75 protein-coding genes and 1 riboswitch (1 of these 76 only partly in view) are annotated in these 93,097 nt (G+C 33.4%); of the genes, 31 read left to right on the forward strand and 44 right to left on the reverse strand.

The window, feature by feature from the left end; translation table 11 throughout:
• The 4 genes from ACN0WI_RS10750 to ACN0WI_RS10765 all read left to right on the forward strand — a co-directional run.
• Positions 1-1,024: the 3' portion of an ABC transporter ATP-binding protein gene (locus ACN0WI_RS10750; protein WP_417886809.1), read on the forward strand. The gene continues 806 nt to the left of window position 1, outside the view; the window shows 1,024 of its 1,830 coding nt (coding positions 807-1,830); the start codon falls outside the window, past its left edge; the stop codon is at positions 1,022-1,024.
• A gap of 128 nt (positions 1,025-1,152) precedes the next feature.
• Positions 1,153-1,698 (forward strand): RNA polymerase sigma factor, encoded by a 546-nt coding sequence (locus tag ACN0WI_RS10755; protein ID WP_417886810.1) that lies wholly within the window; start codon positions 1,153-1,155, stop codon positions 1,696-1,698.
• Between the two features lie 32 nt (positions 1,699-1,730).
• Positions 1,731-2,261 carry a hypothetical protein gene (locus ACN0WI_RS10760; RefSeq protein ID WP_417886811.1) on the forward strand — a complete coding sequence of 177 codons (531 nt, stop codon included), beginning with the start codon at positions 1,731-1,733 and terminating at the stop codon, positions 2,259-2,261.
• Between the two features lies 1 nt (position 2,262).
• Entirely contained in the window at positions 2,263-2,721 is a 459-nt protein-coding gene (locus tag ACN0WI_RS10765; protein ID WP_417886812.1) for a hypothetical protein, read from the forward strand.
• Positions 2,722-2,813: 92 nt separating this feature from the next.
• Here ACN0WI_RS10765 and ACN0WI_RS10770 read toward each other — a convergent pair whose 3' ends face one another.
• Complete coding sequence (locus tag ACN0WI_RS10770; RefSeq protein ID WP_417886813.1) at positions 2,814-3,887, reverse strand: WD40/YVTN/BNR-like repeat-containing protein; 1,074 nt, start codon at positions 3,885-3,887, stop codon at positions 2,814-2,816.
• Positions 3,888-3,971: 84 nt separating this feature from the next.
• On the opposite strand from ACN0WI_RS10770, the gene ACN0WI_RS10775 reads away from it, so the two are divergent.
• The 8 genes from ACN0WI_RS10775 (at position 3,972) to ACN0WI_RS10810 (ending at position 19,481) form a co-directional block, all read left to right on the forward strand.
• Positions 3,972-5,186 (forward strand): RsmB/NOP family class I SAM-dependent RNA methyltransferase, encoded by a 1,215-nt coding sequence (locus ACN0WI_RS10775; protein WP_417886814.1) that lies wholly within the window; start codon positions 3,972-3,974, stop codon positions 5,184-5,186.
• A 294-nt stretch (positions 5,187-5,480) separates the two neighbouring features.
• On the forward strand, positions 5,481-6,860 hold the full coding sequence (locus ACN0WI_RS10780) for an endonuclease (protein ID WP_417886815.1): 1,380 nt from the start codon (positions 5,481-5,483) through the stop codon (positions 6,858-6,860).
• Positions 6,861-7,072: 212 nt separating this feature from the next.
• On the forward strand, positions 7,073-10,738 hold the full coding sequence (gene purL / locus ACN0WI_RS10785; protein WP_417886816.1) for a phosphoribosylformylglycinamidine synthase: 3,666 nt from the start codon (positions 7,073-7,075) through the stop codon (positions 10,736-10,738).
• Positions 10,739-11,324: 586 nt separating this feature from the next.
• A complete protein-coding gene (locus ACN0WI_RS10790) occupies positions 11,325-13,103 on the forward strand; it encodes an AMP-dependent synthetase/ligase (RefSeq protein WP_417886817.1) in 1,779 nt (592 codons plus the stop codon).
• Positions 13,104-13,273: 170 nt separating this feature from the next.
• Positions 13,274-13,726, forward strand: coding sequence for a MarR family winged helix-turn-helix transcriptional regulator (locus ACN0WI_RS10795; protein WP_417886818.1), 453 nt, complete (start codon positions 13,274-13,276; stop codon positions 13,724-13,726).
• 2 nt (positions 13,727-13,728) lie between these two features.
• Positions 13,729-16,134 (forward strand): 3-hydroxyacyl-CoA dehydrogenase NAD-binding domain-containing protein, encoded by a 2,406-nt coding sequence (locus ACN0WI_RS10800; protein ID WP_417886820.1) that lies wholly within the window; start codon positions 13,729-13,731, stop codon positions 16,132-16,134.
• A gap of 106 nt (positions 16,135-16,240) precedes the next feature.
• Positions 16,241-17,431, forward strand: a complete 1,191-nt coding sequence (locus tag ACN0WI_RS10805; protein WP_417886821.1) for an acetyl-CoA C-acyltransferase — start codon at positions 16,241-16,243, stop codon at positions 17,429-17,431.
• 241 nt (positions 17,432-17,672) lie between these two features.
• Positions 17,673-19,481: an acyl-CoA dehydrogenase family protein gene (locus tag ACN0WI_RS10810; protein WP_273301116.1), complete on the forward strand. Its 1,809-nt coding sequence runs from the start codon at positions 17,673-17,675 to the stop codon at positions 19,479-19,481.
• Between the two features lie 71 nt (positions 19,482-19,552).
• Here ACN0WI_RS10810 and ACN0WI_RS10815 read toward each other — a convergent pair whose 3' ends face one another.
• From ACN0WI_RS10815 to ACN0WI_RS10825, 3 genes are all read right to left on the reverse strand, one after another.
• A complete protein-coding gene (locus ACN0WI_RS10815; RefSeq protein ID WP_417886822.1) occupies positions 19,553-20,458 on the reverse strand; it encodes an SMP-30/gluconolactonase/LRE family protein in 906 nt (301 codons plus the stop codon).
• An 86-nt stretch (positions 20,459-20,544) separates the two neighbouring features.
• Positions 20,545-21,279: a hypothetical protein gene (locus ACN0WI_RS10820; RefSeq protein ID WP_417886823.1), complete on the reverse strand. Its 735-nt coding sequence runs from the start codon at positions 21,277-21,279 to the stop codon at positions 20,545-20,547.
• Between the two features lie 3 nt (positions 21,280-21,282).
• Complete coding sequence (locus ACN0WI_RS10825; protein ID WP_417886824.1) at positions 21,283-21,786, reverse strand: hypothetical protein; 504 nt, start codon at positions 21,784-21,786, stop codon at positions 21,283-21,285.
• Positions 21,787-21,935: 149 nt separating this feature from the next.
• Between ACN0WI_RS10825 and ACN0WI_RS10830 the strand changes: the two genes are divergently transcribed.
• Positions 21,936-23,705, forward strand: coding sequence for a mechanosensitive ion channel family protein (locus ACN0WI_RS10830; RefSeq protein ID WP_417886826.1), 1,770 nt, complete (start codon positions 21,936-21,938; stop codon positions 23,703-23,705).
• A gap of 10 nt (positions 23,706-23,715) precedes the next feature.
• Positions 23,716-24,813 (forward strand): mechanosensitive ion channel family protein, encoded by a 1,098-nt coding sequence (locus ACN0WI_RS10835; RefSeq protein ID WP_417886827.1) that lies wholly within the window; start codon positions 23,716-23,718, stop codon positions 24,811-24,813.
• 11 nt (positions 24,814-24,824) lie between these two features.
• On the opposite strand, the gene ACN0WI_RS10840 is transcribed toward ACN0WI_RS10835, so the two are convergent.
• Positions 24,825-26,624: a glycoside hydrolase family 15 protein gene (locus ACN0WI_RS10840; protein WP_417886828.1), complete on the reverse strand. Its 1,800-nt coding sequence runs from the start codon at positions 26,622-26,624 to the stop codon at positions 24,825-24,827.
• 95 nt (positions 26,625-26,719) lie between these two features.
• Here ACN0WI_RS10840 and ACN0WI_RS10845 point away from each other — a divergent pair, with 95 nt between their 5' ends.
• Both ACN0WI_RS10845 and ACN0WI_RS10850 read left to right on the forward strand, forming a co-directional pair.
• Positions 26,720-28,927: a bifunctional alpha,alpha-trehalose-phosphate synthase (UDP-forming)/trehalose-phosphatase gene (locus tag ACN0WI_RS10845; protein WP_417886829.1), complete on the forward strand. Its 2,208-nt coding sequence runs from the start codon at positions 26,720-26,722 to the stop codon at positions 28,925-28,927.
• 122 nt (positions 28,928-29,049) lie between these two features.
• A complete protein-coding gene (locus tag ACN0WI_RS10850; RefSeq protein ID WP_417886830.1) occupies positions 29,050-29,340 on the forward strand; it encodes a YtxH domain-containing protein in 291 nt (96 codons plus the stop codon).
• Positions 29,341-29,421: 81 nt separating this feature from the next.
• Here ACN0WI_RS10850 and ACN0WI_RS10855 read toward each other — a convergent pair whose 3' ends face one another.
• The 4 genes from ACN0WI_RS10855 to ACN0WI_RS10870 all read right to left on the reverse strand — a co-directional run bounded on the left by ACN0WI_RS10855 (position 29,422) and on the right by ACN0WI_RS10870 (position 36,317).
• Complete coding sequence (locus tag ACN0WI_RS10855; protein ID WP_417886831.1) at positions 29,422-30,561, reverse strand: PepSY-associated TM helix domain-containing protein; 1,140 nt, start codon at positions 30,559-30,561, stop codon at positions 29,422-29,424.
• Positions 30,561-33,008, reverse strand: a complete 2,448-nt coding sequence (locus ACN0WI_RS10860; RefSeq protein WP_417886832.1) for a TonB-dependent siderophore receptor — start codon at positions 33,006-33,008, stop codon at positions 30,561-30,563. Before ACN0WI_RS10860 ends, ACN0WI_RS10855 begins: the two co-directional genes overlap by 1 nt.
• Before the next feature lie 141 nt (positions 33,009-33,149).
• Positions 33,150-35,276, reverse strand: coding sequence for a Tex family protein (locus ACN0WI_RS10865; protein WP_417886892.1), 2,127 nt, complete (start codon positions 35,274-35,276; stop codon positions 33,150-33,152).
• A 75-nt stretch (positions 35,277-35,351) separates the two neighbouring features.
• Positions 35,352-36,317, reverse strand: a complete 966-nt coding sequence (locus ACN0WI_RS10870) for an App1 family protein (protein WP_417886833.1) — start codon at positions 36,315-36,317, stop codon at positions 35,352-35,354.
• Positions 36,318-36,386: 69 nt separating this feature from the next.
• On the opposite strand from ACN0WI_RS10870, the gene ACN0WI_RS10875 reads away from it, so the two are divergent.
• The 4 genes from ACN0WI_RS10875 to ACN0WI_RS10890 all read left to right on the forward strand — a co-directional run bounded on the left by ACN0WI_RS10875 (position 36,387) and on the right by ACN0WI_RS10890 (position 39,263).
• Positions 36,387-37,271, forward strand: a complete 885-nt coding sequence (locus ACN0WI_RS10875; protein WP_417886834.1) for a diacylglycerol/lipid kinase family protein — start codon at positions 36,387-36,389, stop codon at positions 37,269-37,271.
• Positions 37,272-37,275: 4 nt separating this feature from the next.
• Positions 37,276-37,827 carry a superoxide dismutase family protein gene (locus ACN0WI_RS10880; RefSeq protein ID WP_417886835.1) on the forward strand — a complete coding sequence of 184 codons (552 nt, stop codon included), beginning with the start codon at positions 37,276-37,278 and terminating at the stop codon, positions 37,825-37,827.
• Positions 37,828-37,922: 95 nt separating this feature from the next.
• Positions 37,923-38,453 carry an RNA polymerase sigma factor gene (locus ACN0WI_RS10885; protein WP_417886836.1) on the forward strand — a complete coding sequence of 177 codons (531 nt, stop codon included), beginning with the start codon at positions 37,923-37,925 and terminating at the stop codon, positions 38,451-38,453.
• Positions 38,454-39,263, forward strand: coding sequence for an anti-sigma factor domain-containing protein (locus tag ACN0WI_RS10890; RefSeq protein ID WP_417886837.1), 810 nt, complete (start codon positions 38,454-38,456; stop codon positions 39,261-39,263).
• A 184-nt stretch (positions 39,264-39,447) separates the two neighbouring features.
• Here the strand turns inward: ACN0WI_RS10890 and ACN0WI_RS10895 are convergent, their stop codons facing one another.
• From ACN0WI_RS10895 to ACN0WI_RS10925, 7 genes are all read right to left on the reverse strand, one after another.
• Positions 39,448-40,200, reverse strand: coding sequence for a LytR/AlgR family response regulator transcription factor (locus ACN0WI_RS10895; RefSeq protein WP_417886838.1), 753 nt, complete (start codon positions 40,198-40,200; stop codon positions 39,448-39,450).
• A gap of 11 nt (positions 40,201-40,211) precedes the next feature.
• On the reverse strand, positions 40,212-40,514 hold the full coding sequence (locus tag ACN0WI_RS10900; protein ID WP_417886839.1) for a 2TM domain-containing protein: 303 nt from the start codon (positions 40,512-40,514) through the stop codon (positions 40,212-40,214).
• 23 nt (positions 40,515-40,537) lie between these two features.
• Positions 40,538-41,878, reverse strand: a complete 1,341-nt coding sequence (locus ACN0WI_RS10905) for a 2TM domain-containing protein (protein ID WP_417886840.1) — start codon at positions 41,876-41,878, stop codon at positions 40,538-40,540.
• Positions 41,879-41,943: 65 nt separating this feature from the next.
• On the reverse strand, positions 41,944-42,567 hold the full coding sequence (locus ACN0WI_RS10910; RefSeq protein WP_417886841.1) for a hypothetical protein: 624 nt from the start codon (positions 42,565-42,567) through the stop codon (positions 41,944-41,946).
• A gap of 100 nt (positions 42,568-42,667) precedes the next feature.
• Positions 42,668-44,914 (reverse strand): TonB-dependent receptor, encoded by a 2,247-nt coding sequence (locus ACN0WI_RS10915; RefSeq protein WP_417886842.1) that lies wholly within the window; start codon positions 44,912-44,914, stop codon positions 42,668-42,670.
• Between the two features lie 186 nt (positions 44,915-45,100).
• The gene (locus tag ACN0WI_RS10920) at positions 45,101-46,435 is read right to left on the reverse strand and encodes an MBL fold metallo-hydrolase (RefSeq protein WP_417886843.1); all 1,335 of its coding nucleotides are present in this window, start codon (positions 46,433-46,435) and stop codon (positions 45,101-45,103) included.
• A complete protein-coding gene (locus ACN0WI_RS10925; RefSeq protein WP_417886845.1) occupies positions 46,416-47,336 on the reverse strand; it encodes a sterol desaturase family protein in 921 nt (306 codons plus the stop codon). The genes ACN0WI_RS10920 and ACN0WI_RS10925 overlap by 20 nt, the downstream gene beginning before the upstream one ends.
• 213 nt (positions 47,337-47,549) lie before the next feature.
• On the opposite strand from ACN0WI_RS10925, the gene ACN0WI_RS10930 reads away from it, so the two are divergent.
• Together ACN0WI_RS10930 and ACN0WI_RS10935 are read left to right on the forward strand one after the other, a co-directional pair.
• Positions 47,550-48,542, forward strand: coding sequence for an aldo/keto reductase (locus tag ACN0WI_RS10930; protein WP_417886846.1), 993 nt, complete (start codon positions 47,550-47,552; stop codon positions 48,540-48,542).
• A gap of 106 nt (positions 48,543-48,648) precedes the next feature.
• Entirely contained in the window at positions 48,649-50,211 is a 1,563-nt protein-coding gene (locus ACN0WI_RS10935) for a M1 family metallopeptidase (protein ID WP_417886848.1), read from the forward strand.
• Between the two features lie 4 nt (positions 50,212-50,215).
• On the opposite strand, the gene ACN0WI_RS10940 is transcribed toward ACN0WI_RS10935, so the two are convergent.
• Genes ACN0WI_RS10940 through ACN0WI_RS10950 form a run of 3 tightly spaced genes read right to left on the reverse strand, consistent with a single transcriptional unit; the run spans position 50,216 to position 55,270 of the window.
• A complete protein-coding gene (locus tag ACN0WI_RS10940; protein ID WP_417886849.1) occupies positions 50,216-50,791 on the reverse strand; it encodes a hypothetical protein in 576 nt (191 codons plus the stop codon).
• A gap of 3 nt (positions 50,792-50,794) precedes the next feature.
• Positions 50,795-54,199 carry a VIT domain-containing protein gene (locus ACN0WI_RS10945; RefSeq protein ID WP_417886850.1) on the reverse strand — a complete coding sequence of 1,135 codons (3,405 nt, stop codon included), beginning with the start codon at positions 54,197-54,199 and terminating at the stop codon, positions 50,795-50,797.
• 39 nt (positions 54,200-54,238) lie between these two features.
• A complete protein-coding gene (locus tag ACN0WI_RS10950) occupies positions 54,239-55,270 on the reverse strand; it encodes an MBL fold metallo-hydrolase (RefSeq protein WP_417886851.1) in 1,032 nt (343 codons plus the stop codon).
• Positions 55,271-55,443: 173 nt separating this feature from the next.
• Here ACN0WI_RS10950 and ACN0WI_RS10955 point away from each other — a divergent pair, with 173 nt between their 5' ends.
• Both ACN0WI_RS10955 and ACN0WI_RS10960 read left to right on the forward strand, forming a co-directional pair.
• Positions 55,444-55,857, forward strand: coding sequence for a hypothetical protein (locus ACN0WI_RS10955; RefSeq protein WP_417886853.1), 414 nt, complete (start codon positions 55,444-55,446; stop codon positions 55,855-55,857).
• Complete coding sequence (locus ACN0WI_RS10960; RefSeq protein WP_417886854.1) at positions 55,854-56,048, forward strand: helix-turn-helix transcriptional regulator; 195 nt, start codon at positions 55,854-55,856, stop codon at positions 56,046-56,048. Before ACN0WI_RS10955 ends, ACN0WI_RS10960 begins: the two co-directional genes overlap by 4 nt.
• A 53-nt stretch (positions 56,049-56,101) precedes the next feature.
• Here ACN0WI_RS10960 and ACN0WI_RS10965 read toward each other — a convergent pair whose 3' ends face one another.
• From ACN0WI_RS10965 to ACN0WI_RS11015, 11 genes are all read right to left on the reverse strand, one after another.
• Positions 56,102-57,157, reverse strand: a complete 1,056-nt coding sequence (locus ACN0WI_RS10965; RefSeq protein WP_417886856.1) for a family 43 glycosylhydrolase — start codon at positions 57,155-57,157, stop codon at positions 56,102-56,104.
• Between the two features lie 152 nt (positions 57,158-57,309).
• Positions 57,310-58,650, reverse strand: coding sequence for a DUF4302 domain-containing protein (locus tag ACN0WI_RS10970; protein WP_417886858.1), 1,341 nt, complete (start codon positions 58,648-58,650; stop codon positions 57,310-57,312).
• An 11-nt stretch (positions 58,651-58,661) separates the two neighbouring features.
• A complete protein-coding gene (locus tag ACN0WI_RS10975) occupies positions 58,662-59,519 on the reverse strand; it encodes a zinc-binding metallopeptidase (protein ID WP_417886859.1) in 858 nt (285 codons plus the stop codon).
• Positions 59,520-59,527: 8 nt separating this feature from the next.
• Positions 59,528-61,003 carry a RagB/SusD family nutrient uptake outer membrane protein gene (locus ACN0WI_RS10980; RefSeq protein ID WP_417886860.1) on the reverse strand — a complete coding sequence of 492 codons (1,476 nt, stop codon included), beginning with the start codon at positions 61,001-61,003 and terminating at the stop codon, positions 59,528-59,530.
• A 10-nt stretch (positions 61,004-61,013) separates the two neighbouring features.
• Complete coding sequence (locus tag ACN0WI_RS10985; protein ID WP_417886861.1) at positions 61,014-64,358, reverse strand: SusC/RagA family TonB-linked outer membrane protein; 3,345 nt, start codon at positions 64,356-64,358, stop codon at positions 61,014-61,016.
• A gap of 275 nt (positions 64,359-64,633) precedes the next feature.
• Positions 64,634-65,677, reverse strand: coding sequence for a cytochrome d ubiquinol oxidase subunit II (locus ACN0WI_RS10990; protein ID WP_417886862.1), 1,044 nt, complete (start codon positions 65,675-65,677; stop codon positions 64,634-64,636).
• A gap of 2 nt (positions 65,678-65,679) precedes the next feature.
• A complete protein-coding gene (locus tag ACN0WI_RS10995; protein ID WP_417886864.1) occupies positions 65,680-66,981 on the reverse strand; it encodes a cytochrome ubiquinol oxidase subunit I in 1,302 nt (433 codons plus the stop codon).
• A 151-nt stretch (positions 66,982-67,132) separates the two neighbouring features.
• Entirely contained in the window at positions 67,133-67,939 is an 807-nt protein-coding gene (locus ACN0WI_RS11000; RefSeq protein ID WP_417886865.1) for a sulfite exporter TauE/SafE family protein, read from the reverse strand.
• Between the two features lie 54 nt (positions 67,940-67,993).
• The gene (locus tag ACN0WI_RS11005) at positions 67,994-68,620 is read right to left on the reverse strand and encodes a Crp/Fnr family transcriptional regulator (protein ID WP_417886866.1); all 627 of its coding nucleotides are present in this window, start codon (positions 68,618-68,620) and stop codon (positions 67,994-67,996) included.
• A 56-nt stretch (positions 68,621-68,676) separates the two neighbouring features.
• Positions 68,677-69,258 carry an HD domain-containing protein gene (locus ACN0WI_RS11010; RefSeq protein ID WP_417886867.1) on the reverse strand — a complete coding sequence of 194 codons (582 nt, stop codon included), beginning with the start codon at positions 69,256-69,258 and terminating at the stop codon, positions 68,677-68,679.
• Positions 69,259-69,428: 170 nt separating this feature from the next.
• The gene (locus tag ACN0WI_RS11015) at positions 69,429-69,779 is read right to left on the reverse strand and encodes a winged helix-turn-helix transcriptional regulator (RefSeq protein ID WP_417886868.1); all 351 of its coding nucleotides are present in this window, start codon (positions 69,777-69,779) and stop codon (positions 69,429-69,431) included.
• Positions 69,780-69,910: 131 nt separating this feature from the next.
• On the opposite strand from ACN0WI_RS11015, the gene ACN0WI_RS11020 reads away from it, so the two are divergent.
• From ACN0WI_RS11020 to tenA, 5 genes are all read left to right on the forward strand, one after another.
• Positions 69,911-70,537 (forward strand): DUF2652 domain-containing protein, encoded by a 627-nt coding sequence (locus ACN0WI_RS11020; RefSeq protein ID WP_417886869.1) that lies wholly within the window; start codon positions 69,911-69,913, stop codon positions 70,535-70,537.
• Positions 70,538-70,619: 82 nt separating this feature from the next.
• Positions 70,620-70,710, forward strand: a riboswitch (TPP riboswitch).
• 70 nt (positions 70,711-70,780) lie between these two features.
• Entirely contained in the window at positions 70,781-71,578 is a 798-nt protein-coding gene (gene thiM, locus ACN0WI_RS11025; protein WP_417886870.1) for a hydroxyethylthiazole kinase, read from the forward strand.
• 7 nt (positions 71,579-71,585) lie between these two features.
• The gene (thiE, locus tag ACN0WI_RS11030) at positions 71,586-72,221 is read left to right on the forward strand and encodes a thiamine phosphate synthase (RefSeq protein WP_417886871.1); all 636 of its coding nucleotides are present in this window, start codon (positions 71,586-71,588) and stop codon (positions 72,219-72,221) included.
• Entirely contained in the window at positions 72,218-73,051 is an 834-nt protein-coding gene (gene thiD / locus ACN0WI_RS11035; RefSeq protein WP_417886872.1) for a bifunctional hydroxymethylpyrimidine kinase/phosphomethylpyrimidine kinase, read from the forward strand. Before thiE ends, thiD begins: the two co-directional genes overlap by 4 nt.
• Positions 73,038-73,685: a thiaminase II gene (tenA, locus tag ACN0WI_RS11040; protein WP_417886873.1), complete on the forward strand. Its 648-nt coding sequence runs from the start codon at positions 73,038-73,040 to the stop codon at positions 73,683-73,685. Before thiD ends, tenA begins: the two co-directional genes overlap by 14 nt.
• Before the next feature lie 44 nt (positions 73,686-73,729).
• Here the strand turns inward: tenA and ACN0WI_RS11045 are convergent, their stop codons facing one another.
• Positions 73,730-74,755 carry a helix-turn-helix domain-containing protein gene (locus ACN0WI_RS11045; protein WP_417886874.1) on the reverse strand — a complete coding sequence of 342 codons (1,026 nt, stop codon included), beginning with the start codon at positions 74,753-74,755 and terminating at the stop codon, positions 73,730-73,732.
• A 238-nt stretch (positions 74,756-74,993) separates the two neighbouring features.
• Between ACN0WI_RS11045 and ACN0WI_RS11050 the strand changes: the two genes are divergently transcribed.
• Complete coding sequence (locus ACN0WI_RS11050) at positions 74,994-76,070, forward strand: glycosyltransferase (protein WP_417886875.1); 1,077 nt, start codon at positions 74,994-74,996, stop codon at positions 76,068-76,070.
• On the opposite strand, the gene ACN0WI_RS11055 is transcribed toward ACN0WI_RS11050, so the two are convergent.
• From ACN0WI_RS11055 to ACN0WI_RS11085, 7 genes are all read right to left on the reverse strand, one after another.
• Positions 76,067-76,657 (reverse strand): hypothetical protein, encoded by a 591-nt coding sequence (locus ACN0WI_RS11055; RefSeq protein ID WP_417886876.1) that lies wholly within the window; start codon positions 76,655-76,657, stop codon positions 76,067-76,069. The two genes, ACN0WI_RS11050 and ACN0WI_RS11055, sit on opposite strands and share 4 nt — an antisense overlap.
• A gap of 605 nt (positions 76,658-77,262) precedes the next feature.
• Positions 77,263-78,201: a glycoside hydrolase family 43 protein gene (locus tag ACN0WI_RS11060; protein ID WP_417886877.1), complete on the reverse strand. Its 939-nt coding sequence runs from the start codon at positions 78,199-78,201 to the stop codon at positions 77,263-77,265.
• 5 nt (positions 78,202-78,206) lie between these two features.
• Positions 78,207-79,121, reverse strand: coding sequence for an alpha/beta hydrolase (locus ACN0WI_RS11065; RefSeq protein WP_417886878.1), 915 nt, complete (start codon positions 79,119-79,121; stop codon positions 78,207-78,209).
• A gap of 2 nt (positions 79,122-79,123) precedes the next feature.
• The gene (locus ACN0WI_RS11070; protein WP_417886880.1) at positions 79,124-80,245 is read right to left on the reverse strand and encodes a glycoside hydrolase family 88 protein; all 1,122 of its coding nucleotides are present in this window, start codon (positions 80,243-80,245) and stop codon (positions 79,124-79,126) included.
• Positions 80,242-82,959: a glycosyl hydrolase gene (locus tag ACN0WI_RS11075; RefSeq protein WP_417886882.1), complete on the reverse strand. Its 2,718-nt coding sequence runs from the start codon at positions 82,957-82,959 to the stop codon at positions 80,242-80,244. Before ACN0WI_RS11075 ends, ACN0WI_RS11070 begins: the two co-directional genes overlap by 4 nt.
• Positions 82,960-83,112: 153 nt before the next feature.
• A complete protein-coding gene (locus ACN0WI_RS11080) occupies positions 83,113-84,159 on the reverse strand; it encodes a DUF4861 family protein (RefSeq protein ID WP_417886883.1) in 1,047 nt (348 codons plus the stop codon).
• A 134-nt stretch (positions 84,160-84,293) separates the two neighbouring features.
• Entirely contained in the window at positions 84,294-84,698 is a 405-nt protein-coding gene (locus tag ACN0WI_RS11085) for a carboxypeptidase-like regulatory domain-containing protein (RefSeq protein ID WP_417886884.1), read from the reverse strand.
• A 358-nt stretch (positions 84,699-85,056) separates the two neighbouring features.
• Here ACN0WI_RS11085 and ACN0WI_RS11090 point away from each other — a divergent pair, with 358 nt between their 5' ends.
• Positions 85,057-86,079, forward strand: coding sequence for a LacI family DNA-binding transcriptional regulator (locus ACN0WI_RS11090; RefSeq protein WP_417886885.1), 1,023 nt, complete (start codon positions 85,057-85,059; stop codon positions 86,077-86,079).
• Here the strand turns inward: ACN0WI_RS11090 and ACN0WI_RS11095 are convergent.
• The 6 genes from ACN0WI_RS11095 to ACN0WI_RS11120 all read right to left on the reverse strand — a co-directional run.
• On the reverse strand, positions 86,074-87,690 hold the full coding sequence (locus tag ACN0WI_RS11095) for a UxaA family hydrolase (protein ID WP_417886886.1): 1,617 nt from the start codon (positions 87,688-87,690) through the stop codon (positions 86,074-86,076). The genes ACN0WI_RS11090 and ACN0WI_RS11095 overlap by 6 nt on opposite strands.
• 34 nt (positions 87,691-87,724) lie before the next feature.
• Positions 87,725-89,179, reverse strand: a complete 1,455-nt coding sequence (locus ACN0WI_RS11100) for a tagaturonate reductase (RefSeq protein WP_417886893.1) — start codon at positions 89,177-89,179, stop codon at positions 87,725-87,727.
• 95 nt (positions 89,180-89,274) lie between these two features.
• A complete protein-coding gene (locus tag ACN0WI_RS11105) occupies positions 89,275-90,696 on the reverse strand; it encodes an MFS transporter (protein WP_417886887.1) in 1,422 nt (473 codons plus the stop codon).
• A gap of 149 nt (positions 90,697-90,845) precedes the next feature.
• On the reverse strand, positions 90,846-91,523 hold the full coding sequence (locus tag ACN0WI_RS11110) for a bifunctional 4-hydroxy-2-oxoglutarate aldolase/2-dehydro-3-deoxy-phosphogluconate aldolase (RefSeq protein ID WP_417886888.1): 678 nt from the start codon (positions 91,521-91,523) through the stop codon (positions 90,846-90,848).
• A 378-nt stretch (positions 91,524-91,901) separates the two neighbouring features.
• Complete coding sequence (locus ACN0WI_RS11115) at positions 91,902-92,924, reverse strand: sugar kinase (protein ID WP_417886889.1); 1,023 nt, start codon at positions 92,922-92,924, stop codon at positions 91,902-91,904.
• Positions 92,925-93,097 (reverse strand): glucuronate isomerase (locus tag ACN0WI_RS11120; protein WP_417886894.1); only part of this gene is annotated, 173 nt, incomplete at its 5' end.

The following is a 93,097-nucleotide window of genomic DNA, read 5'->3' on the forward strand; positions in this document are numbered from 1 at the left end:
CTCTTTATTACATCGCCAAAATCTAGCTTCGCCACTTAGTGAATTTTTAGGAGTTCTGGTAATTACCGTAGTCCTTTGGTTTGGCGGTAATATGGTATTAATCGATAAAACGATGGAACCTTCCACTTTTATTGGTTTTCTAGTGTTAACCTATAATATACTTACTCCTGCAAAAGCAATTTCAAAAGCAACCTATAGTGTTCAAAAAGGAAATGCCAGCGCCGAGCGTATTTTGGAAATTATAGAAACCGAAACCAATTTAAAAGATAAACCAGATGCTATTAAAAAAGAAAGTTTTGATCAGGAAATTGAAGTAGAAAACATCAGTTTTAGTTACGAAAAAGAGTTAGTCCTGAAAAATTTCAATATGAAAGTTCCAAAAGGACAAACAATTGCACTAGTAGGTCAATCTGGTAGTGGTAAATCTACCATTGCCAATTTAATTACACGCTTTTACGATATAAATGAAGGAGCTATTAAAATTGACGGTACCGATATTCGAGAAATTTCTAAACATTCGCTACGAAATTTAATGGGACTGGTTACACAAGATTCCATATTATTTAATGATACTATCCGTAATAACATTGCGCTTGGAAAAGAAAATGCTAGCGAAGAAGAAATAATGGAAGCGCTAAAAATAGCTAATGCGTGGGAATTTATTGCCCATATGCCAAAAGGTTTAGATACTAATATTGGTGATAGCGGTAATAAATTAAGTGGCGGACAAAAACAACGATTATCGATTGCAAGAGCGGTACTTAAAAATCCACCTATTATGATTTTAGATGAAGCTACTTCTGCACTAGATACGCAAAGCGAAAAATTAGTACAAGAAGCTTTAGAAAACATGATGCGTAACCGAACCTCTATAGTAATTGCTCACCGATTAAGTACAATCCAAAATGCCGATAATATAATTGTAATGCAACATGGAGAAATTGTAGAGCAAGGAAAACATCAAGAATTATTAGTTAAAGATGGTACTTATAAAAAATTAGTAGAAATGCAGTCTTTTGGATAAGTTTTCTATTAGTAGCTCAAACTAAAATTGATTAAATTTTAACTGCTTTTTAAGTTCTGTACAATAAACTTACTTTATTATAGTTATACGCTTAACCGACACCATACAGGGATCGTAAAAATACTTCCTTGAAAAAAACCGAAAATCTTTTACTTAAAAGGCTGAAACAAGAAGACACGGCGCAAGAAGCGTTTCGTGAACTTATTGCTTTATATAAAGAACGCTTATATTGGCATATTCGGAATATGGTAAAAATTCACGAAGATACCGATGATGTTTTACAGAATACTTTTATAAAAGTATATCGAAATATCGATCAGTTTAAAGGAGATAGTAAATTATATTCTTGGATGTACCGAATTGCCACTAATGAATCGATTACTTTTCTCAATAAAAAAGCCAAACATTTACAACTTAATTCAGCTGAACTTCAAGATTCAATTATTAACAACTTAGAAGGAGACCCGTACTTTGAAGGAAAAGAAATTCAATTAAAATTACAGAAAGCTATTGCTAGTTTACCCGCAAAACAGCAACAAGTTTTCAACATGAAATATTTTCAAGATTTGAAATATCGAGAAATAGCAACTATTTTAGGGACTAGTGAAGGAGCTTTAAAAGCTTCCTACCATATTGCAGCAAAAAAAATTGAAGAATTTTTAAAATCAAATTAAACCTTTTCACTTTTTAGGTGTCTTAACTATAAATGAAGAACAAGAAGATTCCATATCATTCAAATTCAGGATTTAAAACTCCTACTGATTACTTCGATAAGCTCGAAGAGAATCTAGTTGATACTTTATTTACTTCTACTAAAAATGAGTCTCTTCAAAAAATACCTAAAGAATCTGGATTTAAAGTTCCTAAAAGTTATTTTGATGAGTTAGAAACAAAACTTTTAGCAGAAAATATCACTAAGAAGTCTTCAAAAGTTATTCGACCTAATTTCAATAGAAAGAAATGGTATGCTGCTATGGCAGTGGCAGCAATCGCGCTTATAATAATTACAATTAATCCTTTCAAAAAACAAGATCCTACTAGTTGGGACGATGTTGAACTTTCCGCCATGGAACAGTATATAGAAAAAGGATTTATTGATCTTTCAAAAACAGATTTTTCTACCTTATCTAAAGATGCATATTTAGTAGAAGAGTCTAGTTTTAATAATATGAATCCCGATGCAGTTGTAGATTATTTAGATCAAAATGTAGAATATGCTACATATATTTTAGAATAATATGGTGAAGAAATTAATATTTATAGTTGTTCTGTTTTTAGGGCTTTTTAACACTAACGCTCAAAATGAAGATAATGAGTGGGAACGAATTAAATCGTTAAAAACAGCATTTATTACTCAAGAGCTAAATCTTAAAAATGATGTTGCTCAAAAATTTTGGCCGGTATACAACGAATATGAAGAAGCTCGGAATGAACTCTATCATAAAGAGCATAAAAAAATTCAGAATATCGGTTGTATTACTCAAAAAGAAGCAACCAATTATCTAGAAGAATTAGTAAATTTGGAGAAAAAAGATTATGAATTAAAAAAAGAATATTTTTCTGATCTAAAACAAATTATTTCTGTACAAGAAATCGTGAAACTCATTCAACTAGAAGATGATTTTCATCGAAAACTGATTAGAGAATTCAGATCTAGAAAAGAGAAAGAAAAATCGGACAATAAAAATAATAAATAAGAGTTTTATACTATATAAAAGTTAGTTTTTTGGTTAGTTAGTAGTGAGAATTCCGGTTAACAAATTATTGTTTTCCGGAATTCTTTTTTATACTATTTAAAATGTAGTTTCGCAATACGTTTAGATCCTGCGGCATAAGCCGTAGAATCGTTTAGAAAACGAATACTAAAAAAACCTTCTTTACTTAACGATTTCCAAGTTTCGCCTTTATCTTTAGAATATGAAATACCTGTAAATCCGGCAGCAACAATTTCTTTTCCTTTTCCATTTGGCACATAGCGTACCGAGCTTTTATAGCCTGGCTCCTGCCCTTCAGCTACAAGCTTCCATGTTTTCCCTCCATCTTCTGTCACTGCTTTATTACCAGTATTATTTTCAGGATTGGTATAATCGCCTCCAATTATAATTCCGTGTTTAGCATCATAAAAATCCATACTGTAACCACCCAAAGTAGGCTTACCTTGAACTAATGGTGTATCAAAAACTTCCCAACTTTCTCCCTTGTCAGCAGAATGATAAACTCTAGACTTTGTACCTCCACTTAAAAGCCAAACCTCATTCCCTTCAATAGCAATATTTGAATTACTTGCAGCAAAAGCTGCTTCTCCTTCAGCAGCTTTTGGCAATTCATTGCAATTCACTTTTTGCCAAGAATTTCCACCATCTCTAGTTATAATTACAGACAAACAGTCATCTGTAGGATCGCCCATGGCAATTCCTTCTTTATCATTCCAAAATGCTATAGCATCATAAAAAACTTTTTCATTATTTTCAGTATACACTAATTTCATGCTCCCATCATCACCTGTTTTATACAATAAAGCCGGATTCCCTACGCTTAGCATAAAAAAATCATTAGCTGTACTACCAATTGCTCTAAACTCCGGAATTACTATATCTCTTTTTTGTTGAGAGAGTTTCCAGTTTCCAGAAGTATTATCGAATAAACCATAAGTACCTTTATTAGCTGCAAAAGCAAGATTCTTTCCTATTACTTTTATAGCTCTAATACTTAATGAATCATTTTCTAAAATGGATTCAATTTTCACACTATTAAAAGGGGTATGAACTATATCTGCTTCAGATGCATTTACAACATTTCCCTTGTTAGTTTCATTCTTGCAAGCTATTACAGCTAATAAAGCCATAATCCAGATTTTCTTCATCTATTTTGATTTTTATTGGATTTCCTGTAAATATAAATGTTTCAGTAACAAAAAAGCTTACCTTTGCAGCCTTAAATTTTAGTAATGCGCTTACACAGAAATCTAGTTTTTGCAACGATAGATGCCCTTTCAGAAATATTTAATGAAGGACAATATGCCGATAAAGTAATTGAGAAAACTCTGAAACGCGACAAGCGTTGGGGAGCTCGAGACCGTAGTTTTATAGCTGAAACCACCTACGATATTGTAAGGTGGAAACGACTATATGCTGAAATTGCTGAAGTTAAAGAGCCTTTTTCAAGAAAAGACCTCTTTAGATTATTTGCAGTTTGGGCAACTTTACGTAGTATTGCTTTACCCGATTGGAAACAATTAGAGGACACTCCTACTCGCCGAATTAAAGGACGCTTTGATGCACTTAGTAAAATTAGAAAATTTAGGGAGTCAATCCCAGATTGGTTAGATGAGTTGGGGGTTACCGAACTTGGTGAAAAAGTGTGGGAAAAAGAAATTGGTGCTTTAAACAAACAAGCACCGGTAATTATAAGAACAAATAAACTTAAAACCGATATTCTTACGCTAAAAAAGAAACTTAGCGAAGAAGGTTTTGAGACAATAAATCTTAAAGACTATCCTGATGCACTACAATTAGTAGAACGTGCTAATATTTTTAAAACCGATTGCTTTAAAAATGGACTATTTGAAGTTCAGGATGCATCCTCACAATTAGTAGCCGATTTTCTAGATGTTCAGCCAGGAGAACGAGTGGTAGATACTTGTGCAGGAGCAGGCGGAAAATCGTTACACCTTGCAGCCTTAATGGAAAATAAAGGCCAAATAATAGCTTTAGACATTTTCGGAAATAAATTAAAAGAACTAAAGCGACGTGCCAAGCGTGCTGGTGCTCACAATATTGAAACCAGAGCGATTGACACTACTAAGGTCATCAAAAAACTTCATGAAAAAGCAGATAAAGTTTTAATTGATGTGCCGTGTAGCGGATTAGGAGTGCTAAGCAGAAATCCTGATGCTAAATGGAAATTACAGCCTGAATTTTTAGATAAAATTCGTAAAACACAACAAGAAATTATTTGTCAATATTCCAAAATCGTTAAAAAGGGCGGTAAAATGGTGTATGCAACTTGTTCTGTACTTCCATCCGAAAATCAGCTACAAGTTCAAAAATTTTTAAATTCTGAAGAAGGAAAGGATTTCAAACTAGTTGAAGATCGAAAAATTCTTTCTTCATCAACTGGACACGATGGCTTTTATATGGCGCTTCTAGAAAAAGCCCTATAATTATATAATTTTTGTAAGATATAAAAAGCCTGAAGAAATATTATCCAATTTTTTCAGGCTTTTTTATTAATAAATAAAATAACTTACTTAAAATTAATTAGTAATCTCAATTATCGGCTATACTAAACAATTTTATATTATAAAAGTCTGTAAGCTCATAATTACTCATCCATAACAATTTCTTAAAATTGAAATTAGAAAATGTTAATTACATTTGCACCCCCTTACAACTTCTGACATTTCAGAAATAAAAAAGAATCATTAATAATTAAAATCAATAAACCAATTTTTAAAATGACTTCAAAATTTAACATCTTTTTTATTCTTTCTCTTTTGGTCTTTTTCACTTCTTGTAGTGATGATGATGATAATACCATAACAGAAACCGATGATTTATTTACTATTCCTGAAGAAATTGCCGATTATTATAATGGCGTTTCTTTTGATGTACCTGCTGAAGAATTAAAAGAAGAATTAGCAACATTAACAGAAGAAAAACACACCAATACTCTAGAATATTACCAACGTCATGATTATTTATACGACGCTACTGAGGATCCAAATAATCCAGATAATGTAATTTTAGTATATTCTGGAGAAAGCAGACCTAAAAACCAATATCAATCGGGAAATAATAATAACCCAACACAAACATTTAATACCGAGCATATCTACCCAAAATCTAAAATAGAAGTAGAAAGCGGTAAATCTGATATTCATAATTTCTATCCTGCGGATATTAGCATTAACTCTAATAGAGGAAATGATCCTTTTGTTGAAGGAGAAGGATCTTTTAAATCTACTGGTAGCGGTTGGTATCCTGGAGACGACTGGAGAGGAGATGTAGCTAGAATTGTAATGTATATGAACATACGTTACGGTCAAAGTTTTGATAAAGTAGGAAACCGTAATCTATTTTTAGAATGGAATGCAGTAGATCCTGTATCTGTTTTAGAAGTACAAAAAAATAATGCTGTTGAAGAGGCACAAGGAAACCGTAATCCATTTATCGATAATCCATATTTAGCTACACTTATTTGGGGTGGCGAAGCTAATGCTGTTAACACATGGACAACAAACTACAGTGGTCCAATATCTGAAGAATATACTGAAAGTTCTGAAGAAGATAACGGAGATCAAGGAGAAGGAGAAGGAGAAGGAGAAGGAGAAGGAGAAGGAGATAATACAGACGGAGAAAATCAAGGTAGCGAAAATGCTGTTTTAATGATTTCTGAATATGTTGAAGGTGGTAGCTTCAATAAAGCTATTGAAATTTATAATTTCTCTGATGAAGCTGCAGATCTTTCTGCTTATAGCTTAAAAAAGCAAGTTAATGGAAATGGAGAATGGAGTGATGAATTAAAATTAAACGGAACTCTTGCTCCTGGTGAAGTATTTGTTGTAATTAACAATGATTCTGATTTACAACAATTATTAGATGAAGCAGATATCAAACAAAACGGTGCTCCAATGGATTTCAATGGAGACGATCCTGTTGGATTATTTAATAACGGAACACTTATCGATATAATTGGTGTTTCAGGTGATAAAGATTTTGGTAAAGACGTTACTCTACGAAGAAATAATACGGTTACAGCTCCATCTACTTCTTACGATGAAAACGAGTGGGAATCTTTCGACAAAAATACAGTAGATAATATTGGAACCTATTAAAATCTAATTCTCAATATTTAAAAAGCTCCTTTTTCAGGAGCTTTTTTTATTTAAGTGAATTTAAATTAAACCAAAAATTATTGAAATTTTACTGTAGTTTTATTAGTTAACGATGGAATTAATCGATTTTTAGCTTTCTCATAATTAGTTTCAATATTCAGTTTAAAAAAGTAAATTTGCCTTTTCAACAACAACACAAAACTTTCTTTAGGATGATCCTATTCTTCGGAACCCAAACCAATAAGGTTTATTCAGTGCAAACGCACTCACAGCTAACAGCTGAAAATATTTCAAAATTAAACTGGCTTTTCGGAGGTGCGCAAAAATATAATGAATCTGCTTTAGCAGATTTTTTTGTTGGTCCGCGTGCTGCCATGATTACTCCTTGGAGTACCAATGCTGTGGAAATTACACAGAATATGGGAATCGAAGGAATTATTAGAATTGAAGAATTCTATAAAGTAGATGAAAAGTTTACCGATTTTGACCCAATGCTCTCTCAAAAATATTCAGAGTTAAATCAAAATATTTTTACAATTGATATTGAGCCAGAAGCGATTAAAGAAATCGAAGATATTGAAGCTTATAATCAACAGGAAGGTTTGGCTTTAAATGCTGAAGAAGTTATCTATTTACAAGGATTAGCTCAAAAATTAGGTCGAAAATTAACCGATTCTGAAGTTTTTGGATTCTCTCAAGTAAATTCTGAACATTGTCGGCATAAAATTTTCAACGGAACTTTCGTAATTGATGGGGAAGAAAAACCTTCATCACTTTTTAAACTGATTCGAAAAACTTCCGAAGAAAATCCAAATGATATTGTTTCAGCTTATAAAGATAATGTAGCCTTTTTAAAAGGACCTAATGTTGAACAATTTGCTCCGAAATCTGCCGATAAACCAGATTTCTATCAAAACACAGTTTACGATTCTGTAATCTCATTAAAAGCGGAAACCCATAACTTCCCAACTACTGTGGAGCCTTTTAATGGTGCTGCAACCGGTAGTGGTGGTGAAATTCGCGATCGTCTTGCCGGTGGTAAAGGCTCACTTCCTTTGGCTGGAACTTCCGTTTATATGACATCGTATTCCCGATTAGAAGAAAACAGACCTTGGGAAAAAGCCATGGAAGAGCGTAAATGGTTATACCAAACTCCTATGGATATCTTAATCAAGGCCTCTAACGGAGCTTCTGATTTTGGTAATAAATTTGGACAACCATTAATCGTTGGTTCTGTTTTAACTTTTGAACATGAAGAACACGGCCGAAAATTAGGTTATGATAAAGTAATTATGCAAGCTGGCGGTGTGGGTTATGGTAAAGCAAATCAAGCTAAAAAAGATATTCCTCAAAAAGGTGATAAAATTGTAATTCTTGGTGGTGAAAATTATAGAATTGGAATGGGTGGAGCTGCAGTGTCTTCTGCAGATACCGGAGAATTTAGTAGCGGAATTGAATTAAATGCAATTCAGCGTTCTAACCCAGAGATGCAAAAACGTGCTGCCAATGCAGTACGTGGTATGGTAGAAGCGGAAGAAAATCCGATTGTTTCTATTCACGATCATGGTGCTGGTGGTCACTTAAACTGTTTAAGTGAATTAGTTGAAGACACCGGCGGAGATATCGATTTGGATAAACTTCCGGTGGGAGACCCTACGCTTTCCGCAAAAGAAATTATTGGTAACGAATCTCAAGAACGTATGGGATTGGTGATCGGAGAAAAAAATATTGAAGCTCTAAAACGCGTTGCCGATAGAGAACGCTCTCCCATGTACAATGTTGGTGATGTAACCGGTTCACACCGCTTCACGTTTGAAGGCAAGCAAAGTGGTAATAAACCAATGGATTTGGATCTTTCAGATATGTTTGGAAGTTCGCCAAAAACCATAATGACTGATAAAACGGTTTCCAGACAATATGAGAAACTAGTGTATTCCGCCGATAATATTCAGGAGTATTTAAAACAAGTATTACAATTAGAAGCAGTAGCCAGCAAAGATTGGTTAACCAATAAAGTTGACCGTTGCGTATCTGGACGTGTAGCAAAGCAGCAAACCGCAGGACCATTACAGTTACCACTTAATAATGTTGGAGTAATGGCTTTAGATTATAAAGGGAAAGATGGTGTGGCAACTTCTATTGGGCACTCTCCTATCTCGGCTTTAGTAGATCCTGCTGCAGGTTCTAAAAATTCTATTGCTGAAGCTTTAACAAACATTGTTTGGGCTCCTCTAGAAAAAGGCTTAAAATCGGTTTCGCTTTCTGCAAACTGGATGTGGCCTTGTAATAATGAAGGTGAGGATGCTCGTTTGTATGAGGCAGTACAAGGAGTTTCTGATTTTGCTATCAGTCTGGGAATTAACATTCCTACAGGAAAAGATTCGCTTTCGATGAAACAAAAATATAAAGATGGCGATGTACTTTCTCCGGGAACAGTAATTATTTCTGCAGCGGGACACTGTGACGATCTTACCAAAATTGTAGAACCCGTCTTCCAGAAAAATGCTGGATCTATTTATTATATCAACTTATCTCAAGATTCATTAAAATTAGGAGGCTCTTCTTTCGCTCAGATTCTCAATAAAATTGGTAATGAAGTGCCAACCATTCAAGACGATAAAAAATTTGCAGACACTTTTTATAGTCTTCAAGGATTAATCAAAAACGATATGATTGCTGCCGGACACGATGTGGCTTCTGGTGGATTAATCACTACACTTTTAGAAATGTGTTTTGCTGACAAAGACCTTGGTGCAAATATTGATCTTTCAGCACTTGGTGAAAAAGATGTAGTGAAACTATTATTTAACGAAAACAGCTCGGTTGTTTTCCAAGCAATAGATGATACTGCTGAAAAAGTATTAACCGATAATGGTATTGAATGCTTTAAAATTGGTGAAGTTTCAGAAAATAGTACACTAACTATTAAAAATGGTGGTGAAACGCTTAATTTTGATATTACTGAATTACGAGATGTTTGGTTTAAAACTTCATATTTATTAGATCAAAAACAAAGCGGAAAAGAAAAAGCTACAGAACGATTTGAAAATTATAAAAATCAAGCACTTTCTTATAAATTCCCTACAAATTTTACGGGAAAACTTCCTGAAATTGATGCTACTCAGCCTAAAATAAAAGCGGCTATAATTCGTGAAAAAGGATCGAATTCGGAACGAGAAATGGCTCGTGCGATGCATTTAGCTGGTTTCGATGTAAAAGATGTGCATATGACCGATTTAATTAGCGGTCGGGAAACTTTAGAAGACATTCAGTTTATTGCTGCAGTAGGTGGATTCTCTAATTCTGATGTATTAGGAAGTGCAAAAGGTTGGGCTGGTGCTTTTTTATATAACGAAAAGGCTAAAACTGCTTTAGACAACTTCTTCAAAAGAAACGATACCTTATCACTTGGTGTTTGTAATGGTTGCCAGTTATTTATTGAGTTAGGCTTAATAAATCCTGATCACGAAGAGAAGCCCAAAATGCTACATAACGATTCGCATAAATTCGAATGTAATTTTACTTCTGTAGAAATCGCTGAAAATAATTCGGTGATGCTTGGTAATCTTGCCGGTAGCAAATTAGGAATCTGGGCAGCTCATGGTGAAGGTAAATTCAGTTTTCCATATGCTGAAGACAAATATAATATTGTTGGAAAGTATGGATTTGAAGGCTACCCTGCCAATCCAAATGGATCAGACTTTAATACGGCGATGTTAACTGACGATTCAGGCAGACATTTAGTAATGATGCCACACTTAGAAAGATCTACTTTCTCCTGGAATTGGGCATATTATCCAAAAGATCGCAAAAATGATCAAGTAACACCATGGCTTAGCGCATTTGAAAACGCTAAAAAATGGTTAGAAAATAAATAATCTTAGAATTATTGCTAAATAAAAAAGGAGCTGAAAAAATCAGCTCCTTTTTTATTCATTCTTAATATATGTTATTCTACTTCTTTTAGGAATAAGAAAAATTTGCTAAAATTTTATTCACTATTTCTTGTTGAACTTTTAGATTGGTTTCATTTACTAAACTTTGAGGTGTCATTCTTTTTCAAATTGTTTTTCGATAAACTAAATCAAAAATTCCTTCTTAATAGAAATATACCAATAATTATATCTGTTCGAACTAACTTGTCTATTCAGAATTAACCATTTTTTATACGGCTACCACAACTCAATAGAACTAGCATAAGGTTTACAAATAGACTTCTTTTTTCATCATTCTTCTTTTTAATATATTTTTTTAAAATGATAAAGAAAAATAATTATTATTTTAATTCAATTTTAACTAGAATGAGTTTATATTACCACGATACTTGATATAAAAACAATAAAACCCTTAAAAAATGATAATATTTTAAAAAATCATTTATTTTTTATTTATTTTTTAGTATTTTGATTTGAAATAAACCTCTATTTTGCTACTTTGCGAGGTATTTTTAAGAAATTAAACTTCATGAACGAGATAAAACGCCTTTTTGATTTTCCATATTTTCAACTAGAAAATAATCCCTTAAAAACGGCATTCGCAACTAAATATAACGGAGAATGGGAGCATATTTCGACTACCGAATATATAGAACAAGCCAATAAAATAAGCCGTGGATTATTGCGTTTGGGAGTTCAGCCTAATGATAAGATTGCTATAATTTCTTCCAATAATAGGAATGAATGGCATATTTTAGACATTGGCATATTACAAACAGGTGCTCAAAATGTGCCAATTTATCCCACTATTTCTGAAGAAGAATATGAGTATGTTTTAAACCATAGTGAAGCAACCTATTGTTTTGTTTCTGATAAAGAAGTATTACAGAAATTAAATTCGGTAAAAGCCAATACTAAGATAAAAGAAGTTTACAGTTTTAATGACATCGAAAATTGTAAAAATTGGAAAGAAATTTTAGAACTAGGAGAAGATACTGAAAATCAGCCAGAGCTTCAAAAACGAATGGATGCCGTAAAAACAACTGATTTGGCAACATTAATTTACACCTCCGGAACCACAGGCAAACCAAAAGGTGTTATGCTTTCCCATCAAAACATTGTAACTAATGTACTAGGAAGTTCTCACCGAGTTCCCTTTGAAATTGGAACCTTTAAGGCATTAAGCTTTTTACCGATATGCCATGTTTTTGAGAGAATGGTGGTCTATATTTATCAATATTATGCTGTTTCTGTTTATTTTGCTGAATCAATAGATGCATTAAGCGAGAATCTACAAGAAGTAAGACCCAATGTAATTACAGCTGTACCTAGATTACTTGAAAAAGTATATGATAAAATTGTTGCTAAAGGAACTTCTTTAGGCGGAGTAAAAACACTTTTGTTTAAGTGGGCATTAGGATTAGGACATAAATATCAACCTTATGGTGCTAATGGCTGGTGGTATGAGTTTCAGTTAAAAATTGCTCGAAAATTGATATTTTCGAAATGGAAAGAAGGTTTAGGCGGAAATATAGAACTTATTGTTTCCGGTAGTGCTGCTCTACAAGATCGACTAGTTAAAGTTTTTGGTGCTGCAGGTATTCCTGTAATGGAAGGCTATGGACTTACAGAGACTTCACCAGTAATTGCAGTTAACGATCAACGAAATCATAACTTTAAAGTTGGTACAGTAGGTAAACCTCTAGATAATTGTGAGGTAAAAATAGCTGAAGATGGTGAAATTTTAACTAAAGGTCCAAGTGTAATGCTTGGTTACTATAAAGATGAAGAAAAAACCCGCCAAGCCTTAACTGAAGATCATTATTTTCATACCGGAGATATTGGTGAAATTGATAAAGAAGGTTTCCTTAAAATCACAGACCGTAAAAAAGAGATGTTTAAAACTTCGGGAGGTAAATATGTAGCACCTCAAATCTTAGAAAACACCATGAAACAATCTCAATTTATCGAGCAAATTATGGTTATTGGTGAAGGTGAAAAAATGCCTGCTGCTTTTATACAACCTAACTTTGATTTTATAAAAGAATGGGCTAAACGTAAGAATATCGATTTAAATAATGCAACCTATGGCGATATTATAAATAACGATATGGTTGTACAAAGAATTCAACAAGAAATAGATTTTTATAATACTAATTTCGGAAAGTGGGAACAAATTAAGATATTCAAATTAACACCAGATGTTTGGAGTGTCGAAGAAGGACATTTAACGCCAACAATGAAACTAAAAAGACGAAATATAATAAAACAATACCAACATCTTTATAATATAATTTACGGATATTAAATAATCAATTAAAAGTTGATTATATTAAAAAAAAGCACTCGTTTAAACGAGTGCTTTTTTATTTTTATCATGTTTCACCTTAAAATAATAAATATTAATTAAATTTTACAATAATTTATTATGCACGCATAACGTAAATTATTATATTTGAAATAGACGAGTCAAATAAAATGAAAACAAAAACAATAGATCATGTTTTAAGAGCCACTTGGATGGCTGTATCTAAAATGTATAACGAAGAAGCAGGTAAAGCCGGGAGTACTATGGCTACCGGTTTTGCTTTGCTAAGTATCGATCCTGAAAAAGGAACACCATCTACCGCATTAGGCCCCAAAATGGGAATGGAAGCGACTAGTTTAAGCCGTATTTTAAAAAATATGGAAACGAAAGGATTAATAATTAGGAAACGAAATCCAAAAGACGGTAGAAGTGTATTAGTACATCTCACAAAATTTGGGTTAGAAATGCGCAAATTTTCTAAAGATGTAGTGTTACGATTCGATGAAGCTGTAAAAGACAATGTAAGCGAAGAAGATTTAGCCACGTTTATAGAAGTTGCCAATACAATTATGGAATTAGTTAACAATAAAAAAATTTATAAACCTGAAACCTCTGTAAAATAATTATGAAGCGAACAATCAATAAAGTTGCTGTCATTGGATCAGGAATTATGGGTAGCGGTATCGCCTGCCACTTCGCCAATATTGGCGTAGAGGTATTACTGCTCGACATCGTTCCGCGAGAACTCAATGAAAAAGAGCAAAAAAAAGGACTTACCTTAGAAGATAAAGAAGTGCGTAATCGTATCGTCAACGATTCCCTTCAAAATTCTTTAAAATCCAAGCCCTCTCCTATTTACCATAAAGATTTTGCCAATCGCATAACCACTGGAAATTTAGAAGATGATATCGCTAAAGTTTCTGAAGCCGACTGGATTATCGAAGTGGTAGTAGAACGATTAGACATTAAAAAACAGGTTTTTGAAAAACTTGAAAAACATAGAAAACCGGGAACTTTAATCACTTCCAATACTTCCGGGATTCCCATTAAATTTATGAACGAAGGAAGAAGTGAAGATTTCCAGAAACATTTCTGCGGAACACACTTTTTCAATCCGCCACGATACTTACGCTTATTCGAAATTATTCCGGGACCCAATACTTCAGAAGAGGTATTGAATTTCCTCAATGACTATGGAAAAAAATTCCTTGGAAAAAAATCGGTGGTCGCCAAAGACACACCGGCCTTTATCGGAAACCGCGTTGGTATTTTCAGCATTATGAGTTTGTTCCATATGGTAAAAGATATGGATATGACCATTGAAGAGGTCGACAAGTTAACCGGACCGGTAATTGGCCGTCAAAAATCGGCTACCTTCCGTACTGTAGATGTTGTTGGTTTAGATACTTTGGTGCACGTTGCTAATGGTTTGTACGAAAACGTTCCCGAGGATGAAGCCCACGATCTTTTTGCACTACCAGACTTCATCCAAACAATGATGGATAACAAATGGTTGGGAAGCAAAACCGGACAAGGTTTTTATAAAAAAGAAAAGAAAGAAGATGGTTCCAGTGAAATCAAATCGCTTGATCTTGATAAAATGGAATTCCGTGATCGAAAAAGCGCGAAATTTAGTGTATTAGAGCAAACCAAAACCATCGATAAACTTAGTGATCGCTATAAAGTTTTAATTAAAGATGAAGGAAAAGCAGGGAAGTTTTACCGCAAAAACTTTTCGGCATTATTTGCTTACGCTTCCAACAGAATTCCAGAAATTACTGATGAACTCTACAAAATTGATGATGCGATGCAGGCCGGTTTTGGATGGGAACACGGCCCATTTCAGGTTTGGGATGCTCTTGGTGTAGAAAAAGGAATTGAAATGATGAAAGCTGAAGGCTACGAGCCGGCAGCTTGGGTTTCAGAAATGGTGGATACCGGCATTACTTCCTTCTATTCCGTAAAAGAAGGAAACACCTATTATTATGAAATTCCGAAAAAGGAACACGTAAAAGTTCCGGGACAAGATTCCTATATCATCTTAGATAATATTCGCGAATCTAAAGCCGTATTCCAAAATAGCGGCGTTGTCGTTGAAGATTTAGGTGACGGTATTCTGAATTTAGAATTCCGCAGTAAAATGAATTCCATTGGCGGTGATGTACTTGATGGAATCAACAAAGCAATCGATCTGGCTGAAAAAGAATACCGTGGACTGGTAGTCTCTAACGACGGAAAAAACTTCTCGGTAGGTGCTAATATCGGTATGATCTTTATGATGGCAGTAGAGCAGGAATATGATGAGCTGAATATGGCCATTAAATACTTCCAAGATACGATGATGCGTATGCGCTACTCCTCTATCCCAACCGTATCTGCTCCGCATAATATGGCACTGGGTGGCGGTTGCGAACTTTCGTTACACGCCGATAAAGTGGTGGCTCATGCCGAAACTTATATTGGTTTAGTTGAATTTGGTGTTGGGGTAATTCCCGGCGGTGGCGGTTCTAAAGAAATGACCTTAAGAGCTTCTGACACCTACCAAAAAGATGATGTAGAGTTGAACCGATTACGCGAAAATTTCCTCACTATCGGAATGGCAAAAGTATCCACTTCAGCTTACGAAGCTTATGATACCAATATTCTGCAAAAAGGAAAAGATATTGTGGTGGTGAACCGTGACAACCAATTAACCATCGCGAAAAAACACGCGCTATTAATGGCAGAGAATGGCTACACCAAACCAATTATGCGCAAAGACATTAAAGTTTTAGGAAAACAAGCTTTAGGAGCTTTTTATGTAGGAACCGATCAGATGAACGCCGGAAAATACATTAGCGACCACGATAAGAAAATCGCTAACAAACTGGCTTATGTAATGGCTGGTGGAGACCTATCGGAAGCTTCTTACGTAAGCGAACAATATTTATTAGACCTAGAACGTGAAGCTTTCTTAAGTCTTTGCGGAGAACGAAAAACTTTAGAACGCCTTCAGCATATGTTACAGAAGGGAAAACCGTTGAGAAACTAATATCCCCACCTAACCTCCCCAGAGGGGAGGGATTTAGATGAATATTGTTTAACTAAAAAAATACCTTTTGTTCTCCCCCTTTGGGGGAGCTAGAGGGGGAAAATATATGAAAACAGCATACATAGTAAAAGCATACAGAACCGCAGTGGGAAAAGCACCCCGAGGCGTGTTCAGATTTAAAAGACCAGATGAACTGGCAGCGGAAACCATCGAATATATGATGGATAAACTTCCGGAATTTGACAAAAATCGTATCGACGATGTAATCGTAGGAAATGCAATGCCCGAAGCGGAGCAAGGCTTAAACGTAGGTCGGTTAATCTCTTTAATGGGATTAAAAACCGAAGACGTAGCCGGAATGACGGTAAACCGCTATTGCGCTTCAGGCTTGGAAACCATCGCTATTGCTTCCGCTAAAATTCAAAGTGGAATGGCCGATTGTATTATCGCCGGTGGTGCCGAGAGTATGAGCTACATCCCAATGGGAGGTTACAAACCAGTTCCCGATTATAAACTGGCAAAAGAAGGTCATGAAGATTATTACTGGGGAATGGGATTAACTGCAGAAGCGGTAGCCAATCAATACAAAGTTTCTCGGGAAGATCAGGATGAGTTTGCCTACAATTCTCACCAAAAAGCCATAAAAGCACAGGCAGAAGATCGTTTTCAAGATCAAATTGTTCCGATTACCATAGATCAGACTTATGTAGATGGCGACGGAAAAAAGAAAACCAAAAGCTATACCGTAACTAAAGATGAAGGACCTCGTAAAGATACTTCTGAAGCAGTATTGAATAAACTTCGTCCTGTATTTGCAGAAGGCGGAAGTGTAACTGCCGGAAACTCTTCACAAATGAGTGATGGCGCTGCTTTTGTAATGGTGATGAGCGAAGAAATGGTAAAAGAACTCAATCTTGAACCCATTGCCCGAATGGTGAGTTATACCGCGGTTGGTGTAGAACCAAGAATTATGGGAGTTGGACCGGTTAAAGCAATTCCGAAAGCCATCAAACAAGCTGGGTTAAAACAAGATGATATTTCATTAATCGAATTGAACGAAGCCTTTGCTTCTCAGTCGCTAGCGGTCATCCGTGAATTAGGATTAAACAAAGATATCGTGAATGTAAACGGTGGTGCGATTTCTATGGGTCATCCACTGGGTTGTACCGGAGCTAAACTATCTGTTCAGATTTTTGACGAAATGCGTAAACGCAAGCTTAATAACAAATACGCCATGGTCACGATGTGCGTAGGAACCGGACAAGGTGCCGCGGGAGTTTATGAATTCCTAAACTAGAAATTAGACTAGAGAGAGAGAAGCTAATAGCGAAAAGACATAATTTTAAAAAGTTTAAAATTTAGGAAGAAGTTTCAATCACAGAATTTACTTATAAACCAATTGAAAACTTCCCAAGTATTGAGAAATTCAGCAATTATAACGAATGATTTCAAAATTTATAGATAAACTAAAATAATCCTGACTCTCGAGTCTTGGATCTTGATTCTAAACTCTGAGTCTTTACAAAAACAATAATAAAATGAGTGATACAACTGAACAAAAAGATATATTACGCGGTGGTCAATTCTTAGTAAAAGAAACCAGCTGCGACGATGTTTTTACTCCTGAAGATTTTAACGAGGAGCAAAAGATGATGCGTGATTCTGTAAAAGAATTTGTAGATCGTGAGATCGTTCCACATAAGGAAAGATTCGAGAAAAAAGATTACGCACTTACGGAAGAAATTATGCAAAAAGCCGGAGAACTTGGTTTTCTTGGTGTTGCTGTACCCGAAGAATATGATGGATTAGGTATGGGGTTTGTTTCTACAATGCTGGTTTGCGATTATATCTCGGGAGCTACCGGATCGATTGCTACCGCTTTTGGAGCACATACCGGGATTGGTACAATGCCGATTACATTGTATGGTACCGAAGAGCAAAAGAAAAAATATGTTCCAAAATTAGCCACCGGAGAATGGTTTGGTGCATATTGTTTAACTGAACCGGGCGCAGGTAGTGATGCCAATTCAGGGAAAACAAAAGCCGTGCTTTCTGATGATGAAAAGTATTACAGCATCAGCGGACAAAAAATGTGGATTTCTAACGCTGGTTTTGCGAATGTGTTCATCGTTTTTGCACGTATTGAAGATGATAAAAACATCACCGGATTTATCGTAGAAAACGATAAAGAAAACGGAATCTCCTTTGGGGAAGAAGAAAAGAAATTAGGGATTCACTCCTCCTCTACCCGTCAGGTATTCTTTAATGAAACCAAAGTTCCGGTAGAAAATATGTTAGCGGGTCGCGGTGAAGGTTTTAAAATCGCGATGAATGCCTTAAACGTAGGTAGAATTAAACTGGCAGCGGCTTGTTTAGATGCACAACGTCGGGTGACCGAAAATGCCGTCAAGTATGCTAATGAAAGAGTTCAGTTTAAAACACCCATTGCACAATTTGGAGCGATTAAACAAAAACTAGCCGAAATGGCAACTTCTGCTTATGTAGGTGAATCAGCTTCCTACAGAGCGGCTAAAAATATAGAAGACCGAATTCACCTTCGTATGGAAAGTGGAAATTCTCATTCTGAAGCCGAATTAAAAGGAGTAGAAGAATATGCAATTGAATGTTCTATTTTAAAAGTAGCCTGTTCTGAAGATATTCAGCATTGCTCCGATGAAGGAATTCAGATTTTTGGTGGAATGGGATTCTCTGCCGATACCCCTATGGAAGCGGCTTGGAGAGATGCTCGTATTTCTAGAATCTATGAAGGTACCAACGAAATTAACCGAATGCTTTCGGTAGGAATGCTCGTGAAAAAAGCGATGAAAGGTCACGTAGATCTTTTAGGTCCTGCACAAGCGGTAGGAGAAGAATTAATGGGAATTCCGTCTTTCGATAAACCTGATTATTCTGAATTATTTGCGGAAGAAAAAGAAATGATCAAAAAGCTGAAAAAAGTATTCTTAATGGTTGCCGGTAGTGCTGTGCAGAAATTTGGACCACAGTTAGAAGAACATCAGCAATTATTATTGGCTGCTTCCGATATTCTAATTGAAGTATATATGGCAGAATCGGCTATTTTAAGAACCGAAAAGAACGCGAAACGTTTTGGGGAAGATACCCAAAAAGAACAAATAGCAATGTCTCAGCTTTACCTTTATAATGCCGTTGAAAAAATCAACGCCAAAGCCAAAGAAGGAATTATTTCTTTCGCTGAAGGGGACGAATTACGAATGATGTTAATGGGATTAAAGCGTTTTACGAAATACGATAATTTCCCGAACGTCGTCAAATTAAGAACTGAAATTGCTGATAAATTAATCGCAGAAAATAAGTATTGTTTTTAAATTGAGGTTTAGTTAAGTTTGATTTTTAAATTGAAAAAGAGCTGCCAATTGGCAGCTCTTTTTATTTAATATTAATGATTCCATCGAATCCCGTGAGTTTTCATTGGAAGTTTATAAACCGCATCGGAAGCGGTAATAAACAAAATATCTTCATTGGCTCCACCAAAAGTAACATTACCTGTCCAATCTTTATCAATTTGAATATGATCTATTTTATTTCCTTCTTTATCAAAAACAACAACTCCATCGCCGGTAACGTATAGATTTCCTTCATTATCTAAGGTCATTCCATCAGAGCCCATATCAGCAAAAAGCTCTTTATCGGTTAGCGTACCGTTATCCTGTATTTGATACTTATACACTTTTTCTTTTGAAACATCTGAAACATACAAAATCTGATCTTTAGAAGAACCTATAATTCCGTTTGGAAGTACAAAACCTTCTGCCACGGGTGTTACGGTTTTATGATCTGGACTCAGGTAATACACTTTTCTTTTCTCCATCTCAGGAGATTTTCTTTCCCAGTATTCTCTTTGATAGTAAGGATCTGTAAAGTAAAAACCACCCTTTTCATCCATCCATAAATCATTAGGACCATTAAATGCTTTGTTTTCGTGACCGTCTAAAACAACGCTTACTTCTTTATCTGGACTTATCTTCCATAACTGAAAATTTTCATCGGCACAGGTCCATAAATTTTGATCATCGTCAAAATACATTCCGTTAGAACGACCTGCATCTTTCATATAAACTGAAATGGAATTACTTTTTGCGTCCCACTTTAAAATTTGATTATTAGGCTGATCGGTAAAATATACATTTCCCTCTTTATCAGAAGCTGGGCCTTCGGTAAATATAAACTCATCAGAAATAAGTTCCGGTTTTGCTCCATCTTTCACAGGAGATGTATGTTTTTCACAACTCACCGTAAGCAGATGCAGGCTACATACGCTAAGAATTAAAAGGTATTTTTTCATTTTCATTCAATTTTAAAAATTTTAAGCTTCAAATTTACTCATTAAAAAAAGAAAAGCTTTTTATTGAAGCAATAAAATTTGGAAGACTAAAATTCAATACTACCTCTTTCCGTATAAATCAATTCATCCTCCACAATAGAAAGCTCAAATTGTGTAAGGCTTTCGTTTCCAATCACAAATAATTCGTCCCCCCTAATAATAACATCAAAACCTTTCACAGGAATAGACGAAACAAAGCTTGGATATTGAGGTTCAGATACATCTAAGACCCTCACTATATCTAAATCGGTTACCAGTAAGTAATGATTATATAAACCTAAACCTATAGGCTGATTCATTTGTACGGTCGTTAATAATTCAGGATTAAGCGGATTTTCAGTATTATAAATCTCTAACTGGTTGATGTTTCCCTGGCAGGCAGAATTGGTATGCAAGGTTACATAGGTATAATCACCTGAAGAAACTACAGGATCACAGCTTCTAATGTGGCTTACTTCTGCCAATCGCAAAGGATTTTCGGGAGAAGAAATATCATAAATGTACATTCCTAGTCGGCTTCCCACAAAAAGCTTATCGTCCAAACCAAATAAAGTTTCAATATCAAAACCTATATAGGTGTCGCCTTTAAAAACAGGGTTTTGAGTATCTGAAACATCAAACACACTTAAAGATTCTTCCCCCACTGTATATAAATAATCACCGGAAAGAACAAAACGTGCTAAACTCCCCCCTTGACCATCGGTAACATTTCCCGTATCACTACTATCTGAGCTGCAAGCACTCAACACAACCACCAATAAAATAAGTACATTTTTTTTCATCGTTTAATTTTTAGGTTCATAGCCAACAATTATTTTATCCGCAGAAACATCAAAATACGCTGCTTCAAAACCATCTGGTGAATTCAGTTGAGGAAAAACATCTGGAGTTCTAGTCATAGTTAGAATTTCATTCGTGATTAAATTCAATTCTATGGAAAGTAGATCTACATAATGATGAACAAATATAGTATTCCCGCGTATCGCTAAATCTGTCGCTCCGGGAACTTTTAAAAATGAAACCGCTTCTGGATTTTCGGGATCTTGGTTATTGTAAATATGAAAACCTTCTTCCTTTTCATTAATAAATAAAAATTGATCTTTCACATAAATTTTTCCGGCATTACTAACCGGTCTATTTTGTTGTAACTCAATTGTACTTTCAAAAATTTCACGACTCACAGTAATTGGCGTATAACCGCTGCCAACCACAATTTCATCGTCACTTCCCCAGTATATACAGGACTGTAGTGTAATCAAACAAATAAATAGTAGTAAATATTTCATCATGTAGATTAATTCGTTTATTTATAGTTGTTCATCTGCATTAATAGTTGCATTATCATTATTAAAATTTACAATTATTATACATTTAAATTTATATAGCTTTAACAAAACCCTAATATTTCTTTTGCTAAAAACCCTGTAACTTGTAAGGTATGGCAAAAAACTACTCAACTCTAAGCTTTTTAATATTATCCTTCTTTTTAATTTGTAACCTGCTTCAGGCTCAACATTACCAAGATTCTACTTCACAAAAACCTAGTAGAAGTTTACCTAGTAAAGACCCAACGATAAAAAATAAGGGGGACTTTAGAAACAATGCTATTAAAGAATATAATGAAGCCTATTACATATTAAACCGAGTGAATAAAAGTATTGGATTACCTCCTAATCGAATCAATTTTCAGACCCCTCAATCGGTTTTGGAACACTTTATTCTTCAAGCAAGAAATAATAATTATAAAGAAGCGGCTTATGCACTAAATTTCAACTTACTTCCAGATAATATTACGAAAGAAGATGCCGCTAAACTTGCTGAAAAATTATATTTTGTAATTAATCAGCGGGTAAACATCAATTGGGATGAATTGCCTGATCGTCCAGATGGACAAATAGACATTCAAACAACCACAAACCAAGCTGTCGCTGGAAAACCACGAAGAAGTATTGTTTTTGGCGAAATAGAATTAGGAAATAGAGATATAATAATGCGTTTACAACGCGTAAAATATAAAGATTATGGACCATTTTGGTTAATTTCTCAAAATACAGTTGAAAATATCGATCCGCTCTATAAAGAATTTGGTCCTCGAAAATTGGATCGAATAATGCCAGACTGGGCTAGAATTAAATTATGGAATATCCCAATTTGGAAATTTGTAAGTACCTTAATAATAGCATTTATATGTTACCTCCTTGGAAAATTAACAGCTCTAATAATTAGAAAATTACTCTCTAAATCTAAAAAAGTATGGATTCAAGATATTGCTAAAAAACTTTCTGCACCAGCTAGTTTGGCAGTAGGAGTGCTTACTTTCTATTTATTATTAAATCATTTAATTTCATTCGCAGGTACTTTTGCAAGTACAATTTATGCCATTCTGCTAATTATTGTAATTAGCTCCATAACATGGTTTTTTATGCGTATGATTGATTATTTCATGCTAAATGTAGCCGAGAAAAAAATTGGCGATACCAGTTTAGAAGAAAATAGCGATGCAAGGCGAATGTTAACCTATATATCGGTAGCAAGACGTGTAGCTACTTTTATAATTATTGTTATAGGTATGTCTGTGGTATTATCTCAATTTCGATCTTTAGAAAAATTAGGTGTTTCGCTTCTAGCCTCTGCTGGAGTTGCAACTGTAATTTTAGGTATTGCAGCACAAAGTACATTAGGTAATATTATTGCAGGAATTCAAATAGCAATCACAAAGCCTGCTAGAATTGGAGATACTGTAATTATAGAAGATAATTGGGGATATGTAGAAGATATCCGTTTTACCTACATGGTAGTAAGAACCTGGGACTGGAGACGAATAATAGTTCCTTTAAAATATATAATATCAAATACTTTTGAAAATTGGTCGATTACTGCTGCTAATCAAATTCGTCCAATTGTTTTATATGCAGATTATCGAATAGATGTACAAAAAATTAGAACAAAATTTAAAGAGCTATTAGAGGCTTCTGATGCTTGGGATGAAGAAAAACCTCCCGTAGTACAAGTATCTGAAGTAACAGAAAAATCTATAAAAATTAGATGTTTGTGTAGCGCCAAAGATGCATTTACCACATGGGATTTACATTGCAGCCTACGGGAAGATTTAGTTCGGTTTATAGCAGATCTTGAAGATGGAGAACACTTAGCAACCTCAAGAATTAGAATACAAGAAATCCCTAAAAAAACAAAGAAGCTTAAATAAAAAATACCCCATGATAATACCCCTTATTACTGAAAACTCCAATTTTACACGTGAAACATTACGCTATGTTATTTATGGTATTATTGGATTAATAGCTAGTTTTTATATAGCCTTTTATATTATAAAAAAAATAGGCAAAGATCCTCGGAATATTTTACCGGTAAATTTTGCACGTAGAATACGAATACCGTTATTACTATTTTTGGTAGCAATTTTGCTATGGATTGGTAATATATCAAACTTTTCAGATTCAGAAGAATACGAATACATTGCTAGACACATAATTATTGCATTACTCACTATTTCTATAACCTGGTTTTTAATCATATTTCTAAAAGTATTTAAAGAACGTATGCTTCGTAAATACGACGTTTCATCTTCCGATAATTTAAAAGCTAGAAAAGTCTATACCCAATTTACTATACTAGAAAACATTAGCATCTTCATTCTAATAATTCTTTCAATTGGTATTTTTTTAATGAGCTTTGATGGTATACGCTCGGTCGGGGTTAGTTTACTTACCTCTGCCGGAATTGCTGGTATTATTGTAGGTTTAGCAGCTCAAAAAGCTATTGCTACTTTATTAGCAGGGATTCAGATTGCAATAACTCAACCAATAAGACTGCAAGATGCTGTTATTGTAGAAGGTGAATGGGGTTGGATTGAAGAGATTACACTTACTTACGTTGTGGTGAAGGTGTGGGATAAACGAAGGTTAGTTGTACCGTCTACCTATTTTATTGAAAATACTTTTCAAAATTGGACGCGAAAATCTGCTGATTTGATGGGTACGGTTTTCATCTATACCGATTACGATGTTTCTTTTGATGCTATTCGGGAAGAACAAACAAGATTATTAGAAGGAACTGACTTATGGGATAAAAAAGTAAACGTATTACAAGTAACCGATGCTACCGAAAAATCTGTAGAAATACGAATATTAGTAAGTGCAAAAGATTCTCCTACAGCATGGGATTTGCGAGTATACATCCGTGAAAAAATTATCGACTTTATTCGTATAAATTACCCGAATAGTTTACCAAAAACAAGAGTGGTGTTACCTCAGCAAGATCAGAATCCTGCTGAAACAACACCACCTTCAGTATAAATTGTTAAAGTTTAAAAACCGCTAAATGCATTTTCTTCAGAAGCTAAACCTTTACTGAAATTAGCAGCTGTTTCTATAAGTGCCAAATGCGAATAAGCTTGTGGGAAATTACCCAATAAACGTTTAGTCTCAAAATCAATATCTTCACTAAATAATCCTAAATGATTACTATAAGAAAGTAACTGATCGAATAATTTTTTCGATTTTTCCTCTTCTCCAATCTTAAAGAGGCTATTGATTAACCAAAACGTACAAATGGTAAATGATGAAGATGGTAAACCAAAATCATCTTTGTTTTTATAGCGATACATTAAACCATCGTTACACAATTCTTTTTCTGTTGCTTGCACTGTGCTTATAAATCTAGGGTCTTTTGCATCAATAAATCCGTAAGATTCCATAAGTAATGTACTAGCATCTAAGTCTGAAGAACCATAATATTGTGTATACGCTTGTTTTTCTTCATTCCACCCATTGTTATATATGTCGTCATAAATTTCAGCTCTAAGTGCTTTCCAATGCGTATCATTAATCCCCATTCTTAACACTTCGCCTATTTTAATGGCACGATCGATCGCTACCCAACATAGCAATTTAGAAAATACAAAATGTCGATCTTCAGTTCGCAATTCCCAAATTCCTTTATCTGGTTTTTGCCAGTTTTCTTCAACAATCATTACAATACCACGAACAACCGTCCAAAGTTCTTCACTATTTTCAAGTGAAGTTTCAAATTGTAAAAATTGCTGATAGATTACTTCCATCAAAATTCCATAAATATCATTCTGTTTTTGGATATATGCGGCATTTCCTGTTCGTACCGGAGAAGAATCTTTATAACCATCTAAATGATCTAGAATATGTTCGGTAAGCTCCTTTTGGCCATCTATACCATACATTATCTGAATCTTTTCATCTTTATCAGGAATAATATCAATTATAAATTGTAGAAATTCCTTAGCCGATTTTGCATGGCCTAAACCAGCCATCACTTTTATTACCATTGAGGCATCACGAATCCAACAAAAACGATAATCCCAATTTCGTTCCTCGCCTATTGTTTCTGGTAAAGAGGTCGTGGCGGCTGCCAATACTGCCCCAGATTTTTTATAACTTAACAATTTAAGAACAAGTGCACTACGCATAATTTCATTACTGTAGTGAGAATAACGGGTTGTTTTCTCACTCCAATTCATCCAATACGTTTTAGTTCGTTGAAACTTTAAGTATGAACGATCTAATGATTGCGTGATTAACTTTTCGTGATATCCTACTAAACAGTATGAATTTCCTGTAAGCGTTATTTCTCGCTGATTGAGGATATCTTCTAAATCAAAATTAGAATATAAAAATAACGAATCGTACTTTCCTTCTCTGGTAAAACTCTTTATATAATTACCTTTATTCTCATTGTAAGTTTTTTCACGAGCAAAATCTAGTCTCGGATTATACAAAATCTTGAATTTTGGCTTTCCTTTTAATAAACGCAAAAAACGAATAATATCCGGCGGTGCGTAATAACTAGAATCATCTCGAGGATAGCGAGGCATAAAATCTATTAACTGAAATGCATCTTCACCATTATCAAAAACTGTTGAAAGTATATTTGTTTCCCATAAATACTCCTGAGTTATTGTATAATCGCTAGTAACTAAAAACTCAAAACTTCCTCCTTTATTTTCGTCTAAAAGCTTAGCAAATGTAGCAGCTGAATTAAAACTTGGAAGGCAACACCAATCCAAAGATCCTGTCTTTGAAATTAGCGCACAACTTCTACAATTTCCAATTATACCGTAATCTAAATTGTCCATATATCTTAAATTTCTTTTAAAAGAATGGTATTCTCACTTGAATTCCCGAAATTTAGTAAAATTCAAATTTGCGACAACAGCATTAGCATTTAATTATGAGTAAAACTATCATTATTTCTAACCGACTACCCCTTAAAATTTCATTAGAAGAAGAAAAATTAGAAGTTACCCCCAGTGTGGGTGGGCTAGCTACTGGATTAAAATCCTTTCATAAAGATGGAGACAGTATCTGGATTGGATGGAGCGGACTAACAAAAGAAGAGATTCCGGATGAACTTGAAGATCAAGTAAAAGAAGAGGCTTTAAAAGAAGATTGCGTAGCCGTTAACCTTACAGAAGAAGAAGTTAATGGCTTTTATTATGGCTTTAGTAACCGAACTATTTGGCCACTGTTCCACTATTTTATGGAATATACTGAAGCAGAACATGCTTCTTGGGAAATTTATAAACAAGTAAATATAAAATATGCTAAAGAAGTATTAAAATATTATGAGAAAGGAGATCGAGTTTGGGTTCACGATTATCAATTATTATTAGTTCCCCAGTTAATACGAGATGAAGAGCCAGAAGCAATAATTGGATTTTTTAATCATATTCCATTTCCTTCATACGAAGTGTTTAGAACACTACCATGGCGAGAAAGTGTATTGAAAGGGATGTTAGGAGCCGATTTAATTGGTTTTCACACCTACGATTACGAAAGGCACTTTTTAAGTTCTGTTAGCCGTCTTTTAAGGCATAGGGTTACTTTCAATGAAGTTACTTTACCCGAAAGAATTGTGAAAATTGACTCGTTCCCAATGGGAATAGATTACAAAAAATTTGAGCAAGCTGCATTAAATCATTTCAAAACAAATGAAAACGATCAATCTGAATTACAACGCAGACTTGATCTTCATTTAGATGCTACACCAGATGCTAAATTAATTTTAAGTATAGATAGATTAGATTATACAAAAGGTATAGCTAACCGTATTCGTGCTTTTGAATACTTTCTAGAACGCTATCCTGAATTTATTGAAAAAGTACGTTTGGTTATGTTGGCTGTTCCGTCCCGTTCAAATGTACCTCAATACCAACGTTTAAAACGCGAAATCGATGAATTAGTAGGTCGTATTAATGGTAAGTTCTCTACTGTAAGTTGGACACCTATTTGGTATTTCTACCGCTCAATGCCATTTGATAATCTAATCGATTTATACACCTCTTGTGATATTGCATTACTTACTCCTATTCGTGATGGTATGAATTTGGTTGCTAAAGAATATATTGCCACTCGTACCGATCATACAGGCGTTTTAATATTAAGTGAAATGGCTGGTGCAGCTCATGAAATGAATGAAGCACTAATTATTAACCCAAATAATTTTGAACAAATTGCCGGCACACTTAAAAAGGCAATTGAAATGCCTAAAGAAGAACAAATCGAAAGAAATAAAATTCTTCAGAAACGTCTAAAACGATACGATGTAGAAAAATGGGCTAACGATTTTATGAATTCATTAAAAGAAACTGAAAGTAATAGGATGTCTTTCGAATCTATTAGAATAACTCCTCAAGTTTCGAAAAAAATATTAGATAGCTATAAAAGTAGTACGAAACGTGTATTATTTTTAGACTATGATGGTACACTCGTTAATTTTGCTGATAAACCAGAAGATGCAAAACCAGATTCGGAACTAATAGAATTAATCACCAATTTAAATAACCAACACAATACCGATGTAGTATTAATTAGTGGTCGTGATAAAGAAACACTTGGTAACTGGTGGAAAGATTCTTGTATGGAAATTATCGCAGAACACGGAGTTTGGACCCGAAAGAAAAACTGTGAATGGAACATTTCTGAAAATGTAAAAAATGAATGGATGGATGCCGTAAGGCCGGTTATTGAAAGTTTTGTAGACCGAACACCTGGAACATTTTTAGAAGAAAAAAACTATTCACTAGCTTGGCATTTTAGAAAGGCTGATCCTGAATTGGGAGAAATGAGAGCCAACGAATTGTCTAATACACTTAAAGGGCTAGTTTCTAACCGTGGATTAAGTGTACTTGCCGGTAATAAAGTATTAGAAATTAAAAGCAGTGGAGTAAATAAAGGGAAAGCGGCTTCCAAAAAATTAGTTGAAGAAGACTATGACTTTATTTTCGCTGTAGGTGACGATTGGACCGACGAATATATGTTTGAAGAACTTCCTGCTAAATCGTACACTGTAAAAGTTGGTATTAAAAAAACAAGTGCTAACTATTATGTAAACGATACCACTCGAGTTAGAGAACTATTAAAAGCATTTCTAGACTAGACAAATGTTAATTTTATTATTATTTATTTAAAAAGTTTAGGTCAAGATTAACGATCAATTTTGCATTAAAAACCTGTTAATTAATAATTTTACATAACTATTAATTACGAAAAAATAAAATTATGAAATCTAAAAGAACAATATTAGCAGGATTTTTATCAGGTGCAGCAGCAGGATTAGCAGCAGGTATTTTATTTGCTCCTAAAAAAGGAGAAGATACTAGAAAGGCCATAGCAAAATCTGGAGATGATTGTTATAGTGATGCTAAAAATCGTGTTAATGATTTCACAGATTCTGTAAATCATAAAATAGATGCTTTAAAAGCGAAAACAAAAGCAAACCTAACAAAGTCTAAAGCTGAAGAAAAAATAAATCAAGCTAAAGCTGAAATTCACGAAATGAAAGCTAGCTAAATAATAGTCATAGAAACTAAAAAAAGGTTCCATTTAAAAATGGAACCTTTTTTTTATATTTTTTTCAAATTGAATTAAAATTCATCGAATTCTATTAGATTTTTTCTTCTTTTTACCATAATTTTTATTGTACCATATAAAAAAACCCGTAATAAAAAGACTGGCAACAACCAAACTAGTAATACAAATCAAAATTCGACTAGGCCAGCCAAATATAGTCCCGGTATGGATGGGGTATATCATTCTTCTTACCTTCTGCCCTGTTGTTGAACTTCTATAAGGCAAAATCTTTAAAATTTCACCAGTTTTTGCTGAAATATATAATTGACTTCGTTTATTTGGAATTAAAGTCCCAGTTTGTTCTTTAATTACTCTAATTTTTTCAGCTTTTGAGGAATTTTCAAAAATAAACCGAAGATTCCCTTCAAAATTAAAAATACTATCCGTTTTGCTTTTAATATTGTCTAAAGAAAGTGGTTGCTGAGCGACTTTTTCGAATGCTATATGTTTTTTCTCAAAATTTATCGTTTGTTTTGGTTTGCCATCAAAAATAAAATACAAACTATTTTCTACCCAATCGAAAGACCAAACTAAACCGGTAATACCAATTATAAAAGCAAATGGAATTACATAAAAACCAAGTGCATTGTGCAAATCCCAATTTACACGTTTTGTAGAGGCATTCCATTTAACTAATAATCGTTGTTTTAGATATTTTGTTTTTTTAGGAAGCCAAATTATAAACCCGCTAACCAGTAAAATAATAAAACAAAGTGTTGAAATACCGTTAATAATTTGCCCAACCCCATCAACTAAAAGGTAGCGATGTAAATGCAGTACTTTTATAAAAAATCGATTATTAAAATTTACGTTTTTTTGAATAGCTCCCGTATAAGGGTTTACCGATAATAGTCGTTCCTCTTTGGTTTTACTAAAAGCCCTTACTAAATACGTTTTATGAGGATCTGAAAATAAAAATAATTGCTTAATACTATAATTTGGATATGCTGTATGTATAGTTTCAGCAATACTATCTAAACCAACTTTAGCATCGGTATATTGATTAGGAATATGAATTTCAGGCGAAAAAAAAGAATCAAGCTCATCCTCAAAAGAAAGTAAGCAACCGGAAAGGGCTGTTATAAAAACAACAAGGCCGGAGCTAAGCCCCAGCCATAAATGAATTTTACGTACTATTTTCTTAAAATTGTTTTTAGCCACTAAAAGTCATATTTTAAGGTAAGTAGCCAATTTCTAGGTTCTCCCGGAAATAAACGAGTGTAACTATAACCACCTACCCAATAATCTTTATCCGCAATATTTTTCATATTTAATTGGAGCGTAAATTTATCAATTTTATAATACAATGCAGCATCCACACGAGTATACCCCGGAATGGTTTGTTCGGAATTTGATTGTAAAATTCGTGTGGTCATATAATTTGCTCCGGCTCCAACACCTAGACCTTTAAAAACACCATTTTGTAACGTATAACGTGTCCAAATATTTCCTTGGTGATGTGGCGTATTTGGCTTTTGCAAGTCGGATTCCATTCCATTAGCATCTTTTGTAATATTCGATTCGTTATAGGCATAAGAAGCACTCACACTCCAAAAATGAGATAGCTTACCATTAATATCGAACTCAATTCCTTTTGAGACTTCTTCTCCTATTTGTTGTAAAACATCAGTATTGGATTGATTGTATAAAGTATTTTTTTGTTTTATTTTGTATACTGCTACAGTGGTCGATAATTTATCGTTAAACCAAGTACTTTTAGATCCAAATTCAACCATATTGCTTTTTAGAGGATCGAATGGTCCACCTAAATTAGGATCCATGTTAGCTGCTGTTTGTGGTTGATAGCCTTCTACATACGTTCCGTACACATTAATATTATTATTTACTGTATAGGTTAATCCTACACGAGGTATCCAAGCTTCTTGATTTACGTTCTCTTCATTAAGCAATTCGTAATTTTCTACATTGGTAAAACGCTCGTACCGTAAGCCTAGTAATAATTTGAAACGATTGTAAGTAATTAAATCTTGTATATAACCAGCATGAGAATAATATAAACTTGGCCCATATTGGCGAGCAGGTTGATATAGATAATTATTTACATTTTTTAATTGCTGAGAAGCTACCGGATTACTTAAATCGAAATGAGCCACATTAGGAACGGGTGCTCCATTTTCATCTAATAAAAACTGATCTTTATTATTCAAAAAATCTTCTGCCTTTCTAATTTGTAAAATGCTACTTCTGTCAGCAGAAAGATAACCATTTGCCTGCAACTGAGAACCTCCGGCTGGCATCATCTCTTGTGCATAATCGTAACCCAATGTAAAATTTTGTTGAAAATTAGCTGTAGATTCTAATTTATAATTGAAAAAAGCAGACAAGTTATCGATATAGCGTTTTCGCTTTCTATCTAATACCTGCATGGCAACCTGATCTTCCATCTCTTCTCCGTTAGCATCTCGACCATAACCATTAGCTGTTCTATGCTCTAATAAATCTTCATTATAGCCTGTTCTCATAAATCTTCCTGAAAACGATAAATTTTCAGTAAACTGATGGTTTAATGAAGTGGTGATAATATAAGTTTCTTCATCTAAATAATCGTTAGAAGAGCTTAATGCCAAAGTGGTTGGAGACGAATAAAGGTCGCCTTTAAAAACAGCTTGTCCTCTATCTAGACGACTTTTAGAACTGTTATAAATTAAATCTAAATTAATTTGTGTTTTATCGGATGGTATAAATGAAAAAGATGGAGCTAATACTACATTTTTATTGAATTGTAAATCTCTAAAGCTTCCAGCATCTTCATAACCAATATTTAAGCGATATAATAATTTCCCATCTTTTGTAAGCGGTCCGGTAAAATCTCCTAAAGCACGAAGAGTATTGAAGCTTCCGGTAGAAAAGCTAATCGAATTTCGTTTTTCTCGTAAGGGTTTTTTGGTAACTCTGTTTATTACACCACCCGGAGAAGCATTACCTGAAATAGCAGAAGCAGGTCCTTTTAATACTTCAACACGTTCTAAATAATTCACTAAAGATTGTTTCCAAAATCCGGTTGAAGTGCGCATACCGTTAACCAATTGCGTGTTTTGGCTTCCATTAATTCGGAAACCCCGAATAACTACATCATCATAAAATGAATTTTGGTTTACACCACTAAAATTTTTGAGTACATCATTTAACCGTATTCCAGCCTGATCTGAAATTAATTCTTTAGTAGCATAGGAAACAGACTGTGGTAAATCCTTTATAGCAATTTCTGTTTTTGAACCAACAAACGTATTTGTATTTTTATAAGAACGCTCTTTTCTTCCGGTAATTTCAACATTCTGTAATTGTGTAATTCCATCTTCAAGGGTTATCACCAAAGTTTTATTACCTGATAATTTTATTTGCTGTTTCAAAGTTTGAAAACCAATGGCAGAAACTACTAAAGTATATGTATCGTTCGATAGGGATTTGAATTCAAAAGTTCCAGCAGCATCCGTAAAGGTTCCTTTATTTAATTCTTGTATATAAATATTTACTTCAGATAAGGGTTCCGAAAATTCATTAACCACTTCTCCAGACAGAATCGATTGCCCCTTCATGGTAAGCGAACTAATTAAAAAAAAGCAAAAGAGAACGTAAATTTTTTTCATAATTATATTTTTAGTGACACCGTAAAATTAGAGTTTTATTTAGACTAATTACAAATAAATAATTAAGAAAATTTTAATTATTTACAGGATCATTAAAAATCACTATAGTTAAAAGATTGTAAGCATTTAAAAATAAAACACTTAATCCACCATCGACAATTGGACTCTTTTTCGATCTAAATCTACAGAAAGCACCATAACTTCAACTTCCTGATTTAATTTTACTACTGAAGAAACATCACTTACATAAGAATTAGAAAGTTTAGAGATATGTACTAAACCACTTTCTTTTATCCCTATATCTACAAAACAGCCAAAATTGGTAATATTATTAACTAATCCCGGTAAACGCATTCCGGGTTTTAAATCGGTTATCGTAGTAATGTTTTCATCAAAAGAGAACATACTAATTTTCTCTCGCGGGTCGAGTCCTGGCTTTTCTAATTCAGAAATTATATCTTTTAAGGTAGGTATTCCGGTTTTTTCTGTAACGTAGTTTTCTAAAGGTATGGCTTGCAGTTTTTTTGTATTGCCTATTAATTCGGAAATTTCTACCGAAAGATCTCTTGCCATAGCTTTTACTATCGAGTAACTTTCTGGATGCACTGCTGAATTATCTAATGGATTTTTAGCATTTTTAATACGAAGGAATCCGGCTGCTTGTTCAAATGCTTTAGCGCCTAAACGAGGAACTGACATTAAATCTCTTCGAGAGCTAAAAGCACCATTTTTAGTTCTGGTTTTTAATATATTTTCGGCTAAAGAAGGGCCTAAACCACTTACATAAGCTAACAATTCTTTACTTGCTGTATTTAGATTAATACCAATTTTATTTACAGTATTCATCACTGTAGTATCTAAACGTTGCTTGAGTAAATTCTGATCAACTTCGTGTTGATACTGCCCTACTCCGATAGACTTTGGATCTATTTTCACCAATTCGGCTAAGGGATCGGCTAATCTTCTACCTATTGAAACTGCTCCACGAACGGTAATATCATAATTCGGAAATTCTTCACGTGCTACTTTAGATGCGGAATATACCGATGCTCCAGCTTCGTTTACTACATAAACCTCTACATTACGATCAAACGAAATCGATTTTACAAACTGTTCGGTTTCACGACTCGCAGTACCATTCCCTATAGAAATTGCTTCAATTTTATACGAATTTACTAGTGATTTTATTTTGCTAGCGGAAATACTATACTCATTTTGTGGCGGATGCGGATAAATATTTTCATTATGTTCCAGTTTACCATTTTCACCTAAACAAACCACTTTACAACCCGATTTAAAACCTGGATCTATAGCTAAAATCCGTTTTTCACCTAGCGGTGCTGCCATTAAAAGCTGTTCTAAATTCAACGAAAAAATTGTTATTGCTTCTCCATCCGCTTTTAATTTGGTTTCATTTAAAAATTCAGTAAAAAAAGAAGGTTTTAATAAACGTGAAAACGCATCGGTTGCAGCTTCTTCAATTAAGATTGCCGATTCTGAATTTGTTTTTTTTATTATCGATGCTGAAATTAATGCTAAGGCATCTTGTTTAGGAATTTCTATTTTCAATTTTAAAAACCCTTCTTTATCGCCCCGATAAATCGCTAAAAATCGATGTGATGGAATTTTCTTTAGAGGTTCTTCCCATTCAAAATATTGCTGAAACTTTTGGGCTTCTACTTCGGTAGCTTTTGTTTTTACTACTTTTGAAGAAATAACTGCTTTTCTAGAATACAACTGACGTATCCTTTTCCGAACAAATTGATTTTCGTTAATCCATTCTGCAATAATATGTTTGGCACCCTCTAAAGCTTCTGTTTTAGATTTGATCTTATTTTTAACGAATTTTGATGCTGCTGAAGTAATATTTGGCGAATTTTGCGCCATAATCATTTTTGCCAACGGTTCTAATCCATTTTCTCTAGCAGTATCGGCTTTTGTTTTTCGTTTCTTTTTAAAAGGAAGGTATAAATCTTCCAAAACAGTTAAATTATCAGCATTTTCGATTTTTGATTGTAACAAATCGGTTAATGCATTTTGACTTTCAATAGTTTCTAAAATTGATTGCTTTCGTTTTTCTAATTGCTGAAAATATTGAATTTGTTCCTGAATTTGCTGAATTTGGATTTCATCTAGATTGCCGGTTTGTTCTTTTCGATATCTAGCCAAAAAAGGAACAGTAGCATCTTCTTGAAGTAATTGTACGGTATTGTGAACAGATTTAGCGGGTAAACCTAGTTTTTGAGTAATAAATTGATCTAAATTCAGCATAACAAATTTTTAGCGGATTGCGAAGATAAGATTCCGCTATAAAAACTGGAATTGAAATTGGGCATTTTCGATTTAAATTATTCCAACTTTTTTAGAATGCGAAATAGCTTCTTGACTTCCTTTAAAATAACAAGTTGCTACACCTAAAGATTCAATATTCTTTAAAACCTTAATTACTTTTTTATTTTTAGATTTTGAGGTCTGCCGTATATAAATCGACTTAATATTGACCGGATAGGTTTTACAAATACGTTCGTAAATAAATACATCTTGTTGAGAATCGTCTCCCAACAATACATATTTTAAAGTCGGGTAAAATGAAATAATGTCTTTTACTTTCTGAAATTTATGATCGTGATTACCTCTTCCCGATTTTATAAAATCTGAAAATCCAGTTTTAATTTTTTTAAGTTTAATAACTGCTTTGGGTAGCTCGTGCATATCGGCAAATTCAGTAATAAAATCGTATAAATTCCATTCGCTGCTAGATACATAAAAAAAAGAATTAGAAGCTTCTTCTAGGTCTTGTCCTGCTTTGCTTAACGCACTGTAATGATCTACCACATCGTCAAAAATCTTTCTTTTATTTACATTTTTAGATAACATCACATAAAGCTTTTTAAAAAAACTATTGCTGTGCGAGATTAAAAACGTATCGTCAATATCAGTTATAACACCCAATTCACTATCGTAAGGTTTTAATAATTCACCACATTCTACAATACCAAATTTTTGCACTTTTGCGGTAACTTCGTAAGTATGCCAACCACTTTTTAAGGGTTTTTCATACGGAACGGTGAACCTAAAATACCCATCGTCCATGGTTTTTGTACGCCATTTTTCATCTTTAAAATGCAGTACAATTTCGTAATTTTCTAAAGGTTTTATTCTGAATTTATGCAAAATGGCATACGCATGTTTTATTCCCTTTCGGTCAATACGATATTTATCGGGAGCCCAACTCTCAAACAAATGACCAAAAACTACTAATTCATTTTCATTTGCATAACCACGGTAAAGTTTTAAGTCAAGTTTCAAGGTTTTTAATTTTTTATAAAGGAATTGGTAACCCCAAATTAGTTAATTTTACCCGCAACCAAAGATGATATGAAAGAATTTAGGAATATTTTAATGATTGTAAATCCTATTTCCGGCGGAAGGGATAAAGATCAAATGGTAAATCTTATTAAAAATAAAGCAAAAGAAACCAACAAAAAATTATCGATTTTTAAAACTACCGGAAACAACGACCTTTCTAAAATTAAAAAAGAACTACAAAAAGTTAATCCAGATCGACTATTTGTTATAGGCGGAGATGGAACTATTAAAATAGTAGCTGAAGCTATACATGATTACGAAATTCCTCTTGCTATTTTTCCAGAAGGATCGGCCAATGGGTTGTCGCTTAATTTAAAAATTCCAGAAAATAAAAAAGAACAATTAAATATCGCTTTTGGCGATAATACAACCAACTTGGATGTTCTCCATTTAAATAACGAAGTTTGCTTACATTTAAGCGATATTGGCCTAAATGCAGAATTGATTGAACATTACGAATCTTCTTCAGTACGTGGTAAATTTGGGTATTTAATGCAATCTATTCCCACACTTATAAAAAGTAAATATCCTTATGAGTTTACAATTGAAGCTAACGGAGAAACCCATACCAGTAAAGGTATTATGCTTGCCATTGCAAATTGCCGAAAATATGGTACCGGTGCAGTTATAAACCCAGAAGGAAATTATAATGATGGTATTTTTGAAATTATAACATTCAAGAACTTAGACATTCCTAAAATACTAGGAATGTTGAGAGACAATGTTCAACTAGATCCTCAATTTGCTAAAGTGCTGCAAACAAACCAAGCTACTATTTCTTGCCCTACTCCTTTAGCATTCCAAATAGATGGAGAATTTATTGGTAAATCAGAAAAAATAAAAGCTGAAATAAGTAAAAAAAACTTACAAATCTTAGTTAATAATACTCAATAAAAGGATGAAGCGTATTAGTCTCACTCTTATATTTCTTGCCTGCATTTTTGCAAGTAGTTGTAAAAATAAAAGCAACAAGAGTGAAAATTTAAAAGAAGAAAAAACTAAAACTGTAACTGTAAATTTGGAACCAAAAAACGATAGTAATTTATCGGGAACGGTTGTTTTTTCTCAAAAAAACGGAAAGGTAACCATGCATGCTACCGTTAAGGGAATTCCTGATGGTAAACATGCTATACATATTCATCAAAAAGCAGATTGCTCTTCTGCCGATGGTAAATCGGCCGGTGGACATTGGAATCCTACCAATCAGCCACATGGTAAGTGGGGTTCTAAAAGTGGATATCATAAAGGTGATATTGGAAACTTCGAAGTTGATTCAAACGGAAATGGTAGCATTACACTAACTACCGATGAGTGGTGTATTGGTTGTAAAGATACTACTAAAGATATTTTGGGAAAAGCAATAATTATAGACGATGGTGTAGATGATTTTACAAATCAACCTTCTGGTGCTGCTGGCATTAGAATAGGGTGCGGTGTAATCAAAATGTAGTCGTATTTCTTATTCAATTAGAAAATTTAAAAATAAAAAGTGGCTATTTTCACCGCTTTTTTTATGTATATTCAGCATACGATAATGAAAAACTTATGCAGCAAGACGACTTGATTCGTAAACTTCAAAATAAAGATAAAAAAGCTTTTGAAGCTATTTACCAATTATATTCAGAAAATATATTCGGAATTATTTATACCATTATTCAAGATAAAAATACATCTGAAGAAGTATTACAAGATGTGTTTATGAAAGTCTGGAATAATGCAAATCGATACGATTTTAATAAAGGCCGATTTTTTACTTGGCTACTTAATATTGCCAGAAATGCCTCAATAGATAAATTACGTTCTAAAAACTTTAAGAATAAAAAGAAAAACGTAGATGCCAAAAATTTCGTAGATATACTAGAAAGTAAAGCTAACTTTATGAGCTCTGTTGATGCGATTGGTTTAAAAAAATATATTGGTGTTTTAAAACCGATTTGCAAAAAACTTATACAGTTGTTGTTTTTTGAAGGGTATACGCAAAAAGAAACTGCTGAAGAACTAGAAATGCCGTTAGGAACGGTAAAAACAAAAAACCGCGCATGTATATCTAAATTGCGTGAAATTGTAACTACGTAAATGGCAACACAAGACAATTATTTAACATCGGGGATTTTAGAACTTTATGTTTATGGTGCTCTTTCTGAAAAAGAAAATATCGAAATTACGGCAATGCTTAAAAAGCATCCCGAAATACAAAAAGAGGTAAGCCAGATTGAAGATGCTTTACAGCAACTAGCTTCAGGTGTAGCACCTAACAATCCGGAGCATTTATTAAATACACTAAAACAAAAATTAAATTTAGAAGATTCTGAACCATCTAATACTGCTACTAGAAATTTACCACGCCAAGAGGCTGTCAAATGGTCTACCTATTTAGGTTGGGCTGCTAGTTTTGTCTTCTTAATAGGTTTGTTTTTCTTATTTAGACAGAATCATAACCTCAGACAAGAGCTAGTACAATCTAAACTTAAAAATAGCCAGATTGAACAGCAATTAGTAGACTTAAGAGAGCAAACTAATAAAAATGAACAAGTTTTAGCAGCAATTCGAGATCGTAATATTTCTAGAATTCCATTGGAAGGTCAAAAAGCAGCACCCAATTCGTATGCTGTAATTTATTGGAATACTGAAGAAAATACTACCTATATAGATGCAAAAGGTTTACCAGAGCCTCCACCGGGAAAAATTTATCAGGTTTGGTCTTTAAAGATGCAACCGCTTACGCCAACAAGTTTAGGTTTGTTAGCCGACTTCCAAAATAATGATAATAAGATTTTTTATTTACAAAATACAAATGCTTCCGAAGGATTTGGGATAACTTTAGAGCCTGAAGGAGGTAGTAAAACACCTACGATGGATCAATTATACGTTTTAGGAACTACCTAAACCCACCTCCGGTAATTAATGAAAAATAAAAGGCTTGCATTTAAATGCAAGCCTTTTTTCTAACCAACCAACCAAAAAACCAGCTATAGCATTTAATATATTTTATTAAAGCGGCTATGCTCTCTTTACTATATATACGATAGAAAAAAGAAGTTGGTTTTATAGTGTATCAATTTTTTTTATTTTATGAAATCCAACTCTTAAAATCCTTTACGCGCTCTCTACTAACTATAACTTGAAAAGCAGTAAAACCAAGTAATTTCAATTCTAATCGAGAATTTGTAAAGGCTACAATATCTTCAATAGCTTTTATATGAATTATCGATTTTCTATTAATTCTGAAAAATAAATCCGGATTTAACAGCTTTTCTAATTCTTCTAAAGAATAATCCACCAAATAATTTCTTCCACTATTGGTATAAATATAGGTAGCTTTATTTTCTGAATAGAAACAAATGATATTAGAACTATCTATAATTTTTAAATGCTGCCCAACTTGTATTGAAAAACGAGATTTATACGTTTTAGGTGCCGACATATTAAATAAGGAGCGAATATCTTCTACTTTCATTTTAACCGACGATGATTGATGATTTTCTTTAAACTTCGCTAAAGCTTCATCTAGCTCATCTTCATCTATTGGCTTTAATAGATAATCTACACTATTTAGCTTAAAAGCTTTCAGTGCATATTCATCGTAAGCAGTTGTAAATATAATGGCACTCTTTACATTTACTTTTTCAAATATTTCAAAAGAAAGTCCGTCGCTTAACTGAATATCTAAAAATATAAGGTCGGGATGTTCATTTTCAGTAAACCATTCTATGCCTTCTGCTACAGAATGCAAAATTTGTATTACTTCTACCTCTCTTTTGTTCAGTAATCGTTGCAAACGCCTCGCTGCCGGCTTTTCGTCTTCAATAATAATAGTTCTCATTTCTCTTTTAATTATTCCCAACGCTGCTGTGTTTGTTCTTCTTCTAAAATTTGTTCTATTTTTCGCTTTTCCCACTCTTTACTAAAACCGGGGTTTATTCTAAAAGCCCGGACAGCATTAAATAAAAGGCCTATTCCCCAGCTGGTTAAAGGCCAGAGCATCCAAGGGTAAGTATCAAAGCCATCTTTAAAATTTAAATACGCTAAAAAACCATTAATAATAACATATATAAAAAGATGAACGTAAAAATCTCTTAGATCTTTTACTCGTTTTTTAGCTTCAAAATACCGATTTTCTTTATCAATAATTTCCATAGTAAATCGTTTTTATTTCTCCATTAGTAATTGTCTTTATCCATAAACTCTTTAATCTTTCTTTCTTCCCAATCTTTAGAAAAGAACGGATTTTTATCAAAAGCTTCCATGTACTGGAATACTAAACCTATCCCCCATCCTGCTGCGGCAAATAAAAACCAAGGAAAGCCAAAACCTGTTGTAAACCAATTGATAAAGGCTAAAAAAGGAATTACAATCATATAAGAAGTTAAACTTGCATAAAACTCTTTTTGCTTCTTTACTATTGCTCGGGCTCTATCTAATTTATTATAATCTCTCATTTTTTCTTGGGTTTGTGGTAGTTCTCTAATAACATGTAATTGCTTTGTTAGTATAGGCAGTTTAACTTGAAATGAAGTTTTATCTTTCTGAATCAAAACTTTTCTAGAAGTTAGTAAATTATAGCGCTGTTGAATGTTCGATAAGCCATATCCAGAACTTTTGCCAATTACATTTTTAGCTTGTAAGTTGTTTTTTACTACTAAAAAGCCATCTACCTCTAAAATTGAAATATGTAAAGGATTTTCTTCTGAAACTTTATTGTGTTTTACTGCATTCTCTAGTAATAATTGTAAAGACAATGGAATAATTTTGCCTTCAAGATTCGCTATTTCTTGAGGAATAGTATAAATAACACTATTTTCAAACCTCATCTTTAATAAATCTATATATCGCTTGGCAAAACTTAATTCATCTTCAATATTTACCAATTCTTTATTCTTTTGTTCTAAAACATAACGATAAACTTTAGACAAAGAAGTTGTAAATTTTTGTGCTTGATCTGGGTTTTCTTCAATTAAAGAAGTTAGTACATTTAAACTATTGAATAAGAAATGTGGATCTAACTGGTTTTTTAAAGCATCGAAACGTGCTGTTGCAGAACCTGCTATAATTTTCTGTTCTTTTACCTTTTTTTCTTGAGTTGCTTTAAAAAAATAAAGCAAGTGTAAAAAAAGAGAAATAGTAGTACTAAACAATAGCGGAAATATATAATTTCCCAAACGTTCTTTTTCTAAAAAAACAGCTACGCTATACTCATTTTCGATATATGTGAGATGTATTAATCTGCAAAAAAAATAGGTCCCCAAAGTTATAATTACCGTACCTGCGGTAGAAGCAAGTAATTTTCTGATACCCGCATTCTTCCAGCCTACAAATTTTTCAAATAGAATAGAAAAAATAATATTTACTATTGTTATCGAGAAACTATAAAAAAAATATAAGCCCCAAACTTTCAGATTTTTTATACGATCAATCTCAAAATTATTGAAAATAGAATCTAAGAAAAAAACAAGCACTGTGGCTATTATTCCTATTTTAAATATTCTAAATGCTGTTTTCATACTAGTTTACTACTTAGCGCTTTATTCTTGTCTAAAATACTGTAATTTATAATTATTTGTTAAAATTATTCTGAATCGCATTGTTTTGCTAATATTTCGGCCTGTTTTTTACCCCAATTTGGATAAAAAGGCTCATCATTTTTAAAATTTTCAAATAAAGAAATTGATGCTTTTATTTCATCACACATTGGCTGGATATCATTTCCAAAAAATTTAGCGCTTCCCATTTCAAATTGTGCTTTTTGAAATTTTACACGTGGATTTTCAGGATCTAAAACTTCTGCCTTTGCATATAATTGATTCACTTTCGGCATATATTTTTGTCCATTTTGCATTGGATTTTGCGAAATTTTAGCCGTGTACCACAAAGCTTGTAAAACCAATAACTCGGCATTTTCATCTGTTTTTATAAATGCATTTTGAATTGCTTTTTCAGCACTTTTCAGTTTTTCGTTTGCTATTTTTTCATCCTCCGTTTTAAAAGCTTGTAATGTATATAATAAGCCTACATAATAATCGGGGAGCCATTGTTGAGGTTCAGCAATTGCTATACGCTCAAAAAGAGCAATTGCCTTGTCAGAATTCCCTGTTTGCCAAAAGTTTAATCCTTCTTGCATAGCCGAATTATAATCTTGGGCGATAAGAGCTTGGGAAATACAAAGTGCGAAATAAAAAATAAAAATTTTCATAAATAGTTATTATTAATAGTTTATAAATGTAAAACTGGATAAATTAAAAGCCTTTTAAAATTTTAGCTTACCGAACTGTCAAATTTTACTGTTGAGTTGTTTATAGTTGGTCTAATTGATTTCGGTTTTTATTGTTACTTAGCGTCCAGAAAAAGCCTACAAAGAAAAATCGATTGGCACTTGGCCTTACGGCTACAGCATTATAAGATCCATTATTAGAACGTGTATTGGAATAGTCGTAACCATAAATATTATCCGTATTTAGAACGTTAGATACCGAGAAATATAAAATTTGTTGTTTACTGAGTAAATAGGCCAAATTAAAATTTAGAGTATGATATTTTTTGGTTTTAGCCGCCATAAATTGAGTTGAATTTGGATTATTGTATGGCCTACCAGAATTAAAATTATAGGTAAAACCAATCTGGCTACGGATAGCTTCTATCCAATACTTGGTAACTAATGAAGCGTTATGCTTAGCTACAAAATTAGGAGTTACTTTTTGCGGATAATTTCTGAATTTTCGTTGCGTATCAATATATGAATAGGAAACCCAATATTCTAAATTTTTAAAATGCTCATCTCGCCAAAAAAGATCGAGTCCTTTTGCATAGCCCGAACCAGAGTTTGTAAAAGCTGACGTATACTCAAGCTCATCCCCGCTAAATGTCAGTAAATCTTTATATTTTTTATAATATCCCTCTAGCCGTAATACTTGTTGTTTATTAGCATATTGATAATTAAGAATGTAGTGTGTAGCTTTTTGTTGAAATAAATTCTTATCAAATTTTAGATATTCTTGGTTCGGCTGTTGTTTAATATCTCCAAAAGCAACTGATAATTGCTGATTATCAGTTAATTTATAGGCTGAAGAAATTCGAGGGCTTACAAAAGAATTATTTAATAATTTATCATGAGTAGCCCGTACTCCAATTTTAGTAGCAAATCGAGGACTGAAATAGATATCAATTTCTGAGAAAGCAGAAAATAATTGCGATTGATACTTAGGTGTAAAATTATCCGTCAAATTTGTATAATCTTCCTGAAAATCGGTCAGAAAATATTCCACTCCCGTATTCAATTTTATAAAATCGGTAAACCGTTTACTGATTTTCGATTTTAGGTGTATACTATTTTCATTATCATTAACCGATTCTGTGGCTAAATCAATATCATTACGGCTAGTTCCTAAGCTTACCCCTGAAAATAGATGCCATTTATTACCTAAAGAGCCCTGATAAGAAGCATTCAGGTAAAAGTTACTATTAGTTAAACCTACTGTACGAAGCGAATCTGGTGTAGGTTGCGTAACGGTAACCTTAGCATGATCGTAAGCGGTATATAATTTAAAAAGCCCATTTTGAAACTGGTTTTTATAAACTGCTTCACCTGCTAAAGATTGGTAAGGTTTTTCATAGTTTATATTTTGATTTACAATAGATTGGTAAGGCTCCAAATTTGTATAATTTGCATTAACCTGCAACGAGCTTTTTTCCCAATTTTTAGTTTTTCCTAATCCCAAGCCTACCGTCATTACACTAATTTCGGTATTGTCTTCTTCAGCATCATTTTTAGTATTCATCAATAAAACACTTGAAAGTGCATTTCCGTATTCTGCGCTATACCCACCTGTAGAAAAAGACATTCCTTTAAATAAATATGGCGAAAATCGACCTCTAGATGGCAAATTCTGAACCGAAGCACTATAGGGTTGTGCTACTCGTAATCCGTCTACATAGGTTTGAGTCTCTGAAGCCTCCCCACCTCGAACAAATAAACGGCCACTTTCGCCTACATTTTGCGTTCCTGGTAATGTTTCTAAAGCAGTAATTATATTGCCAACACTACCTGCAGTAGTTAAAATATCTAAAGGTTTAAGTACTGATACTTTACTGGTTGTTCCGGCTTCAAAATTTCCAGCATTTAGCACTACGGCATCTAAAGCATCAAATTTTTCTGAAAGTATAATTTCTAATTTCTGAAAATCAGTAATTGGTGCTGTAATTTCTTTTGTTTCAAAAGAAAGGAAAGAAATTACTAAGGTTTGTGTTCCGGTTTTTAAGGTGTTAAAACTAAAATTACCTTGGGAATCTGAAATTTCACCATCGTAGCTACCTTTTATATATACATTAGCGCCTGAGATTGGCTTTTTGTTTTTATCTAAAATACTTCCCGAAACGTTTTGTTGAGCCTGTACTAATGAACATAGCATTATAAATACTCCCAATGAAAATCTACGAAAATTAGCCGCAAAAGAATTTCTTATGGAAATAATTCTTGATTTCGATCCAGGATTTGAAAGATATAGACCTTGATTATCGATTAAATAGGTAAAGCTGAATTTCATTTTTTATACTGATTTAGAATTCAAAAATGCTTCAGCAATAGCTTATTTTCTAAAAAAGACTACCGAACTGTAAAATAATATCGCTCAATTGAAAAAAGCCCTGAATTTCAATGAAAATTCAGGGCTTTTTTAGCTTACTTTTAAAGTATAGCTAACTATATTTTACTATAAATAGCTAATTTCTATTTAAAAATCTTTTATAGCATCACTTAAATCAAAAACCTCAACTTTATCCAATAGTTTTGCTATAATACTGCTACCTGCAGCAGAACGATATCCACCAGCACAGTGAACCACGATTGATTTATCAGTTGGAATCTCTGTTACACGATCTCTTAGTTCATTTAAAGGAATAGCAATTGCATGCTCAAAAAATTTACCCTCAGCTACCTCAGATGCATTTCGAATATCTACAATCGTAAAATCTGAAGTATTTTTTTTGAAAGCAGTTACATCTAAAAACGGCATATTTCCCTCTAAATTTTCAGCAACTGTAATAATTGATTTTAGCTGTTTTTCATAACCAATTTTAGCAACACGTTCCAAAAGTGGATCGATATCTTCTACAGAAGAGACAACTAAATAATAAGGTTCTTCCGGCTTAATAATTGCTCCTAACCAAGTTTCAAACTTCTGTTTTGGCGAAGTCGCCATAATATTGATACTTCCCACTAAATGAGATTTCTTAAAATCATCACCGCTTCGTGTATCAACAATACTTATAGATTCTTCAATCTCATCAACATTTAAAAATACAGGTACTTCATATTTTGCTTTTTGAATATGTAGCGCACCATCTTTATTTATATCAACATCAAACCCAAAATAAGAAGGAATAAAAGGCTGATCTTTTAAAATTTCTTCTACAAATTCTTCTTCGGTTTGTTCTTTAAACGCCCAATTGCTCATTCGTTCATTACCTAATGTGCTTGAAGAATCCGTACTCATATTCTTACCGCATAGCGAACCTGCACCATGTGCCGGATACACTAAAGTATTGTCTGGCAAATCTGTAAATTTAGTTTTCATGGTTGCATACATATCTTTAGCTAGTTCTAGCCTTTTAGCACGCATATTTCCTGCATTTTCTCTAAGATCAGGTCGACCAACATTTCCTATAAATAAAGTATCTCCTGTAAAAAGCGCTGTTTTATCGCCCTCTTTTGCTACAATTGTTATACTATCTGGGCTATGTCCAGGTGTATTCAAAGATGTAAAAGTAACTGTACCAACCTGAAGACTTACGCCTTCATCAAAACCTTGGTGCTCATATTCAGCTCCTACCATTTTACTTACATAAATGGTTGCAGCAGTCTCTTCATGAATTTGTAAATGACTACTTACAAAATCAGCATGTGGATGCGTTTCGAATACAGCTACAATTTTTGCATTATGCTTCTCTGCTAATTTATAATATTGGATAGGATTTCGTGACGGATCGACCAATGCCATTTCTCCTTCACTAATTATCGCATACGAGTAATGCGCTAAAGCCTCATCATTAAACTGTTCTATGATCATTTTTAATTCTTTTATTTTTTAATTCTTTATGTTGATTTTTAAACGGAAAAACCATCTGATCCTTAAATTTTCGAGGAAAAATTTCATCCCCTTCAAAACCTAATTCTATATTTTTTCCGCTTTTTGGTATATATGCTGTTTTAAATAAATAATCCCAAATACTTAAACTTAAACCGAAATTCATTCCGTAAGGAAATGCATCGGGCAACTTTTTAGAATGGTGCCAAATATGCATTTTAGGATTATTGAAAATATAGCCTAAAACTCCATAATTCCATCCTACATTCGCATGGTTTAAATGACCAACTAATACACTAAACATATGGACTATAAAAAATTCTTTAATTCCAAATCCTATCATTGCTAATGGAATATATTGAGCCGACTTATAAATAATAGTTTCCATAAAATGAAACCTAAATTGTGCAGCAAACCCCATTTCTTTAACACTATGGTGCACTTTATGAAATTCCCAAAGCCACGACTTTTTATGCAATTGTCGATGAACATTCCACTGAATAAAATCTGCAATAATAAACATTATTAGCAATTGTGTCCAAATAGGCAAATCTTGAATATTAATTGCTACTATATTTTTAATTCCAAAAAGTCCTAGAAAATCATTAAAAAGCGCTACTCCAATATTTGATATTGCATTATATCCAACTAATGAAAATAAAAAAAAATTAAAGAGAATATAGAAGCTATCCAGCCAAAACCCTTTTCTAAAAATAGCCTGATTTTTACGCCAGGGTACTACAATTTCTAAAATCCATACAAATAACGAAATGGCAATAAGCCAGTAAAAATAATTAGTCCAGGATGGATTGGTAATCTCCTGTACCAGATAATTAAAATATCCGGTAAATGAATCCTGAATTATTTTTAGGTATTTATCCATTTTTAATTTATTCCAATACAAAAGTAATTAAAAGTTAAAGCAAGACCAGTAACTTTTGTTACAGTCAACTTCTTTAAAACTTTCAAATATCCTAAATATGCATTAACAATCGCAAACCTTTAAGTTGAAATCTAAATGTTATAAGGAGTTAAACTCTAAAAGAAGGAGCAAATAGTTTCTTATTTTCACATTAAAATTCAGAAAAAGAAAAAGATGAATACTAAGAAAAATTTAAAACTAGAGAAAATCGCTTTTGGCGGTGTAGCTATAGGTACCGGTTTCGAAAAAGTAAACGATCAGGAAGCTCATGAAACTTTAGAAGCAGCATGGAAAGCAGGCACCAGACAATACGATACTTCTCCCTGGTATGGTTTGGGATTAAGTGAACGCCGAATGGGTCATTTTTTAAAGAATAAAAAACGAGAAGATTACATCTTATCAACCAAAGTAGGCCGCCTTTTTACACCAACCAACAATATTCCCGAAACACAATGGGTAGATCCTTCTCCGTTCGATTATCGTTATGATTATACAGCAGAAGGTGTTAGACGATCTATAGAAGATAGTTTGCAACGCCTTGGGGTAGAAAGTATCGATTATGCTTTTATACACGATCTTTCGCCAGATAACAATGCCGATCTTGGTAACTGGGAAGAACATTTTGAAATTGCCAAAAAAGGAGCGATGCCAGAGCTTACCAAAATGCGCGAAGAAGGCCTTATTAAAGGTTGGGGACTTGGTGTGAATACCGTAGAACCTATTATAAGAACGATTGATTATGCCGATCCAGATTTATTTGTTTCTGCTATACAATATTCGATGATTGATCATAAAGATTCTCTAGATCGCTTATTTCCAAAAGTTGAAGAAAGCGATGTTGGATTAATCGTTGCTGCTCCTTTTAATGCCGGTTTATTAAGCGGCCAAGAGCGTTACAACTATGCAGGAGAAATGCCTGAAGATGTAGATTCACGTTATAAAAAAATAATAAAAGTAGCCGAAAAATATGATGTAGATCTTGCCAAAGCTGCTATACAATTTTCTTATGCACCAAAAGTTGTAGATACTGTTTTAGTGGGTGCAAGTAAACCTTATCAGCCAATAGAGAATGAGAAATCTTTTGATGTAAATATCCCTAGCGAATTTTGGGTTGAGCTTAAAAATGAAGGATTAATTGACGAGCGTTGCGAAACTCCAAACTTCTAATCTTTTAAGTTTTATGCTGAAAAAGTCGCTTTTTTTAACGGAAGCGACTTTTTTTATTTTCTAGCTGAATTGAAAGCCTTAATTTTAGCTTTCTAAAATCGATAGTATGAAACGTAACTTTTCTCTTTTCTGTTTACTGAATTTTCTTGCTCCTGCCTTATTATTGGCGCAAAACCCAAAAGTAGATATTCTGGAGTATGAATTTCATCTTAAACTAAATGATAAAAACGATGTGATTAAAGGAAATGCAATTATCGATTTTCAATACAATGAAGATGCAGATGTTTTAGAACTTGATTTTGCTGCTGAAGAAAACGGCAAAGGAATGGTTATCGATAGTATTCTTCAAGATGGAAAACAATTAAAGTTTCAGCATTCGCAGGAAAAATTAAATATCAACACCTCTTCCGAAGATGAAATTTCTATTTTTTATCATGGAATTCCTGAAGATGGACTCATCATTAGTGAAAATAAATACGGAGATCGTACTTTTTTTGGTGATAACTGGCCTAATCGTGCGCACCTTTGGCTCCCTCTAATCGATCATCCTTCAGATAAAGCGAAAGTGTCTTTTTACGTTACCGCTCCGTCGAAGTATCAGGTAGTGGCTACAGGAACACTTCAGGAAATTACCAATATCGATGATGAAAATTCTCTTTATGTTTATGCATCTCCGCTAGAATTACCTACTAAAGTGATGGTGATTGGTGTGGCTGAATTTGCCGTTCAACATTTAGTCGAGATTGCTGAAATTCCGCTGTCTTCATGGGTATATCCTGAAAATAAAGAAGCTGGTTTTTACGATTATGCACAGGCTGAAGATATTTTGCAGTTTTTTACTGAGAAAATAGCACCTTTCCCTTTTACAAAATTAGCCAACGTACAATCCACAACACGTTATGGCGGAATGGAAAATGCTGGAAATATCTTTTATTTTGAAAATTCAGTTGATGGTAAACGCTCTTCTGAGTTTTTACTGGCACATGAGATCGCACACCAGTGGTTTGGAGATTCGGCTTCAGAAGATGACTGGTCTCATCTTTGGTTAAGTGAAGGCTTTGCTACCTATTTTACCGATTTATATGCCGAGCATCAATATGGAAAATCAAAACTAGACGAAAAATTACAACAAGAGCGTCGCCAGGTAATTGGGTTTAGTCAGAGTACTAAAACTGCAGTAATCGATAGTTCTCGTACTAATTTAATGGAATTGCTTAATCCTAATTCCTATCAAAAGGGAGCCTGGATTTTACACATGTTACGCAGAAAAGTAGGTGATGAAAATTTCTGGAAGGCTATACAGCAATACTATCAAAAATATAAATTCAGTAATGCAACTTCAGAAGATTTAAAAATTGAATTCGAAGCAGTTTCAGGCATGAATTTAGACCCGTTTTTCAAACAATGGTTAACACAATATGGGCAGCCAAAGATAAAACTGGACTATTCCTATAAAAACGGAAAATTAAAAATCACCGTTCAACAACTTCAAAAAAATGATTTCGAATTTCCATTAGAACTTCAGCTAAATTATGCAACAAAAGATGCTCAAATTATCGATTTTGAAATTATAAAAAAGAAAGAAACTTTTGAGATTGAAACTTCAGAAAAACCGGTTTCGATAGACTTAGATCCAAATACAAATCTATTATTTGAAGAAGCTTTATAACATATTATTTTACCACAATAAACATTGAAGGAAAGCGGGTAGAATATCGAATTTTAAATTGTAGACCATCGAGTCTTACAATCATTCTTCTTCCATTATAATTAATCGATTTTCTCAATAATTTTTCGCGAAAATAAGGATCAATCTTTTTCCCTTGTTCTTCGTAAGTTCCGTAATTATTTTGGTAATTAAAAATTGCAAAATCTTCGTAGCCATTAGTATTAAAAACCTCGGTTATCAGTCGTTCTTCACTAACTACTGCGATTGTTTCCTTATGTGAATTTTGAATAAGAATTTTAGCTAATTGATGATTTGCGCCTTCACCAAAATGCTCTAAAACAATGGCAAAACCGGTAATCCCGACCACTAGAATAAGCTGCATTATACTCACTAAAATATAAGTAATTGGATCTTTTTTAAAAGAGCTTTTATCTACTTCTTCAGATCTAACGATGATTCCCAAAAGCAAACTTATTCCTTTTACAAAAGCATAGTAATCTATCAAATGGGTGAATAACATCTTGATTAAAAAACCAACAAACAGAAGTAATAACCCAATAAAATGTCTTGTTTTTAGCAAATCTTAAAAGTTTATCTCTCCAACTTTTAGCTCGTCGTCACTATTTTCTAATCTATAAACTTTTAATATTTTTTGCTGTTCTTTAGTTCCGTAATTTCTAAAAACTGTGACTTTTAAAAATGTTGGTCCAGATATTTTCTGAACATTATCGCTATAATAATCAATAAATATCTCGTATTTCCCGGCTATAGCTTCTTTCAATTTATAAGATTCAGGGCCAAAACCTTCGGTCATATCATCAGAAAGTATTCCGCCTATTTCTGTTTTTTTATTTTTGTACCAGCATTTTTCATTTTTAGGATCGATTACCCAAAGATCAATATCGGTATCATTATGATTCCAATCGACTACTACCCGAAGATCCATTTTCATTGGGCTTATGAATCTTTTATCAATATTCGATAAATCAAGTTCGTTTCTATGCAATGTGATCAAATTATTCATTTCTACAAAAGAAATATCCTCGACTCCCGAAAATCGTCGATTTTCATCTTTTTCTACTAAATCTCCGCTTACAATTTTGTACAGCAATTCTAAAGCTTCCTGAAAATGCCCATTTTCAATTTTAATTAATGCCAGATCACGATAAGATTGGATATCTTCAGGGCGTAATTCTAAAACTTTTGCATAAATATACTCCGCCATTTCAGTTTTTCCTTCAGCTTCCAGTTTATAAGCTAAGGCACGGCTTAACTCGTAATTATCCAATTCGATTTCAGCAATATTAGAAATAATTCTGAAAGCTTTTTCAGCTTCATTTTGTTTCAGAAAGTAATCGGTTACATCCATATAGAAAGACGGCATATTATTATATTCCTCTCTTAATTCGAGATACAATTGATAAGCCTCTTCCGCAGAATCTGTTCTTTTAAGCTGGCGTATATATTTTGAATTCGGATTCCAGCTTTTTAATTCCAGTTCATTTTCAATTTTCAATTCTAATTCAGCTATCCTCTCGCTTTCTTTTTCTGAAAGATCTTTGGTTTTAATCACTATCACACCACCCACAGCTCGCGAACCATAAAGTTTTGTAGCATCATCTGAATCTATGTTATATAATTCATCAATATTCTCAGAATCCAAATTGGGCATTTCGCTAACCAATTTACCATTTACGATGTAGATTGGGTTTCTACCAGATAAACTACTGCTACCTCTTACATTACTAGCATTTTCATCATCCTCACTAACTTGTATTCCAGCAGTTCTACCCTGCAAAGTAGTATACGCACTTGCATCTATATCGTTCACAACAACTTCATCATTCAAAGTTACCACAACTTCTTCTAAAGCTGAAGAATCTTCTTCTAATACTACATCAATTACATCGCCTGTAACAACTACTTCCTGAGTCTTAAAACCAATATAATTAAAGATCAATTTTTTGCTATCGTCTACATAAATCTGATAATTTCCATCAAAATCGGTTTGAGCACCAATTGAACTACCTTTAATTATAACATTTACGCCCGGTAAAGCAAGATCGTCTCCTGCCGCCTTTACATTTCCTTTTACCAAATGACTTGAATTTTCATCGCCGGGAATATCTTCTCCTGAATTTGTATTGGATGTTGAATTTGAATTCGGTTCATCCTCTGAAGTTTCCTCACCAGAATCTACTACGCTGGTCACATGATCGTTGGTTCTTTGAGAAATAGTATCTTTCGAAATATCAATTTTGGGTGTTTTCCCGTACCATTTTTGAATATCATTATATCCATCTATGATCAATAAACGTTTTGCTTCCAGTCTATTTTGGTGATTTTCTAAACTTGATTTCTTTCGTCGCATTGCATCCTGATACTCCTCTAACATCTCGTCTGGTGGTGTGATCTCGTATTCAATATAATCTGAAAGACGATCTAAAACCAGTAAAGATGTATAATCTGAAAGTACCTGATAATCTTCACTTACTTCGATAATTTCTTCTCTTAACTCCTTATTTTGGCTATTTAGGAATTCAATTTTTTGGTTTGCCCATTTTTTATCGATTCCCCAATCTTTAACATCTATCGCATTTACAGGATTAATCTCAATTTTGTTCACCACTTCATTACCAAACCCAAATTTTAAAGTAATCTTAGTATTTTCAAAACCTTTGCCTGTTAGCGTAAAATCATTATTGAGTATTTTTTTCTCTTTTGGATAAATTTCAAGTGAATTATCTTCTGAAGTTGCTCCTAAAAATAATAGTGGCTGATTTTTTAATTTTGAAATCGCTTCTTCCAGTCCTAAATTTTTAAGATTGATATAATTTCCACCCGATTGTAATGAAACCTTCTGAAGATCCTGATGATCTGCTGAAGTTTTGCTGTTTATAGCGAAGATCGGAATATTAAATTCCTGCTTAAAACCTCCAAAATTGTCTAATCCATCACTAAATAATAAAATGGCGTCACTATCTTCAGTATTAAAATTTAACTGACTATAAGCTGTACCACCATCATATGCCTGTGTTTTTAAAAATTCAAAAAATGACTTAGATTCACCATTTTCGACATTAAAAGATTTTACACCGCGTACTTTAAAATCGAACGTTACCAATTGGACTTCGACATCTTTTAAATACTCAAAATATTGTTTTAGAAGATCAGTTTCTTTTTGGAATTGCCGATCTTTTTCTGAATAGGAAATATCCCAAAAGATCCTGATTTTTGAAGGTTTTTGGCGAATGCGCTCTTTAGCCTCTATCGAACTATACCAGTAAAAAAAATCATCCTGAGCTACAAAAGTGGGGTTGGCATCTTTTTTAGCTATTCTGAAAATAAAATCCTGATCTAACCTAAAGCTTTCTTTATTGATTTCTGAAACTAAATTCTTTCCTAATTTCTCGAATTTCAGATTAGTTTTTACATCTGAAACATCCTCTACATCAGCAATACTAATTTTTAAATTGAATTCTTTAAGCTTTACATCATATTCTAACGGTAATTGATAAAATAATTCGTCTTTATTTAGAATTAATTCTTCATCATAAGCCAAAATCACGCGTTTATATGATTTCGGTTCAATTGGGAAAATTCGTGCCTTATAATTATTCCCCTGAGTTTTTTCCAGCAATGCAGGATCAATACGTCTTCTTACCGTACTTTCAAAAGCCACACGAGCTTTTTCCTTTTCTACAATTACGGCCTCTCTAAGCTTTCCGTTAATATCCAACGCAAAACGACTTACCTCTCTTCCTTCACCTAAAGGAAAACTCAATTCGCCTTCCAGTTGTTCATCATTAGGATTATAAAAAAATAATTCGAATGTTGTGGTGACCAGGTTTCCGGCAATTTTCACATCTACGTTTAACTTTGCAAGATCCAGTTTTTTATTGCCCACTTTAATTTCCGGTGAGTTTTGAGAAAACAACACCATGCTTGCCTGATACATCAGGAAACAAAATACTATAAATTTTTTCATAGGTAAGAAGTATGAAATACCTTATGAATTTAAAGGAATTTATTCAAAATCCCACCAAACTTCCTGCTTAAATTCCTGATTGAGTTGATATAACTCACCAATCTTCGGACTCACATAAGAAAGTCCTTCTTCATCAGCAGCTTTAGTAAAACGTTTTATAGGTTCGTTCCAGGGATGCATCGCTAATGTAAATTTTGCCCAGTGAACCGGAATTACTTTTTTGGCTTTTAGATCATTGGCTGCAATAACTACCTGTTCTGGAAATTTATGAATCTGTGGCCAGTCTTCCCCGTATTGTCCACATTCTAAAATTGCCAGATCAAATGGTCCAAATGTATCACCGATCTCCTTAAATTGAGGACTATAACCAGAGTCGCCACCCAAGTATAATTTGTAATCAAAAACTTCCAAAACAAAAGAGGACCAAAGCGTGTTTCCTCGTTTAAACAAACGTCCCGAAAAATGTCTTGATGGTGTTGCGGTAATTTTAAAATCATTCATAATTTCTACAGATTCCCACCAGTTTAATTCGGTTAACATTTTCGTGGAATATCCCCAATATTCTAAATGGGCGCCAACACCTAATGAACAAACCACACTTTTTACTTTAGTTTTTAATTTGGAAATAGTTGGGTAATCTAAATGATCGTAATGATCATGCGTAAGAAGCAAAACATCAACTTCAGGCATATCGTCTACACCATATTCATTAGCGCCATCGTAAGCTTTTCCGAAAAAAGAAACCGGCGAAGCATTTCCGCTGAACACAGGATCTACCAATATTGTATACTCATTTATTTTTAGCAAATAAGAAGAATGTCCAAACCAAACAAAAGCAGGTTCTTCAGCTTCTATAGTATTAAGATTGGTTTTTACAGAAGGAACTTTTTTTGAAGGATTTACAGATTTTGGCCGATTACGCATATCTTTCATCATCTTAAACATCGATACATTATTGGGATTAACCGAGGTTTCTTCTATGTTCTGAAAGCTATCGTTTCTATAGTTATCAGCCTGCTTAATTCTTTCTAATCGCTTTCCAGATGGTGCTTTTCCAAATTGTTTAATCATAATTGTTGAATATAACAACACTTTTGAATGTTGACCTATAAAGGTATCTATTAACGATCAATTGGCTTATTAATTATTTATGAAAAATAAAAATGTAAACAAAACTTGACATTTTATAAAACCACCCTATATTTATAAAATAAACTTTACTTTTAGTTAAATACATTTTACTTATGGATGCAAAACAAAATAACTGGCAGGGCGAACTAAAAAAGAACACTAAAGATTTGGCAATATGGACGTTTTTATGGGTTTTTACCTTAGCATTTGTTGCCTTTGGCCCAAAATTTATCTGGAATGAGAATAAAACCATCACAATAGTGATGATCATTGTGAACACATTTGTAGGGGTAGGCATGATTTTGATTAATCGTAAACAATTAATTAGCCAGGATCCTTTACAACGTAAAATAACTATGGATGCTATGGCTATAACTTTGGGTATTACGTTAGTTTTAGGAATTAGTTATTCTATGTTGGATATAACTAATCTAATTACTTTTAATGCAGAAATTTCACATTTGGTTCTCATTATGGGAATCACCTATTTAATTGCAATGCTAATAGGAAATGCTCGTTACAAATGAAAAATAGGATTAAAGTATTACGAGCTGAAAAAAACATCACTCAGGCAGAATTGGCCAATCGTGTTGAAGTTTCAAGACAAACGATAAACGCTATCGAAAAAGGCAAATTTGATCCCAGTTTACCGCTGGCATTTAAGATCGCCAGATTATTTAATTTGAAAATTGAAGACATTTTTTACGATGAAGAGTAATAACAAAAAAAGCGCCAGTCGGCGCTTTTTTATTGATAAGATATTGCTACAGGTTAATCGGCAATGTCCTGACCAAAATCTGGAAAACCTTTATCATCCCAGGTAAATGTTCTTGCTCTTGTATGACGGTTAAAATCGTAAAGAGAATTACCACGTATTTTTTCGTAAACACGAGCATGATAAATTAAAACATCGGTTTTGCCATCCTCGGCCACTGTAAAAGAACTATGGCCAGGGCCAAATCTTCTTAGTTCAGCACTTGTAGCAAAAACCGGTTTTTCAGATTTATGCCAAGATTCCGGATTCATAAGATCGGCATCCTCATCTGCCCATAATAATCCCATTGCATAATTAGCATCTGTAGCACTAGCTGAATAGGTCATAAAAATTTTACCATTTCTTTTAATCACTGCCGGGCCTTCATTTACAAAATAGCCAATGCGTTCCCAGTCATATTCTGGATTGGTAATTTCAATTTCTTCTCCTTTAAGCTTAGTGGGAGATTCCATTTTAGAAAGTAAAATTGAAGTTCCCCCCTCCTCTCTAACCGATTGCGCCCATGCATAATAGTGTTCGCCATTATGTTCAAAAGTTGTAGCATCTAAAGAAAAAGAATCTCTACTGGTTTCCATTTGTCCTTCTTCTTTCCATTCGCCCGTCATTGGATCTTCAGCATCATTAGACAGTACGAACATTCTAATTTTCCAAACATCTTCTACTTCTCCTGCCGCAAAATAGATATACCATTTTCCATCGATTTTATGTAGCTCAGGGGCCCAAATATGAGCTCCCATTTTTCCGGATTCATGCTTCTTCCAGATCACTTTAGGTTCTGCTGTTCCAAGACCATTTATTGTTTTCGACTGGCGCATTTCTATGCGATCGTATTCCGGAGCTGTAGCAATAAAATAATAGGTTCCATCTTCATCTTTAAAAACCCAGGGATCGGCACGCTGAGCTACGATGGGATTATGATAAGTGATTTCTTTAGATGGCTCTTCAGCATTAGCTTTTTCTCGATCGTTACTTTCAGCTGTATTGCAACTGAAAATTACGATCGACATTACATAAAATAAAATGTGTTTTAAGCGATAGAATTTTGTCGTCATTTGAAATGATTATAAATTTGATGTCTAATATCTAACATATTAACAAAAATAAAATATAAGTGCGAATTTTAAACTTAAAGTTATTTAGAAAATAAGATAAAAAAAGGAGCATTTAAAATGCTCCTTTTTGTTTTATAAAATTAGAAAATATTTTATTGCCCGTAAGTTCCTATTGAAATATTTTCGTTGGAACGACTGTTGAGGAAATAAATAGGATTACCTTCATATAAATTCCCTGTTATATCTACCTGAAGACCTTGTTCATCGAATAATATATCATCTATCGGTTTTAGTATTTCTCCTAATAAAGGTTCGTAGGCAGGATTAGACCAACCACCATCACCTATAATAAAGTAAGATTCTTCATTATTATAATAAGTTCCACTTATTAACCTATCCACATATGTAGCATCTTCGTTTGAATCTGATAAAACATATTCAACGAAGCCATATTTCGGTGCAACAAAAAATCCATATAAAGAAAGTCCGTAATTATCCATCAATAAACTATTTACTTCATTATAAATTTGTATAAATTCATTTGAAGATTGAGTTAGAGGCGATCCAGAAACGGCTAAACTAGTAAAATAATAATTGCTTAATACATCTATTACTTGAATAGGATCTCCGACAATAATTCTTACTGTTCCTGCATTTGTGCTTGCTGTATATTGATTATTAACTTCGTCATAAGTAAAATCAGTTATCTCCTCATCACCAATCATAATTGGTTTTTTTACAATTAATCCATCAGAATTAAAGGCTACTCCAAAAGAGACATCACTATCATCTAGATTAGTAAGGAATCGAGTGGATGCATTATAAACCAAATTATAGGTCACTTTCCCTTCTTTACCAGGAACCTCTAGTTGAAAACTTTTTGCTAATTGAAATTCTTTAGCTTTATCTAATGCAGCTGATAGATTGTCCCAATCTTCGGAAGAAGCTCTTTCAAAACGAAGCTTGATTTGATCTCTATTTGATCTAAAAATAAGATCTTCCCCTTCTTTTCCGTAATACAAGAATTCAAAATCACCCTTGTACCCTTTACCTGATAAGTTATTTGTAGGAGAATTATAACCATCTGATAATAAGTGAATATAATTCTTTGTAACAAAAGATAGCTTTACAGTAGAACCTAATTTCAATTCGAATTCGCTAACTTTTGGTACTATTGTTTCTGAAGAAAAATCGGAAGCCATAGTTACATTTTGATCATCGGTGAAATCGAAAATAAAGGTATATCCTCCAATTTGTTGCGACACATTGGTGTATTCAGGATCATCAGTAAAATAAGTTACTTTCCACCCATTTTCTGCACTTTGCAAAAGCTGATTTAGTTCTATTTTTTGAGCTTCTACACGCTCTGTCGCTGAAGCTTCAAATAAATCTTCCGGGTCATTATCATCACTACAAGAAAATACACTAGATATTAGTAATACTAATATTGCGAACTTATAGTTTATGGTTTTTAATTTATTTATAGTATTCATAAGTTTCGCTTTTATTGGTTAACAATTTCCTCTGTATTCCTTGCCACTACTTTCTGTAATTCATAAACATCAATATCAAAGGATTGATCAAAATAATCAGCCATAATCGTTTCTTTAGCTCGAATTGCTGATCGAGCTTGCGCGTTAGAGATACTATCTATAAAGTTATTCCAGCCATCATTATCGTAATTCAAGAAAAAATGAACCATTTCTGCAAAATCTTCAGTTACCTGAGACCGGGCATATGCAGATACAAAACCTAATTCATTAGCTTCTGCATCGGTTCCTTCGGACCAGTTTGCTGTATAGCTTGTTGGTGTTATATTTCCGAATGATTGTTCATCGAAAGGTTTAGTCTGATTTAAGATATGGGTATACTCATGCTGAATTGTTCCTAAAAACTGTTGCACGTTAGCTTTATTAGAAGAATCTAAAAAATCAACATTAAAAAACACAATTTTTTTACCTCCTTCTGCAAGACCTAAAGTTATAGTTCCTTCCGGATTAATATTGAAGCCTCCAGATAAAGCTAATTGACGAGGTGCAATATTTTTAATAAAATTCTCACCTCCTACTTCTGTATAACTATCTAACCATATTGATTTTATAATTTCTAAGGAAGGTCTTACTTTTTCTAATTCTGGTGGGTATAAATAACGATCTAAGTCGAATTCAGATTCTTCCCAACGGTAAACAACCTCTATATTGTAAGGATATACAAAATTATCTCGTATGTAATTATCTAGAGGTGTAAGCTCTGGAGTTTCGGTATCTAAAATACTATCTCCTTTAATTTCATCATCATCTGAACAAGAAATTATTCCGGTAACAAGAAATATAGCTGCTATTTTTAAAATATAATTTTTCATAATTTTTTTTAACGTGGATTATCTTCTATACCAAAAGCTGTTGCTGTAGGCGGAATTTGTAATTCTCTTCTTAAATCATTTGTTTTTAATGTATCCGTAGGCTGATTTGCAAATTCATGTACAACGGGTAGATGAAAGCGCTTAATATCAAACCAACGTAAGCCTTCTCCCCAAAATTCTCTTCTCCGTAATTCGGCTATAAATTTTACAAAAGCTGCTTTATCTTCATTCAATTCATAATAAGGTTGGTATTCTGAAGTAACCTGGTAATAGTTTAAAATATCATCAGTTAGCAACTCATCAGTTTGAGGATTATATCCAAATGTTTTTTTAGATAAGAAAATATTAATATCGGCTACAGATGATTCATAATTCCCCAACATCGCATTTGCTTCAGCTCTAGCTAAGAGCACTTCATCATAAGTTAATAGAGCTACTGAGGTACGCCTGTAACCTATATCTGCTGTAATATCAGTATATTCAAATATATAATCAAATTTATTAACTTTATAGGTTACTGAAGTCCCATACCAAGCTATAGAATAAGCCCAACCTTTTCCTACTGGATTTGCAGATTGAAATAATTCATTTAATAAATTTACCGATAAACCAAAACGTTGGAATGCAATATCTTCAAACCAATTAGAATAAGGTACTACTAATAATAAATTTGATTCTTCTTGAGGACTCATTACTTCAACTCTAATCTCACTTGTTTGCAAGTTATCGTAATAATACTCCCAATCTTTGATTTTATTCGAGGGATTCGTCAGAATATCTGTAGAATAAGAAACTACATTTTCCCAATCTCCTTTAAAAGCATAAAAACGTACAGCAAATGCCTTAGCCGCTTCTGGAGTAAAATGAAAAGTAGGCTGATTAAAGTTATTTTCTATCAACGGTAAAGCTTCTTCGATATCTTGTTGAATAAAATCGTAAACTTCTTGAACCGTATTTCTGCTATACTCTTTTATAGCATCTGTTTCCGGCTCTAATACATAGGGCACTCCTAAATCTGAATCAGCAGTAGCAGGATCATAATGTTTTGCCCAAATATTAACTAGCATAAAGTGATTGTATGCTCTTGTCAATAATGCTTCTGCCTTTTCCGCCTCTAAATCATATTTTCCTTCTAACTCTTCAATTGAAGCTAAAGCCTGGTTTGCTTGTGCAATTGCTTTATAGCAAGAATTCCAATAACTTATAGGAGTATCACTATCTTCAGTAGTAATTGGTTCCCAAGAATAGGCACTTAAATATTCATTTGAAGTAGCTGATATATTTCCTTTATCAGCAAAATTATCAGACATTGTTTCTAAAAAGGGTGCATAATAATTATCCGGATAGGCACCCACCAATAACTCTTGCACTTTTTCTTTATTATCTATTTGTGTCCTATTATCAGGAACTTCAGATAAATAATCTTCACAGGAAGATAGTATTCCAGTAAAAATTATGGCTAATAGTATATATTTTATTTTCATCTTTTCTCTTTTATAAACTTAGATTAAATGATAGCGTGTATTGTTTCATAATTGGATATGAAACACCTCCTGATATAAAAAACTCAGGGTCTTGTCCATTTAATTTATCATCAGAATAAATTAGAAATGGATTAGTAGCCAATAACTTTAAAGACATATTACTCAAACCGATACTTTTTGCAAGTGCCTTGTCGAATGTGTAAGCCAGCGAAACATTTTTCATCCGCACAAACCCGCCATCAGCTACTCTTGCAGTAGAGTAATTGTAGGCGTTATAAGCTATATCTAAATTTGAAATTTGACTAAATCTACTATCTGAAATTACAGGTATATTAGTTACATTTTCATCACCTGGTAGCAACCACCTATTTTTATATTCTTTGGTAAATACATCACTATCTGAATATTCATCACTATATGATGGATTTAATCGAACTTTATTACCCCATGATGCTGAAACAAAGAAATTTAAACGCCAATTTTTATAATTAAACGTATTCGAAAATCCGGCTGCATTATTAGGTTCTACATTCCCCTCATATACTAAATAATCCGTTATATCTACATTGTCTTGAAAATAAGCACCTGTAACCGGATTTTCTCCTTCGGGAAGTATAAAAGTTGGTAAACCACGATCATCTAAACCTTGAAAATTATAAGAAAAGAGTGAATTTCTCGGATATCCTAAAACATTTCCTCCAGTAACATCCACTATATCTATAACCTGAGGAACAGCTTCTAATTTTGTTATTTCTTGTGAAAACGTAGAAAAATTTAAGGTTGAAGTCCAACTAAAATCTTCTGTTTGAATGTTTTTTGTATTTATAGAAATTTCAAAACCTTCGGTAGTCATATCCGCATTATTAATTTGCTTTAGAAATTGCCCTCCTATACCTGATGTTTTTACAAAATCAATTAAATCGAAACCTTTACGAATATAATAATCACTACTAATTTGAATACGATTATTGAATAAACCTATATCTAAACCTAAATTTGTTTCATATTGTTTCTCCCAAGTAAGATCTTTATTTTGTAAGTCTTCTATATTTAAAACATTCTCACGTTGCGAAACTAATCTTCTAAAAATTATATCACTAGTAAATATACCTAGTGAATTTGTAGCAGGACCTGATGTTGCTGTTAAACCATAAGATGGTCTGAATTGTAGATTACTAATAAAATCCACATTATTCATAAATTTTTCATTAGTTATATTCCATTTTCCTGAAACTGACCATGTAGGCAACCATCTAGAACTAGTAGATATTCCTTGTCTGTTAGAGCCATCGTATCTACCAGTAGCAGAGAAAACATATTTATTATCAAAAGCATATGTTGCTTTTGCAAAGAAGCTTACCGTTCTTTCTTTCTCTATTGTTTTTCCAAAATACTTACCGCCTTCTCCAATATATTTATCAAAAAAATTAGGATCAGTATTAGGAACATAACCTTTATCGTATTGAATACCATAACCTTCAAAAAAAGTTTCTTCTCGGTCTACAAATCGTAAATCTTGGCCTACTAATACATACAAATCATGGATATTATCAAATTTATTATTATAAGTTACCGTATTTCTTAAATAATAATTCTCTAGATAATTCTCTCTTCTGGTGTAAATTCCACCATAGGGTAATACCGAAATAGGTGCTGCTGTTGGATCTTCCGGATCAGAATATAAGAAAGGATTATTATCTCTAATAATAGTGGTTTCCATAGAGCGATATGCATTAGCAGCATTTGCATTTTCTGTTACATTATGCTCGTTTGTACTTTTTACATACCTCCCGGAAGCTGTTAAATTGTACGACAAGTTTTTGGCAAAATCATAATTTGCACCTACCTGAAATAGATAATCTAACACGTTTAAATCGATATAATTATTATTTAACTCGTTTAAAATATTAAAATCTGCATAATTTTTCCAAGTATATTCTAGATTACCATTTTCGTCATAAGGACGAACTGTTCTATTAGTAGTAAGTGCGTAACTAAATGGATTAATATCAAAATCTCTAGAAACTTCTCCACGGACTACATCGGTATTCTGAGAATATGTTCCTGGTGCTTCTTGCTCTCTATTAGATACTTTTGAAGAAAGTGTAATGTTTAATTTATCATTTAAATAAAATGTATTTTTAAATGACGCTGTAAGTCTTTTTACATCATCGGCTACAGTTAAACCAGGATCATTAAAAAAACTTATTGATGCATAGTATGCATTTGATTTTCCTCCTCCTGTAAAACTTAAAGAATGATTTTGTGTTAACGATTGTTTAAATAATACATCAAACCAATCGGTATTGGCCATTTCGTATTGCTGTAAAAATTGATTACGAGCCTCAGGAGTGTTTTCTAGAAGAAAATTTCCGGTTTCTGCATCAAAAGTATTAATACGATCGTACATTCTGTAATACACACCACCTTCAGAAGATTGTACTACATCAGCTGGATTTAAAAATCCTTTCGCCTCTAATTCTTTTAAGATACTCATAGTTTCCTGAGAATCTAAAATATCATACTGAGAATATTGCGGCTTTGTACGAACGGATAAATTTACCGAATAATTAATTGTAGCTGGAGTTTCTTTTCGCCCAGATTTTGTAGTTATTACCACCACTCCGTTTAAAGCACGTGCCCCGTATAATGCTGTTGCAGAAGCATCTTTTAAAATTTCTATATTCTGAATGTCGTTTGCATTTAATCCGGCTATTGAAGATCCTATAAGCGTAGTTGCATCTCCAGAAGTTAGTTCGTCAAAACTAAGATTAATAATGTCCTCTTGAACAACACCATCTATAACAAACAAAGGCTTTGTATCTCCAAAAATTGAAGAAGCACCACGTATCGTTATTTTAGGTGCTGCACCAAAAGTACCAGATACATTTTGTACATTGATACCGGCTGCTTTTCCTTCTAACATTCTAGAAACATCTAGCATTCCTTCTACGTTTAATTCTTCAGCATCAATTGTAGAATTGGCACCTGTAAATAAACGTTGTTCAACAGTTTCGAAACCTGTAAAAACAACTTCGTCTAATTGAGAAACATCGTTCTCCAAAGTTATTACATAGTTTGTTTTACTCGAACTAATTGAAATCTCTTTAGTAATCATACCTACTGCTGATACTACTAAAGTTTCACCAACAGGTACAGTTAACGTAAAATTACCATCAAAATCAGTATATGTTCCAATACTGGGATTACTTTTAACGGTTACATTTGCCGATGCTACAGGTAAGCCATCGGTCGCCTCTATTTTTCCAGTAATTTTTCGTTGTTGAGCTGTCATACTAAAGCCCAGCATAAAAAGCAAAATTGAAATAGAATGGAGTAGTTTTTTCCTATTCATTAGATTTTTTTAAGGGTTTGACAAAAATTTTAGTTTTTTAACAATAAAACCAAAGTAGTTAAGATAAATCTAACATCAAAAAGAAAAAAACACTCTACACAGGATTAACTGTTAGGAATAAAATAACAATCTCATTTTTAGATAATTAAAAAGCACACGATATATGTTAAAATTAAACATTTAACACTTTCAACAATTATACATCAATAAAAAAAGCCAATTACATAGTTAATTTCATATAATTGGCTTTTTTATTAATTTTAAAAATTACCTGTTTATTCCTTTTTAAATACCTGCTCTTCCTTATCAAGGATCTTAATCATTTTAAAAGACTTCATTAAATGAAATAGACCAGGAAGTATAACTGTTCCTCCTATAATTAAAGAAACACCTAAAACTGTAATAACGCTATTGGGAGCTATATCTGCTAATAAATTCACATCTTTATTTGATGTTATTATTACATTAGGAAAGTGAGCTATTAAGGCTGCAAACATTATTAAGACCACTTGTATTCCTGCAAAATATCTACTTAAAATTCTACGCCCAGAACGTATATATTTCCATAATGGAATTAACAATATAGCTGAAATAATCACGCAAGTTACCGATATAGGATTGCTTACAAAATCTCGTATAAAATCAATATTATTTAAAAATCCATAACTAATCAATATAAAACCCAAAACTACTAATACAACCGTAAAAGTTTTAGATTTACTAATGTACATTTTTCGAGTATTCCCATCGCTTTCACCTATAAGCAAGGTTGAAGCTAAAAAACCACATAGTGCTGCATAAAATAATCCCATTAATATTGAAAATACATTGAACCATGGAGCAACATACAATTCGTAAAAACTATAATTCTCATAATTTGATGTAATTATTAACTTCCCTCCTACCAATGCAGCAAAACACATCCCCAGAAAAACAGGTGTTAAAAAGCTAGATATTCGAAAAAGTCCGTTATAAATAAGCTGAGAATTGTCATGATAAGCATCATAATGCCGAAATACAAAGGAAACTCCTCTCATTGTTATTCCTAATAATACCAATGTTAATGGGATATGTAAATATACCGTCATGATATTAAAATAAATCGGAAAACCTACCCATAAGATAACTAGTAGAATAATTAGCCAAATATGATTTGCTTCCCAAATCGGCCCCATCACTCTGTAAATAGTATCGCGGTTTACTTTTTTGTTTTCTTTCGAAGAAAACAACTCTACAATACCTGCTCCAAAATCGGCTCCTCCTAATAATACATATAATAGCAACGCAAACAATAGGAAAAAAAGAACTACATATAACATAATTAATCTTTTTGTGTATTTAAGGCTTTAATTTGGCGCGCCATTAACCATGTAACGGTTGTTCCCAATAAAAAATAGACCCCTAAATACATGTAAAAACTGAATTTCATTCCGGGCATAGGGGTAACAGCTTCACTAGTTTTCATAACTTGATAAATAATCCAAGGTTGCCTACCAACTTCTGTTACTACCCAACCAGCTTCTAAAGCCAAAAAACCAAGTGGAGCTAATAACATATAAAACCACCAATATTTTTTGCTATTCATCCAGCTTTTCTTTTTTAAACTAATAAAATATATTAATCCAGCTAAAGCTAACAACGTCCCAATTCCTACCATAATTTGAAAAGAATAGTGTACTATAGCAACTGGTGGAATTTCATCTTTAGGAAATTCATTAAGCCCTTTAACTTCTGCATCAAAATCACCAAATGCTAAAAAGGAAAGTGCATTTGGGATTTCAACTTTATAATTAACTTCTTGATTTTCTTCATCTACAACTCCTCCTAAAAAAAGTGGAGCCCCTTTTTCAGTTTTAAAATGAGCTTCCATAGCGGCTAATTTTGCAGGTTGCCGTTCTGCTATATCTTTGGCTGAAATATCACCGCTAATTGGCTGTAATATTGCTGCTATAGCTCCAAAAAATAATGCTATTTTAAACGCTTTTTGATGCACTTCTACGGCTTTTCCTCTAAGAATTTGAAAAGCATGAATTCCGGCAACTCCAAAACTGGTTGCTACAAATGCAGCCAACGTCATATGTAATGCTTGTGAAAACCAAGCCGGATTTAATAAAGCAGCAACCGGATCTATATTACTAAATACACCATTGTTATAATCGAATCCAGTCGGAGCATTCATCCATCCATTAGCAGCTACTACTAGTATACCAGATAAAACTCCTGCAAGTCCAATAATTACTCCAGTAAACCAGTGAAACTTTTCGGGCAAATTTTTCCAACCATATAAATAAAAACCTAAAGCAATCGCTTCAACAAAAAAAGCAGCTCCTTCTAATGAAAACGGCATACCTATAATTGGTCCGGCACGCTTCATAAATTCAGGCCATAACAAACCTAATTCAAAAGATAGTGCAGTTCCGGAAACTGCTCCAGTTACAAAAAAGATAGCTACTCCGCGAAGCCAAGCTTTTGTCAACTTTAAGTATACAGGATTTCTAGTTTTTAACCATCTGCTATGGGCAACGATCATAAAAAATGGCATCACCATACCAATACACGCAAAAATTATGTGAAAACCCAATGTGAAAGCCATTTGAAGGCGGGCATAATCTAAATTTTCCATTCTACTATTTTAAAAACAGCTTATTTTCAATACAATAAAAAATAATCCATTATCTATTATTCTCTGTGTCTAATTTAAATATTCTATCATCGAAAACCTTGCTTTAAAGCAGGAAAATTGCTGCTATTAATTATTTAAAATTTATTTCTTTTTAAAAGACTGATATACTTAACTCTCGCCATATAATATAAATCCCCATTACTAAAACCAACCAGCCAAATATTTTTTTTAATCCTTCTGGTTTTAGGAATTTATTTAAATATATACCTAAAAATATTCCTATAATTGATATTGCTGTAAATGAAAGCAAAAATGACCAAGCAATTTCTAAATGAGATAAATCTCCAGTAAAACCAATTATAGAATTCAATGCGATGATAAATAAGGATGTTCCTACGGCTTCTTTCATTTCTAAACCCACTAAAAATATCAAGATGGGAACAATCATAAAACCACCTCCGGCACCTACAAAACCCGTTACTATTCCTGTTATTATTCCAAATAATACAGTAAGTCCATATTTTGGTGAGGATGAAGATGACGTTTTAGGAAGTTTCTTTTTAAAAATCATAGAAAATGAAGCCAAAATCATTAAAATGGCAAATAAAACCATTATCAGTATTTCTTTAGTCACTTCAAATAAACCGATGTTGAATAAATGCTGAGGTATTGCCGGCACAATGAATTTTCGGGTACAGAAAATTGAAAAAACAGCGGGTATCGCAAAAACTAAAGAGCTTTTTAAATTTATTCTTCCCTTTTTAAAATTATCGTAAGCTCCTACTGCAGAACTACAGCCTACTACAAATAACGAATAAGCTGTTGCTATTACAGGATTTATTCCTAAAATATAAACAAATATAGGAACAGTTAAAATAGATCCTCCTCCACCAATTAAACCTAAGACTAAGCCTATGAATAAAGCTGAAAAATAACCTAAAAAATGTACAATATCCATTTCTAAAATTTGGACAAATATAATAGTCCTTTTTTTAGGAATTGGCAACCTTAGTTACACAATCTTTATGTGGTTTCTAAAAAGCGTAATTTTATTATCGATTTCTAACTTTTTCAGTATTCTTGAAACAACAACTCTAGAGGTATGTAAATCTATAGCTATTTGTTTATGCGTAATAGTTAGATCTTTATTTTTATTTATTAAAGCTTTATTTTGAAGATATTTGTAAATCCTACTATCCATATTTAAAAATGCAATAGTATCTATAGTTCCAAGCATTTCTTTTAATCTGGTATGATAACTATTGAAAACAAAATCTCGCCATGATTTATATTTACCTAGCCAGATTTGCATTTTTGATATCGGAATCATGATTACTTTGGTTTCTTTTTCGGCTATTGCTCTAATTTCACTTTTGCTCTCTCCTAGACAACAATCTAGAGACATTGCACAAGTTTCTCCTTGCTCTAAAAAATAAAGTAGAAGCTCATCTCCTTCTGTATCTTCTCGTAAAACTTTTATTGCACCGCTTATTACTAAAGGCATAGAAATAATACGAGCGTTGATGTCGATAATAAAATCGCCTTCTTTAAATTGCATTAGTTTTCCAGAAATCGCTATTTCCTCGAGCAATTCTTTTTCAAATATAGACTGATAAACAGTAAATAGCTCTTTACTCATAAATAAGACTTCAGAAATTAATTATGAATTAAAATGATAGAAAATATATGCAGACATCACAAGCTAAGCTTTAATTCCTGATAATTAGATTTTAATAACTCTAAATTTTTCATTTTTTTGGGCTGGAGTATATCTTTTCCGTAAGAAGTAAAATACGTATGGGATTCTAAAAACATTATATTGTTTTCTATCCATTCAATATCACTATAGCTTTTATTAAAACATTTATTCCATTCCTGCCTTAGGCGTTTATTATAATTTATAAAGGAGCCTGAACCTAAATGCGCTAAATCAGCATCGCAAATTACTTCTTCTAACTTACTACTTGGAGTTTGTGGCATTTTAGTAGCTACTATGCAGGATTTAACTCTTTCTATTTTTTCTTTAGAATATCCCAAGCTTGTAAGGAAACAATCTGCTTTTTCGGCACTTATTTTTTCATGACCATTAAATATTTCACCATTTCCGGTATCATGAAATAAAGAAGCCAAACTTACCACCTCTTTATCCTCAAAAGATAAATTTTCGTAGTCTGAAATTTTTCTCGCAAACTGAAAAACTTCTAGGGTATGTTGTATGTTGTGATAAGGCAAACTATAGCAACGGCTATTGCGTAGCATAGCATGGCAATGCTTCATTGCTTTTTTTAAAATCGTTGTTTGTCTATATTCAATCAGGAGTAAAATTTTTAATTAAAAGTGTAGTTGCTACTATAGTTATATAGTTCAAAAATTTAAATTATTAAAAATAATCAGCATTCTAAAATTAAGAAGTACTAAAATTATTTTTTTAACGTTATGATTTAATTTTATTGTCTTTCTTTAATAATTTTTTTTCGATGTGCTATACCCCATCTACTTAATGCATCTAATATTTCCGACAACGAATTACTATATTCTGTGAGCTCATATTCTATTACCACTGGTGTATCATGTTCTATTTTACGTTCTACAAATCCATTCAGTTCTAAATCTTTTAATTCTCTAGATAACATGCGTGCAGAAATTCCTAATGCTCTCTGAAGTTCATTAAAACGCTTTGTATTTTCCTTTAAAGCCATTATAATTTTTAGTTTCCATTTTCCGCCAATTGCATAAAGAGCATCATCTATAGATCCTAATTTACTTTCACATGTTTTCTTGTCTAGTAATTCACCCATTTTATCTACTTACTTTTGTAAAGTAAATATACAATTCTGATGTAATTTAGAAGTAAGCTTTATGTTTTTTTACGATGATTTTTTTATTCGTAAAATAATTTATTAGATTAATTGTACCTTCGAGTTTACAAATGGCACTAAAATCTAAAAAACAGTTACCCTATTTTTTTACGGAATCCCCTAATGATACAAAAGTATTACGGGGTACTGTTATTATGCCTGATATTAGCGGATTTTCCAAATTTGTTGAGAATATAGATGTAGAAACAGGAAAAATAATTATTTCCAAACTGCTAAATGTAATAGTTAAAAATAACATTCTAGACCTTCAAATTTCAGAAATTGAAGGTGATGCTATTTTATTTTATAAATTCGGAAAAGCAATACCTGTTTCAAAAATTTTGAAGCAATACGAACTTATATATACTGCGTTTTTTCAAGAAATTGATAGATTAAAAGAACAATATAAAGCTATTAATTTTGACTTATCAATTAAGCTAATTGCTCATTTTGGTTATTTTGCAAAATTTAATGTAGGCACTTTTGAAAAATTATATGGCAAAACTGTAGTTGAAATCCATCGATTATTAAAAAATTCAATTTCAGGGAAAGAATACGTGCTAATTACCAATTCCCTTATAAAAAATACAGAGGATAAATCTACTTTATCATCACAAAAATATATGGTGAAAGAAGGTTTTGAAATTTACGATGAAAATTCAAAAATTAACTACACTTATTTCAAATCAAAAAAGTAAGACTAAACAGATAATAGTTTTTACAACTTCATACTTATTTTTTGATACATTTTTTTCCAGCAATTAAATTTGCTGTACTTTTACATTGCTTTAGGGGTATTCAGTAAAGAATTGAGAGAGTCCCTTTGAACCTGATGCGATAAAACGCCGTAGGGAAAAGTTTTAGATGATTTTTTTCATCTTTTCTACTTTCCTGTTTTTTCAGAATTTCCACCTGAAGCTTAATTTTTTTAATATCTCACGATGGAAAATACACTCTGGAAACATATTGAAACTGTAAAAAAAACAGTGCCTCTCATTCATAATATCACCAATTATGTAGTTATGAATAATACCGCAAATGCACTTTTAGCTGCAGGAGCATCTCCCATTATGGCCAATGCGCATTCTGAGATGGAAGATATGGTTTCTATTTGCCAAGGCTTGGTTATTAATATAGGAACTTTAACCGAATACTCGGTAGAGTCTATGTTAATAGCAGCAAAATGTGCTAATAAAACAAATACACCTTGGGTTTTAGATCCTGTTGGAGCCGGTGCTACAACATTTAGAAACGAAACCTTATCAAAATTAATAGCCCTAAAACCTACTATAATCAGAGCAAATGCTTCCGAAATTTTAGCACTTGCCACAACCAATAATCTATTTACAAAAGGAGTCGATAGCACAGCAGAAAGCAATGAAGCTATTTTGGCTGCTAAGGAACTTAACAAAAAATATGGAGCCGTTATATCTATCTCCGGAGCAACTGATATTATTATTGATGGTGACCAACAAATTCATCTTTCAAATGGAAATAAACTAATGACAAAAGTTACCGGATTGGGCTGCTCAACTTCTGCTATTACTGCTGCATTTGCTGCAGTAATTCCTAATAAATTTGAAGCTACCTGTACTGCAATGGCATTATTTGGAGTTTGTGGAGAATTAGCTGCTAAAAAATCTGATGGGCCGGGAACTTTACAATTACATATTTTAGATGAGCTTTTTTCTATTTCAGAACGAGCATTCCAAACTACTCTAAAATTGACTATTAAATAAAAATCAAATGGCATTTCCATTTTCATTATATCTTGTTATTTCTGAATCAAATTGTATACATCATTCTTTAGTTCAAGTTGCTGAACAAGCAATTAAAGGCGGTGTAGATATCATTCAATTACGTGAAAAAGAGCTATCGAACTCGCAGTTTATTGAAAAAGCTTTAGCCTTAAAAAATATAACCGAAAAATACAATATTCCGCTTATTATTAATGACAATGTTGAAGTAGCAAAAACTGTAAATGCTTACGGAATTCATGTAGGCAACAGCGATATGCCACCAGTAAAAATTAAAGAAGTTTGGCCTGAAGCATCTTGCATTGGGTATTCTATAGAATACTTAAATCAATTACAAAATGAGAATACCGCTATTGCAGACTACTTAGCCGTTAGCCCTGTATATTCTACAGCTACAAAAATCGATACTATTACCGAATGGGGTATTGAAGGTATAGAATCCATAAGGAGCAAAACCAAAAAACCTTTAGTAGCTATTGGAAATATGAATGCTGATAATTGCAAATCGGTTATAAACGCAGGATCCGATTGTATTGCGGTAGTTTCCGCTATATGCTCAGCTAAAAATCCAGAAAAGGAAGCGGCTATTCTCAAAAACAATATTCTAAAATCTAAAAAATCATGACTCATTATACGACTCCCTCTGTATTAACTATTGCCGGATTCGATGGTAGTGGCGGTGCTGGAATTCAAGCTGACATTAAAACTTTCTCGGCACTCGGATGTTTTGCTACTTCAGTTCTTACTGCTTTACCGGTACAAAATACTACTGGTGTAAAAAACATCTTTTCAATACCACAAAAAGCCGTTGCAGAACAAATTGTAAGTATTTTTGAAGATATCCCTCCTAAATCTATAAAAATAGGTATGGTACATAGTACTGAGTTAGTAAAAACAATTGTTAATGGTTTGAAAAATTATACTAATATTCCTATTGTTTTTGATCCGGTAATGGTGGCTACTAGTGGCCATACGCTTATTGAGAAAGAAACCATACATGCTTTAAAAAATGAATTAATTCCAATATCAAATATTCTTACTCCTAATTTAGATGAAGCAGGAATTTTAGCAGATATGGAAGTTAAAACACTTGAGGACATGAAAATTGCCGGCGAAAAAATAATGAATTTAGGTTGCCAATCTGTTTTAGTAAAAGGAGGACATTTACAGACTTCAAAAATCACCTCTGTTTATTTTGATGCCTCAGGTAAAATGTTGTGTTACGAATACAATAAAATTGATACTAAAAACACTCATGGTTCCGGATGTACACTTTCTTCTGCAATTGCAGCATACATTGCTAGAGGTTACAATTTTGAACAAGCTGTTAAAAATGCACAAGAATATGTTCACCAAGCCGTTTTATATGCTAAAGACTTAGTTATTGGAAAAGGGAACGGTCCACTAAATCACTTTTATAACCCCGAAAAACTAATTAAAAATGAAATGGTCTAAATCAACTTGGGAAGCCATTACTCCCATATATAGTAAAATTATAGAAATGCCTTTTATAAAGGAATTAATGGATGGTAGTTTACCACTTGAAAAATTTCAATTTTATATGGGGCAAGATTCTATTTACTTAGAGCACTTTGGAAAAGCATTAGCCATAATAGCCGCAAGATGCCCCTACTCTAAGGATACAATGTCCTTTTTGCAATTTTCTGAAGGTACTATAACCGTTGAAAGAGCTTTACATGAATCGTATTTTAAAATGTATGGCTTAACCGAAAACACAGAAATACAACCTGCTTGTCACCATTATATACATTTTTTAAAAAGTGTTGCTTCTTTAGAAAATATAGAAGTTGCCATGGCAGCCGTTTTGCCTTGCTTTTGGATATATAAAGAGGTAGGCGATTATATTGTTGCTAATCAAACAGACAAAGAAAATCCTTATCAAGAATGGATTGCGACCTATTCCGGTGAAGAATTTGGTGAAGCTGTACAAAATGCAATTGATATTTGTAATCGATATGCAGAGAAGACAACACCAAAAACAAGAGAAAAAATGACGCAAGCATTTAAAGATGCTTCCTATTTAGAATATTATTTTTGGCAAGCAGGTTACAATTTACGCTCTTGGTAAAACTATTAAAAAAACCTGTTTAAAACAGGTTTTTTTAGTTATAACTATTCTGATACTTCCTTATAATTGCTTTTATTTAGTACATGTTTAGGGAGCAGACCGTACTTACGTTTAAAAATTTTCGAAAAATAACTTCGGCTAGAAAGTCCTAACTCATATACAATTTCTCCTACACTTTTTTCGCCTTCAATTAACATATTCATTGCTAAGTTTAATCGAATATCCCGAATATACGCATTTACAGTTTTCCCATAAATTTCTTGAAATCCATCTTGAAGCTTATTAACATTTACACCACTTATTTTTGCTAATCTCTGTACGGTTCCTATATTTCTTATGTTTTTATTAATATGATCTACCGCACGCTCTAGTGCAATTAAATCTCGTTTTTTTACTCTTGATTCTTGATAGGTTTCATCATTTTTAAACTGGACGAGTAAATAGGCTAAAATTTCTAAAGCTTTTCCTCCTAAAAAATTTATTCTTGGAAAACCACTTAATCTGCAATCTTCAATAGATTTAATTAAATCTAAAGTTTGTAGCCCATAAGTTCCAGTTTTAAAAATTGAATTTTTAGAATTTACGTCTGCAAAAATTTGAAAGTAAGTAGATTCTATTTCATGCAAATCAAAAGATAAATAATCTTTAAAACGATTTCTATCAATCTCAAGATAACAAAGAACTATTTCTTTATCTGGTTCAAATTCTAAATATTGGTAATCTTCTGCCTCAGGAGCAGCAATAAGGTGTTGGTGATTTAATAAATTAGACTTAGTATTACTGTTTCCTAGGCCTGTACATATTTCACCTCCAATACAATAAATAAATCGAATAGGTTTTATCCAGTTATGATAAATATGAAAACTAATTTTTTCTTTAAAGTTTACTCTGATATTATAAAGACCAATACCATTGGGGAAATTAATTCCTCTAATTTGCCCAGCTCCAAAAACTGACGGAACATTTACTGCATATTCACCTAAACTATTTTTATATCCTATATCAAAAATCTTCGCTATTTCCGGTATAAAATCATCTACATTTTTTATTTCTAGACGATACTTTTTCATCTGATAATTTTAAAACAGTTAAAAAAACTATTTTTTAAAATACATCAATATTTTTTTATTTATTTTAAGTATTTCAGTTAAAATTTTCTTAAAACAAGAAATACTTACCATAACTCATTAAAAACCAATATTTACCATAAAACCTATATAAAGTATTAAAATTATATAATATTTTATTTTTTTAATAGAAGTAAACAAATAATTGTTTAATTTAAAGCTAACCTTTAACCATAAAATCATGAAAATAGCCATTATTGCAGATCATCGTCAGGAAGTGCTACCTCCATATAAAGGCGGCTTAGCTATGATAACTCACAAGTTATATAAAAAATTAGAAGAGCGTGGTCATGAAGTTCGTATATTCTCGAATACAGATTGTAATTGCCAAGACTTAAATTATTTAGACAATCAATTTTCCGAATATGATTGTTTTCCTTGTAATTCTTACAATTCTTTTGATGCCTCAGCTATAAAAAGTTCTATATTCTATGCTGAAATTTTTCAACATTTAAGAGATTACGAATACGATATAGTACAAAATCATTCATTGCATTACCTTCCTATTGTACTAGGTAATAACCTGAATACCAATTTCATAACAACAATACATACATTAGAAATCCCAGATATTAAATTTGCACTTAATCATATTAAAAAATCGGTAAATCAAGAATTAATTTTAGTTAGTAAATGCCTTCAGAATAGGCAAACTGAAACCTTGAATGCAAATACTGTAATACACAATGCTATTGATTTAGAAGACTGGTCTCCACAAACCAAAGTTACCGGTGGATATTGTATGTGGTATGGAAGTTTTTGTAAGCAAAAAGCACCACATTTAGCGGTAGAAGTTGCTTTAAAAGCCGGAATGCCTATAATTTTAGCCGGAAGAGGAAAAAACACCGAATATTTTAAGCGATTTATAGAGCCTCTATTAAAAAATTCATTAGTTTCATATGTAGGAGAACAAAAACAAAAACAACTTAATAAATTACTAAATAATGCCGCAGCCTTATTATTTACAAGTGTTTGGAATGAACCTTCAGCCCTAGCTATTTCTGAAAGTTTAGCCTCGGGTACTCCAGTTCTTTCTTGGAACATCGGGGTAGCACCAGAACTTATTATTCCGGAAGTAGGAAAACTTTTTGAACCTTTAGACACAACCGGTATGGCAGAAACCTTAAAAAATATAGGAAACTTTAATCGAAAAAAATGCCGGGACTATGCAGAAAAAAATTGCAATATTGAAAATACCGTAGATGCTTATCTCAACTTTTATGAAACCCTACAAAATGAAAACGTAGAAGCTTATTAAAAAAGTAAAAATTCGGTATTTAATGTAAACATGTAATTTTTTGTCTCGGTTTCTTTATCCAAATTAATCACACCTATTTTTCCTTGTAGGTAAATCCGAATGCTTTTATTTATTGTAGCTCCTACAAACGCATTTCCTCTTACATCAAATTTATTGGAAATGTTTATCAAAGAGTTAGTGTCGTGGCTTACTAAAAAAGCGACACCAAGCCCTAAACCATAATAAAATTGTCCTCTATTACCAAATCTATTTAAAACTGAAATATCAACATCTGCATAGTGCAAATTGTAATTTAGATTCTCAATTTTAAATCCATAATTGGCATATTGAGCGGTAATAAATGGCCGAGTTCCTCTCCACCGTTCTTCTTTAAAATATCGAGTAATTCCTATTTGATAGCCAATTTTAGCATCGTAAGATACAGGCTCTGGATTCGCTAATTCGCCATTAATATAAACATCTACTGAGCCTCCTACCGTACCGCTTCCTATTTTTGCTACCCATCTTTTTTCCTGAGAATGAGCTGACAAACTACTGAAAATAAGAAATAAAGCAAGTGCAAATGAATAACTGTAATTTATTTTCATACTATAAATTGAATGCTGCAACTTTTTCATTTCCGTAGTAAATAATACCCTCGCTTAAATCCTTGGGAACTGAAAAATAAATATCGATTTTAGTGTTTCTTATTTTCGCATGTCCTCGATAAGGCGTAAAATAGATAGGATCCCATTTTTTTCCGAAATTAAAACTGGGAGAATAATCGGTATAGCCCGCTACTGTATACTCTTTAAAAGTATCCGGAATTTCTGGATTGTAGGTTAAATAGGGTATTTAATCCTGTTTTTCATGAATTAAAATATCAAAGCCAACATACATCATTATGGCTCCCCAAATATATTTCATATCAACAGGGCGCAAACGCAGTTTGTAATTTGATGCTAGCAGATAAAACTTATTCGGATCGAAGTCTGATTTTTTTTTTTTGATCTTGCACAATTAGTCTCAAAAAACTTTGAATTTTTCTTGACTTTTCTAAATTCGAAATTAAAATTATTTTCCTTATAACTTTCCTGTGTATAAGCACATACACAATAAAAAGCAAAAAACAGATAGAATATAAAATATTTCACTTATAACTAAAAATAATATAACGGTTACAAATAAAACTATTTTTAAAAAACACCCTAATTTATTTTAACTTTTCTTTAATAAAATTTAATTCTGCTTTCGTAATTTTTAAAGCAGTTCCATGTCGAGTTCCCTTTGGGAAAGTAACTTGGTCAGAAATATCTGTCCAATTCTTAAGATCTGTTGATGTAACGGCACCGTATTGATGATTGGTATATTTATCAAAATAAACAATGTATTGACCGTCAACCTTAATCATTGTTGGACCTTCAGCCCAATATTGTCCTGTAATGGGTTTACTGGCATCACTGTATGGTCCGGTTAAATTTTCGGCAAAAGCTACTTTCAAATTCTTTTTTGCAGGCTCTCTGGTCTCATCCTTTAAGATCATAACATATCTTCCATCATGCCAGCTTATACTGGCATCAATCACATTAAATCTTGGCTCATACAAAAGTTTAGTTTCAGAATATTCTTTAAAATCTTTAGTAGTTACATAGTACATACGATGATTATATCCACTATCCATATCAGATTGCGTCTCAGGAAATTTACCGGGAATAGTAGTCGCCCAGTAAATCATATATTCATCATTCTTTTTATCGTAAGTAATTTCAGGAGCCCAGCAATTTCTAGCCGTTTCTTCATTTTTCATAACCGGAATCAATTGTTGCGGCGACCAGTTTATTAAATCTTCAGAAGAGGCATAACCAATCCCACGTTCGGTCCAACCAGTAGTCCAAACCATGTGGTAATTACCATCACCTCCTTTAATAATACAAGGATCACGCATTAATTTTTGTTCCCCAACCTCGGGAGTTAATAAAGATTCATCATTATTTATAGTTTTCCATTTTAATCCATCCTCGCTATAAGCATAATGTAAACCATCTTCTCCATTCCCTTTAAAATAACTGAATAAATACACCTCTTTCTGGGCATTACAAGAGGTAAAAAAACAAATAAGCAATAGAAAACTGAATGCCTGATTTAATTTCATGGAATTTAATTTTTATAATGATGCAATTTAAGCCAGCTCAATAAGCTAGTTGGCCAGGTATTATTGGTAAGCTGTCTACCCATTCCGAATCCGTGACCACCATTCTCAAAAATATGAATTTCAGCAGGAACTTTATGTTCTTTCAGGGCTTTTAAATAGTTAAGACTATTTTCTACCGGAACAGCATGATCGTCCATCGCATGAATCAAAAAAGTTGGTGGGGTATTTTCTGAAACCTGAGTTTCATTAGAAAAATGTTCTACTAATTCTTCTGAAGCATTTTTACCAAGCAAACGCTCTCTAGACCCCTTATGTGTGATTTCACTAAATAAACTGACTACCGGATAAACTAATATTGAAAAATCCGGACGGGCACTTTTTTCTATGACTTCAGGATAGACTTTTTCATCAAAATGTGTGGAGAGCGTTGCCGCCAAATGTCCTCCTGCTGAAAAGCCCATAATTCCGATTTTATCGGAATCAAGATTCCATTCTTCTGCATTAAGTCGCAACAGTCTTACAGCTCGTTGTGCATCCATTAGTGGCCCTACAGATTTATCTTCCATAATTTGATCTGCGGGTAAACGGTATTTAAGTACAAAAGCTGAAATCCCTTCTGAAGCTAACCATTCTGCAAGTTTAAAACCTTCTTTATCGATCGCTAAATGGCTATAACCGCCTCCCGGAAAAATAATTACCGCACTTTTTAACGAATCTCCCTTTGCTAAATACGCATAAAGTTTTGGTTCTTTAACTTTGCTTACGCCGGTTAATTGGTCGCCATCAAACTTTTGCTCTTCCTGATACTCTTTATTTTCTATACTTCCGGGAATTTTATCTTCCCAAAGCGATATTTCAAAATCCTGCGCTTTACTACTAAAAGCACTAAATAAGAGAAAAAGAATAACTAATTTTCGCATAATTAAGATTGGATTCTATAAACTTCAGCTCCTGCCAATAAAAAGCAGCCTAAGCCATAATCTTCAAAATCTGGAATCTTTTCGTAAGATAGGGGCTGCCCGTCTTTTGGCTCTTTTCCGGTAGATTGCACCCAACCTAAAAATCCATTTTCATGCAGACTTTCTTTTATCATTGCATTCCAGGCCTTGGTAATTACCGGCATATATTTTTCCTTATCTAAAATTCCATTGTTTACACCATAGGCCATACCGTAAACGAATAACGCAGTTCCAGAAAGTTCTTTCCCACCAAAGTGACTTTCGTCATGTAAACTTACATTCCAAAAACCATCTTTACGCTGAACTTTTACCAAAGCTTCAGCCATCGCTTCAAGATCCTTCTTGTATTGATCTTCATGTGCTGTACCTTCAGGAATAATAGATAACACTTTTGCTAAAGCTCCTATTACCCATCCGTTTCCTCTACTCCAATACGAATCTTCTCCGTTTGGCTCAGTATACGGCGGATCAAAATCTGCATCTCTCCACCATAATCCATCTTTTTCATTAAAAAGTCCGTTTCCGCCAATAGAATTTCTGGTATCCATATACATTTTATACATCTTTTCGTAGTAGCGAGAATCGCCTTCTAAAACACCCATTTTCGCAAATACGGGCATTCCCATTTGTATGGCATCAATCCAGTCCCAATCACCAGTTTGCGGAGTAACCAAAAACTTTTGCATACAAGCTCTCGTGTTCTTCAATTTTTCAGGATTGGGTTGTAAATTGTAAAGATCTATATAGGTTTGTGCCGCACAATAGTCATCTGCATTTCGAGTTTCATTACCACTTCTAAATCCCCATTCGTGAAAATCTGCCCAGTCCAATGCATATTTATAATATTCGTCTTTTGGCATAATTTCGTGCAAAGCCATTAATCCCTCGTAATAAACACCACGCGTCCAGATATTACTGGGCCGTTCTTTATTTGTAATAATAGTTTTACCTACATCCAGCCATTTTTGCATAAAATAAGCATTGGCTAATTCCATTTCTTTTAAAACCTGATCGCGATCGATTTGTTGAGCAAAACTCAACTGAGAACAGATTATAAGAAACATTAAAAGACTACTATTTTTCATGATTTCAGATTATTATTGTTTTTTAAGGGAATAAGTTTTACCGGACTTACTAAACCTGATGGCATTGGATCCCATTTGGTTGCATCAAATTTTTGGTAATCTTTATTTACCATATTGATTTCGTAGAAAGTTTTCCAATCCTCTCCTCTCATTTCTTTAGCGCGTAATCGATTAGCAGCAAGATTGGTAACTTTTATCGTCAATTTATTTTCATCATCTTTCAAATCAGTTAAAATAACTTCAAAAGGAACCGACCAATATCGTCCAACATAATCTCCATTCAACCAAATCTGTGCACTTTCTCTAACATCGCCAAGATCTAATTTCCAGCTATCTACTGCTGTATCTGGATTTTTAAAAGTTGTTTCATAAATTCCGGTTCCAGAAAAATTTTCGGCTGTTTCGCTGATTTCTGTCCAGCTTTTTAATTCTGAAAGTTCCTGATCTTCTGGAAATTCTGGGCCACCGTTTTCAAAACTTAAATTCCAATTCTTTAAGATTACAGCATCTCCAGCGGGTTCAAAATAGTTCCAGGCAGGTGCATCAAAACTATTTCCGGTTTTCAAGATTATAGATTGTCCGGGCTTTATTTGAAGTTTTACCTGTAATTTATTTTCTGAAATTTTCGTTTTTGCAATGCCAAAATTTTGATTTAGCGGATCTAAAATTAGAGCTGATTTTTCTTCGGAATTTAAAGGAATAAACTCGTCGATCGTTTTTGAAGTATGATTTACTAAAAAATAGATCTTACTTTCTTCATCTGCTCTTCTGATGTATTTAAGTCCGCTTTCTACCAAAGTCTCCGGATAGATGTTCGATAATTTCAGGCTGTTTTCTATATCTTCAGAAAGTGAAATATTTTCATTTAATTTTTCCAATTCTTGATTAGCCTTTTTATAATCCTTGAATCCAGGAACACTTTCCGGTTTGGCTTCAAAAATAATAGTAGCACCAGCTTTTTTAAGCGCTACCAACTTCTGCATAGTTTTAAGCGGAATAAATTCTGTTTCAGGAATTATTAAACTTGAAAAGTTTCCGCCAGGTAACTTCAACTTACCATCAACAACCTCAGCTTGCTGAATAAACCGATCTGAAATAAAATCGACTCCATAGCCTTTTTGCATTAAATCGGTCGATAATTTATAAAATGGAGTGTGCGTTAACCACTCCTCTAACGAGTGTATTTTGAGCTGAACAAAAAGATTAGCATCGTAATACGAATTCCAAATATCGTAAATAGGCCAATACACCAAATTTTCGTTATCGGCTTTCCCTTTTTGCAGCATCGATTGCACGTTTGCCAAATACGAAAATAAACCCGGAGCATCTTCCCAAATTGTATTTTTTGGACTAAAATTAACGGAGGCATAAAACTTCCAACCTGGCCAACCAGCTCTTTCCGGAGAGTAAGTAGAACCGTGTAAAAACATATGATTAACACCGTTTAATAATAATTCTTCGGCTTCAGGTTTTGTTTGTGAAAGTGCCGCCTTAAAATGTTCGCGAAGCCATGTAAAAGACTCAGAAGAAATTAAAGGTCGGCCCGCTATATGGCCCGCAGAAGAAGAAAATTTTAGCATTACAGGATCGGCATCTCCTTTTCTGATGTTTGCTGAATCTCTTCGAAATCCGGGAATATCAAAAGGCATCGATCCAAAGGTTTCACATTCGGGAATGTCTGCAGAGGCATATAAATCGATTAAATTTCCTGGAGAACCATGCGCTTGTAAGCGGCTTTTCATTCCATTTTCATTAGCCCAGGCTGTCCATGGATTATCAAATTCCTCAAGCAAAATATCTGAAATCGTTTCGCGAAAATCAGCTTTTATTCGGTTTCCAATTATATCATCTTCCTTCAGCAGTAATTTATCCAGATGTTCAACTAAATTATAACCTCTTCTTTTTTCGAATTGCTCTAAAAAATCTTTGGTAAAATCTGTTCCGTAAACCTCGTAACTATCATTAAAAATTGCTCTCGGTTTTTCACCAATCTTAGCAAAAGCTTCATTAAAAGGTTTTAAGTAATTGTTTAGCGCTTTTTTTGAAAAATGATCTAATGTAAAACCTTCGCCGCCAGGAGCAGCTCGCTTTACTTTTTGTCCGGTTTTACCAAGAAATAAGGCATAAATTGTACAATCCTGCTTTTTTGCCTTCCATTTTAATTCAGTTTCATTTTTTACCTTTTCAGTAATAATTTCTGAATTTCCATCTTCATCAAAAGTAACCACGGCCTGAAGAAAAATCGGATTCTTCTCTTCTTTTGGCAATAAGGAGCCTTTAAAAGTTGCTCCTTTTTTGAGTACTATTTTATTTACAACTAATTTAGAAGCGGCATCATCTACGCTTACCTGTTTCCCTCCGTAAGGCCAACCGGTTCCTAGTACCATATCGACCCCTAAACCTAAACTATCAGCGGTTTTAATAGTAAAATTTAAAACCTCGAGATATGCTGGAGAAAGAAAGTCTAAAAAATGGTCTTCCTCACCTTTAGCACCGTAAATTGGGGTGATTTCTACACCTCCAAGGCCTGCTTTATGAAATTCAATTAAATGCTCGCGTATATTTTTTTTATCAACGGCACTTCCCATCCACCACCAGCGCGTCCAGGGCTTCATTTCCTTCTGTTGCTCTGGCCAATATTGCTGATTTTGAGCACTTAAACCTATAGTGGTAAGAATTATTGCTGAAAACAATAAATCACGAAAAATTGTCATTTTAATTTTCAAATTTTGAAAAACAGAATTTGTTTTCTCTTTAGTCTGTGAAAATAGCCGAAATCCTTGCAGTAAGCATCCTGTCCTATCCTGAAAAAATTTAAAATGAATCTAGTTTTACTATTTAAGATTGGCTGCTATACTTCTTATAATTTAATTATCTACACGCTTATTCAATCTTCCATTTTGCTGAAGTGTTTTTAAATGCTCATCTAATTTTTTTACAAATTCTCCTTCACTTGTAATTCCATTTTTTTCCTGCTGCCACGCTGCCAAAATGTAATATGAAATCTTATTAATTGTTGGTTTAAAAATTACCAAATGATCATGTGTCCCTTCCTGAATTTTTTCAACTTCTGAAGTTTTATAAAGTATCGCCATCCCTAATTGATCTTCATTACTTACCAGTGTTTGTGTTCCGTAGGTTGCGATATAGCCCCATGCCCCATCATCACTTTTTTTCTCCAATAAAGGAACATCCTTAAACTTTACGATACCGGTAGTTAATCCATCAATCTCTGCGGAAGGTTTTAAACTAATTTTACTGAATCTTCCTTCAGGGTAAATACTGAATTCAGCATCGAGATCAATCGAATCTTTACCGGTTTTCCAATCTTCATAATCGATAAAAACTGAAGAACTTCCAGTCTTGTTTTCTACTGAAGCTATTGTTTTACCCACGCTTCTAAAATGTACAACAGAATCGTTCATAAATCGACCGTAACCGCCTAGACCTAAAGATTTACCCGCTTTTAAGATGTCTTGTCCCCAATCTGAATCATGGTGATAATCTTCATAATTTTCCTGCCCAACATAAGGTAATACAATACTATCAACTTTCTTTCCCCAAATATCGATAGCATTTCTCCAATCTAAATAAAACCGAAATCCAATCTGGCTGTTCTCCCATCCAGGACCTTCGTACCGAATATAGTAAGCATGATCGCTGTGCCCTTCTGGCAATTGCAAAGAATCAACATTCATAAATTCGCCACCACCAAATTTCTCTGGTTTCCAATTGTCGCCTTTTCTTATAGATAGTTCGGCATAGGTTTTCGCATTTTTATTTGGTATTTGCCAAGAATTTTTACTTCGGAATTCCTCTGTTTGGGATAAATTGGTTCCCTCTTTCTTCTCTTCTTTACAGGCTGTAAAAATCAACACCGAAAAAAGAAAGGCAGGTAAAATAATTCTTTTCATAATTTACTGGTTTTATTTAGGTAAAAATCAAAGAGAAGCATGTAAATACAAGCTTCTCTTTTGAATACCAATCAACTTAAAATAATATAAACATCTACTAACTATCGATTAATAGGCTGCAAAAGAAATTTCTTTTACCTCTCAATTCTAATTGTTCGAGAATCTGATTTTCCCCCTTTCTCAGCATAGTTTACTACAACAATATCCTCTTGCAAATCTTCTTCTTTTTGCAGTTTTAATTGAAAATCTGTTTCCTTTGAAGTATCAATCGTTTTCGTAAAAAAGCCAATATAATTAAGCACTACTTTAGAATCTGTTGGAATCTGCATCTCAAAGTTCCCTTCGGCATCGGTTGTAGTCCCAAAACTCGTATTAGCCACAAAAAGATTAACGCCTTTTAAAACTTTACCTTCCTCAGAAGTAACGGTACCAGATATAGTTTTAAAATCCTGTGCATTGGCTTGACTAATCAATCCCATTCCTAGAATTAAGACCAAGGTCATTAAAGATGATCTGTAATTTTTAGCTACCTCTTTCATTATCCTTTATTTATTGGTTATTAAGTTTTTCCATGTAAATCAGAAAAGCTTTATTTCAAATTACATTTTAGTTATTAGCTAGATCTGCTATACTAATTTTTTAATATATGTTAAAAACTCATAATCTTATAATCACATATTTTTTAAGAAATATTGCAATCGATTACACTAATTTATTATTTAATTATTAATATGTCAAAAAAAATCGTCTAAATATTCATTGTAAAAAAAAATTATATTTAAATATGATTAGCTTTAAATACTGAGAATTATTGAGCACCTGCGCTAGTTATTCAACCGAATTCTTATATTGTGAAATATTTTGTTTGAGAATAAATTTAATCTTGGATTATATTAAATGGCAGAAAAGGTTACCATATATGACATTTCAAAAAAGCTTAAGATAAGTGCCGCTACAGTCTCAAGGGCACTAAACGATAATCCAAAAATTAGCGAAAAGACTCGTGAGCTCGTTTTAAAAACTGCTACCGAGATGAATTATAAGCAAAACAGATTGGCACAAGCTTTAAAAAGTGGACGTACCAATAATGTTGGTGTGATCATACCTTTCATAAATAGGAGTTTTTTTTCTAGTGTAATTCGTGGTATCGAAGAAGAACTTTCCCCGCATGGCTATCACGTAATTATTTGCCAGAGTCATGAAGATGTAAATAATGAAATTAAGCAAATCGATACTCTTCTAAACACACAAGTAGATGGTATCTTTATGTCGGTGGCAAAAACTACCCAAGATACATCGCATATTAAAAAAGCACTTACCGAAAAAACTCCTTTAGTGTTTTTTGACCGTAAAAAAGAAGTTAAAGGCCTAAGCTCTGTAGTAATCGACGATTTCAAAGGTGGTTATCTTGCCACCGAACATTTGATTAAGCAGGGATGTACAAAAATAGCACATTGTTATGGTGATCTTAGTGTCGCATTATATAAGAACAGGCATCAAGGATACCTAGAAGCATTGAAAGATAATGGTATAACTCCTTTAAGACGCTTTAGTTTGCAGACTAATAGTAAGCTGGAATCGGGAATTTCAGCCATTAAGGAATTATGGAAATTTGATGAAAAACCTGATGCCATTTTTTGTTCGAGTGATTATGTGGCTTTGGGTGCAATTCAGCAATTAAGACAATTGGGAGTTAAAATTCCCGAGGAAATTTGCGTAGTAGGTTTTAGTAATGAACCTTTTACCAAATATATGGAACTTCCCATTACCTCAGTTGATCAAACTCCTTTTGAAATGGGGAAAATTGCAGCCCAAGTATTTTTGGAAAAAATAAAAGGAAGCCAAACACTCACGACCGAAAAACACGTGATACTGGCTCCAAAACTTTTTGTTAGAGATTCTTCTAATCGAAATTTATAGAGAAACTCCTCTTTTCCATGGAATAAAATCGTTTTGATCATTCTGATCGGCTTTAGCGGTGGTTTCTCCACTGGCTACGTCGATGATATATTCCAAGATTTCTTCGCCCATTTCCTCGATTGTTTTTTCGCCTTTGATAACGGCTCCACTATCAATATCGATAATGTCTGGCATTCTTCCTGCTAAAATGGAATTGGAAGCTACCTTAATTACCGGTGCAATTGGATTTCCGGTGGGTGTTCCCAATCCGGTGGTGAAAACGACCACATTAGCGCCCGAACCTACCATTGCGGTAGTACTTTCTACATCGTTACCTGGCGTACACAATAAATTTAATCCGGGTTTGGTTACGTATTCGCCGTAATCTAAAATATCCTGAATAGGTGAAGTTCCTCCTTTTTTAGCTGCTCCAGCAGATTTCATCGCATCGGTAATTAAACCATCTTTGATGTTTCCGGGAGATGGATTCATATCAAAACCTGAACCAGAAGCTTCAGCGGCATCTTCATAAGCACGCATTAGTTTTAAAAAACGTTTCGCTTTTTCTTCATCTACACATCTATTGACTAACTCCTGCTCTACTCCACATAACTCGGGAAATTCTGATAGAATTGGTGAACCGCCTAATGCAGCAAGTAAATCGGATGCATAACCTAAGGAAGGATTTGCTGAAATTCCCGAAAAACCATCAGATCCTCCACACTCTAAACCTAATTTCAGTTTAGATAAGGGAGCGGGTTGACGCTGAATTTCATTAGCTTTTTTAATACCATCGAAAGAATCCCGAATAATCTTATTCAACATTTCATCAATTGTTCCTTCTTGCTGCTGTTCGTAAATTAAAACAGGTTTATCTAACTCTGGATTAATAGTATCTAAAGCATTTTGAAAAATATCGATCTGAAGGTTCTGACAACCTAAACTCAATACTGTTGCTCCGGCTACATTGGGATTATTTACATAACCAGCCAGTAATTTTGATAAAGAAACCGAATCCTGTCGAATACCGCCGCAGCCTCCTTGATGCGTTATAAAGCGTACTTCTACATTATCAAAAATAGGCTCTTCGTCTGGGGTTTTATCTTCACTTAGCTCAATATTCTCTCCGCTAATTAAATTCCGAAGTAACTTTCGTTGTTTACTGGATTTATGAAAAGAGAGTTCTTTTTCAAAAACGTCTTTCAGCAATTCTACATTTCTGTTTTCACAAAAAACCAACGGAAAAAACAACCATACATTTTGTGTTCCTACCTGTCCGTCATTACGATGGTAGCCCATAAACGTGCGCTCTTTCCACTTTGAAATATCAGGCGCTTTGTAAGAAACAGTTGCTGTTTTTTCGGTAGTTGTACTGGCTTGGTGTTTTACATTATCTACGGTGAGCACATCGCCGCGTTTAATGCTTGAAGTTGCTTTACCCACTAAAACGCCATACATATAAATCTTACTTTCCGGTTCAAGATCGACCATCGTGATTTTATGCTTAGCTTTTACATCAGACAAAACGATTACTTCTTCACCTTCAAAATCTAACTTATCACCTTGCCATAAATCGGTTAACGCAATGGCAACATTATCTTCGGGATGTACTTTTATTAATTTATTCTTCATCTTCTTCAATTTTATGCTGAAATTAATTCAACAATTATTCAACAGCTACTTTCGAAACAAATTTATTATAACCTTCTTCTATGCCTTTGGTTTCGATCAATTCCAACGCCATTGCTACCTGATCTTTTAATCCCGGAACTTGCGTTAAATCCTGATCCCAGAATTTTTCGTTTTTCAGTGCTTGCTCACTTATTTCCTGATAACTATGCAACTCCCAAATCCGTTTTAATTCGGCCACGACACTTTCATCATCATTGATGGGAAGGGTTTGATTGTTCCATTCTCCCCTGTAAAACCGAATTAAACAAGCAAAAGCAAAGGTTAAATGTAAAGGTAATCGGTTACATTTATTCTCGTAAGCTAACAAACTTGGTAACACCCTTACCTTAAATTTTGAAACAGAATTTAAAGCGATACTCGCCAATTGATGTTTGATAAACGGATTTCTAAATCGATCTAAGACCTCTTCAGCGAATGTTTTTAATTCTTCTTCAGGTAAGGAAAGTGTGGGAATAATTTCATTAAAAATAGCTTCTCTTACAAAAGCTCCGGTAAATTCGTGATCTACGGTTTCTTTGACGGTTTCATTTCCGAAGAGTAAAGAAAAAGGAACCATCGTGGTATGTGCACCATTTAAAATTCGAACTTTTCGGGTTCGGTAAGGCTGCATATCTTCTACCACTAAAATGTTTTCATCGATTTGATCGAACGGAATTTTTGCTTTTAATTCTTCCCCGCCTTCAATCACCCACAGTAAAAATACTTCTGCGGAAACAATTAATTTATCTTCTAATTCTAATTTGCTTTGGTAACTTTCGATATCATCTTTTGGATAACCGGGGACAATACGATCTACCAGCGTGTTATGAAAGCTGTTGCTGTTATTGATCCAATTTACAAAATCGGATTCCAACTCCCATAACTCGGCATATTGCAGGATAATTTTCTTTAAAGTATCTGCATTGTAATTAATTAATTCACACGGAATAATCGTTAATCCTTTTGCTTTATCTCCTTTAAAATGTTGAAATCTTTTATACAATAATGCCGTTAATTTAGCTGGAAAACTGTTGTGCGGCATTCCCTCTAAAGTGTCTGAATCGTCATAAGCGATTCCGGCTTCTGTTGTATTCGAAATAATAAATTCTAAGCTTTCTTCTTCGGCTAATTTTAAATATTCATCGTAATCCTTATAGGGATTTATTCCTTTCTGAACACAGGAAATGGTACGCTGCTCCTGAATTTCTTCGCCTTGCTTCACACCTTTCATAAACAAGTTGTATAACCCGTCTTGTTCATTCAGTAGTTCTACTAATCCGCCAGCTAAAGGCTGAATTACGGCTACACCGGCATTAAAATTGGCTTCTTTATTTAATTTATCGATCACAAAATCGACAAAGGCCCTTAAAAAGTTTCCTTCGCCAAACTGAACCACTTTTATAGGTAAAGTCTCTTGTAAACCTGCACTTTTACGGTTTAGTCTTACTATTATTTTTTTGTTTCTACTCATTCAGAATCAAATTTTGCATCTATTTATTATGGATAAATTATATGATTTTTTTGGTATAAATTAAAGTCTGAATATTATAATGTAGTTAGTGGTTTATAATTAGGTAAGATCATCTTCATAATACCCCATGCTATAATATAAGCCACTGCGCATATACAAAAAATTATAAAATATCCGGCTTCTTCTCCTTGAAATCCCATAAATGCCATTTGGGTTTCTTTTGAATAATCAAATAACATTCCCGAGCCCTTATTGATGAAAAAAGATCCAATTCCACCAGCAAGTCCTCCCATTCCGGTAATTGTTGCTATAGCTCTTCTAGGAAATAGATCACCCACAACAGAAAATATATTAGCAGACCATGCTTGATGTGCAGCTCCTGCTATACCAATTATGACTACAGGAATCCAATATGTAATATGGCCTAATGGCTGTGCAAATAATGTTAATAACGGAAATAATGCAAAAATAAGCATTGATTTTAGACGAGCATCGTACGGAATTATTCCTTTATTTACAAAATAAGAAGGTAACCAACCACCTATAATTGCTAACAAAGTAATTGCATATAATACAAATAAAGGAATTGCAGATTCTGTAGAATCCATACCGTAAATAGCGCTTAAATAAGCTGGTGTCCAAAATAAGAAAAACCACCAAACTCCATCTGTCATAAATTTACCAACTAAAAATATCCAGGTTTGTTTATATTTTAAAGCTTTAAATATATTTACCGCTTTTGCTTTACCATTTTCATCTAGTTCATCTTGATCGTTATCTTGAAGGATATATTCTAGTTCGTTTTTCGAAACTCTTTTATGTTTATGGGGTTTTTCATAAACAAATAACCAAACTCCCATCCATATAAAACCTAAAACGCCAATAACAATAAATGCCATTTCCCAACCATAAGCTTTGGCTATAAAAGGGATAGTTAATGGTGCAGCTAATGCACCTATCGTGGCACCTGCATTAAAAATACTGGTTGCCAAAGCTCTATCTTTCTTCGGAAAATACTCAGCAGTGGTTTTTATTGCTGCCGGAAAATTTCCTGCTTCTCCAAAAGCCAACACTAAGCGTGCAAAAATAAAGAAAGTAACACTTGCAGTTATTACCATGCCAGTATTTCCAGCTAATTCAATGGCTTCTTTTGCTTCAGCAAAACTAAACACCCAAGTTCCTGTTACGTAACCAGCAGTAAAAATACCTGAAAAAGCATGTAAACAGGCTCCTAAAGACCAAATACCAATAGCCCAAAGAAATCCTTTTTTAGTATCAAGCTTATCTACCAAAGGACCAGCTATAAGCATACTAACCGCATAAAAAATTGAAAATAATGCTGTTATATTTCCATAATCATTATTAGTCCAACTAAATTCTGGTGCTATAAAATCTTTCCAAGTTAAAGATAACACCTGTCGATCTAGATAATTAATAGTTGTTGCTGCAAAGAGCATCATGCATATAAACCAACGGTAATTCGTTGTTGTTTTCATAGTTATAAGTTAATTTGTTACTCCTAATAGCGAGTATATTCAGCATAAGGAGTTATTTAGTGGTTATTTTAAAGTGTTGATTACTATCTTAGTTATTTGGATAAATAAACGAAACCGTTTTAGTTTAATCATCTAAAAAAAGACTAATATTAATTAGTCTTTTTTATTTCAGCTATATACTGAAGAGCACTTTTTACTTTATCCTTAACTGCTTCAAAATCTTTATTCTTAATCATTTCTTTAGAGATTAATTTAGAACCAATACCTACGCAATGAACTCCGGCCGAAAACCATTCTTTTAAATTTTCTTTGGTAGGAGAAACACCACCGGTAGGCATAATACTAGACCAAGGTAATGGTCCTTTTACGGCTTTCACAAATGAAGGTCCGCCCACTTGGGAACCAGGAAAAATCTTAACGACTTCAGCGCCTAGTTCTTCAGCATAATTAATTTCGGTTACCGAACCACAACCCGGCATCCAGGCTACTTTTCTACGGTTACAGGTTTTGGCCATTTCTGCATTGATCAATGGGGAAACGATGAAGTTTGCGCCCAACTGAAGGTATAAAGCGGTAGTTCCTGCATCGATCACAGAACCTACGCCCAACATCATTCCAGGTAATTCTTTAGTAGCATATTTCACCAGCTCGGCGAATACCTCGTGGGCAAAATCTCCACGGTTGGTAAATTCAAATATACGAGCGCCGCCGTCGTAGCAGGCTTTTAAAATATCTTTACAGGTTTGCGCATCGGCGTGATAAAACACAGGAACAATCCCGGTTGCTTTCATTTGCTCTGCTACTGCTATTCTTGAATATTGTGCCATTTAATAATGGTTATAAATTAATTTATCTATGTTTTTAAACAAAATCCTTAATCCGGATTTACTAGACCTCACTTATTTTTGAAACATATAAGATCTGTTTTCAATTTCAACGATTGACCTTTCCTCATACCTACAAGGTTTTCGAAACCTTGCAGGAAACACTCTATATGTTTCTTATTACTTCTCGATACTATTTTATTTCCGCTATCGCTACAATAAAAACACTCGAAGTGACACTTCTATGTTCTTTTATAATCTTCCGGAATCTAGCGTCTATTTTCTATATTCTATTCTCTACTTTCTAACTACTCAATTCTCCATCTACACTCTGGGTTCAATACAATTGCTCCTTAGATCGCAATCACTCAGTCGCCGTTCCTACCTTTTTATCCTCCCACCGGTGCTTCCTTCAATGACTTCCAACACTTCTTCTGGGCTTACCAGATTGGCATCACCTAAAATGGTGTGTTTTAAGGCACAGGCGGCATTGGCGAAATTCAGGGCTTGTTGATCGTCAAAATGAATTAAGCCATAAATAAGTCCGGCGGCATAGGCATCTCCAGTCCCAATTCGGTCGACTACATTGGTGATTTCTAATTGTTGGGTTTCAATATATTCGCTACCCGTCCACGCACGACCATAGATTTTTTGCCAAGAAGCACTCACGCCATCGCGAATTTTATCAAACACTTTTTCGATAGAAGGACAAGCTTCTAGTAAAGCTTTGCTTGCCTCGATAAAACCTTCTTTAGAAAAATCGAAATCGGTTTTTAAAATCTCATTAATTTCATTAACACCCCCCACAAAAATGGTTGACATCCCTACCAGTTCTTTTAAAATTTCGTGACCGTCTTTTCCATATTTCCAAAGATTACTTCGGTAAGCAGGATCTGCAGTTACGGCAATTCCTTTTTCACGAGCAACCTGCAAACCTTCTTTTAAGGTTTGGTAAGCGCCTTTTGAAATAGCCGGAGAAATTCCAGTCCAATGTAAAAAACCGGCACCTTCTAGCACTTCTTCCCAATTGACACTTTCCGGAGTGATATTGGCAAAACTTCCGTGTAAACGATTATAGGCAATTTTACTAGCGCGTAATCCTGAACCGACTTCTAAAAAGTAAATTCCCAATGGATGATCTACTTTATTGACGGCGGAGACATCGATCCCAAACTGACGCATCGCTGCAATAGCAGCATCGCCTACCAAATCCCTAGAGACATTGGTTACTTGTTGGGTTTTCTCGCCAAAATAGGCTAAGGAAGCCGCGACGTTCATTTCGGTGCCCCCAAAGTAAAAATCCATTGTTTTTGCCTGCGGAAGCTTCCTGTTTTCTGCAGGCGATAAGCGCATTAGAACTTCCCCGAAGGAAACGATTTTTTTATGTTGTTTTGAGTTTTTCATTTAAAAGTTGAAATAATCCTTGGCATTTCCATAGCAAATATTCGCAATGGTACTTCCTACCAAATCCATATCCTGGGGTAATTCACCCGAAGCCATTTCTTTTCCGAAGAGGTTACACAACACCCTTCTAAAATATTCGTGCCTTGGGAACGAAAGGAAGCTTCTGGAATCGG

Origin of the sequence: Zunongwangia sp. (genome assembly GCF_048269745.1) — a bacterium.
Taxonomy (GTDB): Bacteria; Bacteroidota; Bacteroidia; order Flavobacteriales; family Flavobacteriaceae; genus Zunongwangia.

Coding starts and splice junctions, on each gene's coding strand:
- ACN0WI_RS11095 (WP_417886886.1), bottom strand. CDS start 87,690: ATGAAGAATAAATTAATAAAAGTACATCCCGAAGATAATGTTGCCATT.
- ACN0WI_RS10845 (WP_417886829.1), top strand. CDS start 26,720: ATGAGTAAAACTATCATTATTTCTAACCGACTACCCCTTAAAATTTCA.
- ACN0WI_RS10835 (WP_417886827.1), top strand. CDS start 23,716: ATGATAATACCCCTTATTACTGAAAACTCCAATTTTACACGTGAAACA.
- ACN0WI_RS11090 (WP_417886885.1), top strand. CDS start 85,057: ATGGCAGAAAAGGTTACCATATATGACATTTCAAAAAAGCTTAAGATA.
- ACN0WI_RS10885 (WP_417886836.1), top strand. CDS start 37,923: ATGCAGCAAGACGACTTGATTCGTAAACTTCAAAATAAAGATAAAAAA.
- ACN0WI_RS11075 (WP_417886882.1), bottom strand. CDS start 82,959: ATGACAATTTTTCGTGATTTATTGTTTTCAGCAATAATTCTTACCACT.
- ACN0WI_RS10985 (WP_417886861.1), bottom strand. CDS start 64,358: ATGAATAGGAAAAAACTACTCCATTCTATTTCAATTTTGCTTTTTATG.
- ACN0WI_RS10930 (WP_417886846.1), top strand. CDS start 47,550: ATGAATACTAAGAAAAATTTAAAACTAGAGAAAATCGCTTTTGGCGGT.
- ACN0WI_RS11005 (WP_417886866.1), bottom strand. CDS start 68,620: ATGAGTAAAGAGCTATTTACTGTTTATCAGTCTATATTTGAAAAAGAA.
- ACN0WI_RS10760 (WP_417886811.1), top strand. CDS start 1,731: ATGAAGAACAAGAAGATTCCATATCATTCAAATTCAGGATTTAAAACT.
- thiM (WP_417886870.1), top strand. CDS start 70,781: ATGGAAAATACACTCTGGAAACATATTGAAACTGTAAAAAAAACAGTG.
- ACN0WI_RS10925 (WP_417886845.1), bottom strand. CDS start 47,336: ATGGATAAATACCTAAAAATAATTCAGGATTCATTTACCGGATATTTT.
- ACN0WI_RS10805 (WP_417886821.1), top strand. CDS start 16,241: ATGAAAACAGCATACATAGTAAAAGCATACAGAACCGCAGTGGGAAAA.
- ACN0WI_RS10895 (WP_417886838.1), bottom strand. CDS start 40,200: ATGAGAACTATTATTATTGAAGACGAAAAGCCGGCAGCGAGGCGTTTG.
- ACN0WI_RS10905 (WP_417886840.1), bottom strand. CDS start 41,878: ATGAAAACAGCATTTAGAATATTTAAAATAGGAATAATAGCCACAGTG.
- ACN0WI_RS10800 (WP_417886820.1), top strand. CDS start 13,729: ATGAAGCGAACAATCAATAAAGTTGCTGTCATTGGATCAGGAATTATG.
- ACN0WI_RS11080 (WP_417886883.1), bottom strand. CDS start 84,159: ATGAAAAGAATTATTTTACCTGCCTTTCTTTTTTCGGTGTTGATTTTT.
- ACN0WI_RS10850 (WP_417886830.1), top strand. CDS start 29,050: ATGAAATCTAAAAGAACAATATTAGCAGGATTTTTATCAGGTGCAGCA.
- ACN0WI_RS11110 (WP_417886888.1), bottom strand. CDS start 91,523: ATGGCACAATATTCAAGAATAGCAGTAGCAGAGCAAATGAAAGCAACC.
- ACN0WI_RS10860 (WP_417886832.1), bottom strand. CDS start 33,008: ATGAAAAAAATTTACGTTCTCTTTTGCTTTTTTTTAATTAGTTCGCTT.
- ACN0WI_RS10780 (WP_417886815.1), top strand. CDS start 5,481: ATGACTTCAAAATTTAACATCTTTTTTATTCTTTCTCTTTTGGTCTTT.
- ACN0WI_RS11105 (WP_417886887.1), bottom strand. CDS start 90,696: ATGAAAACAACAACGAATTACCGTTGGTTTATATGCATGATGCTCTTT.
- ACN0WI_RS10975 (WP_417886859.1), bottom strand. CDS start 59,519: ATGAAAAATTATATTTTAAAAATAGCAGCTATATTTCTTGTTACCGGA.
- ACN0WI_RS10990 (WP_417886862.1), bottom strand. CDS start 65,677: ATGTTATATGTAGTTCTTTTTTTCCTATTGTTTGCGTTGCTATTATAT.
- ACN0WI_RS11015 (WP_417886868.1), bottom strand. CDS start 69,779: ATGGGTGAATTACTAGACAAGAAAACATGTGAAAGTAAATTAGGATCT.
- ACN0WI_RS10840 (WP_417886828.1), bottom strand. CDS start 26,624: ATGGACAATTTAGATTACGGTATAATTGGAAATTGTAGAAGTTGTGCG.
- ACN0WI_RS10995 (WP_417886864.1), bottom strand. CDS start 66,981: ATGGAAAATTTAGATTATGCCCGCCTTCAAATGGCTTTCACATTGGGT.
- ACN0WI_RS11060 (WP_417886877.1), bottom strand. CDS start 78,201: ATGAAATTAAATCAGGCATTCAGTTTTCTATTGCTTATTTGTTTTTTT.
- ACN0WI_RS10900 (WP_417886839.1), bottom strand. CDS start 40,514: ATGGAAATTATTGATAAAGAAAATCGGTATTTTGAAGCTAAAAAACGA.
- ACN0WI_RS11115 (WP_417886889.1), bottom strand. CDS start 92,924: ATGAAAAACTCAAAACAACATAAAAAAATCGTTTCCTTCGGGGAAGTT.
- ACN0WI_RS10920 (WP_417886843.1), bottom strand. CDS start 46,435: ATGATCATAGAACAGTTTAATGATGAGGCTTTAGCGCATTACTCGTAT.
- ACN0WI_RS11085 (WP_417886884.1), bottom strand. CDS start 84,698: ATGAAAGAGGTAGCTAAAAATTACAGATCATCTTTAATGACCTTGGTC.
- ACN0WI_RS11055 (WP_417886876.1), bottom strand. CDS start 76,657: ATGAAAATAAATTACAGTTATTCATTTGCACTTGCTTTATTTCTTATT.
- ACN0WI_RS10970 (WP_417886858.1), bottom strand. CDS start 58,650: ATGAATACTATAAATAAATTAAAAACCATAAACTATAAGTTCGCAATA.
- ACN0WI_RS10775 (WP_417886814.1), top strand. CDS start 3,972: ATGCGCTTACACAGAAATCTAGTTTTTGCAACGATAGATGCCCTTTCA.
- ACN0WI_RS10965 (WP_417886856.1), bottom strand. CDS start 57,157: ATGACGACAAAATTCTATCGCTTAAAACACATTTTATTTTATGTAATG.
- ACN0WI_RS10980 (WP_417886860.1), bottom strand. CDS start 61,003: ATGAAAATAAAATATATACTATTAGCCATAATTTTTACTGGAATACTA.
- ACN0WI_RS10810 (WP_273301116.1), top strand. CDS start 17,673: ATGAGTGATACAACTGAACAAAAAGATATATTACGCGGTGGTCAATTC.
- ACN0WI_RS11000 (WP_417886865.1), bottom strand. CDS start 67,939: ATGGATATTGTACATTTTTTAGGTTATTTTTCAGCTTTATTCATAGGC.
- ACN0WI_RS10880 (WP_417886835.1), top strand. CDS start 37,276: ATGAAGCGTATTAGTCTCACTCTTATATTTCTTGCCTGCATTTTTGCA.
- ACN0WI_RS10825 (WP_417886824.1), bottom strand. CDS start 21,786: ATGATGAAATATTTACTACTATTTATTTGTTTGATTACACTACAGTCC.
- ACN0WI_RS10950 (WP_417886851.1), bottom strand. CDS start 55,270: ATGATTAAACAATTTGGAAAAGCACCATCTGGAAAGCGATTAGAAAGA.
- ACN0WI_RS10935 (WP_417886848.1), top strand. CDS start 48,649: ATGAAACGTAACTTTTCTCTTTTCTGTTTACTGAATTTTCTTGCTCCT.
- ACN0WI_RS10955 (WP_417886853.1), top strand. CDS start 55,444: ATGGATGCAAAACAAAATAACTGGCAGGGCGAACTAAAAAAGAACACT.
- ACN0WI_RS10960 (WP_417886854.1), top strand. CDS start 55,854: ATGAAAAATAGGATTAAAGTATTACGAGCTGAAAAAAACATCACTCAG.
- ACN0WI_RS11050 (WP_417886875.1), top strand. CDS start 74,994: ATGAAAATAGCCATTATTGCAGATCATCGTCAGGAAGTGCTACCTCCA.
- ACN0WI_RS11045 (WP_417886874.1), bottom strand. CDS start 74,755: ATGAAAAAGTATCGTCTAGAAATAAAAAATGTAGATGATTTTATACCG.
- ACN0WI_RS10875 (WP_417886834.1), top strand. CDS start 36,387: ATGAAAGAATTTAGGAATATTTTAATGATTGTAAATCCTATTTCCGGC.
- ACN0WI_RS11020 (WP_417886869.1), top strand. CDS start 69,911: ATGGCACTAAAATCTAAAAAACAGTTACCCTATTTTTTTACGGAATCC.
- thiE (WP_417886871.1), top strand. CDS start 71,586: ATGGCATTTCCATTTTCATTATATCTTGTTATTTCTGAATCAAATTGT.
- ACN0WI_RS10820 (WP_417886823.1), bottom strand. CDS start 21,279: ATGAAAAAAAATGTACTTATTTTATTGGTGGTTGTGTTGAGTGCTTGC.
- ACN0WI_RS10790 (WP_417886817.1), top strand. CDS start 11,325: ATGAACGAGATAAAACGCCTTTTTGATTTTCCATATTTTCAACTAGAA.
- ACN0WI_RS10770 (WP_417886813.1), bottom strand. CDS start 3,887: ATGAAGAAAATCTGGATTATGGCTTTATTAGCTGTAATAGCTTGCAAG.
- ACN0WI_RS10765 (WP_417886812.1), top strand. CDS start 2,263: ATGGTGAAGAAATTAATATTTATAGTTGTTCTGTTTTTAGGGCTTTTT.
- ACN0WI_RS10915 (WP_417886842.1), bottom strand. CDS start 44,914: ATGAAATTCAGCTTTACCTATTTAATCGATAATCAAGGTCTATATCTT.
- ACN0WI_RS10830 (WP_417886826.1), top strand. CDS start 21,936: ATGGCAAAAAACTACTCAACTCTAAGCTTTTTAATATTATCCTTCTTT.
- ACN0WI_RS10910 (WP_417886841.1), bottom strand. CDS start 42,567: ATGAAAATTTTTATTTTTTATTTCGCACTTTGTATTTCCCAAGCTCTT.
- ACN0WI_RS10945 (WP_417886850.1), bottom strand. CDS start 54,199: ATGAAAAAATTTATAGTATTTTGTTTCCTGATGTATCAGGCAAGCATG.
- ACN0WI_RS11070 (WP_417886880.1), bottom strand. CDS start 80,245: ATGAAAAATAGTAGTCTTTTAATGTTTCTTATAATCTGTTCTCAGTTG.
- ACN0WI_RS11065 (WP_417886878.1), bottom strand. CDS start 79,121: ATGCGAAAATTAGTTATTCTTTTTCTCTTATTTAGTGCTTTTAGTAGT.
- tenA (WP_417886873.1), top strand. CDS start 73,038: ATGAAATGGTCTAAATCAACTTGGGAAGCCATTACTCCCATATATAGT.
- ACN0WI_RS11010 (WP_417886867.1), bottom strand. CDS start 69,258: ATGAAGCATTGCCATGCTATGCTACGCAATAGCCGTTGCTATAGTTTG.
- purL (WP_417886816.1), top strand. CDS start 7,073: ATGATCCTATTCTTCGGAACCCAAACCAATAAGGTTTATTCAGTGCAA.
- ACN0WI_RS10815 (WP_417886822.1), bottom strand. CDS start 20,458: ATGAAAAAATACCTTTTAATTCTTAGCGTATGTAGCCTGCATCTGCTT.
- ACN0WI_RS10795 (WP_417886818.1), top strand. CDS start 13,274: ATGAAAACAAAAACAATAGATCATGTTTTAAGAGCCACTTGGATGGCT.
- ACN0WI_RS10890 (WP_417886837.1), top strand. CDS start 38,454: ATGGCAACACAAGACAATTATTTAACATCGGGGATTTTAGAACTTTAT.
- thiD (WP_417886872.1), top strand. CDS start 72,218: ATGACTCATTATACGACTCCCTCTGTATTAACTATTGCCGGATTCGAT.